The 112005-nt window shown below is 66.4% G+C and carries 112 protein-coding genes and 7 pseudogenes (2 of these 119 running past the window's edge); 45 read left to right on the forward strand and 74 right to left on the reverse strand.

Annotation, left to right across the window (positions count from 1 at the left end; translation table 11 throughout):
• Both G6N54_RS13110 and guaB read right to left on the reverse strand, forming a co-directional pair.
• Positions 1 to 731 carry the 5' portion of a GuaB3 family IMP dehydrogenase-related protein gene (locus G6N54_RS13110; RefSeq protein WP_163794711.1) on the reverse strand. 397 nt of this gene lie to the left of the window's left edge, so 731 of the gene's 1128 nt are visible here — the first part of the coding sequence; the start codon lies at positions 729 to 731; its stop codon lies beyond the left edge, outside the window.
• Between the two features lie 14 nt (positions 732 to 745).
• A complete protein-coding gene (gene guaB / locus G6N54_RS13115; protein ID WP_163790521.1) occupies positions 746 to 2335 on the reverse strand; it encodes an IMP dehydrogenase in 1590 nt (529 codons plus the stop codon).
• Between the two features lie 151 nt (positions 2336 to 2486).
• Here guaB and G6N54_RS13120 point away from each other — a divergent pair, with 151 nt between their 5' ends.
• Positions 2487 to 2900: a DUF5319 domain-containing protein gene (locus G6N54_RS13120; RefSeq protein WP_163790522.1), complete on the forward strand. Its 414-nt coding sequence runs from the start codon at positions 2487 to 2489 to the stop codon at positions 2898 to 2900.
• A gap of 21 nt (positions 2901 to 2921) precedes the next feature.
• Here G6N54_RS13120 and G6N54_RS13125 read toward each other — a convergent pair whose 3' ends face one another.
• From G6N54_RS13125 to G6N54_RS13135, 3 genes are all read right to left on the reverse strand, one after another.
• Entirely contained in the window at positions 2922 to 3674 is a 753-nt protein-coding gene (locus G6N54_RS13125; RefSeq protein ID WP_163790523.1) for an anti-sigma-D factor RsdA, read from the reverse strand.
• A complete protein-coding gene (locus tag G6N54_RS13130; RefSeq protein ID WP_085219641.1) occupies positions 3667 to 4242 on the reverse strand; it encodes a sigma-70 family RNA polymerase sigma factor in 576 nt (191 codons plus the stop codon). Before G6N54_RS13130 ends, G6N54_RS13125 begins: the two co-directional genes overlap by 8 nt.
• A gap of 80 nt (positions 4243 to 4322) precedes the next feature.
• A complete protein-coding gene (locus tag G6N54_RS13135; protein ID WP_163794713.1) occupies positions 4323 to 5114 on the reverse strand; it encodes a hypothetical protein in 792 nt (263 codons plus the stop codon).
• Positions 5115 to 5507: 393 nt separating this feature from the next.
• Between G6N54_RS13135 and G6N54_RS13140 the strand changes: the two genes are divergently transcribed.
• Positions 5508 to 5816 (forward strand): WhiB family transcriptional regulator, encoded by a 309-nt coding sequence (locus G6N54_RS13140; protein ID WP_163790524.1) that lies wholly within the window; start codon positions 5508 to 5510, stop codon positions 5814 to 5816.
• A gap of 205 nt (positions 5817 to 6021) precedes the next feature.
• Positions 6022 to 7011, forward strand: coding sequence for an LLM class flavin-dependent oxidoreductase (locus G6N54_RS13145; protein WP_163790525.1), 990 nt, complete (start codon positions 6022 to 6024; stop codon positions 7009 to 7011).
• 3 nt (positions 7012 to 7014) lie between these two features.
• On the opposite strand, the gene G6N54_RS13150 is transcribed toward G6N54_RS13145, so the two are convergent.
• Together G6N54_RS13150 and G6N54_RS13155 are read right to left on the reverse strand one after the other, a co-directional pair.
• Positions 7015 to 8223: a thiolase family protein gene (locus tag G6N54_RS13150; RefSeq protein WP_163790526.1), complete on the reverse strand. Its 1209-nt coding sequence runs from the start codon at positions 8221 to 8223 to the stop codon at positions 7015 to 7017.
• An 11-nt stretch (positions 8224 to 8234) separates the two neighbouring features.
• Positions 8235 to 8633, reverse strand: a complete 399-nt coding sequence (locus G6N54_RS13155; protein WP_163794714.1) for a Zn-ribbon domain-containing OB-fold protein — start codon at positions 8631 to 8633, stop codon at positions 8235 to 8237.
• 66 nt (positions 8634 to 8699) lie between these two features.
• On the opposite strand from G6N54_RS13155, the gene G6N54_RS13160 reads away from it, so the two are divergent.
• Positions 8700 to 9134 carry an OsmC family protein gene (locus G6N54_RS13160; RefSeq protein WP_163790527.1) on the forward strand — a complete coding sequence of 145 codons (435 nt, stop codon included), beginning with the start codon at positions 8700 to 8702 and terminating at the stop codon, positions 9132 to 9134.
• On the opposite strand, the gene G6N54_RS13165 is transcribed toward G6N54_RS13160, so the two are convergent.
• From G6N54_RS13165 to G6N54_RS13175, 3 genes are all read right to left on the reverse strand, one after another.
• Positions 9123 to 9614 carry a hypothetical protein gene (locus G6N54_RS13165; protein ID WP_163790528.1) on the reverse strand — a complete coding sequence of 164 codons (492 nt, stop codon included), beginning with the start codon at positions 9612 to 9614 and terminating at the stop codon, positions 9123 to 9125. The two genes, G6N54_RS13160 and G6N54_RS13165, sit on opposite strands and share 12 nt — an antisense overlap.
• A 219-nt stretch (positions 9615 to 9833) precedes the next feature.
• Positions 9834 to 10382 carry an ester cyclase gene (locus tag G6N54_RS13170; RefSeq protein ID WP_163790529.1) on the reverse strand — a complete coding sequence of 183 codons (549 nt, stop codon included), beginning with the start codon at positions 10380 to 10382 and terminating at the stop codon, positions 9834 to 9836.
• Positions 10383 to 10478: 96 nt separating this feature from the next.
• Positions 10479 to 11687, reverse strand: coding sequence for an FAD-dependent oxidoreductase (locus G6N54_RS13175; RefSeq protein ID WP_163790530.1), 1209 nt, complete (start codon positions 11685 to 11687; stop codon positions 10479 to 10481).
• A 78-nt stretch (positions 11688 to 11765) separates the two neighbouring features.
• Between G6N54_RS13175 and G6N54_RS13180 the strand changes: the two genes are divergently transcribed.
• Positions 11766 to 12566, forward strand: coding sequence for a TetR family transcriptional regulator (locus G6N54_RS13180; RefSeq protein ID WP_163790531.1), 801 nt, complete (start codon positions 11766 to 11768; stop codon positions 12564 to 12566).
• Here G6N54_RS13180 and G6N54_RS13185 read toward each other — a convergent pair.
• Complete coding sequence (locus G6N54_RS13185; RefSeq protein ID WP_163790532.1) at positions 12563 to 13171, reverse strand: class I SAM-dependent methyltransferase; 609 nt, start codon at positions 13169 to 13171, stop codon at positions 12563 to 12565. The genes G6N54_RS13180 and G6N54_RS13185 overlap by 4 nt on opposite strands.
• A 27-nt stretch (positions 13172 to 13198) precedes the next feature.
• Positions 13199 to 14116 (reverse strand): LLM class F420-dependent oxidoreductase, encoded by a 918-nt coding sequence (locus G6N54_RS13190; protein ID WP_163790533.1) that lies wholly within the window; start codon positions 14114 to 14116, stop codon positions 13199 to 13201.
• Between the two features lie 92 nt (positions 14117 to 14208).
• On the opposite strand from G6N54_RS13190, the gene G6N54_RS13195 reads away from it, so the two are divergent.
• Positions 14209 to 14610, forward strand: a complete 402-nt coding sequence (locus G6N54_RS13195; RefSeq protein ID WP_163790534.1) for a hydrogenase — start codon at positions 14209 to 14211, stop codon at positions 14608 to 14610.
• Between the two features lies 1 nt (position 14611).
• Here the strand turns inward: G6N54_RS13195 and G6N54_RS13200 are convergent, their stop codons facing one another.
• The 11 genes from G6N54_RS13200 to G6N54_RS13255 form a co-directional block, all read right to left on the reverse strand.
• Positions 14612 to 15388, reverse strand: coding sequence for a hypothetical protein (locus G6N54_RS13200; protein WP_232073692.1), 777 nt, complete (start codon positions 15386 to 15388; stop codon positions 14612 to 14614).
• Between the two features lie 120 nt (positions 15389 to 15508).
• A complete protein-coding gene (groL, locus tag G6N54_RS13210; RefSeq protein WP_163790535.1) occupies positions 15509 to 17125 on the reverse strand; it encodes a chaperonin GroEL in 1617 nt (538 codons plus the stop codon).
• A 134-nt stretch (positions 17126 to 17259) separates the two neighbouring features.
• The gene (gene groES / locus G6N54_RS13215) at positions 17260 to 17562 is read right to left on the reverse strand and encodes a co-chaperone GroES (protein WP_163790536.1); all 303 of its coding nucleotides are present in this window, start codon (positions 17560 to 17562) and stop codon (positions 17260 to 17262) included.
• 239 nt (positions 17563 to 17801) lie between these two features.
• On the reverse strand, positions 17802 to 18836 hold the full coding sequence (gene tsaD / locus G6N54_RS13220) for a tRNA (adenosine(37)-N6)-threonylcarbamoyltransferase complex transferase subunit TsaD (protein WP_163790537.1): 1035 nt from the start codon (positions 18834 to 18836) through the stop codon (positions 17802 to 17804).
• Complete coding sequence (gene rimI, locus G6N54_RS13225; protein WP_163790538.1) at positions 18833 to 19303, reverse strand: ribosomal protein S18-alanine N-acetyltransferase; 471 nt, start codon at positions 19301 to 19303, stop codon at positions 18833 to 18835. The genes tsaD and rimI overlap by 4 nt, the downstream gene beginning before the upstream one ends.
• The gene (gene tsaB / locus G6N54_RS13230; RefSeq protein ID WP_372513251.1) at positions 19300 to 19926 is read right to left on the reverse strand and encodes a tRNA (adenosine(37)-N6)-threonylcarbamoyltransferase complex dimerization subunit type 1 TsaB; all 627 of its coding nucleotides are present in this window, start codon (positions 19924 to 19926) and stop codon (positions 19300 to 19302) included. Before tsaB ends, rimI begins: the two co-directional genes overlap by 4 nt.
• Positions 19923 to 20396, reverse strand: a complete 474-nt coding sequence (gene tsaE, locus G6N54_RS13235; protein ID WP_163790540.1) for a tRNA (adenosine(37)-N6)-threonylcarbamoyltransferase complex ATPase subunit type 1 TsaE — start codon at positions 20394 to 20396, stop codon at positions 19923 to 19925. The genes tsaB and tsaE overlap by 4 nt, the downstream gene beginning before the upstream one ends.
• On the reverse strand, positions 20389 to 21441 hold the full coding sequence (locus G6N54_RS13240; protein WP_179969235.1) for an alpha/beta fold hydrolase: 1053 nt from the start codon (positions 21439 to 21441) through the stop codon (positions 20389 to 20391). The genes tsaE and G6N54_RS13240 overlap by 8 nt, the downstream gene beginning before the upstream one ends.
• 52 nt (positions 21442 to 21493) lie before the next feature.
• Entirely contained in the window at positions 21494 to 22669 is a 1176-nt protein-coding gene (gene alr / locus G6N54_RS13245) for an alanine racemase (RefSeq protein ID WP_163790542.1), read from the reverse strand.
• Between the two features lie 50 nt (positions 22670 to 22719).
• Positions 22720 to 24114 carry a glutamate decarboxylase gene (locus tag G6N54_RS13250; protein WP_163790543.1) on the reverse strand — a complete coding sequence of 465 codons (1395 nt, stop codon included), beginning with the start codon at positions 24112 to 24114 and terminating at the stop codon, positions 22720 to 22722.
• A 21-nt stretch (positions 24115 to 24135) separates the two neighbouring features.
• Entirely contained in the window at positions 24136 to 25551 is a 1416-nt protein-coding gene (locus G6N54_RS13255) for an NAD(P)H-hydrate dehydratase (RefSeq protein WP_163794716.1), read from the reverse strand.
• A gap of 92 nt (positions 25552 to 25643) precedes the next feature.
• Here G6N54_RS13255 and G6N54_RS13260 point away from each other — a divergent pair, with 92 nt between their 5' ends.
• A complete protein-coding gene (locus G6N54_RS13260) occupies positions 25644 to 26576 on the forward strand; it encodes a class I SAM-dependent methyltransferase (RefSeq protein ID WP_163790544.1) in 933 nt (310 codons plus the stop codon).
• Here G6N54_RS13260 and G6N54_RS13265 read toward each other — a convergent pair.
• From G6N54_RS13265 to glmS, 6 genes and pseudogenes are all read right to left on the reverse strand, one after another.
• Positions 26573 to 28422, reverse strand: a pseudogene (locus G6N54_RS13265) (alpha/beta hydrolase family protein). The gene G6N54_RS13260 and the pseudogene G6N54_RS13265 sit on opposite strands and share 4 nt — an antisense overlap.
• A 116-nt stretch (positions 28423 to 28538) precedes the next feature.
• Positions 28539 to 29252 (reverse strand): rhomboid-like protein, encoded by a 714-nt coding sequence (locus tag G6N54_RS13270; protein WP_232073693.1) that lies wholly within the window; start codon positions 29250 to 29252, stop codon positions 28539 to 28541.
• A 39-nt stretch (positions 29253 to 29291) separates the two neighbouring features.
• Positions 29292 to 30131: a DUF4436 domain-containing protein gene (locus G6N54_RS13275; RefSeq protein WP_163790545.1), complete on the reverse strand. Its 840-nt coding sequence runs from the start codon at positions 30129 to 30131 to the stop codon at positions 29292 to 29294.
• A gap of 109 nt (positions 30132 to 30240) precedes the next feature.
• Positions 30241 to 31067 (reverse strand): annotated as a pseudogene (locus G6N54_RS13280) (DUF4436 domain-containing protein).
• A 27-nt stretch (positions 31068 to 31094) separates the two neighbouring features.
• Positions 31095 to 32018 carry a DUF4436 domain-containing protein gene (locus G6N54_RS13285; protein WP_163790546.1) on the reverse strand — a complete coding sequence of 308 codons (924 nt, stop codon included), beginning with the start codon at positions 32016 to 32018 and terminating at the stop codon, positions 31095 to 31097.
• Complete coding sequence (gene glmS, locus G6N54_RS13290; RefSeq protein ID WP_163790547.1) at positions 31969 to 33843, reverse strand: glutamine--fructose-6-phosphate transaminase (isomerizing); 1875 nt, start codon at positions 33841 to 33843, stop codon at positions 31969 to 31971. Before glmS ends, G6N54_RS13285 begins: the two co-directional genes overlap by 50 nt.
• A 165-nt stretch (positions 33844 to 34008) precedes the next feature.
• Between glmS and G6N54_RS31830 the strand changes: the two genes are divergently transcribed.
• Positions 34009 to 34602, forward strand: coding sequence for a hypothetical protein (locus G6N54_RS31830; RefSeq protein ID WP_443677331.1), 594 nt, complete (start codon positions 34009 to 34011; stop codon positions 34600 to 34602).
• On the forward strand, positions 34539 to 35321 hold the full coding sequence (locus G6N54_RS13300; RefSeq protein ID WP_276056654.1) for a dienelactone hydrolase family protein: 783 nt from the start codon (positions 34539 to 34541) through the stop codon (positions 35319 to 35321). The genes G6N54_RS31830 and G6N54_RS13300 overlap by 64 nt, the downstream gene beginning before the upstream one ends.
• A 2-nt stretch (positions 35322 to 35323) precedes the next feature.
• On the opposite strand, the gene G6N54_RS13305 is transcribed toward G6N54_RS13300, so the two are convergent.
• Both G6N54_RS13305 and G6N54_RS13310 read right to left on the reverse strand, forming a co-directional pair.
• Positions 35324 to 35902 carry a zeta toxin family protein gene (locus G6N54_RS13305; protein WP_163790549.1) on the reverse strand — a complete coding sequence of 193 codons (579 nt, stop codon included), beginning with the start codon at positions 35900 to 35902 and terminating at the stop codon, positions 35324 to 35326.
• On the reverse strand, positions 35899 to 36327 hold the full coding sequence (locus tag G6N54_RS13310; protein ID WP_163790550.1) for a TA system antitoxin ParD family protein: 429 nt from the start codon (positions 36325 to 36327) through the stop codon (positions 35899 to 35901). Before G6N54_RS13310 ends, G6N54_RS13305 begins: the two co-directional genes overlap by 4 nt.
• A gap of 119 nt (positions 36328 to 36446) precedes the next feature.
• On the opposite strand from G6N54_RS13310, the gene G6N54_RS13315 reads away from it, so the two are divergent.
• A complete protein-coding gene (locus tag G6N54_RS13315) occupies positions 36447 to 37490 on the forward strand; it encodes an LLM class F420-dependent oxidoreductase (protein WP_163790551.1) in 1044 nt (347 codons plus the stop codon).
• A gap of 4 nt (positions 37491 to 37494) precedes the next feature.
• Here the strand turns inward: G6N54_RS13315 and G6N54_RS13320 are convergent, their stop codons facing one another.
• The 9 genes and pseudogenes from G6N54_RS13320 to eccCa form a co-directional block, all read right to left on the reverse strand.
• Positions 37495 to 38868 (reverse strand): hypothetical protein, encoded by a 1374-nt coding sequence (locus G6N54_RS13320; protein WP_163790552.1) that lies wholly within the window; start codon positions 38866 to 38868, stop codon positions 37495 to 37497.
• Between the two features lie 2 nt (positions 38869 to 38870).
• Positions 38871 to 39188 carry a type VII secretion target gene (locus G6N54_RS13325; protein WP_163790553.1) on the reverse strand — a complete coding sequence of 106 codons (318 nt, stop codon included), beginning with the start codon at positions 39186 to 39188 and terminating at the stop codon, positions 38871 to 38873.
• A gap of 42 nt (positions 39189 to 39230) precedes the next feature.
• On the reverse strand, positions 39231 to 40568 hold the full coding sequence (gene glmM / locus G6N54_RS13330) for a phosphoglucosamine mutase (protein WP_163790554.1): 1338 nt from the start codon (positions 40566 to 40568) through the stop codon (positions 39231 to 39233).
• Positions 40569 to 40714: 146 nt separating this feature from the next.
• Positions 40715 to 41230 (reverse strand): 30S ribosomal protein S9, encoded by a 516-nt coding sequence (gene rpsI / locus G6N54_RS13335; RefSeq protein ID WP_163790555.1) that lies wholly within the window; start codon positions 41228 to 41230, stop codon positions 40715 to 40717.
• Positions 41227 to 41670 carry a 50S ribosomal protein L13 gene (gene rplM / locus G6N54_RS13340; RefSeq protein WP_163794719.1) on the reverse strand — a complete coding sequence of 148 codons (444 nt, stop codon included), beginning with the start codon at positions 41668 to 41670 and terminating at the stop codon, positions 41227 to 41229. The genes rpsI and rplM overlap by 4 nt, the downstream gene beginning before the upstream one ends.
• Before the next feature lie 223 nt (positions 41671 to 41893).
• The gene (locus G6N54_RS13345; protein WP_163794720.1) at positions 41894 to 42196 is read right to left on the reverse strand and encodes a WXG100 family type VII secretion target; all 303 of its coding nucleotides are present in this window, start codon (positions 42194 to 42196) and stop codon (positions 41894 to 41896) included.
• A 6-nt stretch (positions 42197 to 42202) separates the two neighbouring features.
• Positions 42203 to 42529: a WXG100 family type VII secretion target gene (locus tag G6N54_RS13350; RefSeq protein WP_163790556.1), complete on the reverse strand. Its 327-nt coding sequence runs from the start codon at positions 42527 to 42529 to the stop codon at positions 42203 to 42205.
• Positions 42530 to 42611: 82 nt separating this feature from the next.
• Entirely contained in the window at positions 42612 to 43850 is a 1239-nt protein-coding gene (locus G6N54_RS13355) for a type VII secretion-associated protein (RefSeq protein ID WP_163790557.1), read from the reverse strand.
• Positions 43847 to 47530: pseudogene (gene eccCa / locus G6N54_RS13360) on the reverse strand (type VII secretion protein EccCa). The gene G6N54_RS13355 and the pseudogene eccCa overlap by 4 nt, the downstream one beginning before the upstream one ends.
• Positions 47531 to 47668: 138 nt before the next feature.
• Here eccCa and eccD point away from each other — a divergent pair.
• Both eccD and mycP read left to right on the forward strand, forming a co-directional pair.
• Entirely contained in the window at positions 47669 to 49024 is a 1356-nt protein-coding gene (eccD, locus tag G6N54_RS13365) for a type VII secretion integral membrane protein EccD (RefSeq protein WP_232073695.1), read from the forward strand.
• Positions 49015 to 50346 carry a type VII secretion-associated serine protease mycosin gene (mycP, locus tag G6N54_RS13370; RefSeq protein WP_163790559.1) on the forward strand — a complete coding sequence of 444 codons (1332 nt, stop codon included), beginning with the start codon at positions 49015 to 49017 and terminating at the stop codon, positions 50344 to 50346. Before eccD ends, mycP begins: the two co-directional genes overlap by 10 nt.
• Here mycP and eccB read toward each other — a convergent pair.
• Positions 50293 to 51675, reverse strand: coding sequence for a type VII secretion protein EccB (eccB, locus tag G6N54_RS13375; RefSeq protein WP_232073696.1), 1383 nt, complete (start codon positions 51673 to 51675; stop codon positions 50293 to 50295). The two genes, mycP and eccB, sit on opposite strands and share 54 nt — an antisense overlap.
• Positions 51676 to 51831: 156 nt before the next feature.
• Here eccB and G6N54_RS13380 point away from each other — a divergent pair, with 156 nt between their 5' ends.
• The 4 genes from G6N54_RS13380 to G6N54_RS13395 all read left to right on the forward strand — a co-directional run bounded on the left by G6N54_RS13380 (position 51832) and on the right by G6N54_RS13395 (position 55851).
• Positions 51832 to 52722 (forward strand): cutinase family protein, encoded by an 891-nt coding sequence (locus G6N54_RS13380; RefSeq protein ID WP_170313090.1) that lies wholly within the window; start codon positions 51832 to 51834, stop codon positions 52720 to 52722.
• 78 nt (positions 52723 to 52800) lie between these two features.
• The gene (locus tag G6N54_RS13385; RefSeq protein WP_163794722.1) at positions 52801 to 53415 is read left to right on the forward strand and encodes a cutinase family protein; all 615 of its coding nucleotides are present in this window, start codon (positions 52801 to 52803) and stop codon (positions 53413 to 53415) included.
• A gap of 84 nt (positions 53416 to 53499) precedes the next feature.
• Positions 53500 to 54150: a cutinase family protein gene (locus tag G6N54_RS13390; RefSeq protein WP_163790561.1), complete on the forward strand. Its 651-nt coding sequence runs from the start codon at positions 53500 to 53502 to the stop codon at positions 54148 to 54150.
• A 69-nt stretch (positions 54151 to 54219) separates the two neighbouring features.
• A complete protein-coding gene (locus G6N54_RS13395; RefSeq protein ID WP_163794723.1) occupies positions 54220 to 55851 on the forward strand; it encodes a purine-cytosine permease family protein in 1632 nt (543 codons plus the stop codon).
• Here G6N54_RS13395 and truA read toward each other — a convergent pair.
• The 8 genes from truA to infA all read right to left on the reverse strand — a co-directional run bounded on the left by truA (position 55848) and on the right by infA (position 60489).
• The gene (truA, locus tag G6N54_RS13400) at positions 55848 to 56708 is read right to left on the reverse strand and encodes a tRNA pseudouridine(38-40) synthase TruA (protein WP_163790562.1); all 861 of its coding nucleotides are present in this window, start codon (positions 56706 to 56708) and stop codon (positions 55848 to 55850) included. The genes G6N54_RS13395 and truA overlap by 4 nt on opposite strands.
• Positions 56686 to 57285 carry a 50S ribosomal protein L17 gene (rplQ, locus tag G6N54_RS13405; RefSeq protein WP_163790563.1) on the reverse strand — a complete coding sequence of 200 codons (600 nt, stop codon included), beginning with the start codon at positions 57283 to 57285 and terminating at the stop codon, positions 56686 to 56688. The genes truA and rplQ overlap by 23 nt, the downstream gene beginning before the upstream one ends.
• A gap of 117 nt (positions 57286 to 57402) precedes the next feature.
• The gene (locus G6N54_RS13410; protein ID WP_163790564.1) at positions 57403 to 58446 is read right to left on the reverse strand and encodes a DNA-directed RNA polymerase subunit alpha; all 1044 of its coding nucleotides are present in this window, start codon (positions 58444 to 58446) and stop codon (positions 57403 to 57405) included.
• A gap of 78 nt (positions 58447 to 58524) precedes the next feature.
• Positions 58525 to 59130 (reverse strand): 30S ribosomal protein S4, encoded by a 606-nt coding sequence (gene rpsD / locus G6N54_RS13415; RefSeq protein WP_163790565.1) that lies wholly within the window; start codon positions 59128 to 59130, stop codon positions 58525 to 58527.
• Positions 59131 to 59140: 10 nt separating this feature from the next.
• Complete coding sequence (gene rpsK / locus G6N54_RS13420; protein WP_090600535.1) at positions 59141 to 59560, reverse strand: 30S ribosomal protein S11; 420 nt, start codon at positions 59558 to 59560, stop codon at positions 59141 to 59143.
• A gap of 3 nt (positions 59561 to 59563) precedes the next feature.
• Positions 59564 to 59938 carry a 30S ribosomal protein S13 gene (gene rpsM, locus G6N54_RS13425; protein WP_163790566.1) on the reverse strand — a complete coding sequence of 125 codons (375 nt, stop codon included), beginning with the start codon at positions 59936 to 59938 and terminating at the stop codon, positions 59564 to 59566.
• A gap of 182 nt (positions 59939 to 60120) precedes the next feature.
• Complete coding sequence (gene rpmJ / locus G6N54_RS13430) at positions 60121 to 60234, reverse strand: 50S ribosomal protein L36 (protein ID WP_003879483.1); 114 nt, start codon at positions 60232 to 60234, stop codon at positions 60121 to 60123.
• Positions 60235 to 60267: 33 nt separating this feature from the next.
• A complete protein-coding gene (gene infA / locus G6N54_RS13435) occupies positions 60268 to 60489 on the reverse strand; it encodes a translation initiation factor IF-1 (protein ID WP_003418601.1) in 222 nt (73 codons plus the stop codon).
• Positions 60490 to 60748: 259 nt separating this feature from the next.
• On the opposite strand from infA, the gene G6N54_RS13440 reads away from it, so the two are divergent.
• The 10 genes and pseudogenes from G6N54_RS13440 (at position 60749) to G6N54_RS13485 (ending at position 72490) form a co-directional block, all read left to right on the forward strand.
• Entirely contained in the window at positions 60749 to 62440 is a 1692-nt protein-coding gene (locus tag G6N54_RS13440) for an FAD-dependent oxidoreductase (RefSeq protein ID WP_163790567.1), read from the forward strand.
• A 14-nt stretch (positions 62441 to 62454) separates the two neighbouring features.
• A pseudogene (locus G6N54_RS13445) lies at positions 62455 to 63996 on the forward strand (ATP-binding protein).
• Positions 63997 to 64024: 28 nt separating this feature from the next.
• Positions 64025 to 64876: an LLM class F420-dependent oxidoreductase gene (locus G6N54_RS13450; protein WP_163790568.1), complete on the forward strand. Its 852-nt coding sequence runs from the start codon at positions 64025 to 64027 to the stop codon at positions 64874 to 64876.
• A 22-nt stretch (positions 64877 to 64898) separates the two neighbouring features.
• Positions 64899 to 65753: pseudogene (locus G6N54_RS13455) on the forward strand (LLM class F420-dependent oxidoreductase); the annotation flags it as partial.
• 37 nt (positions 65754 to 65790) lie between these two features.
• On the forward strand, positions 65791 to 66786 hold the full coding sequence (gene rfbB / locus G6N54_RS13460; protein ID WP_163790569.1) for a dTDP-glucose 4,6-dehydratase: 996 nt from the start codon (positions 65791 to 65793) through the stop codon (positions 66784 to 66786).
• A complete protein-coding gene (gene rfbC, locus G6N54_RS13465; RefSeq protein ID WP_163790570.1) occupies positions 66786 to 67406 on the forward strand; it encodes a dTDP-4-dehydrorhamnose 3,5-epimerase in 621 nt (206 codons plus the stop codon). The genes rfbB and rfbC overlap by 1 nt, the downstream gene beginning before the upstream one ends.
• Positions 67407 to 67714: 308 nt before the next feature.
• Positions 67715 to 68833: an acyltransferase family protein gene (locus G6N54_RS13470; RefSeq protein WP_163790571.1), complete on the forward strand. Its 1119-nt coding sequence runs from the start codon at positions 67715 to 67717 to the stop codon at positions 68831 to 68833.
• 203 nt (positions 68834 to 69036) lie between these two features.
• Positions 69037 to 70176 (forward strand): acyltransferase family protein, encoded by a 1140-nt coding sequence (locus G6N54_RS13475; protein WP_163790572.1) that lies wholly within the window; start codon positions 69037 to 69039, stop codon positions 70174 to 70176.
• A 57-nt stretch (positions 70177 to 70233) separates the two neighbouring features.
• On the forward strand, positions 70234 to 71310 hold the full coding sequence (locus G6N54_RS13480) for an acyltransferase family protein (protein WP_163790573.1): 1077 nt from the start codon (positions 70234 to 70236) through the stop codon (positions 71308 to 71310).
• Between the two features lie 106 nt (positions 71311 to 71416).
• Positions 71417 to 72490, forward strand: a complete 1074-nt coding sequence (locus G6N54_RS13485; protein ID WP_163790574.1) for an acyltransferase family protein — start codon at positions 71417 to 71419, stop codon at positions 72488 to 72490.
• On the opposite strand, the gene G6N54_RS13490 is transcribed toward G6N54_RS13485, so the two are convergent.
• The 3 genes from G6N54_RS13490 to G6N54_RS13500 are packed head-to-tail and all read right to left on the reverse strand — an operon-like array spanning position 72441 to position 74230.
• Positions 72441 to 72848, reverse strand: coding sequence for a hypothetical protein (locus G6N54_RS13490; RefSeq protein WP_163790575.1), 408 nt, complete (start codon positions 72846 to 72848; stop codon positions 72441 to 72443). The genes G6N54_RS13485 and G6N54_RS13490 overlap by 50 nt on opposite strands.
• On the reverse strand, positions 72845 to 73774 hold the full coding sequence (locus G6N54_RS13495) for a metallophosphoesterase family protein (RefSeq protein WP_163790576.1): 930 nt from the start codon (positions 73772 to 73774) through the stop codon (positions 72845 to 72847). The genes G6N54_RS13490 and G6N54_RS13495 overlap by 4 nt, the downstream gene beginning before the upstream one ends.
• A 45-nt stretch (positions 73775 to 73819) precedes the next feature.
• Positions 73820 to 74230, reverse strand: a complete 411-nt coding sequence (locus G6N54_RS13500; protein ID WP_163790577.1) for a cupredoxin domain-containing protein — start codon at positions 74228 to 74230, stop codon at positions 73820 to 73822.
• Between the two features lie 398 nt (positions 74231 to 74628).
• Here G6N54_RS13500 and G6N54_RS13505 point away from each other — a divergent pair, with 398 nt between their 5' ends.
• Complete coding sequence (locus tag G6N54_RS13505; protein ID WP_163790578.1) at positions 74629 to 75735, forward strand: acyltransferase family protein; 1107 nt, start codon at positions 74629 to 74631, stop codon at positions 75733 to 75735.
• Here the strand turns inward: G6N54_RS13505 and G6N54_RS13510 are convergent.
• The 3 genes from G6N54_RS13510 to G6N54_RS13520 are packed head-to-tail and all read right to left on the reverse strand — an operon-like array spanning position 75692 to position 78392.
• Positions 75692 to 76387 carry a Rieske (2Fe-2S) protein gene (locus G6N54_RS13510; protein ID WP_163790579.1) on the reverse strand — a complete coding sequence of 232 codons (696 nt, stop codon included), beginning with the start codon at positions 76385 to 76387 and terminating at the stop codon, positions 75692 to 75694. The genes G6N54_RS13505 and G6N54_RS13510 overlap by 44 nt on opposite strands.
• Complete coding sequence (locus G6N54_RS13515) at positions 76384 to 76935, reverse strand: RNA polymerase sigma factor (protein ID WP_163790580.1); 552 nt, start codon at positions 76933 to 76935, stop codon at positions 76384 to 76386. Before G6N54_RS13515 ends, G6N54_RS13510 begins: the two co-directional genes overlap by 4 nt.
• A 56-nt stretch (positions 76936 to 76991) precedes the next feature.
• Positions 76992 to 78392 carry an NAD(P)/FAD-dependent oxidoreductase gene (locus G6N54_RS13520; protein ID WP_163790581.1) on the reverse strand — a complete coding sequence of 467 codons (1401 nt, stop codon included), beginning with the start codon at positions 78390 to 78392 and terminating at the stop codon, positions 76992 to 76994.
• Positions 78393 to 78513: 121 nt separating this feature from the next.
• On the opposite strand from G6N54_RS13520, the gene G6N54_RS13525 reads away from it, so the two are divergent.
• From G6N54_RS13525 to G6N54_RS13540, 4 genes are read left to right on the forward strand one after another with little or no spacing between them, the layout of a single operon-like run.
• Positions 78514 to 80034 (forward strand): CoA-acylating methylmalonate-semialdehyde dehydrogenase, encoded by a 1521-nt coding sequence (locus G6N54_RS13525; protein ID WP_163790582.1) that lies wholly within the window; start codon positions 78514 to 78516, stop codon positions 80032 to 80034.
• 3 nt (positions 80035 to 80037) lie between these two features.
• The gene (locus G6N54_RS13530) at positions 80038 to 81207 is read left to right on the forward strand and encodes an acyl-CoA dehydrogenase family protein (protein ID WP_163790583.1); all 1170 of its coding nucleotides are present in this window, start codon (positions 80038 to 80040) and stop codon (positions 81205 to 81207) included.
• 12 nt (positions 81208 to 81219) lie between these two features.
• Entirely contained in the window at positions 81220 to 82101 is an 882-nt protein-coding gene (gene mmsB, locus G6N54_RS13535; protein WP_163790584.1) for a 3-hydroxyisobutyrate dehydrogenase, read from the forward strand.
• Positions 82102 to 82140: 39 nt separating this feature from the next.
• Entirely contained in the window at positions 82141 to 82509 is a 369-nt protein-coding gene (locus tag G6N54_RS13540; protein WP_163790585.1) for a SpoIIAA family protein, read from the forward strand.
• On the opposite strand, the gene G6N54_RS13545 is transcribed toward G6N54_RS13540, so the two are convergent.
• From G6N54_RS13545 to secY, 10 genes are all read right to left on the reverse strand, one after another.
• A complete protein-coding gene (locus G6N54_RS13545; RefSeq protein ID WP_163790586.1) occupies positions 82506 to 83006 on the reverse strand; it encodes a MarR family transcriptional regulator in 501 nt (166 codons plus the stop codon). The genes G6N54_RS13540 and G6N54_RS13545 overlap by 4 nt on opposite strands.
• 47 nt (positions 83007 to 83053) lie before the next feature.
• On the reverse strand, positions 83054 to 84103 hold the full coding sequence (locus G6N54_RS13550) for a pyridoxal phosphate-dependent aminotransferase (RefSeq protein WP_163790587.1): 1050 nt from the start codon (positions 84101 to 84103) through the stop codon (positions 83054 to 83056).
• Positions 84103 to 85122, reverse strand: coding sequence for a 3-oxoacyl-ACP synthase III family protein (locus G6N54_RS13555; protein ID WP_163790588.1), 1020 nt, complete (start codon positions 85120 to 85122; stop codon positions 84103 to 84105). The genes G6N54_RS13550 and G6N54_RS13555 overlap by 1 nt, the downstream gene beginning before the upstream one ends.
• A gap of 52 nt (positions 85123 to 85174) precedes the next feature.
• Positions 85175 to 85777: an SRPBCC family protein gene (locus tag G6N54_RS13560; protein ID WP_163790589.1), complete on the reverse strand. Its 603-nt coding sequence runs from the start codon at positions 85775 to 85777 to the stop codon at positions 85175 to 85177.
• Complete coding sequence (locus G6N54_RS13565; protein ID WP_163790590.1) at positions 85758 to 87500, reverse strand: thiamine pyrophosphate-binding protein; 1743 nt, start codon at positions 87498 to 87500, stop codon at positions 85758 to 85760. The genes G6N54_RS13560 and G6N54_RS13565 overlap by 20 nt, the downstream gene beginning before the upstream one ends.
• Positions 87501 to 87573: 73 nt before the next feature.
• Complete coding sequence (locus G6N54_RS13570) at positions 87574 to 88344, reverse strand: anti-sigma factor family protein (protein ID WP_163790591.1); 771 nt, start codon at positions 88342 to 88344, stop codon at positions 87574 to 87576.
• A 70-nt stretch (positions 88345 to 88414) separates the two neighbouring features.
• Positions 88415 to 88960 (reverse strand): sigma-70 family RNA polymerase sigma factor, encoded by a 546-nt coding sequence (locus G6N54_RS13575; protein WP_163790592.1) that lies wholly within the window; start codon positions 88958 to 88960, stop codon positions 88415 to 88417.
• Between the two features lie 40 nt (positions 88961 to 89000).
• Entirely contained in the window at positions 89001 to 89813 is an 813-nt protein-coding gene (map, locus tag G6N54_RS13580; RefSeq protein ID WP_163790593.1) for a type I methionyl aminopeptidase, read from the reverse strand.
• A 2-nt stretch (positions 89814 to 89815) separates the two neighbouring features.
• The gene (locus G6N54_RS13585; RefSeq protein WP_163790594.1) at positions 89816 to 90361 is read right to left on the reverse strand and encodes an adenylate kinase; all 546 of its coding nucleotides are present in this window, start codon (positions 90359 to 90361) and stop codon (positions 89816 to 89818) included.
• Positions 90358 to 91683 carry a preprotein translocase subunit SecY gene (gene secY / locus G6N54_RS13590; protein WP_085224557.1) on the reverse strand — a complete coding sequence of 442 codons (1326 nt, stop codon included), beginning with the start codon at positions 91681 to 91683 and terminating at the stop codon, positions 90358 to 90360. The genes G6N54_RS13585 and secY overlap by 4 nt, the downstream gene beginning before the upstream one ends.
• Before the next feature lie 256 nt (positions 91684 to 91939).
• On the opposite strand from secY, the gene G6N54_RS13595 reads away from it, so the two are divergent.
• Genes G6N54_RS13595 through G6N54_RS13605 form a run of 3 tightly spaced genes read left to right on the forward strand, consistent with a single transcriptional unit; the run spans position 91940 to position 94716 of the window.
• Positions 91940 to 92851 carry a class I SAM-dependent methyltransferase gene (locus tag G6N54_RS13595; protein ID WP_163790595.1) on the forward strand — a complete coding sequence of 304 codons (912 nt, stop codon included), beginning with the start codon at positions 91940 to 91942 and terminating at the stop codon, positions 92849 to 92851.
• 9 nt (positions 92852 to 92860) lie between these two features.
• On the forward strand, positions 92861 to 93784 hold the full coding sequence (locus tag G6N54_RS13600) for a class I SAM-dependent methyltransferase (RefSeq protein WP_163790596.1): 924 nt from the start codon (positions 92861 to 92863) through the stop codon (positions 93782 to 93784).
• 2 nt (positions 93785 to 93786) lie between these two features.
• On the forward strand, positions 93787 to 94716 hold the full coding sequence (locus G6N54_RS13605) for a class I SAM-dependent methyltransferase (RefSeq protein WP_163790597.1): 930 nt from the start codon (positions 93787 to 93789) through the stop codon (positions 94714 to 94716).
• 5 nt (positions 94717 to 94721) lie between these two features.
• On the opposite strand, the gene G6N54_RS13610 is transcribed toward G6N54_RS13605, so the two are convergent.
• On the reverse strand, positions 94722 to 95387 hold the full coding sequence (locus G6N54_RS13610) for a GNAT family N-acetyltransferase (RefSeq protein ID WP_163790598.1): 666 nt from the start codon (positions 95385 to 95387) through the stop codon (positions 94722 to 94724).
• Positions 95388 to 95421: 34 nt separating this feature from the next.
• Positions 95422 to 96794, reverse strand: a pseudogene (locus tag G6N54_RS13615) (xylulokinase).
• 30 nt (positions 96795 to 96824) lie between these two features.
• Between G6N54_RS13615 and G6N54_RS13620 the strand changes: the two are divergent.
• Genes G6N54_RS13620 through G6N54_RS13635 form a run of 4 tightly spaced genes read left to right on the forward strand, consistent with a single transcriptional unit; the run spans position 96825 to position 100418 of the window.
• Entirely contained in the window at positions 96825 to 97814 is a 990-nt protein-coding gene (locus G6N54_RS13620; RefSeq protein WP_163790599.1) for an NAD(P)-dependent oxidoreductase, read from the forward strand.
• The gene (locus G6N54_RS13625) at positions 97811 to 98467 is read left to right on the forward strand and encodes an L-fuculose-phosphate aldolase (protein WP_163790600.1); all 657 of its coding nucleotides are present in this window, start codon (positions 97811 to 97813) and stop codon (positions 98465 to 98467) included. Before G6N54_RS13620 ends, G6N54_RS13625 begins: the two co-directional genes overlap by 4 nt.
• Positions 98464 to 99390, forward strand: coding sequence for an MBL fold metallo-hydrolase (locus G6N54_RS13630; RefSeq protein ID WP_163790601.1), 927 nt, complete (start codon positions 98464 to 98466; stop codon positions 99388 to 99390). Before G6N54_RS13625 ends, G6N54_RS13630 begins: the two co-directional genes overlap by 4 nt.
• Positions 99387 to 100418, forward strand: coding sequence for an NAD(P)H-dependent amine dehydrogenase family protein (locus tag G6N54_RS13635; RefSeq protein WP_179969203.1), 1032 nt, complete (start codon positions 99387 to 99389; stop codon positions 100416 to 100418). The genes G6N54_RS13630 and G6N54_RS13635 overlap by 4 nt, the downstream gene beginning before the upstream one ends.
• Here G6N54_RS13635 and G6N54_RS13640 read toward each other — a convergent pair.
• Both G6N54_RS13640 and G6N54_RS13645 read right to left on the reverse strand, forming a co-directional pair.
• Positions 100390 to 101913: a xylulokinase gene (locus tag G6N54_RS13640; protein WP_308207237.1), complete on the reverse strand. Its 1524-nt coding sequence runs from the start codon at positions 101911 to 101913 to the stop codon at positions 100390 to 100392. The genes G6N54_RS13635 and G6N54_RS13640 overlap by 29 nt on opposite strands.
• Positions 101914 to 102004: 91 nt before the next feature.
• Positions 102005 to 102868 carry a helix-turn-helix transcriptional regulator gene (locus G6N54_RS13645; RefSeq protein WP_163790604.1) on the reverse strand — a complete coding sequence of 288 codons (864 nt, stop codon included), beginning with the start codon at positions 102866 to 102868 and terminating at the stop codon, positions 102005 to 102007.
• 74 nt (positions 102869 to 102942) lie between these two features.
• On the opposite strand from G6N54_RS13645, the gene G6N54_RS13650 reads away from it, so the two are divergent.
• The 5 genes from G6N54_RS13650 to G6N54_RS13670 all read left to right on the forward strand — a co-directional run bounded on the left by G6N54_RS13650 (position 102943) and on the right by G6N54_RS13670 (position 106932).
• The gene (locus tag G6N54_RS13650; protein WP_372513252.1) at positions 102943 to 103599 is read left to right on the forward strand and encodes a class I SAM-dependent methyltransferase; all 657 of its coding nucleotides are present in this window, start codon (positions 102943 to 102945) and stop codon (positions 103597 to 103599) included.
• A gap of 164 nt (positions 103600 to 103763) precedes the next feature.
• Positions 103764 to 104033, forward strand: a complete 270-nt coding sequence (locus G6N54_RS30510) for an enoyl-CoA hydratase-related protein (RefSeq protein WP_372513253.1) — start codon at positions 103764 to 103766, stop codon at positions 104031 to 104033.
• A gap of 46 nt (positions 104034 to 104079) precedes the next feature.
• The gene (locus tag G6N54_RS13660; RefSeq protein ID WP_163790606.1) at positions 104080 to 105030 is read left to right on the forward strand and encodes a class I SAM-dependent methyltransferase; all 951 of its coding nucleotides are present in this window, start codon (positions 104080 to 104082) and stop codon (positions 105028 to 105030) included.
• Positions 105027 to 105941: a class I SAM-dependent methyltransferase gene (locus G6N54_RS13665; protein WP_163790607.1), complete on the forward strand. Its 915-nt coding sequence runs from the start codon at positions 105027 to 105029 to the stop codon at positions 105939 to 105941. Before G6N54_RS13660 ends, G6N54_RS13665 begins: the two co-directional genes overlap by 4 nt.
• 76 nt (positions 105942 to 106017) lie before the next feature.
• Positions 106018 to 106932, forward strand: coding sequence for a class I SAM-dependent methyltransferase (locus G6N54_RS13670; protein WP_179969204.1), 915 nt, complete (start codon positions 106018 to 106020; stop codon positions 106930 to 106932).
• Here the strand turns inward: G6N54_RS13670 and sppA are convergent.
• A complete protein-coding gene (gene sppA / locus G6N54_RS13675) occupies positions 106929 to 108731 on the reverse strand; it encodes a signal peptide peptidase SppA (RefSeq protein WP_163790608.1) in 1803 nt (600 codons plus the stop codon). The genes G6N54_RS13670 and sppA overlap by 4 nt on opposite strands.
• Positions 108732 to 108770: 39 nt before the next feature.
• Here sppA and G6N54_RS13680 point away from each other — a divergent pair, with 39 nt between their 5' ends.
• Positions 108771 to 109700: an LLM class flavin-dependent oxidoreductase gene (locus G6N54_RS13680; RefSeq protein WP_163790609.1), complete on the forward strand. Its 930-nt coding sequence runs from the start codon at positions 108771 to 108773 to the stop codon at positions 109698 to 109700.
• On the opposite strand, the pseudogene G6N54_RS31580 reads toward G6N54_RS13680, so the two are convergent.
• Positions 109701 to 110608, reverse strand: a pseudogene (locus G6N54_RS31580) (alpha/beta hydrolase fold domain-containing protein).
• A 94-nt stretch (positions 110609 to 110702) separates the two neighbouring features.
• Between G6N54_RS31580 and G6N54_RS13690 the strand changes: the two are divergent.
• The gene (locus G6N54_RS13690; protein ID WP_163790610.1) at positions 110703 to 111302 is read left to right on the forward strand and encodes a TetR/AcrR family transcriptional regulator; all 600 of its coding nucleotides are present in this window, start codon (positions 110703 to 110705) and stop codon (positions 111300 to 111302) included.
• On the opposite strand, the gene rplO is transcribed toward G6N54_RS13690, so the two are convergent.
• The 3 genes in view from rplO to rpsE are tightly spaced (each overlapping or abutting the next) and all read right to left on the reverse strand, a layout consistent with a single transcriptional unit that may run on beyond the window.
• Positions 111299 to 111742: a 50S ribosomal protein L15 gene (rplO, locus tag G6N54_RS13695; protein WP_163790611.1), complete on the reverse strand. Its 444-nt coding sequence runs from the start codon at positions 111740 to 111742 to the stop codon at positions 111299 to 111301. The genes G6N54_RS13690 and rplO overlap by 4 nt on opposite strands.
• Positions 111739 to 111921, reverse strand: coding sequence for a 50S ribosomal protein L30 (rpmD, locus tag G6N54_RS13700; protein ID WP_163790612.1), 183 nt, complete (start codon positions 111919 to 111921; stop codon positions 111739 to 111741). Before rpmD ends, rplO begins: the two co-directional genes overlap by 4 nt.
• Positions 111918 to 112005: the final stretch of a 30S ribosomal protein S5 gene (gene rpsE, locus G6N54_RS13705; protein WP_163790613.1), read on the reverse strand. The gene runs 596 nt beyond the window's last position; 88 of the gene's 684 nt are visible here — the last part of the coding sequence; its start codon lies beyond the right edge, outside the window; it ends in the stop codon at positions 111918 to 111920. The genes rpmD and rpsE overlap by 4 nt, the downstream gene beginning before the upstream one ends.

Here is a 112005-nt window from a genome sequence, read left to right on the forward strand (position 1 = left end):
TCGGCGATCGCGGTGGCCATCGGCACACTGATGCCCAGCACCTCGTCGCTGGTGGTCACGCCGCGGGTGGAGCCGTAGCCGACGATGACGCCGGCGGCACCGGTGCGCATCAGGTGCAGGGCGGTGCGGTGATCGAGCACGCCGCCCACCACCACCGGCACATCGAGTTCGGAAATGAAGCTCTTCAGGTTCAGCGGCTCGCCGTTGGAGGCGACGCGCTCGGCCGAGACGATGGTGCCCTGGATGACCAGCAGGTCGATGCCGGCCTGTAGCAACACGGGCGTCAGTGCCTGCACATTTTGCGGGCTGACGCGCACCGCGGTGGTCACCCCGGCCTCGCGGATGCGGGCCACCGCGGCGCCCAGCAGGTCCGGGTTCAGCGGCGCGGCGTGCAGTTCCTGCAGCAGCCGGATCGACGCCGACGGTTCGGGCTCCTTTTCGGCGGCCTCGACCAGCTGCGCGATCTTGGCCTGCACGTCGGCGTGCCGGCCGATCAGGCCCTCGCCGTTGAGCACGCCCAACCCACCGAGCCGGCCCAGCTCGATCGCGAACTCCGGCGACACCAACGCGTCGGTCGGCTGCGCCACCACGGGGATCTCGAACCGGTAGGCGTCCAGCTGCCAGGCGGTCGATACGTCTTGCGACGAGCGGGTGCGCCGAGACGGGACGATGCTGACTTCGCTGAGCTCGTAAGTGCGACGGGCGACTCTGCCCATCCCGATCTCGACCATGTTCAGTTCGCTGCTCACCGCGCGTAGTAGTTCGGTGCTTCGACGGTCATCGTGACGTCGTGGGGATGGCTTTCCTTGAGCCCGGCCGACGTGATCCGGACGAACTGGGCCTGCTGCAGCACCTCGATGGTGGGCGAACCGGTGTAGCCCATCGCGGCGCGCAGCCCGCCGGTCAGTTGGTGGATCACCGACGACAGCGGGCCGCGGAACGGGACCCGGCCCTCGATGCCCTCGGGCACCAGCTTGTCCTCGGAGAGCGCGTCGTCGGCGAAGTACCGGTCCTTGGAGTAGGACTTCGCCCCGCTGCGACCAGCCATCGCGCCCAGCGACCCCATGCCGCGGTAGCTCTTGAACTGCTTGCCGTTGACGAAGATCAGCTCGCCGGGCGCCTCGGCGGTGCCGGCCAGCAACGAGCCCAGCATTGCCGTCGATGCGCCGGCGGCCAGCGCCTTGGCGATGTCACCGGAGTACTGCAGTCCGCCGTCGGCGATGACCGGCACGCCGTGCGGTCCGCAGGCCGCGACGGCTTCCAGGATCGCCGTGATCTGAGGGGCGCCGACGCCGGCGACCACCCGGGTGGTGCAGATCGAGCCCGGTCCCACCCCGACCTTCACCGCGTCGGCACCGGCCTCGACCAGCGCCAGGGCGGCCGAGCGGGTCGCGACGTTGCCGCCGATGATCTCGACCTTTTCGCCGACTTCGGCCTTGAGCTTGCCGACCATGTCGAGCACCGTGCGGTTGTGGGCGTGCGCGGTGTCCACGATCAGCACGTCTGTCCCGGCGTCGACCAGCATCATCGCGCGGACCCAGGCATCGCCGCCGACTCCGACGGCGGCGCCCACCAGCAGCCGGCCGTCGCTGTCCTTGGTGGCCAGCGGGTGTTGTTCGGTCTTGACGAAGTCTTTGACGGTGATCAGCCCGGTCAGCCGGCCGTGGCCGTCGACGACCGGCAGCTTCTCGATCTTGTTGCGGCGCAACAGGCCCAGCGCCGCGTCGGCGGTGACACCCTCACGGGCGGTGATCAGCGGGGCCTTGGTCATCACCTCGGCGACCGGCCGGGTCTGGTCCACCTCGAAGCGCATGTCGCGGTTGGTGATGATGCCGACCAGCGCGCCGGAGTCGTCGACGACGGGCAGGCCGGAGATCCGGAATCGGGCGCACAGCGCGTCGACCTGGGCCAGCGTGTTGTCCGGGCGGCAGGTGACCGGGTCGGTGACCATGCCGGCCTCTGACCGCTTCACCATTTCGACCTGGCCGGCCTGCTCGGCGACCGGCAGGTTGCGGTGCAGCACGCCCATGCCGCCGGCCCGGGCCATCGCGATGGCCATCCGCGACTCGGTGACGGTGTCCATCGCGGAGCTGACCAGCGGCACCCGGAGCCGGATCTTCTTCGTTAGCTGGCTCGAGGTGTCGGCCGTGGCGGGAACCACATCGGACGCCGCGGGCAGCAGCAACACATCGTCGTAAGTCAGGCCCAGCATCGCCACCTTGTGCGGGTTGTCTCCCCCGGTGGGCACGGCTTCGTCGGCCAGACCGCCGACGCGCAGGTAAGGGCTTGCGACCAGGTCGGAGCTGTCTTCGAGGTGGGACGTGCCACGGGACATCAGTGAAACCCTCCATGCGCGCGCGGAGCGAGAAACCCATCCTATCGGTCCTGGCCGTCGGGGAGTCGCACCTGCTGGCGTGCCGCATCAGCCAATCGGCACGCGGCCTTCCTGCTGGCGTTACCACGGCCTGGCTGCGTAGGCTAGGGGCGTGCGTGACCACCTCCCCCCGGGTTTGCCACCCGACCCTTTCGCGGACGACCCATGTGACCCGTCGGCGGCGCTGGACGCCGTCGAGCCTGGACAACCGCTGGATCAACAAGAGCGCATGGCGGTAGAGGCGGACCTGGCCGATCTGGCCATATACGAAGCACTGTTGGCGCACAAGGGAATTCGCGGACTTGTGGTCTGTTGCGACGAGTGTCAGCAGGACCACTATCACGACTGGGACATGTTGCGGGCCAACCTGCTGCAGCTCCTGATCGACGGCACCGTCCGCCCGCACGAGCCCGCTTACGACCCGGAGCCGGACGCCTACGTCACGTGGGATTACTGCCGGGGCTACGCCGATGCCTCGCTCAACGAAGCGACGTCAGACGCCGACGGATTTCACCGTCGCCACTGAGCGGTTCACCTGCCCGTTTTCCTAAGGCGTAATGCTGGGCGCAACCGACCAATGATGCCGATGGCCCGAAGCAGGGCTCGGTGTTGGACTGGGCACCGATGGGGTTGTGCTCGGGCTGATTGCCTTTGGAGCCACCGCCGGTGCGGTCGAGACGACGGAGTTAGGCGCCGGCGCGGCCGGCGGGAGCGTCGCATTCGGATCGCGCGAATCGACCTTCGCGTTCAGCAGATCGATCTCGTCCAGCAGCTCTTTTCGGCCGGCGCTGTCGTTCAACGACTGCACGGTGCTGCTGACTTCCGCCAGCTGATTCTCGGCCTGGGTCCATTGCCCCTTGTCGATCAGTTGCTGCACCTTCGCCAGGTCGGCCTTGGCGGACAACATCGTCTGGTTCTGATTGACCCGGGGCTCGTCGAAGAACATCGAATGAAGGCCGTAGAGCGTCCCACCCGGACGCGCCTCGACCACCATGGCACCGAACCCGCTCAGCGCGATCAACGTCGCAGCCACCGAGGCGACCGTTGCCAGGCCGCGCCGGCTGCGCCGCTGCTCGATCATTCCGGCGCGCAGCGCACCGACGGCTTCCTCCGGGGAAACCAGCGCACTGGCCGGTGGCCAGCGCAGGTCGTCGCGCCAGTCCCCCAGCAGCGTGGCCAGCGCGTCGTCGTTGGGGTCGTCGACGTCGATCGGCTGACGGTCCGCCAGCGCGTCGAGAAGAAGATCCGTCCGGCTCAATTTGTCGAGCCCGGGTCGGTCTGTGAAACCAGATTCAGGCATAGTCCCCCGCCGCAACCATCTCGGATTTGAGCCGCGACAAAGCTCGGTGCTGAGCTACCCGTACGGCTCCTGGTGTCGCGCCGACGGCGGCGGCGGTCTCTTCGGCAGACAGGCCGACGACGACGCGAAGGATGAGAATCTCACGCTGCTTGGCGGGCAGGATGTCGAGCAATTCGTTCATGCGGCTGACCGAATCTGCTTCCAGGGCCCGCTGCTCGGGGCCCGCCTCGGACGACCAGCGCTCGGGAACGGATTCGGACGGATAGGCGAGATCACGGCCTGCCGCGCGATGGGCGTCGGCCACCTTGTGCGCCGCAATGCCGTACAGGAAGGCCAGAAAGGGGCGTCCTCGATCGCGGTAACGCGGCAAGGCCGTCAGAGTCGCCAAGCAGACCTCCTGAGCCACATCGTCGGCTGTCAGGCCACCCCGCTCGACTGTGCCGACTCGCGCCCGGCAATATCGCACCACAATCGGCCGGATGGTCTCCAGCACCTCCCGTAGGGCGTTTCCGTCTCCCGCTACGGCCTCCGCAACCACAGCGTCGAGACGTTCACCTTGAATTGTCATCGACGGCGGTATCTCCAACGTTACAAAGCGGACACATCGCGGGCTAACTCTCGCAATGACAATAACGGCCACAAGCCGATTCACCCGGAAGGCCAGGTTCCCCCGGCGCGCCGCACCTGGCCTGCGCAGGTATCCCTAATTTCGGCCAATTTCGGACCAGAAATCGTGACGCTTTGGATATCGAACAGCAAGCAGGCCGAGGCCCAACGAAGCGGTATCAGGCCCAGACGGCCGGTGGCGTCCAGCGCCGCCTCCGCGACGGAGCGGGCGCGGTCGATCTCGCCGGCGCTGCACAGCGCGGCGGCGAGCACCACGTCGCTCTTGACTCGGTGTCGCTCCGAAGGCCGTTCCATGGCCCGCGCGAGCTCGACGGCTTCCTCGGCATGACGGACCGCGATCGCGCCGTCGCCGCGGGCCATCGCCAACTCGGCGGCCACCCATCGCCGGCGCACCGGCAACCGGTCCGGCACCGCTCCCCTGACCGGACAGGCAGCCAACTCCGGGTCCGCACGTGCCAACAATGTCGCCGCGGCACCGAAACGGCCGACGCCCAATGCGTCGGCCGCGAGCCCGATCAGCGCGTCAGCACGGGCTTCGGAATCGGCGCCGGCCAGCGCGAGGGCACGACCGTCCCAGCCCCGGGCCCGCGCGTGCCAACCGAGTTGACGCAGAAACGAGCCCTGCGTGCTGTGGGCCAGCGAGACCAATCGGCCGGCCGGAACGCAGCGGCGCAACACCGCCAGGTCTCGGCAGGCACTGCCGTAACGGCCCTGCCCGCCGGCCGCGACGGCACGCAACCAGAGTTCGCTCGGCGTGCTCGCCGCCGGCAGCGGCCAACGGTCCGGCTGGTCGCCGAACGCGGCCTCGAGCAGCGTCGGCGCAATCTTCGAAGTGTGACGAGTTTCATCACGGTGATAGTAGTAAACAGTTCGTGCTGCTGGTGTTACTGAAATGTTAATCCCGATCAGCTGTGTAATAAATGGCTCCTGCTTGCTCTTGGCCTCTGAGCTGGGAAATCTCGGTTTGGTCAAGTCCCTGGTAGCACCGTTCTCCTACGCCAAATGCGTGGCGGATGAACGCGGAGTTAATTCTGTTCCAACGCGTATATACTTTGTCACACTAAGCGCCTATTGACGGAAATTCACCGCCGCCCCTAAATTCTAGCAATGACGGGTAGTCATCGGTGACGCCACCCTTAAATCAGTTGCACACTCACTTTGCGAACCCAACCCCCCGTGGGTGCGCCGTGCAGAAGGGAACTAGCCATGCCACAGCCGGAGCAGCTACCTGGGCCCAACGCAGACATTTGGAGCTGGCAGCTGCAAGGACTGTGCCGCGGCGTCGACTCCTCGATGTTCTTCCACCCGGACGGTGAGCGTGGCCGTGCCCGTATGCAGCGTGAGCAGCGCGCTAAGGAGATGTGCCGGCAGTGCCCGGTGATCCAGCAGTGCCGGCCGCACGCGCTGGATGTCGGTGAGCCATACGGGGTTTGGGGTGGCCTGTCTGAATCCGAGCGCGACATGCTGCTGAAGGGCGACATCGGCCGCAACCGCGGTATCCGGCGCTCGGCGTAACCAACGTCTTCGACGCGGCCCCCACCCTCGCGGCGGGGGCCGCGTCCGTTGGGAGACCCGACGCCGTGCGTCACAGCGATCACGACACTTAAATCCTGGCGACGACACGCCGCGCTGACGGCCGCAGCGGATTCAGTCTCGGTGAGGGCGTGGTGCAGTCGTGTGTTGTCACCGCGGCCCACCTTCACGTCATTAGAGTTCGAAGATGGACTTCTCGTGTGCATTCGCCACATCATCGGACACCCCGGCCCACGCGGAGCTGGCCGAAAATCTCGGTTACCGGCGGGCGTGGCTCTACGACTCTCCGGCTCTCTATCCCGACGTGTGGATGATTCTCACCCGTTGCGCGGAGCGCACGTCGCGCATCGGCCTCGGGCCTGGGGTGCTCGTCCCGAGCCTGCGCCATCCGATGGTCAATGCCGCGGCGATCGCCGAGCTGGTGAGCCAGGCGCCGGGGCGCGTCGCGGTGGCCATCGGTTCCGGTTTCACCGGGCGCAATGCGATGGGCCAGCGCGCGATGCCGTGGCGGCGGGTGGCCGAATACGTCCGGTGCCTGCGGGCACTTCTGGCCGGCGAGGCCGCGGAGTGGGAGGGGGCGAAGATCAAGATGCTGCAGCTGCCCGGTTTTGGGGCGAAGCGGCCGGTCGATGTGCCGATATTGATCGGCGCCGACGGGCCTAAAGGGTTGGCCGTAGCGGCCGAACTCGGCGACGGCGTGTTCTCGGCGGCCGTACCGCAGCCCGATGCCGCGAAAGCGTGGCGGGCGTTGCTGTGCTTCGGAACAGTGCTCGACGAAGCCGAGGACCTGACGTCGCCGCGCGTCGCCGATGCCGCCGGGCCCGGCGCGGTGGTGGTCTATCACGCGATGTACGAGCGCGGCGGCGCCGCCGCGGTCGACGCACTGCCGGGCGGGCAAGCCTGGCGGGAGAAGGTCGAGGCCCATCCCGAAGACGAGCGGCATTTCGCGATCCACGAAGGCCATCTGGTGAAAGCCAATCCCAGCGATGAGCCGCATGTTGCCGACGTGATCCCGTTCGCCGCGTCGATGGCGTTGACCGGAACTGCCGAGCAACTAACGGAGAAGGTTGCCGGGCTCGCCGCGCAGGGCGTCACCGAAATCGTCTACCAGCCAGCCGGATCCGACATCGAGCGGGAGCTCACGGTGTTCGCGACGGCCGCGGGCCTCGCGGTCTGAGGACTACGCCGTCGACTTCTCCAGGACGTGCACGCCGCAGGCGGAACCGAGTCCGATGACGTGAGCCAGGCCCACCTTCGCGTCGGCGATCTGGCGTTCTCCCGCCTCGCCGCGCAGGTGATGGCAGATCTCCCACACGTTGGCGATCCCGGTGGCGGCGATGGGATGGCCCTTGGACTCCAGCCCACCCGACACGTTCACCGGCGTCGAGCCGTCACGCCACGTCGCACCCGAGTTGAAGAAGTCGGCGGCGCCGCCCTCTTCGCACAGCATCAAATTGTCGTAGTGCACCAGCTCGGCGGTCGCGAAGCAGTCGTGCAATTCGACGAGATCGAGGTCGGCCGGGCCGATGCCCGCCTGCTCGTAGGCGATCGTCGCGGCCTTTCGGGTGAGCGTGTTCACATTCGGCAGCACCTGACAGCCTTCTTCGTACGGGTCCGTCGTCAGGACCGACGCCGACACCTTCACCGCGCGCCGGCGCTGCTCGAGCGACAGTGACTTCAGGGTCTCGCCACTGCACACGACGGCGGCCGCGGCGCCGTCGCAGTTCGCCGAGCACATCGGGCGGGTGTTCGGGTACGCGATCATCACGTCGTTCATGATCTGCTCGAGAGTGAACCGTTTCTGGTACGACGCAAGCGGATTCAGCGTGGAGTGGGCGTGGTTCTTCTCGCTGATCTTGGCGAACAACTCGAAGCTGGTGCCGCCGTACTTGTGGCCGTACTCGACCCCGATCTGAGCGAAGACGCCCGGCATCGTCTCGGTCCCGATCCGGCCGTCGATCCCCGCCACCGCGCCGTAGCGGCCGGCCGGCGTCCAGGTGTCGGCGTCCTTTGTCATGGAACCGCCCGCCAGCAGACCGGCACCCGCGAGCTTCTCGACACCGACCGCCAGGCCATAATCCACCTCGCCGGCCTTGACGGCCATGATGGCGGTGCGCAGCGCCGTGGCGCCGGTCGCGCAGGCATTGGCGACGTTGTACACAGGGATGCCGGTCTGGCCGATTTGTTTCTGAAGCTGTTGTCCGACACTGGCATTCGCGTTCATCAGGTTGCCCGCGGCGATCACGCCGATGTCCGCCATCGTGACGCCCCCATCCGACAGCGCGCCCATGGCAGCCTCGGCCGCCAGGTCGACGGTGTCGAGTTCGGGGTGCTTGCCGAACTTGGTCATCTGGATGCCGAGGATCCAGATCTCATCGCTTGCGCTCATCGTTTACTCCTTTACGCGACGGGCTCGAAGCCGAATCCGATTGCCTCGGTACCCGCCGAGTCGGTGCCGATCGGGTGGGTGGCCAGACGTACTTTCATGCCGTCGAAGACGTGCTCGGGATCGGGCTCGACGTTGATGAGGTTGGCGCGCACCTGAGTTCCGTCGCAATCGACCACCGCGGCCACGAACGGGGTCGGAATCCCGGGCGCCGCGAATGCCACGATGGTGAACGCGCGCACCGTGCCCTCGGTCGCGACCGCGACGGTGGTGAATTCGGTGGCAAAGCACTTGGCACAGGCGTTACGCCGGTCGAAGTACCTGGCACCGCAGTTGACGCATTCGTGCGCGACCAAATGCGGATGGTCGCCGTCGAGGACCAGATAATCGACGAGCGGGATCTGCCCGGCCATACGCACCTCCATCGTTGGTGTCCTCGACGTTATCGCTAGGCCGCCGACCCCGATAGCGTGGGCCGCATGACAACGACCGAGGGCACGGTGACCGTCGCGGAGACCGGCACCGGAACGTACACACAAGAGATCACCGCCGGACACCACCGGCTCGTTGCCGATGAGCCACCGCCGACCGGCGACGACGCCGGGCCCACGCCGTACGACCTGCTACTGGCCGCGCTGGGTTCGTGTACCTCGATGACGGTGCGGATGTACGCCAAACGCAAGGGCTGGCCGCTGGAGCATGTTCGAGTGACGTTGCGGCACTCGCGCATTCATGCGCAAGACTGCGCCGAGTGCGAAACCAAGAACGGATGGATCGATCACATCGATCGGGAGATCGAGTTGACCGGCGACCTCGACGAGGCGCAACGGGAGCGGTTGTTGCTCATCGCCGAGCGCTGCCCAGTGCATCAGACCCTGACCTCGCAAGTCCGGGTCGCCACGTCATTGCGGTGACGGCCGCGCTGATCCCACCACGACATATCCGAGGGACAGGACGAGCACGGCGAATTTGATCAGGGCGGCGGTCCGCGCGCGTCGAGAGTTCTCGGCGACGCGGGTTCCGTTGAGTACCTTCAGCAGCGAGACGCCCTCGATCGCGTCGCCGGCGACGGCAACACCCACGACGGCGGGTACGGCAGCGGGGTGGCCGAGCCGCCGACGGGCCCATTCCACGAGTTGAGCCGTGAGGATGCCGTAGGTCGTCATGTAGCCGAAGTCCAACCAGGTGGATATCCGCGCGGCACGCCGGCCGTCGCTGCCCCAGCGGGCCATGATGGCCTCGGCCCGAGAAGCGTTGCCGGCCAGCTCAAACGGAATGATGCCCGGACCTCCGGTGCGACGCATGCGCCGTTCCAGCACGAGCATCACCGCGCCGTAGGCAACGAACGCCAGCGCCGACGCGCCGAGCCGATGGGTTAGTGCGCGACTCGTCATCGAGGTCCACCTTCGTTTCGGCACCCGTTAAGCGGGCAATTCGGGCCTAGGAATAAGCGCGTATCCTGCGCCGTCGCGTCGCTGACTGCAACCATTGCACCGCATGCGCGAACCAGCACCCCGACCACCACCGCGTCGATGCTGACGCCGACCACGACGACTCGGCCGGGCCTTCCGCCCGGCACCTGATCGCGGTTTTGACGACCAGTCCGAGACCGGCTAGTCCCGGCTGATCTGCTGCAGCACGGCGCCCATCTCGGCGAGGTCCCAGACCTCAGCGAACTTGCCCTCTTCGACGCGGTACAGGGTGAACTCCGAGATGCTCACCCGGCGACCGGTCGGCTCGACGCCCTGGAAGACGCCGCGATGGGTGCCGGTGACGGTGAAGTGGACCGAGATGTATTCGTCGTCGACGACGAGGTGCCGCATGTCCCAATGCCAATCCGGAAAGGCCGAGACGATCGGCGCGAATTGCGCCGCGACGGCGGCGGGGTCCATCGCAGCGTCGTTGACCTTGATGGTCGGGGTATAAAACGCCGCCATGCCGTCGAAATCGTGCTCGTTACAGCACTTCAGATAGGCCAGGTACAGAGACCGGTAATCCTGCGGCAGACCGCCCATGCTCTCCTCCTCCCCGACCGCGGCGAGCGGCCCGAGTACTTCTCCGACCCTAGTGACAAGCCCGGTTGTGTAGCCGCGGGTCGGAAGGTTGACGATCACGCCGTCGAGGCCCACGTCGAGCACGCGGCGCTTGATCTCGTCGGCCACACCTGGTCCGGACTGCCGACGACCACCCGGCCACCGCGCGCCTCGCCGATGTCGCGCGGCGCATCCGCCAGCACGACGGTCAGCAATGTGCTGGTCTCAGGTCGCGTGGACGTCGGGAGTGCGGACGTGCTCGGGGCGGAAGCCGCGCCCGACAAAAATCGGCGGAATCGCTTGCAGCGGGCCCCATCCGATGATCTTCGGAATCTGGATCGGGGACAGGTCACCGCTCAGATTGGGCGCGACCGCTTTGTCCTGCACCAGCACCTGAGCCGCCTGGATGATCCGGGTGGGCAGCTCTCGACGGCGCTGCACCTTGGCCAGGTTGGCGTCGGTCACCCGGCCTTCGCGCAGCGGCTCGCACAGGATGTTGGCCGCGGCCACGGCGTCGGCGACCGCGAGATTGATGCCGACCCCACCGGCCGGTGACATCGCATGCGCGGCATCGCCGATACACAGCAGCCCAGTACGCCACCAGCTCTCAAGCCGGTCCACCCGCACGTCGAGCTCGCTGGTGTCGTCCCACGAGGTCAGACCGTCGACGTGCTCCCGCAGCCGAGGTTGCGCGGTGACGATCCGCTCCTTGAACTCCTCCAGCGATCCACCCCGAGGGCTGGCTCCCTTCGGCATCAGATAAGCGACCTGCCAGTAGTCGCCGCGATAGATCATCGCCATCATCAGGCCCTTGCGGACCACTCCGAACAGTTCCCGAGGGTCACCGGGACGCCATTTCAGCCGAAACCACAGCACGTCCATCGGAGAATGCGCGGCAGCGATCTGCAACCCCGCCGCCGTGCGCACCGCGGACTTGCGGCCGTCGGCTGCTACCACCAACTCGGCCCGGACCTCCAGATCCGGCGTGCGCACACCGACCACCCGATCGCCATCGAAGATCAGGTCGGTGACCTCCGCGTTCCTGATCAAGGTGAATTCCGGATAGGCAGAAGCCTTTTCAGCGAGGAAGTCGAGAAAATCCCACTGCGGCATCATGGCGATGTAGGGCTGCTTGAAGCCGAGCCATTTGAGCACCGTGAAGTTGCCCAGGGTGCGAATCGAGCCGCCGGTATCGAAGGCAAGACGGTCGATCTTGGTGTGCGGCAGCTTCAGGAACTCGTCGATGTATCCGAGCTCGTCCATGATCCGCAGGGTGGTCGGGTGCACGGTGTCGCCGCGGAAGTCGCGCAGGAAGTCGTTGTGTTTTTCCAAGACGACAACCCGAATTCCGGCGCGGGCGAGCAGCAGAGCGTGGACGAGGCCCGCGGGCCCGCCACCGGCGACACAGACCTGGGTCTGGACAACTTGTGTCATGGTGTGCTCCTGATGAAGTTTTGGAATACACTTGCAGGCTACATGGGGTAATGTATCACGTGCGCGGAGGAGCTGGTAATGGCCCGATCGGTATCGACGCCACAAGTGGTGGAGGCCGCCCTGCGCGCCGCAGAAAAACTGGGCAGAGACGTAGCCGACGTTCCCGTCGCGATGATCGCCGAAGAGGCCGGCATCTCACGCAGCACCCTGCTGCGGCGTTTCGACGGTTCACGCACCGCCCTGAACGACGCAGTTCGCGCCGCCGGCGTCGACCCCGGCGGCTTACCCCCGGTTCGCACCCGGGCGGTGGCTGCCGCGGCAGCATTGATCAGTGAATCCGGGCTTGCCGCAGCAACATTGGAAGCCGTCGCCGCTCGCGCAGAATGCTCGGTGTACAGCCTGCATGCGGTTTTCGGCGGGCGTGACGAGTTGATGCGAGCGGTGTTCGAACAGCACAGCCCAATCCTCGACATCGAGGACTACCTGGCGCACCCCAGCGATGACCTGCTCGAGATGGTGCGCGGCTTCTATCGGACGGTGGCGAACGCGCTGAGCCGCGAACCCCGGGTTGCCCCAGCCATTTTCGCCGAGGCCTTCGCTCGGCCCACCAGTCCCGCTGTGCAATCCCTGGCGGCCTACGGTCCGCCGCGGCTGCTCGCGGTGTTGGGCCGCTGGTTCGACGCCGAGATCCGTGCCGGACGTATTCGCGACCTACCCCTGCCCCTGCTGGCCCAACAACTGTTGGGCCCCATCATGATTCACATGCTTACCCGGCCGGTGCTGCCGAATGTGCCCAGGTGGTCGATGCCAGACGTCGACACGGTCTGTGACGTCTTCGCCGAGAACTTCGCGCGCGCCGTCACGACCTCGCGTCGCTAGCCGGCGTCGGCCCGCGCGCACAGCACGGCCCGCCGGCGCTCGCCGTCGTCGTCGACGATCGGGGCGGGGTCGGCCACGCCGCTGAACGGCAGCGCCGCCGCGACGTCGTCGGAGTAATGATGCGCTGCCACTTGCGTGTTCAGGGAGCAGTCGGCGACCAGCGTTGCGCCCGGCGTCAGAACCCGGCGCCATTCGGCGAAAGCCTTCTCGGGTTCGACCAGGGTCCAAATGAAGTGCCGGGCCGTCACGGCATCGAAACCGGCATCGGGGAAAGGCAACCGTTCGGTCACGCCCTCCACGAAGGTGATGGCCATCCCGCGCTCGACGGCCTTGGCGCGAGCGTGCGCCAGCATTGCCTGCGACGCATCGAGTCCGGTCACCTGGTGACCGAGCTCGGCCAGCAGCAGCGCGACGAAACCCGTACCGGTCGCGATGTCGAGCACCCGGGAGGAGGGAGGGATCGCGCCCAAGGCTCCCGTCCATAACTGACGTTCGGCCTCGGAGAAGATGCCGTGGGCATCCTTCTGGTCGTACCGGGCGCCCTCCTCTTCCCAGAAGGCGCGGATCGCGCTGCGCGCGGTTGTCGGGGAAGCTTTCGGCGACATGGGAATTCAGCCTAGTCCCCGAGAAGATTACGCGTCGACGCGCGGCCTAAGCACCTCGCCCACCTTGGTGATGACGCCGGGCGTGTAGCCGTGGGTCGGCAAGTTGACGATTACGCCGTCGAGGCCCACGTCGAGCACGCGGCGCTTGATCTCGTCGGCCACCTGGTCCGGACTGCCGACGACTACCCGGCCACCGCGCGCCTCGCCGATGTCGCGCGGCGCGTCCTCCAGCACGACGGTCAGCAATGTACTGGTCTCCAAAGTTGCCTGGTCCCGGTCGATTTCGGCACAACGTTGCCGGATCACGTCCAGCTTGTGGGGCAGTTCGTCGATATCGGCTATCACGTTGAGGTGGTCGGCGTAGCGGGCGGCCAATCGGAACGTCTTCTTCTCACCGCCACCACCGAGCATCACCGGAATGTGGTCTCGGTAGCGGGGCTCGTTGATCGCGCTCTCGGTGCGATACCACTTCCCGTCAAAGGTGGGCCGGTCCCCGTGCAACATGGGGACGATGATCTGCAGCGCCTCCTCGAGCTTTTCGAACCTTTCGGTGAAGGAGTCGAAGTCGAAGCCCAATTGCCGGTGCTCGAGCTCGAACCAGCCGGCTCCGATACCGAGGATGGCCCGTCCCGCACTGACGACGTCCAGCGTCGTGATCGTCTTGGCGAGCAGGGTCGGGTTGCGGTAGGTATTGCCGGTCACCAGCGTCGACAGCTGCACCCGCTCGGTCACCGAAGCCAAAGCTCCCAGCGCGGTATAGGCCTCCAGCATCGGTTCGTCGGGTTCACCCAATCCCGGCAACTGGTAGAAGTGGTCCATCAGCAAAACGGTGTCGAAACCGGCCGCCTCGGCTTCTTCGACCTGCGCCTTGACCGCGGGAAACAGTTCAGCGACGGACGTGCCATAGGAGAAGTTCGGGATCTGCAATCCAAGTCTGATAGCCATGTCCTCCTACAACCGAGCCGCCTCCTCATTGCATTCCGGCTTGGGCAGATCAATCTGCGGCGAAAGCGGACGGACGCTCATACTGTGCTGACATGCAGACGACGCTCTTCGCGCTCGGGCTGGTCCTGTTCCTGCTCGGCCTGCTCACCGGGTTCGCCATCCCGGCATTGAAGAACCCGCGCATGGCGCTGGCCAGCCACCTCGAGGCGGTCCTCAACGGCATGTTCCTGGTGGTGCTCGGCCTGTTATGGCCACACATCCACCTGCCCGACGCGCTGGGCGTCACCGCGGTCGCGCTGATCGTGTACGCCGCCTACGCCAACTGGGTGGCATCGCTGCTCGCAGCGGCCTGGGGGGCCGGGCGCAAACTCGCGCCGATCGCGACCGGCGACCATCGAGCCTCCGCGGTCAAAGAGCGGATCGTCAGTTTCTTGTTGGTGTCGCTGTCAGTCGCGATTGTGGCCGGCATCGGAATCGTGATCGCCGGGCTCTAGGTCACCGCTGCACGAATTCAGCGAGCTTGGCATCGACCGCCGCATGGTCCGGGTCCGCGTACACCTTCGGATCGCGATTGTTGACCCACACGAGGAACGGGCAGCCGACGGCGGGACCGTCCACCACCCCCAATTGTTCGATGTGCTTGCCGGTCCTCGCCTCGCGCAATTCGATGTCGTACTGCACGGCGTAGTAATCGACGGCAACGTGCTCGCCGGAGTCGGTCTTCAAGTCGCAGGTGCGTGACTTCACCTCGGTTCCGGACTTACGGGTAAGGCAGGCAACAACATTCACCGAATGGAAGTCGTTGGGACTCACCGAATAATCGGCACGGGAGTCTAGGGTTACTCCGGTCCAGTGCGTGTTGGTCATTTCGCGCATCGGGTTCGGCTCGTCGTACGGGGCGAACGCGACGACCTTGTACGGCTTCCCGTATGTGGCGGCGTTGCTGATCGACCCGCCATCGCACACCACATCGAAGTCCGTGGGGGAAGCGGCTTTCCTAGTTTCGCCCCGCCCGTCGCTGGCGATGTCCTTGATCACGAAAAACCCGACTACCGCCACCGGTACGAGAACGACGATCGCCGCGACCGCGAGCACGATTATCAGCACGCGATTGGCCTTGCGCGGCGCAGGAGGGGGTGGTGGATAAGGCGGGTACGGTCCCGGCGGCGGGTAGGGAGGCGGAGGATACGGTCCCGGCGGCGGGTACGGCGGGGGCCATCGCTGCGGGTACTGCGGTGGTTGCGGCGGCTGCCACTGCGGCGGATAGCTCATGCTCGTGCCCCCCACGTCATGGTGCGGCAGCTTAGCAATCGACACGGTCCGCAAGAAGTTCGCCGGGCTCTGACGAAAACACCCCCGGCCGAATGACCGGGGGTGTTTCGTACCGCTCGGTTAGTGGTGATGGTGCCCGTGGCCGTGGTCGTCCGCCTCTTCGGCGGGCTTCTCGACGACCGCCGTCTCGGTGGTCAGCACCATGCGGGCAACCGACGCCGCGTTCAGCACCGCCGACCGGGTGACCTTCACCGGGTCGATGACACCCTGCTGGATCAGGTCGCCGTACTCCAGCGTCGCGGCGTTCAGGCCCTGCCCCGCGGGCAGCTCTCGGACCTTGCTGATCGCGACCGCACCATCGAGCCCGGCGTTGGAAGCGATCCAGTACAGCGGCGCGGTGAGAGCGTCGGCGAACACGTTGACGCCCGTGGCCTCGTCGCCTTGCAGCGACTTACCCAGCTTCTCCAACACCTTGCCGGCCTGGATGAGCGCCGATCCGCCGCCCGCGACGATGCCCTCCTCGACGGCGGCCTTGGCTGCCGCGACGGCGTCCTCGACGCTCTCCTTGCGCTCCTTGAGCGCGGTCTCGGTGGCAGCGCCCACCTTGATCACGGCCACGCCGCCGGCCAGCTTGGCCACCCGCTCCTGGAGTTTTTCGCGATCCCATTCCGAATCGCTGTTCTCGATCTCGGCGCGCAGCTGCTTGACGCGCTTTTCCACCGCGTCTTTCGCGCCGCCGCCCTCGACGATGATGGTGTCGTCCTTGCTGACCACCACGCGCCGGGCCGAGCCCAGCACATCGGTACCCACCTCGCGCAGCACCAGACCGGCATCGGGGTTGACCACCTGGCCACCCGTCACGATCGCCAGATCCTCGAGGAAGGCCTTGCGCCGGTCGCCGAAGAACGGCGACTTGACCGCAACCGCCTTGAGCGTCTTGCGGATGGAGTTCACCACCAGCGTCGCCAATGCTTCACCCTCGATGTCCTCGGCGATGATCAGCAGCGGCTTGCCCGATTCGGCTACTTTTTCGAGCATCGGTAGCAGGTCGGGCAGCGAGCTGATCTTCTCCTGGTGCAGCAGGATCAGCGGGTCGTCGAGCACGGCTTCTTGCGAGTCGAAGTCGGTCACGAAGTACGCCGACAGGAAACCCTTGTCGAAGCCGACGCCCTCGGTGAATTCCAGCTCGGTGTTCAGCGTCGACGATTCTTCGACGCTGACGACGCCGTCGGTGCCGACCTTGCTCATCGCCTCGCCGACCAACTCACCGACCTGCTCGTCGCGCGAGGAGACGGTCGCCACCTGGGCGATGCCGTCCTTGCCGGACACCGGGGTGGCCGCGGCCAGCAGCGCCTCGGACACCGCGTCGGCGGCCTTGCTGATTCCGGCACCCAGCGAGATCGGGTTGGCACCGGCGGCCACCTGTCGCAGGCCGGCCTTGATCAGCGCTTGGGCCAGCACGGTCGCCGTGGTGGTGCCGTCTCCGGCGACGTCGTTGGTCTTGGTGGCCACCGACTTCACCAGCTGGGCACCCAGGTTCTCGAATGGGTCTTCCAGGTCGATCTCGCGTGCGACGGTGACGCCGTCGTTGGTGATCGTCGGTCCGCCGAACGCCTTGGCCAGCACCACGTGCCGACCGCGCGGGCCCAGCGTGACGCGCACCGCGTCGGCGAGCTTGTTCACGCCCGCTTCGATGCCGCGACGCGCGGTTTCGTCGTACTCAATAAGCTTGCTCATCAGGCTCCTTCCACCCGGCGACGATGCACGCCGACGGCGTGCTGAGGAGCCGGGCAATTCAGCTCCAGTACGCGTGCCGCCCCGGAAATCACCCGTGCTTGCGCGCGGGGATCGCCGGGGCGGAACACGGTTGTTTACTTGGAAACGACAGCCAGCACGTCGCGTGCCGACAGGATCAGGTATTCCTCGCCGCCGTACTTGATTTCGGTGCCGCCGTACTTGCTGTAGATGACGGTGTCACCCTCGGAGACGTCCAGCGGGATCCGCTTGTCGCCATCCTCGTCCCACCGGCCGGGGCCGACTGCGACGACGGTGCCTTCTTGCGGCTTCTCCTTGGCGGTGTCAGGAATGACCAGACCGGAAGCGGTCGTGGTCTCGGCCTCGTTGGCCTGCACGAGAATCTTGTCCTCGAGTGGCTTGATATTCACCTTCGCCACGATTGGAGCCCTCCACTATTTGGATCGGGTCCGGGACGCTCGCCCGGACTGGAGTTGGCGGTCGGTCCAGGCTTGCCCGAACCGACCATTACCAGATGATTCGGCATTCGACCGTGCCCTTGGGTCGTCGTCGCGGGTGCCGACACAGGGGATCGTCCGATTGCCACCTAGCACTCTATACACGAGAGTGCTAGCGCTCAAGGCCGCCCTGGTGCTTCGCGCGGATTTCCGCTCTGAGCTCAGCCCACCTGGCCTTTTACCACCGGCAGCCCAGGATCGCTGGGAACGTCGAGCGGCGACGGCGCCGCACCCGACGCAACCAGGTGCGCGGCGAAGGACGCGATCATCGCGCCGTTATCGGTGCAGAGCCGTGGCCTGGGGATACGCAGCATCAGGCCCGCCTCGGCGCAGCGCTGGGTGGCCAGCTCCCGCAGTCGCGAGTTGGCGGCCACTCCCCCGGCGATCAGCAGCGTCTTCACGCCGAGCCCGGTGGCCGCCCGCACCGCCTTCATCGTCAGCACGTCGGCGACGCCCTCCTGGAAGCCGGCGGCGATGTCGGCGGTGGCGGCGTCGGGGTGGCTCTCCACGTAGCGCGCGACGGCGGTCTTGAGTCCGGAGAAGCTGAACGTGTGCGGGTCGTCTCGCGGGCCGGTCATGCCCCGGGGAAAGACGATCGCGTCCCGGTCGCCGGTGCGGGCCAGCTCGTCGAGCACCCGGCCGCCCGGATAGCCGAGGCCGAGCAGGCGCGCCACCTTGTCGTAGGCCTCGCCGGCGGCATCGTCGACGGTGCTGCCCAGCTCCAGGATCGGCTCACCGAGCGAACGAACATGCAGCAGATGCGTGTGCCCGCCGGACACCAGCAGCGCCACGCACTCGGGCAGCGGCCCGTGTTCGTACACGTCGGCGGCCAGGTGCCCGCCCAGATGGTTCACGGCGTAGAACGGCACTCCCCACGCGGCCGAATACGCTTTGGCCGCAGCGATTCCCACCAGCAGGGCGCCGGCCAGTCCGGGCCCGATCGTGGCCGCGACGATGTCCGGCTTTGTGATGCCGGCGACGTCCAGCGCGCGGCGCATGGCGGGACCGAGCGCCTCCAGGTGTGCGCGGGAGGCGATTTCGGGGACCACGCCGCCGAACCGGACGTGCTCGTCGACGCTGGACGCCACCTCGTCGGCGAGCAGGGTGACGGTGGCCCCAGGACCGGAGCCGTCGAGTCGTGCGATGCCGACTCCTGTTTCGTCACAAGAGGTTTCGATGGCCAATATGCTTGTCATCCCACGGCCTCCCGCCGCATGGTGTACGCGTCCGCGCCGCTGACCCGGTAGTAGCGCTTACGCAGGCCGATCTGCTCGAAACCCACGCTGCGGTAGAGCGCGATGGCCGCCTCGTTGTCGGTGCGGACCTCCAGATAGACCACACCCCCGTCGGCGAACTCCAGCAGCTCGCCGAGCAGCCGGCGACCGATGCCCCTGCCCTGGTATTCCGGGTCGACGCCGATGGTGTGCACCTCGTATTCGAACGGCGGGGTGCGGCCCAACCGGGAAATGCCCGCGTAGCCGACGAGGATGCTCGCGGTGCGCGCGCCCACGTAATGATTGTGGGCACTGGCCAATTCGCGGTTGAACGCCGCCGCGGGCCAGGGGTCGTCGCCGTCGAACAACTGCGCTTCCAACTCCGCGCACCGTTGCGCGTCGGCGCGGGTCAAGCCGCCGATCGTCACGGGCTCGCTGTAGGCGGTCATTGACGGGTCGCCAAGGGCTTGGCATCGGGCCGGCGCAGATACAACGCCACCAGCGGGGTGGGACTGGACCAGTCCGACACCGCGGCCACCAGGCCGGCCGGTGTCGGATGGACGGGCTCGCGGATCGGCAGGCCGAACAGCGCCGCGTGTTCGGGCGAGCCGGCGACCGCTTGGGCCGCGCCGGGGTCGACGTCGGCCGGGGCGTTGACCACCGGGCCGTCGGTGCGGACCCCGTCGCGGTAGCGCGCCCAGTAGACCTCGCGACGGCGGGCGTCGGTGACTACCAGGGTGTCGCCGGTGGTCAGCGCTCCGATGGCGTCCAGGCTGCACACACCGTGCACCGGGACGCCCAGCGCGTGCCCATACGCGGCGGCCGTGGCCATCCCGGCCCGCAGACCCGTGAACGGGCCCGGACCGCAGCCGACCACGACGGCGTCGAGGTCGGCCATCGTCAGGCCGGCGTCGGCCAGCGCGGCGAGCACGTTTGGGGTGAGCCGTTCGGCGTGGGCACGGGCGTCGACGGTGACCTGCTGAGCCAGGACCGTGCATTCGGTGCCGTCGCGGCGGACCACGCCGGCGGTGACGGCCGGGGTAGCGGTGTCCAGGGCCAGGATCAGATTCACGAGCGGCCCCATTCCCAGGTCGCGATCCGCACGTCGGAGTGGGTGACCCGCTCCAGCCGGATGTCGAGATGACGTTCGGAGAGCCGTTCGGCGAGGCCCTCGCCCCACTCCACCACGACGACCGCGTCCTCGAGATCGGTGTCCAGATCCAGGGAGTCGAGTTCGCCCAGCAGGTCCGCGCCCTGGTGATCCAACAGCCGATAGACGTCGACGTGGATCATCGCCGGAGCGCCGGGCCGGCGCGGCGGGTGCACCCGGGCCAACACGTACGTCGGCGATGTGACCGGGCCGTCGACGTCCATCGCCGCGGCAATTCCCTTGGCCAGCACCGTCTTTCCCGCTCCGAGTGGGCCGGAGAGCACCACGACGTCGCCGGCGCGCAGCTGCTGTCCGAGCTGCGATCCGAGTGCGATCGTGTCCTCGACGCGCTCACAGGTCGCCGTGCCCGATCCCAGTCTCAGCTCAGCCACGGCGCCGCAACCGTGCTCGGGTTCGCCGGTACCACAAGGCCATTCTGCCCGGAACGGCTCGATTGACCAGCCGGACCAGCCCGTCGTTAATGGCCTCGGGTTTGTCCAGCAGGGCAAGGTGACTGGCCCCGCCGACGATGACCAGCTCCGATCGCGGCAGCGAGGCCGCCATCTTCCTCGAATACTCGTCGGGCGTAATCAGATCGTGGTCCCCGCAAGCGATCAGGGTGGGGATCCTCAGCAGCGTCCACAGGCCGGCGGTTTCGTCGTGGGTTTCCAGCGCGCGCAGGAACCCCACCAACGTGGGGATCGGGGTGCCGTTCATCATGCGCTGGGAGAACGCGTCCAGGCTGCGGCTGACATGCAGATCGCTGTAGGACGCGGCCCGCAAGATCGGACCTATCAGCGATCGGGATACATTGCGGCCGCGGTGCATCAGTTTCGGCGCCGACCGGGCGGTGAACCGAAGGGCTTCCACCGCAGGGTTTTTCAGTATCTCACCCAGCGGAGAACGGGTAACCCCTTCGGCCGCAGAGGAAATCAGTGCCGCACCGACGATGCGGCCGCCATACTGCTCCGGGTACTGGCGGGCGTGCGACAACACCGTCATGCCGCCCATCGAGTGGCCGACCAACACGATCGCCCCGCGGGGTGCGACCGCGGTCAGGACGCTTTGCAGGTCCTGACCCAGCTGGGTCAGCGTGTAGGTCTCGGGCGAAGCCGCACCGGACCGACCATGCCCGCGCTGGTCGTAGAACACCATGCGCACCCGCGGTCCCCACTTCTCGGCGAGCCGCTTGCGCTGGAAGTAGAAGGAGCCCATGCGCAGACAGAACCCGTGCACGAAGACCATCGTCAGCGGGGCGTCCAGCGGGCCGACTTCACGCACCGCCAACGGCACGCCGTCCTGCGTGGTCACCACGTAATTGCGGTCGCTGTTGAGCCGCTCGAAATCCTCGTCGGCATAAGGGTCGCCGGTGAGCGTCACGCGTTGCGTCATCGACCGGCACACCGAAGCGCCGACGATGGTGGCGACCGCAGTCAGCCCCGCCCCTCCCGCAAGCCAAGCCTTTTCCCGCTGGCGCTTGCGAGTTGTTTCATCGTTCAACGGTTTCGGCCTCGCGGTAGGTCCTGGCGATGCGCCCCCGTGGGCTGGTGACCACTTCGTAGTGGATGGTGCCGAGCAGGTCGGCCCAATCCTGTGCGGTGGGTTCGCCGTTGGTGCCGGAGCCGAACACGATCGCCTCGTCGCCCTCGGCGACGTCGACGGGCCCGGGACCGAGATCGACGAGGAATTGGTCCATGCAGATCCGCCCGACGCCGCGGCGCCGTCTACCGTTGATCAGCACGTCCAGTCGCCCGCCCAGCGAACGGAAGACGCCGTCGGCGTAGCCGATCGGCAGCAAGGCCACGGTCGTGTCCTGTTTAGCGATCCAGGTGTGTGCGTACGACACACCCTCACCGGCGCGCACCGACTTCACCAGCGCGACAGCACATTTCACCGTCATGGCCGGTATCAGACCCAGATCGCCGAGTTTCGGAACGGGACTCAGGCCGTAGACCGCGATCCCCGGCCGCACCATGTCGAAGGCGAGGTCGGGACGAGAAATCGTGGCCGACGAATTCGACAGGTGGGCAATCTCGAACCGCACACCCTGGTCACGCGCCTCGGCCAGCAACTGGCTGAACCTGCTGCCCTGAATGTCGTTGATGGAGTTATTCGGCTGGTCGGCGAAAACCATGTGCGACATCAGCCCCCGCAACCGGATGGCATCGTCGGCGACGGCCTGGCGCAGCGCGGCCAGCATCGACGCGTAGTCACCCGGGGCCACGCCGTTGCGATTCAGCCCGGTGTCGACCTTGACGCTCACGGTCGCCGTCTGACCGGTCCGGCGCACCGCGTCGAGCAGCTCGTCGAGTTGACGCACCGAGGACACGGCGATCTCCACGTTGGCCATCACCGCCGGCCCGAAGTCGATGCCGGGCGGGTGCAGCCAGGCCAGCACCGGCGCGGTGATGCCGTCGGCGCGCAGCGCCAGGGCCTCATCGACGGTGGCCACCCCCAGCTCGGCCGCACCGGCGGCCAGCGCGGTATGGGCCACACGAATGGCGCCGTGGCCGTAACCGTCGGCCTTGACGACGGCCATCACCTGCGCGGAGCCGGCGTGCTCGCGCAGCATCCGCACGTTGTGCGCAATCGCACCCAGGTCCACCACGGCCTCGGCGAGGGTCCCCGGTGTCAGGGATATCGGTGTAACGGCTCGCCCGTTCATGGCCGCCATTGTCCCAGAAGCGCGCCGAGCGTCCGCTCGGCGCCAAGGCCTTAGTGCGCGAAGTGCTCGTTGCTGTAGTGCCCGCCCGGCTTGAGCTTGTCCAGCGAGGCCAGCGCCGCGCGGGCGTCGTCGTGCAGCGCCCGGGCCAGGTCGGCGGACAGGCCCTCGCGCACCACGATGCGCAGCACGGCGACGTCCGTGGCGTTGTCGGGCATCGTGTAGGCCGGCACCTGCCAGCCGTAGCCGCGCAGCTCGTGGGAGACGTCGAACTCGGTGTATCCGCGGTCGCGGGCCAGCCGGAAGCTGACCACCGGGATCGCCGAGCCGTCCGAGATCAGCTCGCAGTGGTCGCCGACGCGCAGCTGCTCGCCCAGCCAGCGCGCGGTCGCCGACAGCGTCCGCATCACCTGGGTGTAACCCTCGCGGCCCAGCCGCAGGAAGTTGTAGTACTGCCCGACGACCTGGTTGCCGGGGCGGGAGAAGTTCAGCGTGAACGTCGGCATATCGCCGCCCAGATAGTTCACGTGGAACACCAGGTCCTCGGGCAGGTACTCCTTGCTGCGCCACACCACGAACCCGACGCCGGGATAGGTCAGCCCGTACTTGTGGCCGCTGACGTTGATCGACACCACCCGCGGCAGCCGAAAGTCCCACTTCAGCTCCGGATGCAGGAAGGGCACCACGAACCCGCCGCTGGCCGCGTCGACGTGCACCGGGACGTCCACTCCGCCGCCGGCTGCCAGCTTGTCCAGGGCCGCGCAGATCTCGGAGATTGGTTCGAGCTCGCCGGTGTAAGTGGTGCCCAGGATCGCGACCACACCGATGGTGTCCTCGTCGACGGCGTCGATGACCTGCTCGGGCGTGATGACGTAGCGGCCCTCCTCCATCGGCAGGTAGCGCGGTTCGACATCGAAGTAGCGGCAGAACTTCTCCCAGACCACCTGGACGTTGGAGCCCATCACCAGGTTGGGTGTGCGGCCCTTCCAGCCGTCCTTGCCGGAGCCGACCTTTTCGCGCCACCGCCATTTCATCGCGAGCCCCCCGAGCATCACCGCCTCGCTGGAACCGATAGTGGACACGCCACAGGCGCTGGACGGGTCGTCGTCGCGCAGGTCCTCGGCGTGAAAGAGATCGGCGACCATGCACACGCAGCGCTGCTCGATGGCCGCGGTCGCCGGGTATTCGTCCTTGTCGATCATGTTCTTGTCGAAGGTCTCGGCCATCAGCTGTCCGGCCTGCGGGTCCATCCAGGTGGTGACGAAGGTGGCCAGGTTCAGCCGTGAGCTGCCGTCGAGCATCAGTTCGTCGTGGATGAAGCGGTAGGCGGCATCCGGGTCCATCGATTCCTCGGGCAACCGCAGCGCCGGTATCGGCGCGGTGAACAACCGACCGGTGTAGGCGGGGGCGATCGAGTGCCCGGGGACGGATGGATGGCTGCCGGTCATGGCGGATCCTCTCGTTGGCGGTTACAGGGCGGCCACGGCGGCGCGGATGTGGCCCGCGATGCGCGACGCCGAGGTGGGCGCGTCCCCGGGGCCCGGGTCGGCGGCCGACAGTGCCGCGGCGCGCGCGTGGACGTAGGCGCCAGCGGCGGCGGCCTCGGCGGGCGGCAGTCCCGCGGCCAGCAGCGCGCCGATCATCCCGGACAGCACGTCGCCGGACCCGGCGGTGGCCGCCCAGGACTGCCCGGCCGGATTCAGGTAGACCGGGCCACCGGGGTCGGCGATGACGGTGACGTTGCCCTTGAGCAGCACGGTGGCGCCGAACGTGTCGGCGAGCTTGCGGGTGGCGCTCACCCGGTCGTCACCGGGCGGCGCACCGGCCAATCGGGCGAACTCCCCCGCGTGCGGGGTCAGCAGGGTCGGCGCCCGACGGCTGGCCACCAGCTCGGGGTGGGCCGCCAGAATGGTCAGCCCGTCGGCGTCCACCAGCACCGGCAGATCGGTGTCCAACGCGAACCACAACGCGGCCGCGCCGGCGTCGTCGGTGCCCAAACCCGGTCCGACCACCCACGCCTGCACCCGCCCGGCCGCCGCGGGGGTGGGTGTCGCGATGACCTCGGGCCACACCGCGAGCACCTGGCTGTGCCCGCTGCCGGCGTAGCGGACCATGCCGGAGGTGGCCGCGACCGCGGCGCCGGTGCACAGCACGGCCGCACCCGGATACGTCGATGAGCCGGCCAGGATGCCGGTCACTCCCTGGGTGTACTTGTCGTCGTGCGGACCCGGCACCGGCCAGCGGGCGGCGACGTCGGCGGACTCGAAGCCCAGCAGATTGGTGTCCGGGAGATCGAGTCCGATGTCGATCAGCGTGACATCGCCGCAGTCGGCGAGCGCGTGCACAGGCTTGAGGCCGCCGAAGGTGACGGTCAGCGCGGCATGCACCGCCGGGCCGGTGATCGCGCCGGTCCCCGCGTCGATTCCGCTGGGCAGGTCGACGGCGACCACCGGGATGTCTCCAGCAGCCTCGAACACCTCGGCCGCTGCGGGCCGCAGCGGACCCGAACCGGAAATGCCGACCACGCCGTCGATGACGAGATCGGTTGTCGGCGAGACACTCTCCACGATCCGGCCGCCGGCCTTACGGAACGCGGCGAGCCCCTTACGATGCGCGCGGTCCGGGCTGAGCAACACCGCGTCCGCGGCCGCACCGCGACGCAGCAGGAAGGTCGCCGCCCAGAGCGCATCGCCGCCGTTGTCGCCCGAGCCAACGACCGCGCACAACCGCCGGCCCGCCACACCGCCGGTGCGGGCTATTAGCTCGCCAATGATTTCGGTGGCCAGCCCGAAAGCGGCACGCTTCATCAAGGCGCCATCGGGCAGGCTGGCCAGCAGCGGTGCTTCGGCGTCGCGGATCGCATCTACGGAGTAGTAATGCCGCATCGAATTCAGCATTCCATGCTCGTCTGTGTTTGCGCACAGCACTCGTTCAGAAGCCGTCCGTACATTCGGTGGTAGCGACGAATGGAGGGGCGATGGCGCGCACGGATGACGCCACCTGGGACCTGGGAAATGGCTTGGGAGCCACCGCAACCGGCGTCGCGGTGGGCCGCGCGCTGGCCACCCGCTCACCCCGGCCACTGATCAACGATCCCTTCGCCGAACCGCTGGTGCGCGCCGTCGGCGTGGAGTTCTTCACCCGCCTCGCCAGCGGCGAACTGGATCCGGCCGAGGTCGATGACAACGGCGACTTCGGGATGCTCGGCATGGCCGACATGATGGGCATACGCACCCGGTTCTTCGACGACTTCTTCGTGACCGCGGCCGCCACGGGGGTCCGCCAGGTGGTGATCTTGGCTTCGGGCCTGGACGCTCGCGCCTACCGGCTGCCGTGGCCGGACGGAACGACGGTGTTCGAGATCGACCAGTCGCAGGTCATCGAGTTCAAGAGTGCAACCCTGGCCGAGCTGGGCGCCATCCCGACCGCCGACCGGCGTGCGGTACCGGTCGACTTACGGCACGACTGGCCCGCGGCGCTGCGCGCCGCCGGACTGGACCCCGGGAAGCCGACCGCATGGAGCGCCGAGGGTCTGCTGCCGTTCTTGCCGTCGGAGGCCCAGGATCGGCTGCTGGACAACATCACTGAGCTCAGCGCGCCGGGAAGTCAGCTGGCCACCGAAAACGTACAGGGTGCGGGCGACGCCGTAGGGGCGCTGGCCGAGCGGATGCGTGAGGTCACCGAACAGTGGCGCGAACACGGCTTCGATATCGAGATGACCGACCTCTGGTATGCGGGTAACCGCAACGACGTGGTCGAATACCTGCGCGCCCACGGCTGGCAGACAGCCGCCAGCGGGGTCGCGGATTTAGCTGCGAACTATGGCATTTCGCTGCCGCCGAGGCCTGCCGCACCCGACAAGGAGGGCACGCTGGCGGCGCTGCAATACGTCACAGCCACGCGGCGCTAAGCCTCGAAGGCCCGGATCATCCATTCGGTCATCGCGGCGGCCAGCGCGGCGCGATTCTCGCGCTTGATGATGCCGTGCCCGTCGTTGTCGAAGAGTAGGTAGCGCACGTCGCGTCCGAGCTGGCGCAACGTGTCGACCATCTGCTCGGATTCGCTGACCGGCACGTTGGTGTCGTGGGCCCCGTGCACCACCAACAACGGCGCCGTCAACTTGTCGGCTCGCAGCAGCGGTGACAGCTGGTCGAGTAGTTCGCGGTCGCCGATCGGATGGCCGTATTCGGGGTACGCGGAGTCGGCGATCCACGGCTCGGTGCTGCGATAGAACGTGCTCAGGTCGCTCATTCCGCAGATGCTGATGCCCGCCGCGAACAGGTCCGGGTGAAAAGTCAACGCGGCCTGCGTGAGGTAGCCGCCGTACGACCAGCCCGCGCAGGCGATGCGGCTTGGTTCGGCGAAGCCGTTGTCGATCAGGAAGCTCGCGCAGTCGGCGACGTCATCGATGGCGGCGAAGCGCTTCTCCTTGTCGTCCGCATGCACGAAGGTATTCCCAAATCCACCGGAGCCACGCACATTCGGCGTCAGCACGACGAACCCGTCGTCGACCAATCGCGAGAAGATGTCGTTGTATCCGGGCCGGGCCTGACCTTCCGGACCGCCGTGCAGGAAGATCACCGCGCCTGCCGCGGCTTCGCTCTTCATCGGCCGGTACAGCCACGCGTTCAGGCGCAACCCGTCGCGCGCGGTGACCGTCGCCGGCCCGGCGAAGAGGGTCGGGATCACCACGGGCTGCTTGCCCTCGGTGTCGATGAGTTCCCATTCGCGCGAGCGCGGGTCGACCAATTCGACGGTGCGTGGCAGGTCGGGTCCCTCGACGGTCATCGCAACGATCGAGCCGCCCGCGCTGATGGACAGCTCGCTTGCGACCGGCCCGGGCAGCGGGATCGGCTCGGCCAGTGTGTAGTCGGAGTACTCGAGAATCTGTAATTCGCTGCGGCCCTGTAAGTTCCATAGCAGTGCGACGGTGGACAGGTCGTCGCTGACGGCGAACTCGGCGAGGTCGCAGTCCGCGCGCTCGGCGACCACGAAATAGCTGACGCCGTCCAGCGTGACGGTCACTTCCAACAAGCGGGCATGCTCACAGCCGTTGTCGCTGCGGATCAGCGCGCGAACATATCCGTCGGCGCCGGTGCCCGGAAAGTACAGCTTCGTCTGGTCGCCGGAGAGTCCATGGCGCAGTCGACGCGGTTGGTAGTCGTCGAGGATGACCCCGTCAGCAGTCGTCGAACCGGGATCGGAAGGGAGCAAACCGATTTCGGTCTGCCCGAACAACATGATCATCTCGTGGTAGCCGCGGGGGCCGACCCGAATCAGTGCCGCGCCGGCCCAGGCGTCGACCAGACGGCCGCCGGATCGACGGTCCAGCACGGTGTGACGGCCGTCGGTCGGATCGATCAGGCAGGACCGCCCCACCCCGTCCTCGCCGGTCAGGATCGCCGCCACCTGGGCGCCGTCCCACGCGATCAGTTCGGCGGTCCCGGCCTCTTCGTCGTCGATGCGCCAGGCCATCCGATCATCGGGATCGGTGGTGACAATCCAGATTTGGCTGCGCGATCCGCTCCCGTCGAGCGTTACCTGACAGGCCAGCCACTGGCCGTCCGCGGAGTGGATGACGCGCGAGACCGGGCCCTCGACCGGAAGCTCCACGTCTCGTGAGGAGCTGGCCCGCCAGCCACGCAAAAAGCGTTGCACCGCGCGCGGATAGCGCCGCCCTCGTCGACGATGTGGGCGAACGCGGTGGCGTCCGGAGACAGTGACGCGCCGTAGACCTCGCGCACCTGCTGCCCCATCGATTCCACCTCCGGATTTCTCGCTGCCGCCGTCGTGCTCCCCGACACGTGACGAGGGTATCGGCCTACGCGGAATTCCTCCTGTGCACCCGGCCTGCGCGGCGACGCCGCTGGCGTCAGACTGGCTCCTCACGGGAACCGAATCGGCGGAACGCGGCCCTGACGCGTGCCGGGCTCCACGGCCTGTCTTTTCTCGCCCGGGCCATCGGGTAGAAGCAGAGTCCGATCAGGATCGACGTGAAGTGACCGATCGCGGTGAAGTTCAACCCGTGCTTGGTCATGGTGATCAGCGGAAAGCCGAAGATGACCAGCAGCACGCCGAGGTAGAGCCAGCGCCATGGCCGCGCGATGCGATAAGCCAGCACCGCCATGATGCCGACGAGGAAATAGCTGACCCCGATATCGCGTGAACGGATCAGCCGTTCGGATGCGTCGTGCTCTTCGATAGCGAAGTACAGAATGCCTTCGCTGATGTAGGTGGAAAGGATGTGGCTGGTCAATCCCACGGTCAGCCAGTTGAGGTGGCCGAGCCAATGTTCGGCCGGGGCGAGAAACAGCGTGAACAGCAGCAGGTAGGGCTCCAGGCTTTTGCCGTCGATCCACAGCAGGCTGGACAATAGCACGGAGAGCGGATCGGTACCCAACTCGTGAATGTTGGTGGAGCGGTGCAGCAGCACCGAGTGCAGTTGCCGCCCGGACATCTGGTTCTGGATGACCGTCGTGATCATCAACACGAATAGCCAGCCGTAGGTTAGCGGCGCGCTGGTGACGAAATGCCACACTCCCAGAGCAAGGCTCCGCAGTCGCGCCCCCACCGATCCATCCGCCACGGCGTCCACCTTTGCATGCCCAGCGGCTCGAGCAAACTGTTATGCCGCCTTTTCAGGTTCGGGTCGTAGATCCCGCCACCAGCAATAGACGTAGAGCATCATCGACATCACTAATGTGACGATGACCCAGAGCGTGACCGTGACGTCAACCCAGGATCCGATCGGTGGCGCGTCGGGCAGTGCATTTCGCAGTGGTATCACCGCGAAGAGCATTGCCGCGTACCACGTTGTCATCGGTGGCTGGAATTTTCGCTTATCGCGTGCCGTCTGAATGGCGACGAAGGCGCCGACTCCGGCCAGCGCGAGCATCACCACGATGATGACGGCGGCGAACACCGCGATGCTCGGTGATCGGTGCAGTTCGACGCGGTACGGGGACTGCGGATTACCGTCACCAGCAACGGAAAGCTGCCAGCCGGAGACACGGTCGACGAATCTCACCGGCAGCTGTTCGGGTCGCTCGGTCCCGTAGATGAGGTCGACCGTGATCGGCCCCGATTGATACTTGTCCGTGGGCCACACCGAGGGGTCACCGCTAATCGTCAGCGGGACAGGGTATTCGCCCGGCAGCATTCCCTTCGTCCACGCGCGCTTGCTGGGCGTGACCGCGGAGTGGACCACGACGGCGAAGTCTGTGTTGAGGCCGCGGGTTACCGGATCCACCAGCCCGGGCCCGGGGGTAACGGTGACGTTGGCATTGACCGCGCCCTTCATCGACTGGAGCTCAAGGAAGTCGATCGTCACCGTGGTTCCGTCGGTCGCAGACTTGCCCTGGGTCAGTTGCAGGGGGCAGCCGCAACCGGACCCGGAGTAGAGCGAGATCGTGGTGACGTAGGCGCCGATGAAGAAGATGACCAGGCCCATGATCGAAAACCTCATGAACCGACTGCCTCTGGTGAAACCGCGCGATGCCAAGGTTGCCTCCCCGCTGACTGCGCTGTCTGAGATGGGTTCCCGGCCAGAAATACTAACCCCGCTGCCCGCGTCGCTACACGAGGTCAGGTGGCTTGTGCAGGTGCTCTCTGACGTGCTGCCACCAGCAGAAGATGTAAAGCGTCATCGAAGCCACCAACGCGACGATCACCCACAAAACGACCGTGATGTCGATCCAAAAGCCAATGGACGGCGAGTCGGGAAGCTCGTTGCGCAGCGGCACGACCGCGAACAACATTGCGGCATACCAAGGAATCATCACCGGATGAAACGTCGCCAGGTTGCGGACCGTCTGGAGTGCGACAAACAGGCCCAGCGCGGCGATCACAACCATCGCGCCGACCATCACGGCGGCGAATGCGGCGGTGCTCGGTGACCGCTGGAAATCCAATCGGTATGGCACGCCGCCCGCCGCTGCGATGGTCCAACCGGGAAGGCGATCGACAAACGATACCGGAACCCGTTCGGGCAGTGGGGTCTGGCCGCGGAATAGTTCCACGACTATTCCCTCGGAGCGGTAATGGTCGAAGGGCCAGTCGGAAGGATCACCAAAAGTGGCCAGCACAACGGGCACAACACTAGGCAACGTGCCCTTCGCCCAGTTCTGCTTAGTGGTGACTTCGGAGGTGACCGTGACGATTAGGTCATCTTTGAGCGAATGAGTTACCGGGTCCAGCAACTCTTTCCCGGGTGCCACGGTGAGGTTGGCAATCACTGTGCCCTTGACCGAATGAAGCTCTTCGACGTCGATGGTCACCGTGGTGCCGTCGGCCAGGGGGCGAACGTCAGTTAATTGCTTGGGACGCCCAGGCCGGTGCTGGCATACAGGGCAATCGTGATGGCATACACCGCTACGAAAGCGCTCGCGGCCGCGATGCCCATTTCACATCGCAATTGTAGGAACCGCGGCTACACCCGGCCACTCGAGAAGGAGGCCAACTCACCGGGTTCGGGCTTCAAATGCCGCCACCAGCAAGAGACATAGAGCCCCATCGAGATCACCAATATGACGGTCACCCACAGCACGATCGTGACATCGATGAAGACTCCGATCGGCGGCGAGTCGGGAAGCGCATTTCGCAGCGGAACCACCGCGAACAGCATTGCCGCATACCACGTTGTCATCGGCGGTTGGAACTTTCGTTTGTCCCGCAGTGTCTGGACCGCGACAAAGAAGGCAAAGACGGCAAGGGCGATCAGCACACCGAGAATGACGACCGCGAACGCCACGGTGCTCGCCGACCGCGCCAGGTCCACTTGATAGGGGCCCACCAGATCGTCCTCGTTGATGCGATCCGTGGCGATATCCCAGCCCAGCAGGCGGTCGACCATCGTCACCGACGCCGCCACCCGGGTCGCGTCGGGACCGGATACGAGCTGGGCGACAACCGGTCCCGAATGATATTCATCGAACGGCCATTGAGCGACTTCACCGTCGAGGGCCAGTGAAATCCTAAACACATCGGGCAGTGTGCCTTTCGGCCACGTGCGCTTGCTGGCGCTTACCGCGGAGGACACCGCGATGGTGAGATCCTCTTTGAGATTGTGGGTTCGCGAGTCCAGCAGCCCCGGCCCGGGATACACATTGATGCTGGAAACAACCAGGCTGTTGGCCGATTGAACTTCCTGGATGTCGATGGTCACCCTGGTCACCTCGGGCACCGGCTCGCCCCGAACGACAACGTTGGGATGGCCTATTCCGCCGTCGACGTACAGCCAAACCGAGATGGCATAAGCGGCGAGGAACAACACGACACCGACGATGCCGAATATTCTGCGCCGGCTACTCAACGGTGACGGACTTTGCCAGGTTTCGGGGCTTGTCGACGTCATAGCCGCGCGCCTGCGCGACCGACGCGGCAAACACCTGCAACGGGATCGTCGACAGCAGTGGCTGTAATAGCGTTGATACTGAGGGGATTTCGATCAAATGATCCGCGTAGGGACGCACGGTGTCGTCTCCTTCCTCGGCGATGACGATGGTCACCGCACCACGGGTCTGGATCTCGCGGATATTGGACATCAGCTTTGCGTGCAATGTGGCCGACCCCTTGGGCGACGGCATCACGACGATGACCGGCAGATTGTCTTCGATCAGCGCGATCGGACCGTGCTTGAGCTCGCCGGCGGCGAATCCCTCGGCGTGCATATAGGCCAGCTCTTTGAGTTTCAGCGCGCCTTCGAGCGCCACCGGATAGCCGACATGGCGGCCCAGGAACAGCACGGTCGAGGATTGGGCGAATCGATACGCCAGGGCCGCAACCGGTTCGACCGTCGCGAGCACCCGCGACACGATTTCCGGCATCGCTTCGAGCTCACGGTATTCGCGCTCGACCTCGTCGGGATACTTGGTGCCGCGGGCCTGCGCCAGGGCCAGGCCGACCAGGTAGTTGGCGGTGATCTGGGCCAGGAAGGTCTTCGTCGAGGCCACACCGATCTCCGGCCCGGCGCGGGTGTAGAGCACCGCATCGCATTCGCGTGGGATCTGCGAGCCGTTGGTGTTGCAGATCGCCAGCACCTTGGCCTTCTGCGCCTTGGCGTGCCGGACCGCTTCGAGGGTGTCCGCGGTTTCACCGGACTGCGAGATGGCCACGACCAGCGTGCTGCGGTCCAAAACCGGGTCCCGATACCGGAATTCGCTGGCGAGCTCGACTTCCACGGGCAGTCGCGTCCAGTGCTCGATCGCGTACTTCGCCAACAGCCCGGAGTGATACGCCGTACCGCAGGCGACGACGAATACCTTGTCGACCTCGCGCAGTTCCTGATCGCTCAATCGTTGTTCGTCGAGCACGATGCGGCCGTCGACGAAGTGGCCCAGCAGCGTGTCGGCCACCGCAGCGGGTTGTTCGGCGATCTCCTTGAGCATGAAGTACTCGTAGCCGCCCTTTTCCGCGGCAGCCAGGTCCCAATCGATGTGGAACTCGCGGTATGCCCCGAAACCCAGGTCTTCGTTGCCATCGAAGTCGGTGATCCGGTAGCCGTCGGCGGTGAGCACCACGCATTGGTCCTGACCGAGTTCGACGGCGTTGCGGGTGTGCGGAATGAGCGCGGCCACGTCGGAGCCGACGAACATCTCCCCGTCGCCGACGCCGACCACCAGCGGTGTGGACCGGCGGGCGGCGACGATGGTGCCGGGGTCGTCGGCGTTGGCGAACACGAGAGTGAAGTGGCCCTCCAGCCGGCGCAGCACCGCTAGCACCGAAGCGGCGAAGTCACCGGCCGTCGCACCCTCGCGATACGCCTGAGCGACCAGGTGCACGGCGACCTCGGTGTCGGTGTCGCTGGCGAACTCAACGCCGGCCGACTCCAGCTCCTGGCGCAGGGTCGCAAAGTTTTCGATGATCCCGTTGTGAACGACGGCGATCTTGCCGGCGGCGTCGCGGTGCGGGTGAGCGTTGCGGTCGGTCGGGCGGCCGTGGGTGGCCCAGCGGGTGTGGCCCAGGCCGGTGCTGGCGCCCAGGTCCTCCGGCGGCATTTCGGCCACCGCCTTGTCCAGGTTCTCCAGCCGGCCGGCGCGACGGCGCACGGTGAGTCTGCCCGTGCCGTCGACCAGCGCGATGCCTGACGAATCATAGCCGCGGTACTCCATGCGGCGAAGTGCGTCCATGACGACTTGGCAGGCAGGGGCCCGCCCCACGTAGCCGACGATTCCGCACATTGTGACAAGGGTAGTGCAGACCAGGCCGCAGCCCGGCCTTGGCGAGCGTGGTGGCGTGCGCAAACCCGCCTCTACCAGCGGTTTCAGACTCGACACTGGCGAATGACGCCGTCGGCGCGACGCGACGGTATCGTTGGGCCGCCCCACATGCGCGAAAGGCTAGTTTTGACCGACCCATACCGCCGCTTCTCCGTCAGGCTCCACGAGCACACCGGGGTGCTGATCCTGTGGGTCCAGCGCAGCGTCACCTTCACCGGCACGCTCGAGCAGTGTGAGCAGGCATACCGCAAGGCGCAGCTGCACTGCCTGCTCGCCGGCTGGTGGGGCCTGGTGTCGCTGTTCCTGCTGAACCCGATCGCGCTGATCTCGAACTACACCGCGATCCGCAAGGTGCGCGCCCTGGCCAAGGAACCCCCGGGGCCCAACGCCGCGGCTCCCTATGTGCCGACCGGCCAGGTCGTCGCGCCCTACCCCGCCGCACCACCTCGCCCAGCCGTCGCGCCTTACCCAGCTGCCCCGCCCCGCCCCGCCCGGCAGGGCCGGCGCCGGGGTGGTACCCGAACCCCGGCGGGCCGGGCCAGCGGTACTGGGACGGTGTCACGTGGACTCATTGGACCCATCCCCGCTAACGTCAACGGGTGGCCCGCACCCGCAAGCTCTTCGCCGCCCTCAGCCGCCGTGGCCCACACAAGGTTTTGCGTGGTGACCTCGCTTTTGCCGGCTTGCCTGGCGTGGTCTACACCCCCGAGTCCGGTCTGAACCTCCCCGGCATCGCGTTCGGTCACGACTGGCTCAGCGGCACCGCCCGCTATTCGCGTCTGCTCGAGCATCTCGCGTCATGGGGCATCGTGGCCGGTGCTCCCGACACCGAGCGAGGTCTGGCGCCGTCGGTGCTCAACTTGGCCTCCGATCTCGGCACCGCGCTCGACATCGTCGCGGGTGTGCGGCTGGGGCCAGGCAACATCAGCGTGCACCCCGCAAAGCTCGGCGTGGTGGGCCATGGTGTCGGAGCTTCGGCCGCCGTGTTCGCCGCAGCCGGAATGCCGGCCGCACTGGCGGCAACCGTCGCGATCTTCCCGACCGTCACGACTCCCCCGGCCGAGCAGCCAGCCGCGGCGTTGAAGGTCCCGGGCTTGATTCTGACCGCACCGGGAGATCCAAAGACGTTGAACTCCAACGCGTTGGCGCTTTCCAGTGCGTGGAAAACGGCCACGCTGCGCATTGTCAGTAAGGCCGAACCCAGCGGTTTGAGCGAGGGCCGACGTCTGGCGTCGGTGTTCGGACTACCCGGCTCCAACCGCCGCACCCAGCGGTCGGTTCGGGCCCTGCTGACCGGCTATCTGCTCGCCACGCTCGCCGGCGACAAGAACTACCGCGAGTTCGCCGATCCAGATGTGTTGCTGCCCAAGACAACTCCGCTCGACCCCGAGGCGGAACCGGTCGCTCTCGAAGAGAAGATCGTCGCGCTGCTGAAATAACGCTAGGCGTGCCAGCGCGACGTCAATTCGCTTGGCGCCCACGTCGGCCAAGTAGGGGCACCAACGAGCCGGCCCGCGCTCATTTGAGCGACGATGCGCGGACCTTTGAGCGCACTGTTGTCATAGACGGTCGCGGTGTCACTGCGTGTGATCGCGATGGCGACCAAGGGCCAAAGACGTTGATACCGCTCACGAATCTTGTCCTCGGGTACTTCGTGCCCGCCGGCCATGACCCTGCGTTTCACGCGTTCGACGGCAAGCTCCTCGGGGATGAGCAGGGCGTGCAGGACGACGGTGTAGGCCCCCGTGTGGGCGGTGTCGATCAGTTCGAGTTTGGACGGGTGAGAAAACACTGTTTCGGCGATGAAAGATCGGCGCAGTTCGATGAGCCTCGCCCGGGTGTCGGCCGCGACCTGGGCCGCCTCGTAGGAATGTGCGGCGGGATCGTCTGGCCACCGTTGTCGGGCGATCTCGTCCGCGTTGACGAAGGCGCTTGTCGGCAGCAGCGGCGCAAGCGTGAGCTCGACGAAGGTCGATTTGCCCGCCCCGTTGGGGCCGACGACCAGGTCGAGCCGGTTCATCGGGCCCCGGCGTTCACCTTCTTGCGTCGTTTGGGTCGCGGCTTGGCGGCCAGCACCGTCGATGTGCCGTCGGGCCGGTGCTCGACGATCTCACCGGCCTCGTTGAGGGCAACCGTGGTGACACCGCGCTTGGCCAACAGCGCACCGTAGTTGGACTCATTGAGGTTTTCCTGGATCGCCGCGGCGATCTCGGCGTTGAAGACGACACCCTCTTCGACACCCAGCTCGCCCAGTTCCAGGTCCCCCGCCAGCGCCGCCTCCACGCGGCGACGGGCCGCCGAGTGCTGGCTCGATACCGCCCGCCCGACCCGGGCCCAGTGGTCGAGTTGCTGCTTGGCCGAACGGCTCTGCCGCGCCCCCTCGGCCGCGGCGCTATCGACCAGGTCCGCGGCGAACCGGGTCACTCGACCAGCACTGTCAGCCATTTCTCCTCCGCGCCTGTAGCAACTTGTAACAAGTGTAGCAATCCGCTACCGCGGCGGCGACCTCCCGATAAGGGCACCGCACCGCGACCGGTCAGGTGCCGCGTGATTAAGTGTCGCTTATGCGAATCGGAATCGCGCTGGACTATTCGGGCGGCTTCCACGAGGCCGTCGACCGCATCGTCGAACTCGAAAAGGCCGGCATCGATATTGCCGTGGTGGCCGAGGCGTACTCCTATGACGCCATCAGCCAGCTTGGTTACCTGGCCGCCAAGACCAACACCGTCGAATTGGCCACCGGCGTGGTTCCCATCTACATCCGCACGCCGTCGCTGCTGGCGATGACCGCCGCCGGCCTGGACTTCGTGTCGGGCGGCCGATTCCGCCTTGGCATCGGCACGTCGGGGCCCCAGGTGATGGAGGGGTTCCACGGCGTCGCGTTCGACGCCCCGCTCGGCCGCACCCGCGAGGTCGTGGAGATCTGCCGGAAGGTGTGGCGCCGCGAGCGGCTCCAGTACGACGGCAAGTACTACCAGCTGCCGCTGCCCGCGGATCGCGGAACTGGTTTGGGTAAACCATTGCAGCTCATCAATCACCCTGTGCGCGAACGTATTCCGATCACGATCGCGGCGCTGGGCCCGAAGAACGTCGAGCTGACCGCCGAGATCGCCGAAGGCTGGCAGCCGGTCTTCTACCTGCCGGAGAAGGCGCACACCGTCTGGGGCGAGGCGCTGGCCGCCGGCAATGCCAAACGGGATCCGGCATTGGCGCCGCTGGACATCATGGTGCATGCATCGGTGGCCATCGGCGACAACGTCGAGGACCGGCTGGCCTGGGTCAAGCCGCAGCTGGCCCTCTACCTCGGTGGCATGGGCGCCAAGGGCAAGAACTTCTATCACAACCTGGCGACGCGTTACGGCTACGGAGAGGTCGCGGACAAGATCCAAGAGCTCTACCTGTCCGGCCGCAAGAGTGAGGCCATCGACCTGGTACCCGACGAGCTGGTGCGCGGCATGTCGCTGATCGGCCCGCGCGGTTTCGTCAAAGAGCGCATCGCCGCCTTCGCCGAGTCGGGTGTGACGACGTTGTTGGCAAGCCCAGCCGCCGCCGACCCGAAGGAAGCGGTGCGCTTCGTCGAAGAAGTGGTGGAGCTGCGCGGCGCCTGAGCCGTCACTGCCCGGCCTGCGGAACTTGGTCTGCGGCAATCTCGCACGGCGTGGCACCATCGGTCGACCCCGGCGCGGGAGCAGGCGCTGCCGTGGGGGCAGGCGCTGCCGCGGGGATAGGCGCTCCGGCAGCCGGTTGCTCGCCACCCGGTAGTGGCGGCGTCTCGGCGGGCGGCGGTACACCCACTGGCTGAGCCTCCTCGGCTTCCTTTGGCTCTGCCAGCTTTTCAGCGTCGACGTCATCGGGCTCTTTGTGCGCGTCGTCGGGTTGAAACGGATCCTCGTCATCGGAGGTATCGTCGTCGAACGGGTCTTTGGGCGCCGGGTCGTCAAGCCCCGACGAATCGCCGAGCCCGTCCGTCGCCGAACCCAGCAGACCAGTCATCGCATCGACAATCCGGCCGGCCAGCCCGCTGAGCCCACCCAGGCCGCCGGCTCCCCCAGCCAGATCGCCGAAACCTCCGGCGCCCGTTGGCAGGCCGGAAGCATCACCGGGCCCGGCGCCCAAGTCCGATAGCGGTGGCGCAAGGGGCGGCGCAGGCGCGGCGGGCGCGGGAGTCTCGGCGGGGAGGGAGGCTGCCGGCGAGGGCGCCGCGCCGGCAGCAACGCTGGGAAGCACAACGGCGGGCGTGGTGGCCACCGGCGCCGGCTGAGGAAGCGGCGCCGGGGGCGGTTGATAGCCCGGCCCAAGGTCGGCGGGCGCGTCGAAGTACGCCGCGGGTGCGGCAGCCATCCGATCGCTGACCATGTCGTAGGCGGTCCCGAACGCGGTCAGCGACGCACGCATGGCCGTCACCCAATCGTTGCGAATGTCGTTGTCCACGTACGGCATTACCTGCCCTTGGACGACCTGCTCGGCCGTCGAGCGCTCCGTCGACCCGGCCGTCACCACCGCGGCGGCGGCCAACCACGCCGACCGCTGCGCCTGGCTGCGATCGTCGATGGCGATCGCGGTCCCGACCTTGGAATCGAGCAGATGCCACAAGTTGTCGCGCAGTGATTCGCACCGTTGCGCGGCCGCCCGCACCTCGGCGACAACCATGGTGGCGGCATCGCAATGACGTTGCAGGAACGCAATCGCGGCGTCGCTTCCCACTCCCGTCCATGCCGCGGAGAGCTCGGCAACCTGGTCACGCTGAATCCGTAGCCCTTCGGCGACCGCGGCTCCGGCCGCTCGCAACTGCGCGCAGTCCCGGTCAAGGACATATAGATCAAGGCCGTCTTCGCTGCCGAACCAATCGCGGATCTGGGACGGGTGCGACGTCAAGTCCGGATGCTCGTATCCTATTGTCTGACAAGCCCGTACGTAGACCTGGGTGTGCTCGATCGCGACTCGGCCCTCGGCGAGGCGCTCGGCGACGTCTAACCGATCGGCCACGCTCAGGCGATTCGCGCCGCGGCATATTGTTCGGCGTCGGCATAGCGCTGCGCGCCCGAGCGCAACGCGACTGCGATCGCGACGGACGCCCGCGACCACTGCGACAACTGCGCCGTCAAGCGCTCCAGCTCGGCCCGCAGCGCATCGCCGCGCGCGGTGTATGCCCGCCCGGCCGCCGCACCGCTGAAAGCCAATGCCGCCAAGTGATCACAGACAGCGCTGTCGACAAGTTCGGCGGCAGCGCGCAATTGATCGGCAACCCGATGTACCGCGGCAACGTCGATTCCGGTGCGGTCGAAAGTGGCGTGTCGTATTCCCATGCTTAATCCGACGCCACACCCCGCGCCGGGGTTCCAGCAGAATTAACGCTGGTCGCTGACCGCTTCGGCGACCCGCGCGGCTACCCGCTGCGCGGTGCCTTCCTCGGGCGCTTCCACCATGACCCGGATCATCGGCTCAGTCCCTGAGGGCCGCAACAGGATTCGGCCGGTGTCCCCGAGTTCGGCCTCGGCCTCGTCGACCGCGCTGCGCACCGAGGGCGCCGCGGCGGCGGTGGTCTTGTCGGCGACCTCGACGTTGATCAGCACCTGCGGGAACGTCTGCATCGGCGCGGCGAGCTCGGCCAGCGACGAACCGGTCTGCACCATGCGGGTCATCAGGCGCAGCCCGGTGACGATGCCGTCGCCGGTGGAGCCCAGCGCGGGCATCACGATGTGGCCGGACTGCTCGCCGCCCAGGCTGTATTCGCCGGAGCGCAGCTCTTCCAAGACGTAGCGGTCGCCGACGCCGGTGGTGCGGACCGTGACGCCCGCCGTGCGCATCGCCTGGTGCAGCCCGAGGTTACTCATCACCGTGGTGACCAACGTGTTCGACGCGAGCTCGCCGGCTTCCTGCATCGCCAGCGCGAGCACGACCATGATGGCGTCGCCGTCGACGAGTTCGCCGTTGGCGTCCAGCGCCAGGCAGCGGTCGGCGTCCCCGTCGTGGGCGAGGCCCAGATCCGCGCCGTGCTCGAGCACCGCGGCGCGCAGCGAGTCCAGGTGGGTCGATCCGCAGCGGTCGTTGATGTTGAGGCCGTTGGGTTCGGCGTTGATCGCGATCACCCGGGCGCCGGCGGCATGGTAGGCGCGCGGTGCGGCCGACCACGCCGCGCCGTGGGCGCAGTCGACGACCACGGTCAGGCCGTCGAGCGGCTGGGTGCTGGCCTTACCGACGTGGCGCAGGTAGCGATCGGCGGCGTCCTCGGCGTCGACGACGCGGCCGAGCCCGGCGCCGACGGGGCGCAAGCCCGGGCCGGCGTTGACGAGCTGTTCGATCTGGTCTTCGGTGTCGTCGTCCAGTTTGCGGCCGCCGGGGCCGAAGATCTTGATGCCATTGTCGGGCATCGGGTTGTGCGACGCCGAGATCATGACGCCGAAGTCGGCGTCGTAGGCGCCGGTCAGGTAGGCGACCGCGGGCGTGGGAAGGATTCCGACCCGCAGCGCGTCGACACCCTGGCTGGTGAGCCCGGCGATCACCGCGGCTTCGAGCATCTCGCCGCTGGCGCGCGGATCACGGCCGACTACGGCCAGGTGCCGACCCGGTTTTCCGGGGCCCGCGAGGCGTCGCGCGGCCGCGGAGCCCAGCGATAGTGCCAGCTCAGCGGTCAATTCGCGATTGGCGACTCCGCGAACACCGTCGGTGCCGAATAGTCGAGCCATCGGACAAACCTCTCACAGTGACGTCATGCGCACAAAGCGCACTTACTTTTGTGACCGCAACCGCGCTCTTTTGCGCGCCGACACGCCGAAACGGCGGCCAAAAGTCGCGCAAAGAGACGCGGTTGCGGCCAGAAAGTGATCGCTGATCAGCGCTTGCTGTACTGAGGTGCCTTACGGGCCTTCTTGAGGCCGTACTTCTTGCGCTCGGTGGCGCGCGGGTCACGGGTGAGGAAGCCGGCCTTTTTCAGCGGGGGCCGGTCCTCGGGCTGAGCCAGGATCAGCGCCCGGGCGATGCCCAGACGCAGCGCACCGGCCTGACCCGACGGGCCGCCGCCGTGCAGCAGCGCGTAGATGTCGAAGGTCTCCAGCCGATCGACGGTGACCAGCGGGGCCTTGATCAGCTGCTGGTGCACCTTGTTCGGGAAGTAGGCCTCCAGGCTGCGGCCGTTCAGGTCGAACTTGCCGGTGCCGGGCACCAGGCGCACCCGCACCACGGCCTCCTTGCGGCGGCCGACGGTCTGGATGGGCCGGTCGAGCACGATCGGCGCGCTGGGCTGAGCCGCGGGAGCTTCAGCAGTGGGCTCGGCCGGGGTCTCCTCGACGACGACCTCGACGACGACCTCGGCGGTCTCCTCGGGTGCTGCCTCGTTGGTTTCGGTCACTGGGCCACCTGCTTGATCTCGAACGGAACCGGCTGCTGCGCGGCATGCGGGTGCTGCGGGCCGGCGTAGACGTGGAGTTTTTTCTGGATCTGACGGCTGAGCTTGCTGTGCGGCAGCATGCCGACGATCGCGTTCTCGACGACGCGGGTGGGGTGCTTTTCCAGCAGCTCACCGATCGTGCGCTTGCGCAGACCGCCGGGATACCCCGAGTGGCTGTAGGCCAGCTTGCTCTGCAGTTTGTCGCCGGACAGGGCGACCTTGTCGGCGTTGATGACGATGACGTAATCGCCGCCATCGACATTGGGGGCGAACGTCGGCTTGTGCTTACCGCGCAACAGGGTGGCTGCCGCGACGGCAAGGCGTCCAAGCACTACGTCCGTGGCGTCGATGACGTACCACGACCGCGTGGTGTCACCAGCCTTTGGCGCGTAGGTGGGCACAGCGCTTACCTTCTCTATCTCTCGGGTGGATCCCGGTTCGAGCCGGGTGCCGGTCAGGGGCGTCCACGGTTGGGGTTTGGTCTCGGCGACCGACATTGACCCGAGTCCCCGGCGTACCGCACGCCAACGAAGCAGTTTACCGACCCATATCCCCGCAGGTCAAAATGACTGTGTGGTCCCGACGGCTCTCCTTCCACCAGGACCACACAGTGGCTCATCGCGGCTACCTCGCCCAGACGCCGGCCGCCCGGCGATCGGCGTTCGCCACCTCGTTAGCACCGTCGCGCACCGCGTTACCCAGGTCCACCAGGATCTCGTTCAACGCGGTCGCCGCCTGATGCCATTTGAGCTGTTCAGCCTGATAAGCGGACGCTGCTTCACGGGTCCAGAGCTGCTGCAACGGAGCGATCTGGGAGCGCAGCTCGTCAAGCGCGGCGTTGAGACGAGCCGAGGTGGTGTGGATCTCCTGACGCACCGAGTGTTCGATTTCGCCGAAGTTATAGGACAGCACTGGGTCCACCGGAATGTCCTCTCACAGGTCTCCACCGGCGGTGCCGATGTGATGGGCATGACTCTGACCGGCATCCTGCAGCGTGGCCTCGTTCTGCCGAATGGTGTCGGCGATCGCGTGCAGCACGTGATACAGCCGCAACGACTCGGCATTCCACCGATCAACGACGTCCTTGAATCGCGCGGCCGCCAACCCGCCCCATACCGACGGCGGCACGCTGCTCATCCGGCCGATGAACGCCTGCAGCATCGCCCGGATCTCTTCGTTGCGGGTGTCCGTCGTGCCTGCGACCGAGCGCATCAGATCAAAATCGGTGCTCAGCGTGTTCGCACCTGGCGGTGTAGTCACCTATCTCCTTCCTCTCCGATACCAAGTACGACCACGCGCACCTCCATTCGGTTCCATCGGATTTCTCGACCGCCGCGGAGACTCACCCGATCGCGTGGGCCGATCGCACCGCCTCGTCGCAGGCGGCGCGAACGGCATCCTCACCGCCGGGCCTGCTCTGGCACCCGACGCTGATCCGAATCGATCCCTCAACCCACACCGTCCACCGGACGTGATGGCTGGCGCGGACCTCGCGATAGGTCACGGCGGGCCGGCCGGCGGTGACCCCGGACGGGTTGAAGTCGACAAACACACCGGCGGGTTCGGCGTCGATCGCGTGCCTCAACCGGTCCGCCGTGGCGCCCAGCGTCTCCTCGGGAATCGGCGACTGCGTGATGTGCAATGCCACTTCAGAATCTGACGGCGACGTGACCTGCACCCGCGCCGACCCTGGCCCGGCGACCACTCGTTGCGTCGGCCAGTCCGCCGGCACCGTCAATGCGACCCGGCCCTCGCCCAGAAATGTCGTCGATGATGCGGGCAACCGCGCAACGGCGCGATGGCCGCCTGCCGCGAGCACCGGCACTTCCGCGACCAGTGCGACGCCCGCGGCGGCGAGCCCGCCGAACATCCCCACGCGTGATCGCGCCCGACCGGCATCGACCTGCGGCCGCGGCGCCCCAGTCTGGACCTTGCGCGTCGCCGAATGAGCAAGCCGTGATAGCCGGGCGTCGTCGATCCGCACTATTCGCTGGCCGCTTGAATGCAGACTGCCGGCGATCAACGTCGCGACCGCCTGCGCCCCGGCAATGCTGCCAGGGGCATCGATAAGCACGGTAGTTATTGCACCGCAGGCTATTTCACCGACAAGACGGGTGACCTCCTCGGCCACGGACTGTGCCGGCCCGGTACGCGCGACAGCCACGACGTCCTCGCCCGCGACCGCTACCAGCCGCTCGGCGATCTCCACGACCACCGCTTCCGGTCCCGCTTTCCACGCCCACCGAAGCAACCACGACCGCGGCTGCACCTCTACGTCATCGAACACGGTCCCCGCGGCGGTGGTAACCACATCGATCCGCGACGACGGCCACCACGACGGGTGCACGATCTGAACTGTTCGCTGCGCGTGTGGCGTTCCACAGTCCAGCGACCTCAATCCACTGCGCCACAAAGAATCGACCGCAACCGGCAACCCATCGACCAGCGCCACTTGATCGTCGATAGCGTCCAGAGCCGCATGGAGAATCTCGGATGCATCCTCGCTGACTGTGCTTGTGGTACAACACAGCCGGCGAACCGACCCCGGGCCCGTCGCAATGACCGTGCGATGTCCGCTCATGGTTGCGGACTCCAGCCCACCTGAATTACTTGTTCATCACCGGCATCGGTGAGCACGACGCCACGCCCCGCTGGCAATCGCGCTGGACGTCCCACACTCAACAGCGAACCATCATCGGGACGCGCGCTCATCATCAATCCGAGGCAGCCGATCTCACGCAGACGCGCCAGCAGGGGGTCGAACAGGCCGCGCGCCGCGCCCCCGCTGCGCCGCGCCACGACTAGTTGCAGTCCCAAATCTCGTGCGTACGGCAGATATTCGAGCAGGGCTAGCAGTGGGTTGCCCGCCGGCGTCGCGACCAGCTCGTAATCGTCGACGACGACGTAGATATCCGGGCCGGACCACCAGGACCTGGCCCGCAGCTGTGCCTGGGTCACGTCCGGCGAGGGCATGCGGCGCTGCAGCAGCGCGAGGACCTCCGGCATCAGCCCCCTGAGCGCGGCCGGTGACAGGGCATAACCACCGAAATGTTCTGACTCCACGACGCCGAGCAGGGTGCGCCGAAAGTCGACCACCAGTAGCTGCGCCTGCTCGGCCGTTTTGGTTCGAACAATTTCGCGGCACAAGGTCCGCAGCGCGGCGGTCTTTCCGCATTCGCTGTCGCCCAGCATCAGCAGATGTGAATTCCGCTCGAAATCGACTGCAAAAGGCCGTAATCGACGTTCTTCGAGACCAAGGAGTATCTGCCTGCCACCGTCTTCACCCGCCAGGTCGACGACGATATGGTGGTCGATATGAGCGGGTAGCAGCGGGATGGGTGGGGCGGATAACTCACCATGTCGCCGTCGCGGCGCGGCCGCGTCCATCGGACGGGAAATGGCCATGTGCAGACCGTCGCGGGACAGACCACGGCCCGGCCGGTCACGGGGCACTTCGCGCGCCCGCTTTCGGTCGAGCTCGGAATCGGCGGGATCTCCCAGCCGCAATTCGATGCGTGTGCCAATCTGATCCCGCAACGACGGTCTGATCTCCGCCCAGCGCGAGGCCGAGAGCACCACATGCACCTGGGACGAAAGTCCTTGAGCGGCAATCGCAGTGATCGGCTCCTCGATCGACTCGAACTCTTTGCACAGGTTCGCCCAGCCGTCGACGACGAGGAAGACATCAGCGAGCGGGTCGCCGCCGTCGACGCCCCGCTGCGCAGCGGCAGCCTCACGAGAGTGCACAATCGACTCGATCTCGGCGACCATGCGTGCCACGAGCCGGGGCTCGGACCTGGTTGCGATCGCACCGACATGTGGCACTGTGCGCAGCGATGCCAGCGCTCCGCCGCCGAAGTCCAGACAGTAGAACTGCGCCTCACTCGGATCCTGAGTGAGCGCCAACGCCGTGATCAGCGTTTGCAATGCGGTCGACTTGCCCGACCGGGGAGCGCCCACAACCGCGACATTGCCTGCGGCTCCGGATAAGTCGACCATCATCGGTGTCCGACACTGCTCGAACGGGCGGTCGACGGTGCCGACGGGCACGGTCAGACGTCCCGATCCCGCGTCGCGCAGCAGGGCGTCCAGTGACGGCGCCGAACCCAGCGGGGGCAGCCACACTCGGTGCGCGGACGGCCCATGTCCGGACAGGCGGTCCAGCACCGTCCGCAGTATGGTCGGCGCGGACACCCCGTCCGGCGCTGCGGCGCTAGTGATGGGCCCGACCGCCTGCGCGGTGAACTTGTGGACCGATGTTCGGGCCTCCCGGTCTGCGGAAGCGTTGTCACGCGCCGGCCTTGGCAATGGCTGCGACACGAAGGCGGTTTGGAAGCGGATCAACTCGCCGCTGCCGCAACGCAGAAAGCCCGCTCCGGGGGTGTTCGGCAGCTCGTAGGCATCGGCTGTTCCCAAGACCATTCGTGACTCGCTGGCGGACAGCGTCTTCAAGCACAGGCGATAAGACAGGTGTGCTTCCAGCCCACGTAGCCGGCCCTCGTCGAGTCGCTGACTTGCAAGCAACAAGTGCATACCCAACGACCGGCCGAGTCGACCGATCACGACGAACGTATCGGCGAAATCGGGGTGCTGGCTGAGCAGTTCTGAGAACTCGTCGACGACGATGAAAAGTACCGGTAGGGCTACCAATTCGGCGCCCGCGCGACGGGCGTGCTCGTAGGCAGCGACGCTGGTGCACCCCGCCGTACGCAGCAATTGTTACCGGCGGTTCATCTCGCCGGCCAGTGCGTCTTGCATCCGCGCGACCAGCGGCGCCTCCTCGGCGAGGTTGGTGATAACAGCGGCGACATGCGCGGCATCCGCCAAATCGAGGAACGTCGCCCCTCCTTTGAAGTCGATGAGGAGCAGGTTCAGTACTTCGGGGGAATTCAGCGCCATCATGCCGAGCGCGACGGTGCGCAACAGCTCCGACTTTCCCGAGCCCGTTGCGCCCACGCAAAGCCCGTGCGGGCCCATGCCGTTTTCGGCAGGCTCCTTGATATCAAGCTCGAGAGCCGCCCCGTCGATCGTGCTTCCGATCGGAGCGCGTAGTCGGGCGTGGTGATCTCGGCCGCGCCACAACGTGATCGGGTCGAAACCGGCGACGTCGCCCAACCCGACCAGGCCCGGCCAGCTAGAGTCGCCGCCAGGACTGGAGGCGGTGCCTGCCCGGTGTGCGGCAAGCCGGCGCGCGCAAATCACCGCGTCGAGCGCATCCATCTGGTCGGGGTGCGTCAACTCCACGGCCGCGCCGGCGTGCTCGATCGTCAAGGGCGAGCCGATGCGGCCGGACCCGGTCTCGAGAACTATGGTCCCCACCTCCTCACCGTCGATGGGCCCCGACAGGTCGCCGATCACCACCACGCACGGTGGCAACCGAGCACCCGCCAGTGCGCTTCGCGCCTCCGCCGCGCCCCGATACAGCATTCGCACAGCGCCCACCGAATCCCGGTTGGCCGGATGCTGGTTGTGCGGCAACCACTTCAACCAATCCCAGTGGACTCGATGCTGGTCCTCGATCACAGCGACAATGAGCAGTTGATCCGGCGGGTGCAGCACCGCCAGTTGGCAAATCATCGCGCGCAACAGTCCGCGTGCTTCGGCCAAATCACCGTCGACAGTGACTGTGGCAGTCGCGGTCAAATCAACGGCGATCGGCACATCCGCGACGGTGCCGTGACTGTGGATGAAGCGATTCGCGGCTGCGGCGGTAACGGGATCCGTACGCTCCCCGACGTGCATTTCGGGAGCCACCAGCCTGGTCGAAAGTGGCTGACTACCAACGCCGACGCGAACCGAGCAGAAGTCGGAGTCGGTCGCTCGTCGCTCCCACATCCGGGGGCCACCGACCAATGTCCACAGCGCCGCGGGGTCAGGGTGGTTCCAGTGAAGTGAGAAATCCTGCGCTGCAGCGGTTTCGGTCACGGACCGACGCAGCCGAGTCAGGTATCCCAGGTAGTCGGCCCGGCTCGTGCCGATCTCGCCACCCTGCCGATGGCCGCGTTGACTGATCGACGTCAGCACCATCGAGACCAGCATCATCATCGGGAAGGCGAAAAACGCGGGGTTACGGGCAACGGTCGAGTCCGAGGCGAAGCCCAGTGCCATCACGCCGAGGGTTGCGAGCGACATCCCAACCGGCAGCAGGCGCATCAGCAGGCCTGTCGACCGCGGCAACTCCGGCGGTGCGCCGACAACGATGTCCGCGGTCGCGACTTCCGGCGGCAGCCGCCGCGCCACAGGCACGAACCCCTCGGTCATCCCCGACCCCTCCCAGCGTGCGACGACGCTAAACAGCGAGCGAAGCGGCCGCAACTCACCTGTGCACAGGCGAATACCGCGGTTTCGAAATTGCTTTAGCGTCACGCTCATCCGAGTCTGAAAAGGTTGATGTTGTCTATGTCCGATCCGGGGCTTCGCCGGGTGTGCGTGCATGCCGGCAACGCTGTCATCGACTTGGCGCTGCCGTCCGGGCTGCCCGTGGCCACCCTGCTCCCGCCGATTGTCGACGCCCTCAAAGCCGACGGTGTCAGCGATTCGATCGCGACGCGGTATCAGCTGTCGGTGCTCGGCTCGGCCGCGTTGGACTCATCCGCGACGCTGGCTCAGTGCGGTGTCCGGGATGGCGATGTTCTCGTACTGAATCGGTCCGCGACACCGCCACCCGCAGTTCGATACGACGACGTGGCGGAGGCCGTGTCGCAGATGCTCACGGGCCAGGCCTGGAGTCCGTCCCGCAACGCCCGAGCGGCGCGGCTTACCGCTGCGTTGGGAGCCGGTTGCCTGACCGGCATCGGTTGTCTTGCGCTGGTCCGAAACACCTTCGCCTCCAACGTGTTCGTTGGCACCACCGCGGGAGTCACGGCACTGATCGCATTCGCGGCTCTGTTGTTGGCAGCTCTCACCAATCGCGGATACCGGGACGCGATGGCCGGCGTCACGCTGAGCCTGGTCGCCACGGCATTCGCCACGGTTGCCGGCTTTCTCGCCGTGCCCGGCGCGCCGGGTCTGCCCAATATGCTGCTGGCCGCTGCCGTGGCGTCGGTCACCGCCGCGCTGGCAATGCGTGTATCCGATTGCGGTGCGCGCACATTGACCGCGGTGTCGTGCTTCGCGATGATCGTCGCTGTCGCGGCATTCGCGGGTGTGGTCACCGGCGTCCAGTTACCGGCGATCGGTGCGGCGGTGGTGCTGGTCTCGCTGGGGCTGCTCGGCCTATCGGCACGTGCGGCGATCATGCTGGCCGGGTTGTCACCCGAGCCAGCACATCCGGCCCCCGACGATTTGGCCGCCCGCGCTATCCGCGCCGATGCCTGGTTGATCAGTCTGCTGGCGGCGTTTTCGGCTTCGGCAGCCACCGGCGCCATCGTCACCGTCGCGGGGGGTACGCCGCGGCCCGGCAGCACAGCATTTGGGGCCGCCACAGGTGCGCTACTGCTCCTGCACGCCGATTCGGTTGATAAGAAAAGGATGTTGCCGGGTGTTATCAGCGCGGTAGCTACGATCGCAACGACGTTCGGAGTGGTCTCACTCAGGACCCCAGGGCACGGCGCGTGGATTGCCGCAGCGACGGCACTCTTGGTCGCCGGTGCGTTCTACCTCGGGTTCGTCGCTCCTGGCAGGTCGCCGTCACCCATCGCGCGAAAGAGCGTCGAGCTGCTGGAGTGTGTGGTCTTGATCGCGATGGTGCCGCTGACCTGTTGGCTGTGGGGCCTCTACGGCGCCGCCCGAGGTCTGTACCCGACATGGAGTTGAGTACCTCGCTGATCGCGCGGCTAGTGGCGGTATCGGCCCTGGCGGCTTTGACGAGCGTGGGAATACCATCAGCACAGGCGGTTTCGCCGCCGGAGATTGACGACCGGTTGCTGCCGAAGCCGGCGCTTCCGGCGCCGTCGAGACCTACCGTACAACGGGAGGTCTGCACGATGGTGACCGGGAACCCTGCGCCGGGGCGAAATCAGCTCGCCGAACTCGATTTACCGCGCGTCTGGCGACTCACCCGTGGTGCGGGCCAGCGGGTCGCGGTGATCGACACCGGCGTTTCGCGACACCGCCGGCTACCCGACGTGGTGCCCGGCGGCGACTATGTGTTCACCGGCGACGGCACTGGGGACTGTGATGCGCACGGCACGCTGGTCGCCGGAATCATCGCCGCTGCAGCCGATTCCAGCGCCGATGGTTTCAGCGGTGTGGCGCCCGACGTGACGTTGATCAGCATCCGGCAGTCCAGCGCGAAATTCGCACCCGCGAGCGACCCGTCGAACTCGGGCATCGGCGATGTGGACACCATGGCGAAAGCGGTCCGCACTGCCGCCGACCTGGGCGCGTCGGTGATCAACATCTCGTCGGTGGCGTGCGTTGCGGTCACGTCGGCGCTCGACGACCGGGCACTGGCGGCCGCGCTGGCCTACGCGGTTGACGTCAAGAACGCCGTCGTGGTGGCCGCGGCCGGAAACACCGGTGGCGGCGGACAGTGCCCGCCGCAGCGCCCGGATGCGAGTTGGCAGACCATTTCGGTCGTGGTCAGTCCGGCCTGGTACGACGACTACGTGCTGACCGTCGGTTCGGTGGACGACGCCGGGGCACCGTCGGCGTTCACGCTGGCCGGACCCTGGGTCGACGTCGCCGCAACCGGGGAGTCGGTGACGTCGTTGAGCTCCGCACCATTGTCCGGAACCAGTTATGCCGCACCGGTTGTCAGCGGACTCGCCGCCCTGATCCGGGCCCGGTTCCCGGCACTGACGGCGCGGCAGGTGATGCAGCGCATCGAGTCGACCGCGCATCATCCACCAACGGGTTGGAATCCGTTGGTCGGCAACGGGACCGTCGACGTCCTTGCCGCGGTGAGCACCGATTCGGGCGCCCCCGCCGATATCGCCCAGCCGCCTCCGGCGCGAGCACCGATCGGCACACCGGCGCCTATGCCTACCAATTCTCATGCGCGCGATACCGCGTTGCGCGGCGCGGCCGGCTGCCTCATCGCTGTGGTGTGCGCGCTGATCATCGGCGCAGCCAAACGACGGCTACGACCGTCCCGCGATGATGTCGCGGGCGATCGACGCGTTCGCCCGGCTTAGTTCCGGCCCGGATGGCAACACCGCGAGGATCGGCCACGGCACGGGAACGGTATCGGTCGGCAGCCCAAGGTCATGGGCGGCGTCGTCGTCGTGAACCGCGAAGCGCACCCCGGTATCGGTGACGAGATAGCGGCTGCCGGAACCGTTGCCCCGCACGTAGGCGTTCCGGCCGGGTGGCAGGTAGACGGCGTCAAGCGCCGGACCGCGTCCGTCGGCCTGTGACAGGGCCACCGGAGCCTGACCGACCGGGAGTGGCGGGCCGTCTGCGGTCAGCAGCGCGGCATCGGGATGGCCGGTCCCCGCCGAGCTCACACACACGGTGGTGGCACCGCTCGCCAAGCCGGGCCCGGGTGCGCGTTCGGGGAACGTCCCCACCGGGAGCGCGTCGACGATCTGGGCGCCGCGGATCACGTCGGGTGCCACCGCGATGATGTTGGCGGTGCCCCGGGAGTCGCCGAAACGCAACAGGTCCGCGGCAACCTGACCGACGCGTTGGACCCCGGTGCTCAGGACGGCGTAGTACTCGTCGCCGTCGCCGCGGGTGATGCGCAGCACACTGCCGACCGCAAAGCCGGGAAGTCCTGCCGCCTTGCCGCCCGCACCCCGGATGCGGGGCGCCGTGATCGGCGGAGCCTCCGCGACCGCGTTCAGCAGTGCCTGCGAGACGACAACCGGCGCCTGACCTTCTAGCCGCAGTGCACGCACGACGGCGGTGTCCGCAAGATCCACCACGGCCCGCTCGCCGTTGTAGAGCAGGTACGCCGGCGGTCCCGGACCCGGTGCGACCAGGAGCGCCTGATCACGGGTCAGACGATGGACCGATGGTCCCCCGGTCGGCCCCACGACCACCGTTGTGGCGGTGTCACCGTTCGTATCGCAGATCGTCCAGATCGCGTCGTCGCCGGACAGCGGCGGGCCGAGGAGCTGCGGTGCGCCCGGAATACCCAGCAAGGGACCACGTTTGGTGCGACGCAATTGCGACTCGGCCACCGGCTGCGGATTGGCGTCGGTCGCCGCGACCAGCCGCGCCGACGCCAGGTTCAGCACCGGGTGCCAGGTATCGCCGACTCGCACGTACAGCGCTCCGGTCTCCTTGCCCATCACGATCTGCGCGCGATCCAGCCGTGCCTGGGGGGCCAGCATCCCGATAAAAGCGCATCCGGCGAGGGCGATGGCCGCCATTACGCAGCCGACGGTCAAGGGCATCGTGCGGGCTCGGAGCGGTTCGTCGGACGCCCCGGTATCGCCGCTCAGCAGTGCGCGCTCGATGCGGCGTAGCAGGAATCGGTAACCGCTGACGTGCGCCCAGGTCGCGGGTTGGTGGGGCACTGACCTCCCAAAGTCTGCGAATCCGCTGGTCACGATAACCGCCCCAAGGCAACCATTTCGCCGGTTATCCACAGCTGGACAGGTTTGGACTGGTCTCAATTTGGGTAGCATTGGCCGGTGATTTCACACCGCATATTTGGCCCTCGGGTGGGCATCGTGCGGTTAGCCGGTCGCTGGCTCGGCCTGGGTGCTGCCGCCCTGGTCACGGTCGCGGGCCTGCTCGCCACGCCGAGCGCCCCCGTCGCACGCGCATTCGACTGCCCGGATGTCGAGGTGATCTTTGCCCGCGGCACCAACGAGCCGCCCGGACTGGGCCGCGTCGGCGATGCCTTCGTCGACTCGCTGCGCCAGCAGACCGGATTGAACATCCTGCCCTACGGCGTGAACTACTCCGCCAGCAAGCTGCAGCTGCACGGCGGCGACGGCGCCAACGACACCATCGACCGCGTCAAGAAGAGCGTGGAAACCTGCCCGAACACCAAGATCGTGCTGGGCGGCTACTCGCAGGGCGCGTCGGTGATGGACATCGTGGCCGGTGTCCCGATCGGCGGCATCAGCTGGGGTAGCTCGCTGCCGCCGCAGTACGCCAACAACATCTACGCCGTCGCCACCTTCGGTGATGTGGCCGACCGCGCCGGCGGGACGCTGCCCAGCCAGAGCGCATTGCTGGGCTCGAAGGCGATCGACCTGTGCAACCCCAACGACCCGATCTGCCACGCCGGTCCCGGCAATGAGTGGAGCGGGCACACCGAGGGTTACGTCCCCGTCTACACCACCCAGGCGGCGGCGTTCGTCGCGTCCAAGCTGATGATCGGCACCGGCCAGTCGGTGCCCGGGTACGGGCCCGGCTATGGTCCACAAGCCCCCGGAGTCGGCCCGCAAACCCCCGGCTACGGCCCGCAGACGCCCGGGCAAGCACCTGGCCCCATCCCGCAGAGCCCGCAGGCGCCCGGCCCGCTGACACCGAGCTACGCCCCGCAGTCGCCCACCCCGCCGTTCCCCGCGTCGCCCACGCCGCAAACCGACGTGGTTGCCGCGGTCCACTGACGCACAGTCAATAGTCGGTACCATCGCGGCATGAGCTTTGCCGCGAAAAGGCCACGCGCGCACCGTTATGCAAGCGTTATGGCCGCCGCATTCCTCGCCGCGACCGCAATGCTGTTAGGGTTCCCGCTGGTCCCGCGCGCCTTAGCTGCGTGCCCGGCAGTCGAGGTGGTGTTCGCCCGCGGAACCAACGAGCCACCCGGCGTCGGGAAGGTGGGCGGGGCCTTCATCAGCTCCCTGCGCCAGCAGACCCAGCGAAATGTCGGCGCCTACGGAGTCAACTACCCCGCTAACGACGACTTCCTGGCCGCCACCGACGGCGCCAACGACGCCAGCGCCCACATCCAGCACATGGCCGACAACTGCCCCAGCACCAAGCTGGTGCTGGGCGGTTACTCGCAGGGCGCCGCCGTCATCGACATCGTCACCGCCGCACCGCTTCCCGCGCTCGGCTTTCGCGACCCGCTGCCGTCCGATGCCGCCGATCACGTCGCCGCGGTCGCCCTGTTCGGGAACCCGTCGGGCCGGGCCGGCAATCTGATGACGGCACTCAGCCCGGATTTCGGCGGCAAGATCCTCAACCTGTGCAACCCGGGCGACCCGATTTGCTCCGACGGCAGCTCGTGGCAAGCCCACCTCAGCTACGTGCCCGGATTGACGAATAAGGCCGCACATTTCGTCGCGGCCAAGATCTAGCGACACAAAGATCCGGTCACAACGGGATCGCGGAGTGATCACGGCCGTTCACTAATGCCGGCCGGAAATGCGTACCATCGGCTCATGGGGGTTAGATCGATCGGCAATGCATTGCTCGCGGCGTTCATGAGCATCGGGTCCGCCGTGGCCTTGGCTCCAATGGCCTCGGCGGGGCCGCCGTGCCCGGGAGCGGAAGTGGTGTTCGCCCGGGGCCGTGAGGAACCCCCCGGCGCCGGCCTGGTCGGTGATGCGTTCGCCAACTCGCTGCGGACCAAGACGCAGCTGCCGCTCGGTGTTTACGGGGTCAACTACCCCGCCGACGTCGATCCCGCAAAGGGCGCCAACGACATGAGCAGCCACGTCCAGTACATGGCCAAGCACTGCCCCAACACCCGCGAGGTGCTCGGTGGCTACTCGCTTGGCGCCGTGTCGGCCGACCTGGTGATCGCGGTGACGCAGCCGTCGTTCGGGTTCAAGAACCCGCTGCCGCCGGACATCGATCAACACGTCGCCGCGGTCGCGCTGTTCGGCAATGGCACCCAGCGCGTGGTGGGCCCGGTCCCCGGCTTCAGCCCCGCCTTCGCCGGTAAGACGATCGAGGAGTGCGCACCCGGCGACCCGATCTGCAACGGCAACGGCAACGGCAAGATGGTGTGGGCGTCGCATCTGCAGCCCTCCTACATCGACTCCGGACTGGTGGATCAGGCCGCCGCCTTCGCCGCCGGCAAGCTGTAGCCGTATTCCATAGCCGCACAGGCAGTTGCCAGGCGCTTCAAGTGGCGGGCGCCTTCGCGTCACCGGACAATTCAGTACGTGACTTCCACCGCCGATACATCTCCTGCTGCCCGGGAAACGCTCGAAGACTACACACTGCGGTTTGCACCGCGCAGCTACCGCAGGTGGTCCACGGCGGTGGTAGGGATCTCCGCGCTCGGCGGCATCGCTTACCTGGCCGACTTCGCGATCGGCGCCAACCTCGGCATCACCTACGGCACGGCAAATGCGTTGTGCGGCATCGGAATTTTCGCGCTGGTAATCATCGCGACCGGACTGCCGCTGGCCTATTACGCGGCGCGTTACAACATCGATCTGGATCTGATCACCCGCGGCAGCGGCTTCGGCTATTACGGCTCCGTGGTGACCAACGTGATCTTTGCGACGTTCACGTTCATCTTCTTCGCGCTCGAAGGTTCGATCATGGCCCAAGGCCTCAAACTGGGCTTGGGTATCCCGCTGTGGATCGGCTACGTCTGCTCGACCCTGATCATCTTCCCGCTGGTCATCTACGGCATGAAAGTCCTTTCACAGCTGCAACTTTGGACCACGCCGCTCTGGCTGATCCTGATGGTCGCGCCGTTCATCTATTTGGTCACCAGCCATCCCGAGTCGGTTGGCGAGTTCTTCTCCTACACCGGCCAGCAAGGCCACGGCGGGGTCGACGCCGGCTCGGCGCTGCTGGCAGCGGGTGTGTGCCTGGCACTGATCGCCCAGATCGCGGAGCAGATCGACTATCTACGGTTCATGCCGCCGAAGACCCCGCAGAACTCGCGCAGCTGGTGGACTTGGGTGCTGTTGGCGGGTCCCGGTTGGGTGTTGTTCGGCGCGATCAAGCAGATCGTCGGGCTGTTCCTCGCCGTCTATCTGGTCTTCCACTTGGTGGGGTCACTGTCGATCGCGAACCAGCCGGTGCACCAATTCGACCAGATCTATGCGAACTTCATGCCGGATTGGCTGGCGCTGACGCTGGCCGTGATCCTGGTGGTGCTCAGCCAGGTGAAAATCAATGTGACCAACGCGTATTCGGGTTCGCTGGCCTGGACCAACTCGTTCACCCGCGTGACCAAGCACTACCCCGGCCGCGTCGTCTTCCTTGCCGTCAATCTCACGATCGCGCTGATCCTGATGGAAGCCAACATGTTCGACTTCCTCAACACCATCCTGGGTTTCTACGCCAACTGCGGGATGGCGTGGGTGGTAGCGGTGGCCTCCGACATCGTCTTCAACAAGTATCTGCTGAAGCTGTCCCCGAAAAAGCCCGAATTCCGCCGCGGCATGTTGTACGCGATCAACCCGGTGGGCTTCGGCGCGATGCTGCTGGCCGCCGGGCTGTCGATCGCCGCGTTCTTCGGGGGCCTCGGCGAAACACTGCGGCCCTATTCGCCGTTGGTGGCGATCGTCGTCGCGCTGGTGATGCCGCCGATCCTGGCGGTCGTGACCCGCGGCAAGTACTACCTGCGGCGCACGCACGACGGCATCGATCTACCGATGTACGACGAGCACGGCAATCCGGTTGACGACGAGTTGACCTGCCACGCCTGCAATCACGACTTCGAACGCCCCGACATGCTGGCCTGCGTGGCCCACGCCGCGCACATTTGTTCGCTGTGCCTGTCCACCGACAAGCGCGCCGAGCACGTGCTGGACGCCCAGCCCTAGCGGGTGCGCAGATCCCGGGTGATCAGGATGCGCGACGCGAGCTCGTCGTCCGGCGGATAGTCCACGCTCACCAGCGTCAGGCCTTGCGCGGGCGCGGCCGCGAAATCGCTGGATCGTGCTGTCGCATCGAGCAATTCACGACACCAGTCCCGGGTGCGCCGGTGCTCGCCGACGGCCAGCAACGCGCCGACCAGGGAGCGCACCATCTGCCAACAGAACGCGTCGGCACTGACGTGCGCGGTGATCAGGTCGCCATCGCGCGACCAGTCCAGTCGCTGCAGGTCGCGAATCGTGGTGGCGCCCTGGCGATAACGGCAGAAGGCCGCGAAATCGTGCAAGCCCAGCAGATCCTGTGAGGCGTCGCTCATCGCGTCCACGTCCAGGTCGCGCGGCCAGGCGGTGATGTAGCGCGCCTGCTGCGGCTCCACGCCGTAGGCCGCCGTCGACAGCCGGTACTCGTAGTGGCGCCGCAGCGCCGAGAACCGCGCATCGAAACCCGCTGGGGCACGCATGATTCCGAGCACCCGAACATCGGCTGGCAGAAATCGGCCGAGCCGGCGCAGCAGCGGTAGGAATTCCGGATCGCCGTCACGGGGCGAGCGGGCGTAGGCATTCGGCAGGGCGGCGGCGGGCACATCGACATGGGCCACCTGTCCGGTGGCGTGTACTCCCGTGTCGGTGCGCCCGGCCGCCCACAGCCGTACCGGCGTGCGGAAAACAGTCGTCAGCGAATCGTCGATAACGCCGGCGACAGTGCGCTGCCCGGTCTGAGTTGCCCAGCCCGCGAATTCTGTTCCGTCGTAGGCGATATCGAGCCTAAGACGGACGTCTTCGCTACTTGTCGTCTGCCTCGTCACCCTCGTTGGCGGCCTCAGCCTCGGGCTCCGCAGGCGCTTCGGCCTCGGCGGCCGGCTCGGCCGCTTCGGTCGTCGTCTCCTCCGACGCGGCTTCCTCGGCCACGACCTCTTCGGTCGCCACCTCTTCGGCCTCTTCGGCCGGAGCCGCCGCAGCGGCGGGTGCCTCGGTCTTCTTCGAAGCCTTCACCCGACGCGCGCGGTCGGCCTCCGACGTGACGGTCTTTTCCTGCACCAGCTCGATCACGGCCATCGGGGCGTTGTCGCCCTTGCGCGCCTCGACCTTGATGATGCGGGTGTAGCCGCCGTCCCGATCGGCGAAGTGGGGCCCGATCTCCGCGAAAAGGGTGTGCACCACATCCTTGTCTCGGATCTTCTTCATCACCTCTCGGCGATTGTGCAGCGTGCCATTTTTCGCGTGCGTGATCAGCTTCTCCGCGTACGGCCGCAGCGCACGTGCCTTCGGCTCGGTCGTCTTGATCCGACCGTGCTCGAACAGCGACGTGGCCAGGTTGGCCAGTAGAGCCTTCTGGTGCGAAGACGACCCGCCGAGGCGAGGGCCCTTGGTGGGCTTGGGCATTGCACTATCTCCTAATTGGGGCCGACCCCCGTATCAGGTAGGGCCGGGACGGACTCTTGTCAGGCGTGTCCGGTTCCTCAGCGGCCGCTACACGGCCCCATCGTCACCGGACGGCCTTTAGAGCTGTTCGGTTTCGGCGTAGTCCGCGTCGTCGTAAGCACCCTCGGTGGACCAGGTACCGGTGGCGACGTCGTAGCCCGCGACCTCGGACGGGTCGAAGCTCGGCGGGCTGTCCTTGAGCGACAGCCCCAGCTGGTGCAGCTTGACCTTGACCTCGTCGATGGACTTCTGGCCGAAGTTGCGGATGTCGAGCAGGTCGGACTCGGTACGGCTGACCAGCTCGCCGACGGTGTGCACACCCTCGCGCTTGAGGCAGTTGTAGGACCGGACGGTCAAATCCAGGTCATCGATCGGCAGTGCGAACGACGCGATGTGGTCGGCTTCGGCTGGCGACGGCCCGATTTCGATGCCCTCGGCCTCGACGTTGAGTTCGCGTGCCAGGCCGAACAATTCGACCAGGGTCTTGCCCGCCGACGCCAGCGCGTCGCGGGGAGTGATCGAACTCTTGGTCTCGACGTCCAGGATCAGCTTGTCGAAGTCGGTGCGCTGCTCGACACGGGTGGCGTCCACCTTGTAGGTGACCTTGAGCACCGGCGAGTAGATGGAATCGACTGGGATACGGCCGATTTCGGCACCAGAAGCACGGTTCTGCACGGCCGGCACGTAACCACGACCACGCTCGACGACGAGCTCGACCTCAAGCTTGCCCTTGTCGTTCAGCGTCGCGATGTGCATGCCGGGGTTGTGCACCGTCACGCCGGCCGGCGGCACGATGTCACCCGCGGTGACCTCGCCCGGGCCCTGCTTGCGCAGGTACATGGTGACCGGCTCGTCCTCCTCGGAGGACACGACCAGACCCTTGAGGTTCAGGATGATGTCGGTGACATCCTCCTTGACGCCGGGCACGGTGGTGAACTCGTGCAGCACGCCATCGATACGAATGCTGGTGACGGCCGCGCCGGGAATCGACGACAGCAGGGTACGCCGCAGCGAATTGCCAAGGGTGTAGCCGAATCCGGGCTCCAGCGGCTCGATGACGAACTGGGACCGGCTGTCGGTGAGGACATCCTCCGACAGGGTGGGGCGCTGTGAAATCAGCATGGGTGTTTCTTTTCTCCTTCTCGGCACCCGCTATTTGATGCCGCTCAGGTTGCCTGCACCGGTTGGTGCAGCACATCTTTACTTCGAGTAGTACTCGACGATCAGCTGCTCGGTGAGTGGCACGTCGATCTGCGCCCGCTCGGGCAGCTGGTGGATCAGGATGCGCTGACGCTCCCCGACCACCTGCAACCAGCTCGGGATCGGACGGTCGCCCGCCGTCTCCCGCGCGATCTGGAAAGGCACGGTGTTCAGCGACCCGTCCCGCACGTCGATGATGTCGTACTGCGACACCCGGTAACTGGGGACGTTGACGTGCACGCCGTTGACGCTGAAGTGCCCGTGGCTGACCAGCTGGCGGGCCATCCGGCGGGTACGCGCCAGCCCGGCGCGGTACACGACGTTGTCCAGCCGGCTCTCGAGGATCTGCAGCAGGTTCTCACCGGTCTTGCCGGCGTGCCGAGTGGCCTCTTCGTAGTAGCGGCGGAACTGCTTTTCCATCACGCCGTAGGTGAAGCGGGCCTTCTGCTTCTCCTGCATCTGCAGCAGGTATTCGCTTTCCTTGATCCGCGCGCGGCCGTGCTGGCCGGGCGGATAGGGACGCTTCTCGAACGCCTGGTCGCCACCGACGAGGTCGGTGCGCAGCCGGCGCGATTTGCGAGTGATGGGTCCGGTGTAGCGAGCCATGATTCTCCTCCTAGACCCTCCGTCGCTTGGGCGGACGGCAACCGTTGTGCGGCTGGGGGGTGACGTCGGAGATCGCGCCGACCTCCAGGCCTGCGGCCTGCAGCGAACGGATGGCGGTCTCCCGGCCCGAGCCCGGGCCCTTCACGAACACGTCGACCTTGCGCACGCCGTGCTCCTGGGCCTTGCGCGCGGCGTTCTCGGCGGCCAGCTGCGCGGCGAACGGAGTCGATTTCCGCGAGCCTTTGAAACCGACGTGGCCCGACGACGCCCAGGCGATGACATTGCCCTGCGGGTCGGTGATGCTCACGATCGTGTTGTTGAAGGTGCTCTTGATGTGCGCGGCACCGTGCGGGATGTTCTTCTTTTCGCGCTTGCGGGTCTTCTGCCCCTTCTTGGGCGCGGAGGCTGCTGCCTTCTTGGCGGGTGGCATGGGTTACCTGGCCTTCTTCTTGCCGGCGATGGTGCGCTTGGGGCCCTTGCGGGTACGCGCGTTGGTCTTGGTGCGCTGGCCACGCACCGGCAGGCCGCGGCGGTGCCGCAGGCCCTGGTAGCAGCCGATCTCGATCTTGCGGCGGATGTCAGCCTGGACCTCGCGGCGCAGGTCACCCTCGACCTTGAGGTTGGCCTCGATGTAGTCGCGCAGGTGGGTCAGCTGATCGTCGGTGAGGTCCCTGGTGCGCAGATCCCGGTCGATGCCGGTCGCTTCCAAGATCTCGTTGGAGCGGGTTCGGCCGATGCCGAAGATGTACGTCAGCGCGATCTCCATCCGCTTGTCACGCGGCAGATCGACGCCTACTAGTCGAGCCATAGGTGGCGTTTCCTCTTTTTCTATGCGGAGGTCTGTTCCCAGCCCGTTCCCGATCTGATCGGGGCCCGGCCTCCGACCGGGCGTGGTAGGCAACGCTCATCCGTCTTTTTGGCGCTTGACGCGCCGGGCAGCCTAGTGGTGCTGGGAGGTCATCATTTAGTTGTTGTGGGCTGCGGCGAAACCTAGCCCTGGCGCTGCTTGTGACGCGGATCGGAGCAGATCACCATAACCCGCCCATGCCGACGGATCACCCTGCACTTGTCGCAAATCGGCTTCACGCTGGGGTTGACCTTCACGGCTTTTCGATCCTGTTCTCGTCTGTTGGTTGGTTACTTGTACCGGTACACGATGCGGCCCCGGGACAGGTCGTAGGGAGACAACTCCACCACCACCCGATCCTCGGGCAGGATGCGGATGTAGTGCTGCCGCATCTTGCCGCTGATGTGGGCAAGCACCTTGTGACCGTTCTCCAGCTCAATGCGAAACATCGCATTGGGCAGGGGCTCGACCACGCGGCCCTCGACCTCGATGGCGCCGTCCTTCTTGGCCATAACTATTCGTCAAATCCTCGTCGTTTAGTTTCGTTGTCATCTGCGCCAACGACGGCACAGCGTTCACACCGACTTTGGAACGTGAGCCGGTGACAGGAAATTCCTTGGGAACGGACACACAAAAAAAGCCGGCGCGAAACACGCACCGTCGGTCTATGGTACCCGCTTGTACGGCGTGGCCAAAATCCGTGATCGATGCGCTCGCGGGCGGCCACCTCGACCGACCACACAGCGCCTGACAAGCGCATACTTGACCCCAATGATAAGCCCGACAAATCCCGCGCATTCCCTTGATGGCACCGCGCAGTCACGCAAACCGGTGATATTGACCGTCGACGACGATCCCGCTGTATCGCGCGCTGTGGCCCGGGACCTCCGGCGCAAATACGGCGAGGATCACCGCATCGTGCGGGCGGAGTCGGGTCCCGAGGCGCTGGAAACCCTCAAGCAGCTCAAACTGCGCGGCGAGACGGTCGCGACGCTCGTCGCCGACTACCGGATGCCGCAGATGACGGGCATCGAGTTCCTCGAGCAGGCGATGGACCTGTACCCGGCGGCTCGACGGATTCTGCTGACCGCGTACGCCGACACCCACGCCGCGATCGACGCCATCAACGTCGTCGACCTCGACCACTACCTGCTCAAGCCGTGGGATCCGCCGGAGCAGAAGCTATACCCCGTCATCGACGCGCTGCTGGAGGCCTGGCGCGCGGCACCCGAACACGCCATTCCGCATACCAAGGTGATCGGGCATCGCTGGTCGGCACGGTCCTGGGAGGTCCGTGACTTCCTGGCCCGCAACGGACTGCACTACAACTGGTTCATGGCCGACGAACCCGTCGGCGAGCAGCTGCTTAAGGCTGCCGGTGAGGACGGACTGCGGCTGCCCGTGGTCATCACCCAGCACGGCGACCCGCTGGTCGAGCCCTCCGACGCCGAACTGGCCGACACGCTGGGCCTGTCCACCCAGCTGTCGCAGGATTTCTACGACCTGATCGTGATCGGCGGCGGGCCCGCGGGCCTGGCCGCGGCCGTGTACGGCGCCTCCGAGGGCCTGCGCACGGTGCTCATCGAAAGCACCGCGACCGGCGGGCAGGCCGGCCAGAGCTCCCGGATCGAGAACTACCTCGGCTTCCCGGACGGGGTGTCGGGCGGCCAGCTGGCCCAGCGGGCCCGCCTGCAGGCCGAGAAGTTCGGCGCCGAGCTGATCACCGCCCGCACGGCCACCGCCCTGGAGATCAACGGGCCCAAACGCACCGTGCGGTTCGCCGACGGCGGTTCGGTCGACGCGCACGCGGTCATCCTGGCCACCGGCGTCTCCTACCGGCAGCTGGACGCGACCGGCTGCACCGAGCTGACCGGCCGCGGCGTCTACTACGGTGCCACCACCTTCGCCTCCGACTGCGACGACGAAGAGATCTACGTGATCGGCGGGGCCAACTCGGCCGGGCAGGCCGCCATGCACCTGTCGAAGACGGCCAAATCGGTGACCATCCTGGTGCGCGCCCCCTCACTGGAGGCGTCGATGTCGTACTACTTGATCCAGCAGATCGAGGCGAACCCCAAGATCACCGTCCGCACCTGCACGGAAGTCGAGTGCGCCACCGGCGACGAGCACCTGGAAAAGCTGACCCTGCTCAACAACCGCACCGGCGAGAGCGAAGACGTCACCTGCGCGCGGATGTTCATCTTCATCGGGGCCGCCCCGCGCACCGACTGGCTGGACGGGGTGCTGGCCCGCGACGACCACGGCTTCATCCTCACCGGCCCGGACCTGCGCAGCGTGTGCGGATGGACGTTGGACCGCCCGCCGCATCATCTGGAAACCAGCGTGCCGGGCGTGTTCGCCACCGGCGACGTCCGCTCCACCTCCGCCAAGCGGGTCGCGGCCGCCGTCGGCGAGGGGTCGATGGCCGTGATGTTGGTCCACCGCTACCTGGCCGAGTCCTAGAAGGGTCGCACGTCATGACCGCCGATACGCCGTGTGAGCCCGACGAGCTACGCAGCCTGTTCCTGTTCGAGGCGCTGACCGACGAACAGCTCGCGGTGTTGTGCAGCAACGGGTGCATCGAGTAGTACCAGCCGGGGCCGATCTGTGTGGAAGGTGAACCGGCGACCTGCTTTTACGTGCTGATCGAGGGCGAGCTGACGATGTCCAAGCTCTCCGGCGGCCAGGACATCGAAACCAACCGGACCTCGCAGCGCGGCGTGTATGCCGGGGCCTGGCGGGCGTTCACAGGCGGGAAGCAGAAGACCTACGACGCGTCGGTCCACGTGACCAAGCCATCGCGATTCTTCGTGATGGACGCACCCATCTTCGCCCAGTTAATGCGCGACCAGTTCCCGATGGCCGTGCACCTGCTCGACGGCATCGCCGTCGGCACCGACCGGACGCGGCGGATCATCGACAACCGCGAGAAGCTACTGGCGCTGGGCCGGCTGTCGGCGGGGCTGACCCATCAGCTCAACAACCCCGCCGCGGCGATCTCGCGGGCCGCGTCGGATCTGCGCGAGCGCGTCGCCAACATGCGCCACAAGCTGGCGATGCTCGCCGACGGCACGATCACGGCGGAGGCGTTGAGCGCTTTGGTGGGGCTGCAGGAGCAGGTCGCCGAGCAGGTCGCCAAGTCGGCGACCCAGCACCTGAGCGCGCTGGAGACTTCCGACCGCGAGGACGCCGTCGGCGACTGACTGGAAGACCACGGCATCGACGGCGGGTGGGACATTGCGCCGACCTTCATCGAAGGCGGCATCGACACCGACTGGCTGGAGCGGATTTCCGCGGCCGCCGACGAGCTCGAGACGGCCTCGCTGGAGCAGGCGATCCGATGGATCAACTACACCATCGAGAGCGAGCTGCTGATGAACCAGATTCTGGAAGCCAGCAAGCGGATTTCGGCGCTGGTCGCCGATGCCAAGCAGTACTCGCAAATGGATCGGGCGCCCTTCCAGGTGGCCAACGTGCACGACTTGCTCTACAGCACCCTGGTGATGTTCGCCGACCGGTTGACCAAGGACCCGGGCAAGGAGACCAGTCAGAACCCCGTGATCACCGTGGTCAAGGACTTCGACAAATCGCTTCCCGAAATCCCTTGCTATCCAGCTGATCTCAACCAGGTTTGGACCAACATCATCGACAACGCGCTCGCCGCGATGCGCGATACGGGCGGCACGCTGACCGTGCGTACCTGCCGCTACAACGACAACATGGCGCGGGTCGAGATCTGTGACACCGGGCCCGGAGTCCCCGCGGATATTCGCGAGCACATCTTCGAGCCGTTCTTCACCACCAAACCATTCGGGGAAGGCACCGGCCTCGGACTCGATCTCGCGTTCAACATCGTCGTCAAGAAGCATCGCGGGGATCTGCGGGTGGAATCGGTGCCCGGCGACACCAGGTTCATCGTGCTGCTGCCGCTCGAGATGCCGCCCGTCGCCGACGTCGCCGCGGTCGATGACGACGACGTGGACGACGACGACGACGTGGACGACGACGACCCGGAATAGCCTCACCTCCGGCCGGGTTGGAGACGGCATGACCGATGCAGCTGCAAGCAAGCCCAATCTTGGCCGGTTCGGAGTGTTCGGACGCGGCGTAACGCCCCAGCAAGCCGAAGAGATCGAGTCGCTCGGCTACGGCGCCGTCTGGGTGGGTGGTTCGCCGCCCGCCGAATTGGCATGGGTGGAGCCCATCCTGGAGGCGACGACCACCTTGCAAGTGGCCACCGGGATCGTGAACATCTGGACCGCGCCGGCCAAGGATGTGGCCGAGTCGTTCCACCGGATCGACAAGGCGTACCCGGACCGCTTCCTGCTCGGGATCGGTGTCGGTCACCGCGAGGTGATCAGCGATTACCGCAAGCCCTACGGCGCGCTGGTGGAGTACCTGGACGCACTCGACGAATACGGCGTGCCGGCCCATCGCCGGGTGGTAGCGGCCCTGGGCCCCCGAGTGCTGGAGCTGTCGGGGCAACGCAGCGCCGGCGCGCATCCGTATCTGACCACTCCGGAGCACACCGCGCACGCGCGTGAGCTGATCGGCGACGCGGCGTTTCTGGCGCCCGAGCACAAGGTGGTGCTGACGACCGACGCGGAGCAGGCGCGCGCCGTCGGACGCCAGGCGCTGGACATCTACTTCAACCTGGTCAACTATCGCAACAATTGGAAGCGGTGGGGCTTCGCCCAAGACGAGGTCGTCCGGCCGGGCAGCGACCGCCTGGTCGACGCGGTGGTGGCCTATGGCACCCTCGATGCGATCGCGGCGCGGCTCAACGAACACCTCGCCGCGGGGGCCGACCACGTGCCCGTGCAGGTCCTGACGAAAGATGAAAACCTGGTCTCGGCGCTGGCTGAACTAGCGGGCCCGTTTGGACTGAACCGCTCGTAACCAACCGCGGAGGGGAACCTCGTTGACTGACGCCGTATCACTGAAGCCTAACCTCGGCCGCTATGGCGCTTGGCTGCCTACCCGCTCGATCACTCCCGAACTGGCCGCCAAGATCGAAGCCCTGGGATATCCGGCCGCGTGGATTGGTGGGTCACCGGACGCTGATCTGGCCTGGGTGGAACCGGCGTTGGCGCAGACGGGCTCGCTGCAGCTGGCCACCGGGATCGTCAACATCTGGACAGCGGCGACAGCACCCGTCGCCGCGTCCTTCAAGCGCATCGAAAGTGCTTATCCTGGAAGGTTTTTGCTGGGCATCGGAGTCGGTCACCCCGAGCACACCCAGGAGTACGTGAAACCCTACGCCGCGCTGGTCGGCTACCTCGACGCCCTCGACGACGCGCTGGTGCCGACCAGCCGGCGGGTGCTTGCCGCTCTCGGCCCCAAGGTACTGGCGCTGTCCGCGGAACGCAGCGCCGGCGCGCATCCCTACCTGACCACGCCGGAACACACGGCCAAGGCGCGCGAGCAGCTCGGCAACTCGGTGTTCCTGGCCCCGGAGCACAAGGTGGTGCTGACCACCGACCGCGACAAAGCGCGCGAGGCCGGCCGTCAGCTCGTCCAGCACTACCTGGGGCTGAGCAACTACGTCAACAACTGGCTGCGCCTGGGGTTCACCGAGGACGACGTGCGCGCGCCCGGCAGCGACAAGCTGATCGACGCGGTGGTGGCATCCGGGACTCCGGAGGCCATCGTGAAGCGCCTCAACGAGCACCTGGACGCGGGCGCCGACCACGTCGCCATCCAGGTGATCGGCGGCTACAACGAGGAGACGCTGCTGCCCTCGCTGACCGAATTGGCCGAGCCGCTTGGGCTAACCCCGCAAGCTGACCGAGACCCTCGGTTAGGGTTTGACCATGCGGCTGCTGGTCACCGGTGGCGCCGGTTTCATCGGCGCGAATTTCGTGCACAGCACCGTGCGCGAGCGTCCCGACGTTTCCGTGACGGTGCTCGACGCCCTGACCTACGCCGGACGGCGTGAGTCGCTGGCCGACGTCGAGGACGCCGTCAGGCTGGTCGAGGGCGACATCTGCGATGCCGAGCTGGTCTCCCAGCTGATCGCCGAGTCCGACGCGGTGGTGCACTTCGCCGCCGAAAGCCACGTCGACAACGCACTCGACAATCCCGAGCCTTTCCTGCACACCAACGTGGTTGGGACGTACACGATCCTGGAAGCGGTCCGGCGGCGCGGGATACGACTGCACCACATCTCGACCGACGAGGTCTACGGCGACCTGGAACTCGACGACCCGCAGCGGTTCACCGAGTCGACTCCCTACAATCCGTCGAGCCCCTATTCGGCCACCAAGGCCGCCGCCGACATGCTGGTCCGGGCGTGGGTGCGCTCGTACGGGGTGCGCGCGACGCTGTCCAACTGCTCCAACAACTACGGCCCGTATCAACACATCGAGAAGTTCATCCCGCGCCAGATCACCAATGTGCTAACCGGCCGGCGGTGCAAGCTGTACGGCGCCGGCGCCAACGTCCGCGACTGGATCCACGTCGACGACCACAACAGCGCGGTCTGGCAGATCCTGGACAAGGGCCAGATCGGGGCGACCTATCTGATCTCCGCCGAGGGTGAACGCGACAACCTGACCGTGCTGCGCACGCTGCTGTCGATGATGGGGCGCGAGCCCGACGACTTCGACCACGTCACCGACCGCGTCGGTCACGACCTGCGCTATGCCATCGATCCGTCCCTCCTGTACGACGAATTGCATTGGGCGCCAAAGCATACCGACTTCGAAGAGGGGTTGCGTGAAACCATTGACTGGTATCGGGCCAACGAATCCTGGTGGCGCCCGCTGAAAGGCGCCTCGGAAGCCCGCTACGAAGAACGAGGTCAGTGATGGAAGTGCGCGAACTCAAAGTCCCCGGCGCCTTTGAGATCACCCCGAAAAAGCACGGTGATTCCCGGGGCATGTTCTTCGAATGGTTCACCGACCATGACTTCCGGGATTTCGCCGGTCACGGGATGGACGTGCGGCAGGCCAATTGCTCAGTATCGTCGGCCGGCGTGCTGCGCGGGCTGCACTTTGCTCAGCTACCGCCCAGTCAGGCCAAGTACGTGACCTGCGTGCGCGGTGCGGTGCTCGACGTGGTGGTCGACATTCGGGTGGGCTCGCCGACGTTCGGCCAGTGGGACTCGGTGCTGCTCGACGATCAGGATCGCCGGACGATTTACATCTCCGAAGGCCTCGGGCATGGTTTCCTTGCACTGCAAGACAATTCGACGGTGATGTACTTGTGCTCGGCGGAATACAGCCCGCAACGCGAACACACCATCTGCGCTACCGACCCGGCCCTGGGCATCGACTGGCCGCTGGTCGACGGCGTCGCCCCGAGTTTGTCCGACCGCGACGCCGTCGCGCCGAGCTTCGACGAAGTTCGCGCGGCCGGCCTGCTGCCCACCTGGGACGAGGTGCAGAAGTTTGCCGCGCAATTGCGCGGCCAGGGCAGTGGGGCTTGAGGCACTCGAGGACGCTGCCGAAAAGAGGAGCTTGAGCGCCGCATAAGCTCCCGCGCTGCCGGACGCATATTACCGTCAGAAGGCTGATCTCGCGCGCGCCCAGAGCTGCTCTTACACAAGGAAATTGGGGGAAAAACTTACGGCCGTGCAATTTGCCGCAACACCTTGGCGGACCTCATAATATATGTTTATGCGGATAATGTATGCTCATCGGGAATTTGTCATATCCGGTGGACTGGTTCTCCTTGTCGGTCCCGTGACGCTAAGGTGACGCCGATGACGACCCGCTTAGATGGCGGAAAGCGCCGATGAAACTTGGGCAGGTGTTCGATCCGCGAAGCAATGCACTGAACGCCTGGCGGTTGGCGCTCGCGGCCGAGGTCATCTTTTGGCACACCTTCTCGATCCGGGGTCACCTCCCCTCGCTGCGGGCCGTTCTTCAGCTCCTGCTGTACGTCGGGGTGGACGGGTTCTTCGCGATTTCGGGGTTCCTCATCACAGCGAGTTGGATGAACAACCCACGCCTGCGCGCATACCTCGCCGCTCGGGCGCTGCGCATCCTGCCCGGCTACTATGTCTGCCTGATCGTGACCGCGTTCGTGTTCGCTCCGCTCAGCGTGGCGATTCAGGGCGGTTCGCCGACCAAGTTGCTGTTGTCCTTCGCTCCCTTCGAGTACGTCTTGAAGAACAGTGCGGTGCTGTGGCTGAAGTTCGACGTCGGTGGCACCCCGCAAGGCATCCCCAACGCAGGCATCTGGAACGCGTCGCTGTGGTCACTCTTCTGGGAAGTCCTGTGCTATCTGGCCGTCGCCGCCATCGGCGTGGCCGGACTCGCCAACCGAAGGTGGGTGTCGCCGGCGATTCTGGTGGTGGCGATCGTCGGGGCACTGCAGATGCCGCCCGTTACCTTCCCCGAGGTGTTTCACCGCCCCGAGGGCAGCACGGCGGTGGTGGCCGTCCTGATGTTTTTGGCGTGCCGCATCGCAATCATGTTCTCGGCCGGGGCGCTGCTGTATCAGTGGCGTGATGTGATTCCCGCCCGCTGGTCGCTGGTCGCGGTGAGCGTGGTCATCGTGCTGCTGGCCGGCCAGCTGCCGGATTACCGGGTGGTCGCGGCCATCCCGCTGGCCTACGCCGTCGTGGTCTCGGCCTCGCTGCTGAAGAGCAGGCGATTGCGATTGCGCACCGACGTGTCCTACGGCATGTACATCTACGCCTATCCGACCCAGCAATTGCTGCTCGTCGTCGGCTGGGAAAGCCTCCCTCCGCTCGTTTTCAGCCTGGCGGTGGCGGTGGCCACCTTGCCCCTGGCCGCGGCGAGCTGGTTCCTGGTCGAGAAGCCGGCGAAGTCGCTGAAGGCGCGGTTGAACCGCAAAACTTCCGACTCCCGGGAGCAGGTCCTGATAGCTCCGGGGAGCAGGCCCTGATAGCCACGCCTCCGGAGGTCCCGGCTGGCGGATAGCACCGCACACTGCTGCTCACGAACCGAAATTGCGGAGGCACCCGCAGCTGGTTTGGCGATCTGCACCTGACCGTATCGCCGCGTCCGCACCCGCCCACCGGCTTTCGGCCGTTACGATGGCGCCTACCAGGAGCGGTGCAGTGGCGGAAGTGGCGGAAGTAGTGCGTGATGAAGCTCGAGCAGGTGTTTGAACCACGGCGAAACACATTGAACCTGTTCCGGCTGGGACTGGCCGCCGAGGTCATGCTGTTCCACTCCTGGCCCATCACGGGGCACATGCCGCCGCACGCGCTGCTCCAGCTGATGTTCGCGGTCGGCGTCGACGGGTTCTTCGCGATCTCGGGATTTCTGATCACCGCCAGTTGGCTCCGCGACCCGCGCGTCCGCGACTATCTCGCCGCCCGCGCCCTGCGTATCCTGCCGGGGCTCTACGTCTGCTTGATCATCACCGCATTCGTGTTCGCCCCGCTCAGCGTCGCGGTTCAGGGTGGGTCGCCCGCAAAACTACTGCAGTCCAGCGCGCCGTTCACGTACGTCTTGAACAACGCGACCCTGATATCCGTGCTTCAGTTCGACGTCGCCGGCACACCGCTGAAGGTCGCGTCCCCTGGAATCTGGAACGCTTCGCTGTGGTCCCTAATCTGGGAAGTCCTGTGTTACATCGCGATCGCTGTTATCGGCGTTGTCGGGCTCGCGAACCGCCGATGGCTCTCGCCGGCGATCTTGGCGCTCGCGGTACTCGGGGCGACACTGCTGCCGCCACTGACCTTCCCCGGGTCGTGGACCATCCCCCAGCTCGCCGTGCGCTCGGCCATCATGTTCTCCGCCGGCGCCCTGATGTATCAGTGGCGCGGGACGATCCCCGCTCGATGGTCACTCGTCGCGGTGAGCGTGGTCATCGTCGTGGCAGCCGCCGTTTCGCTGCCCGATTACCGCGTGGTCGCGGCCCTTCCGCTGGCATACGCCGTCATCGTCTCGGGTGCCCTGATCCGCAAGGAACGCCTGACGCTACGCACGGATCTGTCCTACGGCTACTACATTTACGCATTCCCGACTCAGCAGTTGCTGGTGATTTTCGGGCTCGGATTCCTACATCCGGCGGTGTTCTTTGTCGTTGCGGTCATCGCGACGCTGCCGCTCGCCGCGCTGAGCTGGTTCTGCATAGAGAAGCCCGCGATGAAGCTGAAGTCTCGTCTCAAACGGAAGTGGTCCGCGCCCGGGCGCCGGAAAGCCGACGGCACGCCCGAGGCCACGGCGACCGACCCCGTCACCGGGCAGCCGACCTCGGGAGTTCACGGCGCGGCGTAGGCCGGCTGCCTTTCGGCCCGCTCAGTGCCCGGCGCCAATCGACTACCTTTGGCGTGGGTGAAACTGGCGCAGGTCTTCGATCCGCGAAATAGCGCTCTGAATCTGTTTCGGCTCTTGCTGGCCGCCGAGGTCATGCTGTTCCACTCCTGGCCGGTCACCGGCCGCACCCCGCCGCACGTGCTCCTTCAGCTGCTGTTCTCGGTGGGCGTTGACGGGTTCTTTGCGATCTCGGGATTTCTGATCACCGCGAGCTGGCTCAACGATCCGAAGGTGCGGAACTTCCTCTCCGCTCGAGCGCTGCGCATCCTGCCCGGGCTCTACGTCTGCCTGATCGTCACCGCGTTCGTGTTCGCCCCGCTCAATATGGCGATCACGGGCGGTTCGGCCACGAAGCTGCTGACTTCCTTCGCCCCGATCGAGTTCGTGCTGAAAAACAGTGGGGTGGCGTACATCCAGCATTTCGTGGGCGCAACCCCACGCGGTGTCCCCTTTCCCGAGGGTGGCTGGAACGCTTCGCTGTGGTCGCTGATCTGGGAATTGATGTGCTACCTCACGGTCGCGGGCCTCGGGCTCGCCGGACTGGGCAATCGCCGCTGGATTTCGCCAGTGCTGCTGGAGGTGGCCGCAATTGGCGCGACCTTGGTGCCCCCGCTCACCTTCCCCGGAGTGTGGACGGTTTGGCAGCTCGTGGTGCGAACCGCGATCATGTTCGCGTCGGGGGCGGTGCTGTATCAGTGGCGCGACGTGGTTCCCGCCCGGTGGTGGCTGGTCGCGGTAAGCGCGGTCATCGTCGTCGTGTCGGCCGCCCTGCTGCCCGACTACCGGGTCGTCGCCGCCCTTCCGCTGGCGTACGCGGTCATCGTATCGGCGGCCAAAATTCATATCAAATACCTGAGATTGCGTACGGACTTGTCCTATGGCGTCTACATCTACGCATTCCCGACGCAGCAATTGCTCGCAAGCTGTGGGTTTGCGACACTGAATCCGATAGTTTTCGCTGGACTTTCGACGACGGCCGTCGTGCCGATGGCCGCGCTGAGCTGGTTGCTGGTCGAAAAACCCGCACGGTCATTCAAGTTCCAGCTCAAGCGGAAGTGGTCCGGCTCCGAGCTCGTCGAAGCCGGCCGAACGTGACGGCACCGAGGCCGCAAACCGCGTTGCCAGAACCGGTTTCGTAGGTGCGAAGAAGCGATGAATGCGATTAAATGCAAAGACCGGATAACGCCGGGAGCGGGGACGTATGAAACTCGGGCAGGTATTTGATCCGCGAAGTAATGCGCTGAATGCGTTGCGGCTGGCCATAGCCGCCGAAGTGATCCTCTGGCATTCGTTCGCCGTCACGGGTGGCATCCTGCCGTCCGCGCACGCACGACAATTGCTGTTCGGGGTGGGCGTCGACGGGTTCTTCGCGATCTCGGGCTTCCTGATCACCGCGAGCTGGCTCAACACCCCGAAACTCCGCGATTACGTCGTCGCTCGGGCCCTTCGCATTCTGCCCGGGCTCTACGTCTGCCTGGCGGTGACCGCGTTTGTCATCGCCCCAATCAGCGTGGCGATTCAGGGTGGAGCGGCCGCCAAGCTGCTGCTGTCCGGCGCGCCATTCGAGTACGTGCTGAAAAACAGCGCCGTGGTGGTGCTCCAATTCGATGTCGGTGGAACTCCGACCGGAGTCCCCTTCCCGCACATGTGGAATGGGTCATTGTGGGCGCTTATCTACGAGGTGCTCTGCTATGTCGGTGTTGCGCTTCTCGGATTGGCGGGATTGGCACATCGTCGCTGGACTTCCGCGGTGGTGCTCGTGCTGGCCGTGGCTTTTGCTGCGTGCTTGCCGCCCATGACATTTCCCGGTGTGTGGAGCAACTGGCAGTGCATTGCACGCTTTGCCATCGTGTTTGCCGCCGGTGCCCTCGTGTATCAGTGGAAAGACGCAATTCCCGCGCGATGGTCACTCGTGGCGCTGAGTGTGGTTCTCGTTCTGTTGGCCGGCCTTCTGCCCGACTACCGTCTGGCCGGCGCCATTCCGCTGGCGTGCGCCGTCATCGTTTCCGGCGCGCTCATCCACAACAGGTATTTGAGGTTGCCGACGGATCTGTCCTACGGCGTCTACATTTATGCCTTCCCGATGCAGCAGTTGCTGGTTATCTGCGGGCTCGTCCGTCTGAATCCCTTTGTGTTCGCGATCATTGCGACGATCGCTACCCTGCCGCTGGCGGCGCTGAGCTGGTTCCTGATCGAAAAACCCGCGCAGTCCCTCAAGGCTCGTCTCAGGAGGAAGCGGGCTGGCGTCGAGCTCCCCGAAGCCAGCCGAACCTGACACCGTCGGGGTAACCGGAAAGCGTCCATAGCAGCACGGTCAAGGCCTCGGCTCCCACGCTGATCGCCGCGTACGGCGAGGGATCCCACCCGTGCTCGGTAAAGCCGAAAAGCCCCGAGGTTCGCGACAATGCGAAGGCGAGCAATGAGCCGCCGGCGATCGCGGCCGCGGCCCAGCGCAACCACCACGGGCCGCCGAGCAGGATCAGGACGCCGACGGCGAACGAGATGCTGGCCTGGACCAAAAAGCCCGTGCCGATCGTCGGAATGTGCTGGTAGCCGTGGACATAGAGATAGGCGTGGCTGGCGGCACTGCTGAGCAACGACGCGGCGAAGCCGATCCGGACCAGGATATTCATTGCAGCGTCTGCTCCTTCAAGGCCAAGGCGGTCTCGCCCTTGGTGTAACTGACCTCGCGGATACCCAGCGCGTCGCGCAGCCTTCCGGCCGGCAGCGTGATCGGCTTGGGCGCCGGCCCATCGCCGGGATGAGGCAGCGGGTAGGCGGTCGTCGTTCCGCTGTAGAACGACACGTTGCCTTCGGTCTTGGAAAAGAGTTGGTGCACATGGCCGTTGATGCATGTCACCGAGGCAAACCGGCGCAGGTAGCTGAGCGCCTGAGTGGCGTCGTCGGTGCCCCAGCCCCAGTCCGGATACATCGCGAACAACGGGATGTGGCTGAACACGATGATCGGGGTATCGCTCGACAGGCCCGCGACGTTCTTTTCGACGAACTCCAACTGATCGACACCCAGATGCCCGAGCTTGCGCAGGTTCAGCGTGTTGACCAATGCGATCACGTGGATGCCTGCGATGTCGAAGCTGTACCACCCGTCACCCATCGATCCGGCGCCGAACACCTTGCGGTATTTCTGCCCCGCGTCGTCGACCGAATCGTGCTCCCCCGGCACGGTGAACACGTGCGGCGTTTTCAGCCCGCTCGTCATCTGCTTCACCTGGTCGAACTGCTCGGGGGTGGACAAGTGGGTGAGATCGCCGGTGTGAATGACGAAATCCGGTGTGTAACCAAGGTTGTTGATCTGATCGATCGCATGCCCGAACGAGGCGGACACGTCCGGGTTCGGCGTGCCGGTGAAGCCGATGTGGCTGTCGCTGACCTGGGCGAAGCGCAGGGCGGGCTTGAGTTTTGCGCGATCGGACGCGGCGGCCCCGGCGACATGTGAGATCACCTCGCCGCTGGCTACCGCGAAGCCGACCGCCGCTCCGAACCATGCTCCGTGCCGGAGCAGCTGGCGGCGATTCATCATGCGGGGATCATTATTCATGGCGCCACTCCTCGTCGCTGCGCTCTGCATCGTCGCCGGCGCGCGTTATGGTGTCACCACCACGGTGCCGTGCATCATCGGGTGAATCGAGCAGACGTAGTCGAAAGTTCCTGCGGTGGAGAAGGTGTGGGTGAAGCTGGCTCCCGTCGCCATGCCGGGTGAATGAAAGGAGCCGTCAGTAGCGGCCACGGTGTGGGGCTCTTCGTCGCGATTGATCCAGGTGACCGCGGTACCCGCGCGAACCGTCAGCGTCGCGGGCGCGAACGCGAAGCCGTCGATGGCGACCTGGTTACCGCTCGCCGGTATCGAGGGTGCGGTCATCGACGGCGTCGCACCGGAATCCGGCCCCATAGTGACCGCGGCGTGCGCATCAGGGCGCGACGCGGAGCATCCGGCGATCAAGAGCACGCCCGTCGCAAGCATAGCCGGATGTTTTCGGAACAGGGCAATAGGCATTATGAACTCCCAGGGCTGCGGAACTGTCGCCAACAGATAGGAAGGGTGGTTACACTGTTAGGCCGGTTGTTCCGGTTGTGGCAGGGCGAGCACTTCGATAGCCACGTTTGGGCTCGCCTACCATCAATGCAGGCAACGCCTCTGGGGAATCGGCAGTTGATCCTCGGGGTCTGGATCGTATACGCTTAACGGATCGTATACGATCCACGATCGGACGCCGACAGCTCATCCGGCGGGGGGCGACGGATATAGGCGGGGTATATGGCGCGGGGTCAAGTTCTCGATGTCCGAATTGATGTACTGAATACGGGGTGTGGGTTTACGGCGCTCAATCCGAGAGTGGTTGCTAACGGCACAGACGGAATAGCACCAAGAGCCGAAACGGCTGGTGCCGGCAAATGAAGCTCGCGCAGATATTCGATCCAAAAAACAATGCGTTGAACGCATGGCGGCTGATACTGGCCACCGAAGTCATCGTCTGGCACTCCTTCGGCGTCACAGGTAGTGACGTGGCGTCGGCGCCGGTACGGCGAATGATGTTCACATTGGGCGTAGACGGGTTCTTTGTGATCTCAGGCTTTCTCATCACCGCAAGCTGGCTCAACCATCCACGACTCCGTGACTATCTCATAGCTCGGGCTTTGCGCATCCTTCCGGGCTTCTACGTCTGTCTTATTGTCGTCGCCTTCGTATTCGCGCCGATTGGTGTCGCTATTCAAGGGGGATCAGCCGCACAGCTGCTATCGTCCGGGGCGCCATTCGAGTTCGTGGTGGAAAACAGCGCGGTCGCGATATTGGACCACGGTGTCGGCGGAACGCCGACCGGCATCCCTATTTCGGGTCTGTGGGACGGGCCTCTGTGGACCCTCTTCTTCGAACTGCTGTGCTACATCGGAGTTGCAGTTCTCGGAGTAGCGGGACTGGCTCGTCGCCGATGGACTTCCGTGACGGTATTGGCACTGGCAATGCTATTGGCCGCAGGTAATCCAACCATGACACCCACCGGGACTTGGAACATGGCACAGTGCATTGCGCGCTTCACCATCATGTTTGCGGCAGGCGCTGTCATGTACCAGTGGAAAGACGTGATTCCTGCGCGATGGTCACTCGTCGCAGTAAGTGGGGTTATCGTTCTCGCGGCCAGCCTACTACCCGATTATCGTTTCATCGGCGCAATTCCACTGGCATATGCCATCATCGTTTCCGGCGCTCTCGTCCGCAATAAGTACGTGAGGTTGCCGACCGATCTATCCTATGGCTTCTACATTTATGGCTTCCCGGTTCAGCAGTTGCTGGTGATCTCGGGGCTGGTCGGTCTCAATCCCTTCCTGTTCACGATCATTGCGATGATTGCTACCCTTCCGCTGGCCGCACTGAGCTGGTTCGTAGTCGAAAAGCCCGCAATGTCCCTGAAATCTCGACTCAAAGAGAAGTGGGCTGCCGCCGAGCCGGCCGAACCACTTAGCCGGACCGTTCGGGATTCGGCGGAGCGAACACCTCGATGACTCCGTTCGCCTCACGAACCATCAACTTGGGCAATGGATTTGGCGCGATTGGCAGTTGATGAGTGATGACTTCTCCGGCAGGGGAGAACGAGGTCGAATGGCACGGGCAGCGCAAACGGCCGTCGGGTGCGTCGAACCACAACCGGCATCCCTGATGTGTGCACACCCCGGATACGGCCTGCGCCTTGCCATCGACGCGGCGGACGAATCCGCTGACGGACCCGAGGTCAAACGCGTGCATGCGCGCGTCGGGCACGTCCGCACTGGCCGCGACGCGCTGCCAGGTTCCATCCTTGGGCTCTAGCTCTGCAGCGACGACGGGGCCTTCGGTGACATTCCCCGTCACTGCTCGATCGACGGAGACCGCGGTGACCGCTGCGGCCGCCGCGGCGGATGTTCCGACGATCACTTGACGCCGGGTCGTATTCGGTTTCGGCTCCGGTTGCGCTGGCGCACCGGACATTTGTTCGGCCAGTCGCCGGTGCAGATCGTCAAGGAATTGCGGTCGCGGGGCGTCGTCACCCTGACCGGCCGCGCGCAGCTCGATCGCCATGCGGATCTGCGCAGCCTCGAAGTCGTCCGGCGCGAACGGTTTTGGCCGGCGTCCCCGCAGCAGATCGTCGACGTAGCGGCGCAACCCTCGCGCGTTCATGGCTGGCCCCCATCGTTGACCTGCGCCGCCAGCCGCAGCGCCCGATGTTGGAGCACCTTGGCATTGGCGACGCTGATTCCGAGTTTCGCGGCGGATTCCTTGATCGAATTACCTTGCAGGAAACGCAATTCCAGAATATGGCGATAGCGGTCCGGCAGGTTGCCGAGAACCTGGGCGACGCGCGCCGGCGCAGTGCTGATCGCTTCCTCGCTCTCGGGTGGCTGCTCGATGTCCGCCTCGATCGAGGTTATCTCCCGCCCTAGGGTCTCGCGCCAGTGCGCGGCCAGCACGGTTCGCGCCGTGGCGCGCAGGTAGGCACGCACCTCGGCGACGCTCGCGGTCAGCCGTAGCGGCCGCAGCGCGGCGAGGAACACCTCCGCGGTGAGGTCCTCGGCGTCGGCCCGGTTGCCGACGCGGGCAACCAACGTCCGGTACACCCAGGTCGCGTTGTCCTGGTAAACGGCTTCCCAGTCCGGGTAGCCCTGAAAGCCTTGGTCGGGTACCGCGCGCAGGGGACGCGGGCCCGCGGGTTCGTTAGGTGACGTCACGTGCCTCCTCCCCGATGAATAGCAGCGGCGGTTACACCCGGGCCGGAGCGCGGTCCCTATGCATCGGCGCCGATGAGTTCGTCGAGCTTGTCGGCGGTCGCCGCGAGCACCGATTTGGCGATGCCCAGTAGCCGATCGCGCACCCGTGGCTTGGTCGAGGCCGGCGGTAGCAATTGGCCCACCAGATGGCCGAAGAGATCCAGGCGCGAGGACGACAGCCAGGCGGTCAGGTCGGGGTCGTCGAACCAGCGCAGTTGGTTGCTGTAGTCGGCCAGCGCGATGCGTAACCAGTCCAGGTCGGTGTCGGGGTGCGGCAACGGCACACACAACTCGTTTTTGGTGGCGTCATCCGGATAGGCCGCCTCCACGTGGGAGATCAGAGAGGCGCTGAAAATCTGCTGACACCCGCGCACGCTTTGCAGCGTTATGCGCCCCGGCTCGAAAATCGCAGTGGCGGGACGCTTTTCGGCGCCGTCTGCGGTGCAGTCGATGTAGAGCGCGCCCTCGTCCATCCTCCGTGCGCCGCCCTCGAGCACCATCGTGTCGTCCTCGATGGCCAGCAAGTGGCCCCGACGCACCACATCGCCGATGCGGCGCAGCCCGTCCAGTTCGGCCTGGGTGACGGTAGCGCAGCGAGACATCGTGGGCCGCGCCGCCGGGTCTATCCGCAGCAGGGAGCCGGCTTCCTCGAGGCGGGCGAACAGATCGTCGGGTGACGTGGCGTCCCGGATCGCGCGCAACTGTGCGATGAAACCCACCTTGATCCGGTCGGCGAACGCCGCCCCGGGCTGCATCGTGGCGCGATCCAACAGCCAGGAGTCGCGGGGCATGATCCAGGTCAGCCGGTCCGGGTCGACGCCACGGCCCAGCAGCCACAGGCAGGTGTCGATGCCGGTCTTGCCGGCCCCGACCACGACGTAGCGCTCATGGGCGGCGCGGCTCGGCAGGTCGTTGGGTGGGACGCAGGCGATGCCGGGTGCGACCCGATACGGCGGCGGGCGCATCGCGGGCACCTCCACCCGCAGGTAGGTGGCGTCGACGATCCGGCACGCCACGTGCACGGCGTATTCGGCGCCGGCCAGCGTGACGAACCGACCCGCGCCGAGGTATTCGCTCTGCGGGAAGTAGCGGACCCGGTCGGTCGACACCAGCCGCTGGCGCATCACGTGGTCGTAATAGCCGCAGACTTCCCCGGCCGTCGCCAGCTCGTAAAGCCCCTTGTTCCAACCGGCCTGATCGATGGTGTCGCGGCCGAGCCGAAGCGAGTCGACGCCGTAGAACACCGACGGTTGATGCAACCGGACGAACGGGTAAGCAGCCGTCCAATGCCCGCCGGGCGCGTCGTTGCGATCCACCACCACGACGCTGGCCTCCGTCTCGGAGACCAGCGTGTCGAGGAACGCCATCCCCATGGCGCCCGCGCCGATGACCAGGTAATCGGCTTCGATGGTGAGCATGCCGGGCTCAACGCTAGCCCGGACGACGACGACTGGTAACCCGCCTTGCCAAGGTCAGAGCCCGGTTACTAGGATATGCAAGTATCCGCTCACTTACGCGAACGACACCCAAGGGCACCCCATGACCACACAGATCCCGCACTTCATCGACGGGAAGCGCGTTGCCGGCCGGTCCACCCGCACCGCCGACGTCTTCAACCCCAGCACCGGCGAGGTGCAGGCAAAAGTCCCACTGGCGTCGGCGGCCGACGTCGATGCCGCCGTCGCCTCGGCGGTTGAGGCCCAAAAGGGTTGGGCCTCAATGAATCCGCAGCGACGCGCGCGGGTGATGATGAAGTTCGTCGAGCTGGTCAACAAGAACACCGACGAGCTGGCCGAGTTGCTGTCCCTCGAGCATGGCAAGACAGTGCCCGACGCGCGCGGCGACATCCAGCGCGGCATCGAGGTGATCGAGTTCTGCATCGGGATCCCGCACCTGCTCAAGGGCGACTACAGCGAGGGCGCCGGCCCCGGCATCGACGTCTACTCGCTGCGCCTGCCCCTCGGCGTGGTCGCGGGCATCACCCCGTTCAACTTCCCGGCGATGATCCCGCTGTGGAAGGCGGGACCGGCACTGGCGTGTGGAAACGCGTTCGTGCTCAAGCCAAGTGAGCGCGACCCGTCGGTGCCGGTGCGGCTTGCCGAGCTGTTTCTCGAGGCCGGCCTGCCACCGGGTGTGTTCCAGGTCGTCCACGGCGACAAGGAAGCCGTCGACGCCATCCTGCACCACCCGAGCATCAAGGCGGTCGGCTTCGTCGGCAGCTCCGACATCGCGCACTACATCTACTCGACGGCCGCCGCCCACGACAAGCGGTCGCAGTGTTTCGGCGGCGCCAAGAACCACATGATTGTGATGCCCGACGCCGACCTCGACCAGGCCGTCGACGCGCTGACCGGTGCCGGTTACGGCAGCGCCGGCGAGCGCTGCATGGCGATCAGCGTCGCGGTTCCGGTCGGCGAGCAGACCGCGGATCGGCTGCGCGCCAGGCTCGTCGAGCGGATCAACCAGCTGCGCGTCGGCCACAGCCTGGACCCCAAGGCCGACTACGGCCCGCTGGTCACCGAGGCCGCGGTCGCCCGGGTGCGCAACTACATCGACCAGGGTGTGGCCGCCGGCGCCGAAATCGTGATCGACGGCCGCGACCGCCGCAGCGATGACCTGACCTTCGGTGATGCCAACCTCGAAGGCGGGTTCTTCATCGGCCCGACCCTGTTCGACCACGTCACCACCGACATGTCGATCTACACCGACGAGATCTTCGGGCCGGTGTTGTGCATCGTGCGAGCCCACGACTACGAGGAGGGGTTGCGGCTGCCGTCCGAGCACGAATACGGCAACGGCGTGGCGATCTTCACCCGCGACGGTGACGCCGCGCGCGACTTCGTGTCACGTGTGGAAGTCGGCATGGTCGGTGTCAACGTGCCGATCCCGGTGCCGGTGGCCTACCACACCTTCGGCGGCTGGAAGCGCTCCGGCTTCGGTGACCTCAACCAGCACGGTCCGCAGTCGATCCAGTTCTACACCAAGACCAAGACCGTGACGTCGCGGTGGCCGTCCGGCATCAAGGACGGTGCCGAATTCGTCATCCCGACGATGGATTAGGTCATGTTCACCCTGAACGACGACGAACGCGTCATCGCCGAGACGGCGGCCGCGTTCGCGGCCAAGCGCATAGCCCCGTTCGCCCTGGAATGGGAAGCCGCCCATCACTTCCCAACCGACGTATTGCGCGAGGCCGCCGAGCTCGGCATGGCGGCGATCTACTGTCGCGACGACGTCGGCGGCAGCGGGCTGCGCCGCCTCGACGGGGTGCGAATCTTCGAGCAGCTGGCCATCGCCGATCCCACCACCGCCGCGTTCCTGTCCATCCACAATATGTGCGCGTGGATGATCGACAGCTTCGGCACCGACGAGCAACGCAAGGAATGGATTCCGCGGCTGGCGCCGATGGATGTCATCGCGAGCTATTGCCTGACCGAGCCCGGCGCCGGATCCGATGCCAGCGCGTTGAGCACCCGCGCGGTCAAGCACGGGGGCGACTATGTGCTCGACGGTGTCAAGCAGTTCATCTCAGGGGCGGGCGCGTCCGATGTCTACGTGGTGATGGCAAGAACGGGCGGCCCAGAAAAGCCCGGCCCGCGCGGCATTTCGGCCTTCATCATCGAAAAGGGCACTCCGGGACTGAGTTTCGGCACGCTTGAGGAGAAGATGGGCTGGCATGCCCAACCCACAGCACAGGTGATCCTCGAGGGAGTGCGGATCCCCGCCGACGCGATGCTCGGCGGCGCCGACGGCGAGGGCGCCGGGTTCGGCATTGCGATGAAGGGCCTCAACGGCGGTCGGCTCAACATCGCGGCGTGCTCGCTGGGCGGCGCCCAATCCGCCTTCGACAAGGCGGGCGCGTACGTGCGGGAGCGCCAGGCGTTCGGCTCCGCACTGCTCGATGAGCCCACCATCCGGTTCACCCTGGCCGACATGGCGACCGGCCTGGAGACTTCGCGAATGATGTTGTGGCGGGCGGCAAGTGCGTTGGACGCCGACGACCCCGACAAGGTCGAGCTATGCGCGATGGCCAAGCGCTACGTCACCGACACCTGCTTCGACGTTGCGGACAAGGCGCTGCAACTCCACGGTGGCTACGGCTACCTGCGCGAGTACGGTCTGGAAAAGATCGTCCGCGATCTTCGGGTGCACCGAATCCTCGAGGGCACCAACGAGATCATGCGGGTGGTCATCGGCCGGGCCGAAGCCGCACGGGTCCGCGCAACCGCGTAGAAAGGTCTTCAGATGACCGAGCACCTGACCGTTGCCTTCCTGGGCCTGGGCCACATGGGCGGGCCCATGGCGACGAATCTCGTAGCGGCCAAACATGCGGTGCGCGGATTCGACCCTGTGCCGGCGGCGTTATCCGCGGCGGTCGAGGCCGGCGTCACCGGATTCGACCGCGCCGCCGACGCGGTGGCCGGTGCCGACGTGGTTATCACCATGCTGCCCAACGGCGACATCGTCAAACGCTGCTACGCCGACATCCTGCCCGCTGCGCGGTCCGGCGCATTGTTCATCGACAGCTCCACGATCTCGGTCAACGACGCCCGCGAGGTGCACTCGCAGGCCCAGGCCCACGGGGTTGCGCAGCTGGACGCGCCGGTCTCCGGTGGTGTGAAGGGCGCCGTCGGCGGGACGCTGGCATTCATGGTCGGCGGCGACGAGTCCGCGGTGCAACGGGCGCGGCCGGTGCTGGAACCCATGGCGGGCAAGATCATCCACTGCGGCGCCGCGGGGGCCGGACAGGCCGCCAAGGTGTGCAACAACATGGTGCTCGCGGTGCAACAGATCGCGGTCGGCGAGGCGTTCGTCCTAGCCGAGAAGCTCGGGCTGTCGGCACAGTCGCTGTTCGACGTGATCACCGGCGCGACCGGCAACTGCTGGGCGGTGCACACCAATTGCCCGGTGCCGGGACCGGTTCCGACATCGCCGGCCAACAACGACTTCAAGCCCGGCTTCGCGACCGCGCTGATGAACAAGGACCTGGGCCTGGCGATGGATGCCGTATCGTCGACCGGCTCGGCCGCGCCGCTGGGCACGCATGCCGCCGAGATCTACGCGAAATTCGCCGCCGACCATGCCGACAAGGATTTCAGCGCCGTCATAGAAATGCTGCGCGGCTGACGGCCGTCCGCAACGCGGTTGTCTCCGAAGGAGTATCCGATGATCGAAATACTGCACGACATGCCGGCGGGAGTTACCGGCATCCGGGTATCGGGCCGGTTGAACGGTGACGATCTGCGCGACTTCAAGCCCGCGATGGCAGAGCTGGTGAAAGACGACGAGATCAGGATCGTGGAGGTCATCGCGTCCGATTACGAGGGCTTCGGACCCGGCGGGTTGGTCGAGGATCTGAAGTTGGGTCTGGGGGCCGTATTCAAGCATCATTCGGCGTTCAAGCGGATCGCGGTCGTGTCCGACAAGGAATGGGTCGGCCATACCCTGCACGCGCTGGCGTGGATGGTTCCGGGCGAACTCGCCGTGTTCGGGCTCGACGAACTCGAACGCGCCAAACAGTGGGCCGCCGGCTAGAAGTCACCGGCGTTGCGGCGCAGCGTTTCAATCGACTCCACCAGCGCCTGGGATTCGGCGTTCTCCATGCCGATGTCGGCGAACACCTGCTCGTTGAGCGTGACGGTGGCGTCCTCGACCGTGGAGCGGCCGAGCTCGGTGATCTGCACCAGCGTCGTGCGCCCATCGGTGGGGTGCGGGACCCGCTGGACCAGCCCGTCGGACTCCAGCCGGCGGATCGCGTGGGTGACACTGGTGACGTGCACCTGAAGCCGGTCGGATGCCTTGGTGATCGGCAGCGCCCCGGTCCGGCTGAAGGCAAGCAGCCGCAGCAACTCGTAGCGCGAGAAGCTCAGGTCATAGGGCCGCAGCGCCGTCTCCACCCGCGCCAGCAGGATCTGGTGCGCACGCATCACCGAGGTCACCGCGACCATGCCCTGCGAGACATCGCCCCAGCCAGCACGCTCCCAGTTGGCGCGTGCCGCGGCGATTGGGTCGCGCTTCTTGTCCGGGGCCACGCCTTTTCTTACCGCACCCGCGGCAAAAGCGGGTCAACTGGCGCGATTCAGCGTGTGCTTACTTTGCCCACCGCGGACAGCACCGCCAAAGTGGATGCGCGGCTGGCCACGGTAATCCGGGCGCCACCGTCCGGATAGCAGCGCACCCGAAGCCCGCTGTCGGCGAACATCTCACTCCACGGCCGGCCCCGTGCACTCTTGGACGGCAGGTACATGAAGTTCGCGTGGGCATCGGTCGTGTATATCCCCAGCGCGGACAGGCGCATCCGCAGGTACCGCCGCTCGGAGGTGATCATCCGGATCCGTTGCAGCAGTTCGTCTTCGGCGCTGTAGGACGCCGTAACCGCAGGCAGACTGGTCATCGCGATGCCGAACGGCAGCTGGTGCGACCACATCGTCGCCGCCAGCTCGGGCGCCGCCACCCCATAGCCGATCCGCAGCCCGGCCAGCCCGTACGCCTTGGAAAACGTCCGCACCACCACCACATTCGGGAATCGCCGCGCCAGCGCCGCAACTTCGATCCGGTGTTCGGGTGCGGTGAATTCGATGTACGTCTCGTCGAGCAGCACGATGGTTTCGCGACGCACGCGGCGCAGGAAGCGGAACAGGTGCGACGTCGGCTCCAGCGTGCCGGTGGGGTTGTGTGGCCGGCACACCACGACGACCCGGGCGGTCGCGGCCGCGTCGGCAAGCCGGTCGAGGTCGTTGTGACCGCCCTTGTCCAGTGGCACCGTCACCAAGTTCAGCCGCGCCATCTGCGCGATGATCGGGTACCCGTCGAAGGTGGGTGTCGACGTGACCATCGTGTCGCCCGGAACGGTGAGAGCCTGCAACGTCTGCAGCACCACCCCCGTCGCGCCGGCACCCAGCACTACCTGCTCCGAACCGACCCCGATCCGGCCCGCGATCAAGTTACGCAGCCGCTCGGGTAGGAACTCCGGATATCGGTTGGCCGCATCGATCGACTTGACCAGAACCGACCGCACCGCGGGAAGCGGCGGGAACGGATTTTCGTTAAGTGACAACGCTAGTGGGTCGATTGCAGCTGGGACGGAGTCATCGACCTCCACGGTGGCGGCATGTGCCACGGGTTGCATCAGTCTCGCCCGCCCCAGCGCACCGCCGCCGCACCGGCGAAGTCGCCGGCGTGGGCGAAGCCCGCCATCAGCAGCACGTCGCCGGCGTTGAGCTGGCCGTCGGATATCGCACGGTCCAGATTGACCGGGATCCCGGCACCGAACAGGTTGCCGCATTCCTCGAAGGTGTCGCGGTGCCGTTCGGCCGGCAACTCCAGCGCGTCACGCCAGTTGCGCAGGAACGCCCGGTTGGGCTGGTTGGTAACCATCAGGTCGATGTCCTTGGTGGGCAACCCGATTCGGTCACACACCGCGTAGGCCACCTCGGGAACCTGCCGGTTGCCGCGGGCGAGCACCTTGGTGATCTTGCTTTCGGTGAAGCCGATGCTGCCCTCGCCGGGGCCCGCCTCCCACCACTTACGCGGCGGGTCGTAGGAGAGCGTCATCTCTCCGGCATATTCGCCGAAGGTGCGGCACTCGATATCCAGGATCGGCGACTTGTCGCTCACCGTGACCAGTCCGACCGCGGCGCCGTCGCCGGGCACCGCCGACTGCGCCTTACGGCGAATCGTCGGCTGGTCGAAGAATTGACCGGCCGCGTTCTGCGCGATCGCGATCAGCGCAGTGTGTCCTTCACCGGACGACAGCAGTTTACGGGCCACGTTGAGCGCCAACACAAATGCCGCACATCCGCCGTTGTTCAGGTCGAGAACCCACGACGGTCGCAGGCCCAGTCGGTGCGCGATGCCGCCGCCCTGCCCGTAGAACGCCATGTCGGGTACCTGAGTGTGGGTGATCAGCACGTCGGCGCCTTCGACGACGTCGTGGCCGTGCCGTTCGATTAGCCCCTGCACGGCACGTTCGATCATGTCGATCGAACTCTCGTCCCGCCCGACGTGATGGCGAAACTTCGGAGCCCGGAACATAACATTCTCCCGCAGCTCGTCGGATTCGGCGAACTGCGCGTAGTAATCGGCGGGGATTGGCTCGCCGGGCAGGTAGGTGGAGACGTCGATCAGGCTGACGTTTGGTTTATCCATGATTCGCTCATCTCATCCATTCGGGGGTCACCGGCAAGCCATTGTGGTGGCGTTACTCGGCGATCGCCTTGAGGTTCTTCATTTCCAGCAGGTGGCCTGCTCCGAACATGTCCCAGAAGTCGCCGACCCATACCGGGCGCTGCGCCGGTGCGGTCTCCGGGTACGGGTTGTGGTCGTAGAACGGGTGGTGGCAATTCGTCCACAGCACAACCGAACCGGGCTTGTCGAGAACCACCAGCGCGTCGATGACCCGCATCAAATAGATCATCCACAGGTGCTTGCCCTGATCCCACGCGCAGTGGTAGTCGACGGTGCGAGCCTGCGCGTTGGCGACGGTGCGCGTGTAGATCTCGGTCTCCCAGCCGAGCCGGTCGTAGGCCAGCCATAAACCGGGCTCGTCGGTCGGGGTGAAACCGCGCAGGCTGTAAGTCCACTCTTCGAGACTGCGGGTGTCGGAAAGGTATTCAAACAGCTCGTCGGGCGGGCAGTCGACGTAATCGTTGACGGTGCAGTACTCACCGAAGACCTGATCGTGTGGGTACACCGATCGCATCATGTCCATGATGATCGGCGTGGCCTGCTCCCGGGGACTGGTTTCGATGCGAGTGACCCCATCGATAAGGTCGGGAATATCTTCAAGCGCTGGCAGCGACATTGTTGCATTTCTCCTTAACGGTCGGAATCTCGTCGATAGCAAGGGTTTCGGTCTTCGCCGCGGTGAGAAAGGGCGCGAACGGTGGGATCTCGTCGGCGGCGCACTCGACGCTGACCACCGCCGGGCCGTCGATGTCGAGCGCCGTGCCCATCGCGGCGGCGAGTCCTTTGGAGTCGCTCACGTCGAGCGACGTGAGGCCCGGGAACATGGCGGCCAGCCCGGCGCCGAGCCGGCTAGGCCGAAACCGGTTGTAGCTGTATAAGTTTTCGTAGAACAGCTGCTCGCGGGTTACACACATGGCGTGCGCATTGTTGTTGAACAACACGAAGGTCACCGGCAGTCGGTACTGCACCGCGGTGTGCACCTCCATGCCGTGCATGAAAAACGCTCCATCGCCGGCGATCACCACGGTGCGCCCGCTCGGCCGTCCGCTGTTGGCCCGCCCGAAAGCCATTCCGATGCCGGCTCCGAAGCTATAGCCCATGCCGCCCATGCCTAGTGCGACCGTGAACCTGCCGCCCCGCCGGGCGGGCAGGTAGTGCACGGCAGACGCACCGGTGTTGCCCGCATCGACCACGATGTCGGCGCCGTCGGGCAGGACGCGGTCAAGCACCGCCATCGCATCGCGGTAGCGCAGGCCTTCGCCAAACCAAGACGGGGGCGTCAATTCGGAGCGAGACACGGCGTCGGGCACCCGCACGCCGGTCGGGCGCCCGGAGCCGGACAGGGCATGAGTCAGCATCCGCAGCGAGCCACGCAGGTCGTCGGTGTGGACATGGGTGCATGGAACATAAGGCCGCGCAGCGCCGATCGAGACGGTACGCACCGCCGACAGGACGTCGTCGAGCCCGGCGCGGGCCGTGACCGACAGCCGGGTACCGACGACGAGGCACACCGCGCTGGCGGCCACCGCGTCGGCGACACCCGGGTGGCCCATCACTCCGGTGACTCCCAATGCGGACGACGATCCCAATCCTGGTGTGTCGGAAGCGTCTTTGGCATCCGGCACGGTGGCCACCCGGGCCCGCAGCAATGCGCGCAACTCCTCGAGCTCGGCGCGTGCGTTGTCGCGGGCCACCTGCTCGCCGGCGATGATGGTGATCGGTCCGGTGGCATTGCGCAGCACCGGAATGATCGGCTGCGGGTTTCCGATCGGCCGCGGGTCGTTACCGATGCCGCCGCAGCGGTCGGTGTAAACGAGCGCCTGCTGAATATCCTTGGGCAGCAACAAGACTGCCGGACCCCCGGTGCGCGCCGCGGCGATGGCCCGGGATAGCGCCGCACCGATGTCGGCCGGCCGCAGCACCCGCTCGCAGGACAGCGAAACCGCGGCGAAAACCGCCTCGGCGTTCAGTGAACCGTTGTTGCCGCTGGTGTCCTGAAAGCTGCCGCATCCGTCCATCGTCATCGGGGCCTGACCGACCAGCGCCAGCACCGGGACCCGGCTCGTCAGCGACTCCCCAAGGCCCGCTACAAGATTCAGCGCACCGCCGCCGGACGTCGCGGCCACCACGCCCAGCCCGGCGCCGCTGCGGCTGTATCCGTCGGCCATCGTGGCGGCAGAGAACTCGTGCTTGGCCAGGACGGCCATGATGCCGGACCGGAAATATGCAGCGTCGTAAAGGTCTTCGATGTTGGCGCCGTCCACACCGAAGATGTGGTCGACGCCGATTGACGTGAGGCCTTCGACGATGTGGTCGACAACGCGGTATTTCCGGGGCATCTGCTCACCTAAGTTCGATTGAGACGATGCCTATGGCACGAGTCAGGTGAGCCGCCGGTTCACCTGACGGGTATTACAGCGAACGTTGCAACAAAACCTGACCGCTATCGGCGGCGACCACCTGCACGGCGGCGATCTGCTCGATCGGCGTCGAGATGCTCGCGGCGGGCGTCGCGGTGTGGCCGGGTTCGGCCACCCAGGTCGCCAACCGGGTCTGGCTGCCGTCGCGACCGACCACAACCATCGCCAACGTGTCGTGGTGCGCGTACGGCGGAGCCAGACAAACGCATCTCAAGTTGATCGACGTCCCCCAGTGCTGGCTGGAGATCTGCACCGTCGACGTCAGCAGGTTGGTACCCACCTGCGCCATCTCCGACGACGCGGCCACCGACTGGACGGGCGCCGCCGACGGGCTGTGACCCTGAATGCCGACGAACACTCCAACCGCCAGCACCGCGGCCGCGGCGGACGAGGCCACCCAGGTGATCACCCGGGTGCGCCGCCGGCGCCAGGCCACCTTCGCCAGCAATGACGGCAGTAGCTCGGGCGAGGGCTCCGGGGTCACCGGTGGGATGTCGCCGGACTTCGCGATCGCGGCGACTTCTTCGCTATCAAGCTGCGAAAGCAGGGCCGGCACGCCACTGAGTTCAGCGACGGCCTCCCGGCACGCGGCGCAGTGCACCATGTGCTCTTCGAATTCGCGGCGGTCGACCGACGACAGCGAACCCAGCACGTATGCGGCATCCCACATCGCGTAGCGGTGGCTGTCACCCATGATCAGACCAAAGACCTCGTTGTCGCCGGGCGGGCCAACACCTGGTATCGGCGTCTTCATTTCATCCATCTCCTGTCACCCTTCAAGCATTCGGAGCCGATGACCACACGGATTGGTGCCTTGCGAAGGCGTCGCGCTGTCATCGTGTAACTCCGAGTTCCTGCAGAGTGAGCCGCAAAGCCCGCACGGCATAGTGTAGCCGCGACTTCACGGTTCCTTCGGCAATGTCAAGGTCCGCAGCAATCTGTGCGGTGGTCCATCCGCGGTAGTAGGACCGCTCGATGACGGCAGCGTGTTCCGCGGACAGTTGCGTCATCGCATCAGCGATCAGCAACCGGTCCAGCGCCGCGTTGACCTCGTCGGGGGTGGCCTGCTCCGGCGCTCCCTCTTCGTCCAGCGAGCCGACCACGTTGCGATAGCGGGCGCTGCGTCGGTCGTCGATGATCATGTTTCGGGCAACGGTGAACAGCCAGGCACGCGCCGATCGCTCGGTGTCACCCACCACTTCCGGGTGCTGCCAGGCACGGAGCAGCGTTTCCTGAACGACGTCCTCGGCGTGCGCGGCATCGCCGGTCAGCCGTAGCGCATAGCGCCACAGGACAGCGGCGTGCTCGTCGTAGAGCGCCTTCATCAACTCAGCTTCTGCCGCCCCGGACGCCCTCCAAGTACCTGCGCCACGAGCCACTCGATCACCTCCTGCCCATTGACACGAGTGGAGTAGGCGTTTAGTTCGAGATTTCGCTCTGGGTGAGAATCCGGGGTCCGTCGGCGGTGACCGCCACGGTGTGCTCCCAGTGCGCCGCGCGCGATCCGTCGGTGGTGGTGACCGTCCAGTCGTCGTCGAGCACCCGCGTTTTTCCTGTTCCGAGGGTCAACATCGGCTCGATGGCCAGCACCGAACCGGGGGCCAGCAGCGGTCCGCGGCCCGGAGCCCCCTCGTTGGGCAGGAACGGGTCCATGTGCATCTGCCGGCCGATGCCGTGGCCGCCGTAGCCCTCGACGATGCCGAACGCGCGGCGGTGGCGATGCTCGGCCGCACGCGTTCCCATTTCGATGGCGTGCGCGACGTCGGTCAACCGGTTACCGGGGATCATCGCCGCGATGCCGGCCTCCAACGACTCTCGGGTAGCCGCGGACAGTGCTTCGTCGTTGGGATCGAGCGCCCCGACCCCGAACGTGATCGCCGCGTCGCCGTGCCAGCCCCGCAGGATCGCGCCGCAGTCGATGGACACCAGGTCGCCGGGGGCCAATAGCTCCGCGGCGGAGGGGATGCCATGCACCACTCGGTCGTTCACCGACGCACAGATCGACGCCGGATAGCCGTGATAACCCAGGAACGACGGCGTCGCGCCGGCCTCCCGGATTACCGACTCGGCGATTTCGTCCAGGCTCAGGGTCGACACCCCGGCGACGGCGGCCGCGTGCACCGCCTGCAGCGCGGCGGCGACCGCGCCACCGGCCGCGGCCATCGCGTCGAGTTCGCCGGGGCTGCGCTGCGGCACTACCTTGCGACTACGCAGCCGCGCCAGCGCGCGCATCGTTACTTGCCCAGTGCTCGCAGCGCGCGGGCGAATACCTCGTCCAACGATCCGATGGCGTCGACGGTCTTCAATTGGTCGCGGTAGTACTCCAGCAGCGGCGCGGTTTCGTCGCGATAGACCTTGAACCGGTTGAGGATGACGTCCTCGGTGTCGTCTGCGCGGCCGCGGCCCTTGAGCCGCTGCAACAGCTCGTCCTCGGACACCCGGAACTCCAGCACCGCGTCGATGTCGGTGCCACGGCGTCCGAGCATGTCGTGCAGCGCTTTGGCCTGCTCGATCGAGCGCGGGTATCCGTCCAGGATGAAGCCGCCGGCCGTGTCCGGGTCGTTCAGCCGGTCATCGACGAGCTGGTTGGTCAGGTCGGAGGGCACCAGGTCGCCGGCATCCAGATAGCGCTTGGCCTCCAGGCCCAGCTTGGTGCCCTGGCCGATGTTGCTGCGGAACAGATCCCCGGTGGAGATCTGCGGAATCCCGAGCTTCTCGCTGAGTTTCTCCGACTGTGTACCTTTACCCGCCCCCGGTGGCCCCAGCAAAACGACTCTCACTTGAGGAACCCTTCGTAGTTGCGCTGCATCAGCTGACTCTCGATCTGTTTGACCGTATCCAACCCGACGCCAATCATGATCAGAACCGCCGTACCACCGAACGGCAGGTTCTGCACCGCCCCGGCGTTTCCGATCTGCAGGAACAGGTTGGGCAGCACCGCGATCGCACCGAGGTAGATCGAGCCCGGAAGCGTGATCCTGCTCAGCACGAAACGCAGATAGTCGGCGGTGGGCTTGCCCGGCCGAATGCCGGGGATGAAGCCGCCGAACTTCTTCATTTCGTCAGCGCGCTCGTCGGGGTTGAAGGTGATCGATACATAGAAGTACGTGAAGAAGATGATGAGACCGAAATAGATGCCGATGTAGACCGGATCGCTCGGGTCGGACAGGTAGGTGCCGACGAACTTGTCCCACCAGCTGTTGCCCACGCCGCCGCTACCGCTGCGGATCAACTGGGTGATCAGGTGCGGAATGTAGATCAGCGACGACGCGAAGATGACCGGGATAACGCCGGCCTGGTTGACCTTGAGCGGCAGATACGTCGAGGTCCCGCCGTACATCCGGCGGCCCACCATGCGCTTGGCGTATTGCACCGGGATGCGGCGCTGGCCCTGCTCGACGAACACCACGCCGACGATGATCAGTAGCGCGGCGAGCAGCACGGCGGTGAAGATCATCCCGCCGCGGCTGTCCAGGATCGTCTTGCCTTCGGACGGAATGCGGGCGGCGATGCCGACGAAGATCAGCAGCGACATTCCGTTGCCGATGCCGCGCTCGGTGATCAGTTCACCCATCCACATCACCAGCGCCGCGCCACTGGTCATCACCAGCACGATGACGACCAGCGTGAAGATGCTCTGGTCGGCGATGATGTCCAGCGAGCAGCCCTGCAGTAGGCCGCCGTTGGCCGCCAGCGCCACGATGCTGGTGGCCTGCAGGATCGCCAGGGCAATCGCCAGGTAGCGCGTGTACTGCGTCATCTTGGCCTGGCCGGACTGGCCTTCCTTGCGCAGTTCCTCGAACCGCGGAATGACCACGGTGAGCAGCTGCACGATGATGCTGGCGGTGATGTAGGGCATTACGCCCACCGCGAACACCGTCAGCTTGAGCAGCGCGCCTCCGGAAAACAGGTTGATCAGCGAGTAGATCTGGCCGGCTTCGCCACCGCTGGCCTCTTTAATGCACTGCTGCACGTTCGGGAAATTGACGCCGGGCGACGGCAATGCGGCGCCGACGCGATACAGCACGACAATGCCAAGCGTGAAGAGGATCTTCCGTCTCAAGTCGACTGTTCGCAGCGACGAGATGAAAGCCGAAAGCACTTCTATCCTCCTGCGCGGCCGGGGGGGTCATCCTGCGTTACGCGCGCTCAACACCCGCAGGCCATGACGTACGGCGTCACGCGTCAAATCGTGTACGAGACTAACAGCTGGTGGGACCAGATCCTTAAAAGGGCGTCATGGAGCCTTACCAACTGCGCTCAAAAATTCAGGAAGCGGACAGCCACGAGGCGTAGAGTTTTGTCAGCTCGTTGCATTTGCTAAGTATCAAAGCTGCTGCTGACGGTTGAGGAGCACCATGACACGCACTGACCAAGACAGTTGGGATCTGGCCTCGAGCGTCGGCGCCACGGCCACGATGGTCGCCGCGGCCCGCGCGGTGGCCAGCAACGAGGAGAACCCGATCATCAACGACCCGTTCGCGGCTCCACTGGTACGGGCGGTCGGGCTGGATTTCTTCACCCGGGTGGTCGACGGCAAGCTGACCGCGGCCGAAACGCCCGAGGGCGGCCAGGGAGACCTGCGGGTCGAGACCGACTCGATCGCGGTGCGCACTCGCTTCTTCGACGATTTCTTCCTCAATGCCGGACGCGACGGGATCCGCCAGGCGGTGATTCTGGCCGCCGGGCTCGACGCCCGCGCCTACCGGCTGCCCTGGCCGAACGGCAGCGTGGTCTACGAGGTCGATCAGCCTCAAGTCATCGAGTTCAAGACCACCACGATGTCGACCCTGGGCGCCGCACCGTCCGTCGAGCGGCGCACCGTCAGCGTCGATCTTCGCGATGACTGGCCGGCGGCCTTGCGCAGCAGCGGGTTCGACGTGACCCAGCCGACGTCGTGGAGCGCCGAGGGCTTACTGATGTATCTGCCCCCCGACGCACAGGACCGGCTCTTCGACAACATCACATCGCTGTCCGCGCCCGGAAGCATGCTGGCGACCGAATTTCATCCGCCGTCCGAGACGACGATGTCGCAGCGAGCCCAGGAATTCAACCAGCGCTGGCTCAACCTGGGCTGCGACATCGACCTGTCTCAATTGTTCTTCGACGGCGAGCGCAGCGACGTTGTCGAGTACCTGAACGGCCATGGCTGGCAGGTGAGTTCGCGGCCTCGGCGCGAGCTGTTTGCCGATTACGGCCGCGACTTCCACGACAGCGAGGCACTGTCCCAACTGCGCAACATCGTCTCCGTTACCGCAACTCTCAGTTAGGAGCGTCGTATGACGAATACCGACAGCAAGCGATTCGACGGGGACAGCTGGGATTTGGCCTCCAGCGTGGGCGCCACCGCCACCGCGGTCGCCGCCCGCCGCGCCATGGCGTCCAAGGGCCCCAACCCGCTCATAGACGATCCCTTCGCCGAGCCGCTGGTCAACGCCGTCGGCGTGGATGCCTTCATCCGGATGATGAACGGCCAGGTGGAAGCCCCCGAGGAAGATCCCGCTTTCACCCCGCAGCGGCTTAGCGAGGGCATGGCTGTGCGCACCCGGTATTTCGACACCTTCTTTCTCGAGGCCGCCGAGGCCGGTGCGCGCCAGGCGGTCATCCTCGCGTCCGGGCTCGACACCCGCGCATACCGGCTGCCCTGGCCGGACGGCACCGTGCTCTTCGAGATCGATCAGCCGCAGGTGATCGAGTTCAAGACCCGCACGCTGGCCGATCTCGGGGCGGCCCCCACCGTCGATCGCCGCACGGTCGCGATCGACCTGCGCGACGACTGGGTAACTGCGCTGCGCGGCAACGGATTCGACTCGACCCAGCCGACGGCCTGGATCGCCGAGGGACTGCTCGGATACCTGCCGCCGGACGCCCAGGATCGGCTGTTCGACAACATCACCGCGCTGTCGGCGCCCGGCAGCCGCATCGGCACCGGCTACGTCCCGGACATGCGTGACCGCGTCGAGAAGCGGGGTCGCGAGATGAGCGAACGCTGGCGCCGGATGGGCCTGAACCTCAACTGGTCCGAACTGGTCTACACCGGTGAGCGCAACGACGTGGCGACGTACCTTGCCGAACGCGGCTGGCAGACGACGGTGCGCGGCACGCCGGAGATGTACGCGCAGAACGGTTTTGAGTTTCCCACCGAACCGTCCATGGTCGCCTTCGGCGACATCAAATACCTATCGGCGACCCTAGGAGGCTGAACATGACCCGCACCGACCAAGACACCTGGGACCTGGCTTCGAGCGTGGGGGCGACCGCGACCTGGGTCGCGGCTTGCCGGGCTCTTGCCGGCAAACAAACAGGCGCCCTGATCGACGATCCATTCGCCGATCCGCTGGTGCGTGCGGTGGGTGCGGATTTCTTCATCAAAGTGCTCGACGGCGAAATTACCGATGAGACAGGCGGTCTCGACCCCGAAGCCGACCCCGACGCGGAATTCAACCTGCAGCGGATGGTCAACATGATGGCCGTGCGCACCCGCTATTTCGACGACTTCTTCACCGACGCGACCGCCGCGGGCATCCGCCAGGTCGTCATCCTGGCCTCCGGCCTGGACTCGCGCCCCTACCGGCTGGCCTGGCCCGCGGGCACGGTCGTTTACGAGATCGATCAGCCCGCGGTCATCGAGTTCAAGACCAACGCGTTGTCGCAATTGGGTGCCGAACCCACCGCGGAGCGCCGGACCGTTGCCGTCGACCTGCGCGATGATTGGCTAAACGCGTTGCGCCAAGCCGGTTTTGACGAGGCAAAGCCCGCCGCATGGAGCGCCGAGGGCCTGCTGATGTACCTGCCTCCGGAGGCGCAGGATCGGTTGTTCGACGCCATCACCACGCTGAGCGCACCCGGCAGCCGGCTGGCGACCGAGTACCACCGTGACGGCATGCCACTGCTCGAGAAGCGCGCCAAGGCGATGGCCAAGCGCTGGGGGCAATTCGGCTTCGATACCGACGTGTCGGCGCTCGTCTATCACGGTGAGCGCACGCCGGCCGCGGATTACCTGAGCGCGGCCGGGTGGCAGGTCACGGTGCGCACCCGCGCCGATCAGTTCGCTGAGGCCGGGCTGCCCGTCCCGTCCGGCGAAGCCCACAAGGCGCTGGACAACCACATTTCGGTGGTTGCGGTTTTGCAGTAGCCGGTTTAGCCCGGTTTGGCCGCCGGCGCGCGAACCACCAACGGCACGGCGGGGAAACACCACGCCAGCTCGGAGCGCGACTTGCGCAGCACGGCGGTGCCGTAGCCCCGTTTGCGGTGGTCGGGGTGAATCCAGATCCGCACGTTGACTTCGCCGTGGGCGAGCTCGCCGAAGACCATCCCGACCTTCTCGCCGGAATCGATTGCGACGAACCAGGCGGCCTCTTCGTCGTCGACACGGCGCAGCGCCGCGCGAATCTCGTCGTCGAGGTCGCCGGCCGGCCCGCCGGAACCGTCGCCGGCGGCGCCGATCTCCTCGGTGCGGATCGCGAACAGCTCCCGGTCCTCGGCGGCCGAGAACGGCCGAAGCTCCAGGCTCTCCCCCGAGCTTGCCGGCCGCTCCCCGAGCGTGAAGCTCAGCTGCTTGTTCAGGTCTTCGAGTTCGGCGAGGATCTTGCGGCGCGAATCGATGGTGAGCTGCTCGAAGCACATACCCATCACCGCTTCGGCGGCGAGGTGGGAGGTGTCGAGCAATGTGACGATTCCCTCGACCGCGGCTTCCTTGTTTTCCGACTCCACCACCACGTCGGCTATTTCATGCCGGCGTTCAAGAGCTTTCAACAGGGCGTCTGCTATCTCTCTGCGGGCGGCTTTGCGGTCCTGGTCAGTCATTGCACCAGACTAGAACGCCAACCGAAGAACCGCGCTAGATCCTCGAGTCTGATGCCCGCGACGGCCGGTCCCCCAGCTCCAGGAAGCGCCCGTAGCGGTCCTGCACCGCGGCCGCCCAGGCGGGATCGGGGTCGACGGTGCGCTCGGTGCGGGCCCAGCGCGCGGCGTCGGCGATCGACGTCTCCAGCCCGGCTGCCATGCGTCCCAGGAACGCCGCGCCCAGCGCCGCGCCCTCGGCCACTCCGGAAACCTCCACCGGCCGGCCGGTGGCGTCGGCGATCGTCTGTATCCATGGCTGAAGCCGGGTCCCACCGCCGGCGGCCACGATGCGCGACACCGGGGCCCCGCTTAGCTCGATCAGCTGACGTACGACGAAGCCCGATGCCTCGTAGGCGGCGCGGCGCAGCGCGGCGGGGCCGTGGGTGAGGTCGGCGCCGTCGAGCACGGCCCGACGGTCCGGGTCGTGGAACGGCGTGCGTTCCCCGCGAATGTAGGGCGACCACACCGGGACCCGGCGCGGATCGAGCTCGTGGAAATCGCCGGCGGGGTCGGCGGGTCCGATGACGCGGTCCACCCAGCCCAGAAAGAGCCCACCCGATTGCTGGCGCCACCGATCTGGCTCTTGGGGGCCTTGGTGTGCGGAATGGTCCACAGCCCCGGCACCTGACGGGCCTCGGGAATCGTCACCCACACGATCAGCGTGGTGCCACATATCACCAGCACCTCGCCGTCGCGGTCGGCGCCGGCCACCATCTGCTCGCACAGGGCGTCGACGGCGCCGGTCGCCAGCACGGTGCGGGTCCCGGGTATCTGCCCGGCCACGGCGCCGATCGTCTCGACCCGCGGCAGCTGTGCGATGGTGGCGCCGCGTTCGGCGCATGCCGCCTCATTCCAGCCGGTGCCGTCGAACAGGGGGTACGACGTGGCCGCGGTGGCGAAGTCGATCACCGCCTCACCCGCCAGCGCGTGGTTGGCCACCGCCGGCGCCGGCCAATACCCGGCCGCCTCGGAGGCTTCGGCCGCCATCCAGCGCAGGAACTCGGCGGCTTCGCCCAGCGCGGGAAGCGGCTGATCGCCGTCGACCCGGCCGCGTTCGTCGCCGTAGAGCAGGCCCGGCATGACGGGCCGGCCGGCGGCGTCGACGGCGGTCAGCGAGGGAACCATCGCCGAAACGGCTACCGCGCGGGCCTCGGGGCCGGGTACCTGTTGCCGTACCTGGTCCAGGGCGGCCAGGGGGCCGCGCCGCCACGCCTCGTCGGCGTCGTGCTCGAGCCGGTTGGGCGTCGGCACCCGCACCTGATGCGGAATGCGCGCCCGCGCCGTCACGCGGCCGTCGGCGTCGGCGGCGACCGCTTTGACCGCCGTGGTCCCGATGTCGATGCCGATCGTGACGCCGTTACGTGACACGGGCGTCACCGTACGCCAGCATTGGCACTCGTGACATCGAGACCGCGTGCCCTGGTGACGGCCCCGCTGCGCGGTCCGGGCTTCGCCAAACTCCGTCAGCTCGCCGACGTGGTGTATGACCCGTGGATCGATCAAACCCCGCTGCGGATCTACAGCCCCGAGCAGTTGGCCGAGCGGATCGGCGCCGAGGCCGCCGACGTCGTCGTGGTGGAAAGCGACTTTGTTAGTGGCCCGGTGTTCGACCAAGGGTCGCGTGCCCTGATCGCCGTGGCCTCGACCCGCGGCGACCCGAACAACGTCGACATCGCCGCAGCCACCGCGGCGGGCATCCCGGTGCTGAACACGCCGGCCCGCAACGCCGACGCGGTTGCCGAGATGGCGGTCGCGCTGCTGCTGGCCGTCACCCGCCACCTGCTGACCGCCGACGCGGATGTGCGCAGCGGCAACATGTTTCGCGACGGCAGCATTCCCTATCAGCGCTTCCGGGGTTGGGAGATCGCGGGGCGCACCGCGGGGGTGGTGGGGCTGGGCGCCATCGGCCGGGCCGTGCGGTGGCGGCTGACGGGGCTGGGCATGCGGGTCATCGCCCACGACCCGTATCACGACGAAGCCCAGCACAGCCTCGACGAACTGCTCACCGAGGCCGACGTCATCTCGCTGCACGCACCGGTCACCGACGACACCGCGGGGATGATCGGCGCGAGCCAATTCGCCGCCATGCGCGACGGCGTGGTTTTCCTGAACACCGCCCGCGCGCAACTGCACGACACCGACGCACTCGTCGACGCGCTGCGCAGCGGCAAGGTGGCCGCGGCGGGACTGGACCACTTCGTGGGCGAATGGCTTGCCACGGATCATCCGTTGGCGAGCATGCCCAACGTCGTGCTGACCCCGCACATCGGCGGGGCGACCTGGGACACTGAGGCACGGCAGGCAAAGATGGTGGCCGACGATCTGGAAGCGTTGCTATCCGGCAACACGCCAGCTCATATCGTCAACCCGGAGGTGCTGGGGTCATGAAGTTCGTGGACAACCCGGAAACCGCGGTGCTGGAAGCGGCCAAAGACATGCTGCGGCGCGGGCTCGTCGAGGGAACCGCCGGCAACATCTCGGCGCGACGGTCCGACGGCAACGTCGTCATCACTCCCTCCTCGGTCGACTATCGCGACATGCAGCTCGACGACCTGGTGCTGATCGATCCCGACGGCGCCGTGCAGCACGCCAAGCAGGGCCGGGCGCCGTCGTCGGAGATGCACCTGCACCTGGCGGCGTATCAGGCGTTCGACGACATCGGCAGCGTTATTCACAGTCATCCCGTGTGGGCGACGATGTTCGCGATCGCACACCAGCCGATTCCGGCCTGCATCGACGAATTCGCGGTCTACGTCGGCGGCGACGTGCGCTGCGCCGACTACGCCGCATCCGGCACCCCCGACGTCGGGGCCAACGCGGTCAAGGCACTGGAAGGTCGCGGCGCGGCCCTGATCGCCAACCACGGCCTGGTCGCGGTGGGCCCCCGCCCGGACAAGGTCCTGCACATCACTGCGCTCGTCGAGCGCACCGCTCAGATTGTCTGGGGGGCAAGGGCTCTCGGCGGCCCGGTGCCGATACCCGAAGACGTGAACCGCAACTTCGCCGGCGTTTACGGCTACCTGCGCGCCAATCCACTATGAGCCGGGTACAGCTGGGCCGCGCCTGCGTGACGCGGATCGTGGAATTTCAGTTCGAGCTGGGGACAAAGTCTTTCGCGAAAACCCCGCCGGACGGATGGCACGACAACGCCGACCTGCTGGTGCCGGACTTCTTCGATCCCGACACCGAGAAATGGCGTATCGCGGTGCAAAGCTGGGTGGTCGAGGTCGACGGGCTGACCGTCGTGGTGGACACCGGCGTCGGCAACGACCGACAGCGCCCGCACATGCCGCCGCTGGATGGGCTGAAGACCGGCTTCCTCACCGCGTGGGACTCGGCCGGAATCGATCGCGGCGCGGTGGACGTGGTGATCAACACCCACATCCATTCCGACCACGTCGGATGGAACACGATGCTCGACAGTAGCTCCCGGGACACCTGGGTCCCGACGTTCCCCAACGCCCGATATCTCGCGCCCGCGGCCGATTACCGCTACTTCGCGCCCGACGGACCGGCAGCGCGGCGATCGCCGCGCACCGAGCAGGAGGCCACCGCGCAGCACGGCGATCAGCTGGTGTTCGCCGACAGCGTGTTGCCGATCGACGACGCGGGCCAGCTCGTCCAATGGTCCGACGACCATCAGATCAGCCCGTCACTGCGCCTGCGGCCCGCCGCGGGACACACGCCCGGCTCCTCGGTGCTGTGGCTGGACGCGGGGGTGCCCGCGGTGTTCGTCGGCGACATCACGCACAGCCCGCTGCAAGTGCGCCGTCCCGCCGACCCGTGCGCCTTCGACGTGGATGCCACCGCCGCCGCGGCCACCCGGCACCGGATCTTCACCGAGGCCGCGCAAACACACGCGACCGTGATCCCGGCGCACTACCCCGGCCACGGGGGCGCGTCGATCCGCGCCGTCGCCGATCAATTCGAGGTCGACGAATGGCTGGACATCGAACCGCTATGACTTATCGGATGGTGCAATGGTCGACCGGCAACATCGGCAAGCGAGCCTTGGGCGCCCTGATCGACCGCCGCGATTTCGACGTCGTCGGCGTCCACGCCTTCGGGTCGGACAAAGTGGGTTGTGACGCAGGACTTCTCGCCGAGCGTCCCCCGATCGGTGTAACCGCGACCGACGATGTCGACGCAGTGATCGCGCTGGCACCGGATTGCGTGAGCTACATGCCGCGCGCCATCGACTTCGAACTGGTGGCCCGGCTCCTGCGCAGCGGCATCAACGTGGTGACCACGGGAGACTTCCTGACCGGTTCCCATCACCCGGCGGAACACGCGGCACTCGAGGCCGCGGCGCACCATGGCGGTGCGACCTTCCTAGGAACGGGATTCGAGCCGGGTTTCATCAATGTCGTCGCCGGCTTCCTCACCGGCGCGTGCCGAAAAGTACACAGCGTCAAGCTTGTTGAGACGTTGGACTGCACCACCTATCCCGTCCAAGACGTATGGAAGGTGCTCGGATTCGGCAAGTCCCCGCGGGAACGGGTGAAATCGATTGACCCGCAGATCCAAAAGTATGGCCTCGGATACTTCGAGACGCTCGACATGATCGCAGGCATGCTCGGCGTCGAGCTGGACTCGACGGACGCATTCGTCGAGAACGCGATTCTGACCCGAGATGTGCACCTGGGCTGGACGGACTACGCCGCCGGCACGACCGGAGGTCAGCGCCGCAGCTACCGCGGGCACCGCAACGGCCGTCCGGTGATCGAGCTGGCGATCTGTTGGACGATGAGCAGCGACGCGCTCGATCCGCAATGGGAAGACCCCGAGGGTTTCAGCGTGGTGATCGACGGCGAACCGTACGTCGACGCGACGATCCGATTCGGCCATCCGGGTCAGGACGCCATGACCGTCCTGATGGACAGCACCGCCATCGCGGCGGTCAACGCCATACCCTTCCTCTGCGAGGCGCCGCCGGGCGTCATCACCCCGATCGATCTGCCGATCATCGGATCTCAGGGCGCATTGGTCTAGGGGTCTGGTCGACCATGTCCGAGAACGTCTCTGCCGCAGTTCGTTTGCGAATGTCGCGCAGCGCGTAGTAGAGCTCCTGAAAGCCCGCGAACTTTTCGTCGTAATACTCACGATGGGCAATTTGCGGCTCGAAAATGCGGTCGAACCGGACAAGCCGTCGCACGGCGTCACTCATGCAGCGAACCGTTTGGGTGCCCACACCCGCCAGCAGGGCTGCACCGAGAACCGCGGCGTTCGCCACCGCACTGCGCCGAAGCGGAAAGCCGAGAACATCGGCGCGGATCTGACACCAGGTATCTGATCGAGAACCGCCACCGCTTATATTTGCCTGCGATACATCAAGATTCGCCGACCGCTGCAACGCTTGGAAAGCCCACCGCGCCGAGAAGGCCACCCCTTCCATCACGCTGCGCGCCATCTCGGCGGCTCCTGCCTGGGAACCGATGCCCGCGAACGCGCCCTTCGAGCCGGCATCCCAGATCGGCGCACGCTCACCCTCCAAGTGCGGCAGAAACAACGGCACGGACGGTCCCGGCTTAGTTCCTGCCGCCAGCACCGACAACTGAGCGGGCGTCCTGCCGAGTAACTCCGAAACCCATTGCAGTGCGGCCCCTCCGGATTGGGTAGGCGCTGCGTGGAGTACGACGTTGTCATACGAGGGGAACACGACCACGCCTCGCGTGGGGTTGACGGTCGGCAAGATGATACCCAAGATCTCGCTCGTGCCGCTTTGATACATCGCGTCACCGTCGCGCAGCACGCCGGAACCATACATACCGGCCCACGCGTCCATAGCACCTACAACTACCGGCGTTCCGGCACAAGGCATCCCTTCGCGCACCCGTCCTGCCACATGATGAAAGCCTCGCAACGACGGCAGCAACTCCTGCGCTCGCGGCGCCAGGTCGAGCAACTGGTTTACGTAGCCTTGCCTGCCGGCCAGGCGGACCGCTGAGATCGTGTCGGAGAACACCGCCCCGGTCAGCCGCATTACGCAATAGTCCTTCGGCAGCAGGACATGTCGAGTCTTCGCGTAGACCTCGGGGTACATGCGCGCGACATACGCCAACCGAGCCAACGCGTGACTCGCGTCGATCGGAGCCGGCGTACCGAACCATGCTTGTTGCTGCTCGGCGTCGACTTGCGCCGCGAGCACCGCAGCGTCGGATGCGCAGCGGGTGTCTTGCCACGTGATAGCGGGCATCAGAGTCTCGCCCTCTGGTCCGACGAATACATGCGTGTTCACTTGCGATGTGATGCCGATTCCGACGAGTCCGGAAAGGTCTTGCTCGAACTCAAATTCCGTCAGCGCGGTCAGCACCCCGTCAATCCAAGCGGCTGGATCCTGCTCCACGTGGCCCGCCGAGGGTCGCGACAACGCCAGTGGGTATGTGCAATCAGCCAGCCGGTTGCCGTCGGTATCGATCAGTATCGCCTTGACAGCACTCGTACCGACGTCAAGGCCGACCAAACAGCTGTGTGCCACAATTGGCACTCTGCCAGAGGTTCACAGCCGCTCTTCTCACAACGTCGGCATTGGCCAAGACGTCACGCTGAGTTCCCGGCCGGGAAGCACGCTGTGCGTGCTACCAGCTCTGACGGAGTCGGCTCCCCCGCCAGTCGCGCGGCGTCATGCCGTGTTCCCGGCTGAACAACCGGGTGAAGTAGCCGGGATCGAAAACCCCGACCCGTCGCGCGATCTCGGCGATCGGGAGATCTGTTTCCTCCAGCAAGGTGCGCGCTTCGGCCATTCGGCGTTCGATGATCCACTCCTGCACTGTGCGTCCGGTGCGGCGGCGTACGACGGTGGTCAAGTGCCCCGGCGTCAAGCCGACCTCACCGGCGACGTCGCGCAGCGACAGCGGTTCACCGTGTCGTCGGTCGATCACCGCGAACACGTCGGCCAGCAGCGGTTCACCGCTGCGCCGCAGGCCAGCCACCACGTCGCGGGCTAGGCGCACGAGCTCGATCAGCAGCAGCGTCAGGTGCGCCAGGGCTGCCTGCCGATGGCCCTCCTGCCGGGTGGTGAGTTCGGTTTCGATCGATTGGATCGCGTTGTCCCACATGGGCCGTCGGTCCTCGGGTATCTCCAGCCGCAACACCCCACCGGAATATCCGTGCAGGAACGGAAAGAGCAGCGGGCGGCACCGCCAGGCCGGCCATGGCGAGCGTGCATCCTCGCCGAGCGCGGCGGGATCGAAGAACACCGCGACACCGGCATCCAGATCTACCAGCTGCCCGGGATCCAGCACCTCGCCCGCGGCAGCCACATACACCAGGCCGGCAGCGGGGAGATACCACAGCGCCGGGAAGTCGTGAATGTGGCGGCCCCGCTCGCCAAGCTCGCCCATCTGACGATGCAGCGACACTGGAGACATGTCCGGTTCGTTCCGATATTGGTAGATCGGCACACCGCCGCGGTGGCCGGCCAGTCGGGGCGCCTGCCTCATACTGCAGAATATAGTCCAACTTTTGACGAGGATTACCCAATTCTTTACGGGGCCACCGGCCCACAATGAGTGATATGACAAAACATCATCCACATGACTACCTTCCCGCGACCGGTCATGCCGCCTTTCTGCCGGCGTACGACTTGATCGCCCGGCTGATGGGCCTCGGCAGCGTCTATCGAAAGCTGGTCAGCCAGGCGGATATCTCCGACGGTCAGCGTGTATTGGAAATAGGCTGTGGTACAGGAAATCTCGCGATCCACGTCAAGCGGACCCACCCTTGCGCGGACGTAACCGGCTGTGACCCGGACCCGCGAATCTTGGCGGTCGCAAAACGAAAGGCCAACCGGTTGACCGGGATTCGCTTCGATCAAGGCTATGCCGAACGGCTGCCCTACGCCGACGGCGAATTCGACCGGGTTCTGTCATCGATGATGCTGCATCACGTCAACGACGACGCAAAGCCGCGCGCCGCGGCGGAAATATTTCGTGTGTTGCGTCCCGGTGGGAGACTGCACCTGGTCGACATCAGCGGCGACACGACCAGCGGTGGCTTGTCGGCACGGCTCATCCGGCACAACCATCACGCGGCCGGCAACCTAGGGGACGCGGTGCCCAAGCTGCTGCGCGCGGCGGGGTTCGACTGCATCGAACTCGCCACCAAGCCGCAACGGATCGTCGGTCAACTCAGCTTCTATCAGGCCACCCGGCCCGACTATGCGCAAGATTGACCGATGATCGAGATCGGGTACGAACGGGACAGAATCGCCTAGGTCACGCTCAACCGACCACAGCTGAAGAACGCCGTCACCCCGGATATGCACTAGGAGCCCTGCCGCTTCCGGGACAACGACGACGCGGATGTCGCGATATTGACCGGTGTCGGTGACGCCTTCTGTGCGGGCGCGGACCTGGCGAGACCGTCGCCGCCGTCAACGGGTGGGCGCTGACCGGTGGCCCCGAACTCACGCCGGCCTGCAATGTCCGCGTCGCCTCCGAACGCGCGATGTTCGGATCCTTCCAGGCACGACGCGGATTCCATCATGGCGATGGCGGCATCAGGTGGTTGGTCAACACATATGGCGTCGGCGTTGCGTTCGCCATCCGTCAAGGTTGCCCCGAATCGCGAGAAGCGTACAGCGGGAAAGCTTGTTATATCGGCTAAGCATTAACGAAGGTAAGCTAAATACATACGATAGAAGGGGCACCCAATGACTTCCACCAGATACGAGGGCGATACCTGGGACCTGGCGTCCAGCGTCGGGGTAACGGCCACGATGGTCGCGGCCGCACGGGCGATCGCGACCCGGGCCGAGCGCCCACTGATCAACGACCCGTTCGCCGAACCGCTGGTCAAGGCCGTCGGTGTCGACCTACTCTCCCGGCTGGCCACCGGCGAACTCGACCCCGCCGAGCTGAACGACGTGCACGACGGGGCCACCGGATCGGCCGGGGCGATGTCGCGCATGGCCGACAACATGGCCGTGCGCACCAAGTTCTTCGACGAGTTCTTCACCGACGCCACGACGGCGGGTATCAAGCAGGTTGTGATCCTGGCGTCGGGGCTCGATTCCCGTGCCTACCGGTTGGCGTGGCCCGCCGGCACCGTCGTCTACGAGGTCGACCAGCCGCAGGTGATCGAATTCAAAACCAGGGCCCTGGCCAACCTGGGAGCCGCGCCGACCGCCGACCGGCGGGTGGTGGCCATCGATCTGCGTGACGACTGGCCCACCGCGCTGCGCACCGCCGGCTTCGACCCGGCACAGCCCGCGGCGTGGAGCGCCGAGGGCCTGCTCGGCTACCTGCCGCCGGACGCCCAGGATCGGCTGCTGGACACCATCACCGCACTGAGCGCGCCGGGCAGCCGGGTGGCCATCGAGAGCGCGCCGAACCCCGAGCCGGGTGAACAGGACAAGCTGCGGGAGCGTATGCAGACCATCGCCGAGCGCTGGCGCGCCCACGGCTTCGATCTCGACATGGCCGGCCTGGTCTACCTCGGCGACCGCAACGAAGCGGTCGGATACCTCGCCGACCGCGGCTGGAACCTGGCCGGCAAGAGCATTCAGGAGTTGTTGGCGGACAACGGCTTTGCCCCGCTCAAGGACGACGACATGCGGATGGGTGAAATGCTCTACACCAGCGGAACCCTGGAGAAGAAATGACAGCCGAGACGGGGCGCACCGACGGCGACAGCTGGGACCTTGCCAACAGCGTGGGAGCGACGGCCACGATGGTCGCCGCCTCCCGCGCCGTGGCGTCGCAGGGACCCGACGCGCTCCTTGACGATCCCTACGCCGATCCGCTGGTGCGGGCCGTGGGGCTGGATGTGTTCGTCCGTGTCATCGACGGGGAGATCAATTTCGAGGACGACGCGCTGCTCAACCGTCAGGCGCGGATTCATCAGATGACGGTGAGGACCAGGTTTTTCGACGACTTCTTCACCGCCGCAACCGAAGACGGTGTGCGACAGGCGGTGATCCTGGCGTCCGGCCTGGACACCAGGGCCTATCGTTTGCCATGGCCGGCGGGCACCGTGGTGTACGAGATCGACCAGCCGCAAGTCATCGCGTTCAAAACCGACACGCTGGCCGGCCTTGGCGCCGCTCCGAGCGCCGAGCGGCGCACGGTCGCGATCGACCTGCGCGACGACTGGCCCGCGGACCTGCGGGCGGCCGGCTTCGACGCCACCCAGCCGACCGCGTGGAGTGCGGAAGGCCTGCTGCCGTACCTGCCGCCGGAAGCTCAAGACCGGCTGTTCGACCACATCACCGCTCTGAGCGCGCCGGGCAGCCGCCTTGCCACCGAGCATGTGCCCGATCCCAACGCGTTCACCGACGAGCGCTTGCAGCAGATCAGCGACCGGTGGCGCAGCTTCGGGTTCAACCTCAACGCGGCCGATCTGTTCTACCCGGGTGAACGCAGTGTCGTGGTGGAGTATCTGACCACGCATGGCTGGCAGGTCACGGCGCATTCCGCCAAGGAGCTGTATGCCCGCAACGGGTTTGAGTTCCCGTCGGACGAGATGACGGCCGTCTTCGGTGACATGAGCTATGTCGCCGCGACTCTGAAATAGGGCTTGGCTACCGTCGATTGCCCGATTCCCCAGCGCGCCTTACGGCGCACATCGTCGCCGGGCTAAAGTCCTCCCCATGCCTCGCGCACACGACGATAATTGGGATCTGGCGTCCAGCGTTGGCGCGACCGCGACCATGGTCGCGACCGGGCGCGCCATGGCGACCAAGGATCCGCGCGCTTTGATCAACGATCCGTTCGCCGAACCACTCGTGCGCGCGGTCGGGGTGGATTTCTTCACCAAGATGATTGACGGCGAGCTCGACCTGTCGGCCATCGAGAACGCCACCCCGGTCCGCATGCAGTCGATGGTCGACGGAATGGCGGTGCGCACCAGGTATTTCGACGACTACTTCTCGGACGCCACCGCCGCCGGTGTACGCCAGGTGGTGATCCTCGCGTCCGGGTTGGACGCGCGCGCCTACCGGTTGCCGTGGCCCGCCGAGACGGTGGTGTACGAAATCGACCAGCCGCAGGTAATCGATTTCAAGACAAGCACTTTGGCCGACATCGGGGCACAACCCACCGCAACCCGGCACACCGTTCCGATCGATCTGCGCCAGGACTGGCCGGCGGCACTACGAGCCGCCGGGTTCGACACCAGCACGCCGACCGCGTGGTTGGCCGAGGGGCTGTTGATCTACCTGCCACCGGAGGCCCAGGACCGGCTGTTCGACAACATCACCGCACTGTCCGCGCCGGGCAGCACGATCGCCACCGAATTCGTGCCGGGCATAGTCGATTTCGACGCCGATCGGGTACGGGAGATGTCGGGCTCGTTCCGGGAGCACGGCGTCGACATCGACATGGCGTCGCTGGTGTACGCCGGGCAGCGCAACCACGTCGTCGACTATCTTCACACCTTGGGCTGGAGCGTCGAGGGCGTCACGCGAACCGAATTGTTCGGCCGCAACGGCCTGGAAGTCCCCCCGCCGGAAAACGACGACCCGCTCGGCGAGATCATCTTCATCAGCGGCCGGCTGGCCGGCTAGAAGCGCGACTCCCCCAGCCACAGCACGCTGGCACCGTTGACCGCCTGCTCGAGGTTCTCCACGATCGCGGCGACCGTACGCCCGAGCAACGCGCCCACCGCGTCCGGCAGCGACGCGGCGGCCGGTTGCGAGGATGCCCGGGGGCGCACCAGCTGAAGCAGCGAGGATCCCGGGAAGCCGACGACCCGGACCTCGGCGTCCTCGTCCAGACCGGCCAGGACCTTGGCGCGGCGCACCGCGGTGCGCAGGCCCCCGAGCTCGTCGACCAGGCCACGCTCGAGGGCGTCGGCGCCGGTCCACACCCGCCCCTGGGCAACGGCGTTGACGGCCTCGGTACTGAGGTTGCGACCCTCGGCGACGCGCTGCACGAAGTCGGCGTAGATCAGGTCCGCCTCGGCCTCCCGATCGGCGCGCTGCTGCGCCGTGAAGGGCACATCGGTCGACCACGCGTCGGCATTGGCGTTGGTGCGCACCGCATCCGAGACGACTCCGAAGCGCTCCTTGAGATCGCGGAACACCAGCTTTCCGGTGATCACACCGATCGAACCGGTGATCGTGGTCGCGTTGGCCACGATCACGTCGGCGGCCATCGCGGCGTAGTAGCCACCGGACGCGGCCACCGAGCCCATCGATGCCACCACCGGTTTGCCGCGTTCGCGGGCCCGCGCCACCTCGCGCCAGATGGTCTCCGACGCGGTGACCGAGCCGCCGGGGCTGTCGATCCGCAGCACGATCGCCGACACCGAATCGTCGCCGGCCGCCTCACGCAGCGCCGCCGCGATCGTGTCACCGCCCACGCTCGAGTTGCCGAACGGCAGGAATTGCGGCCCGCCGCGGCCGTTGACGATCGGACCCTGCAGCGTGATCACGGCGAAGGTGGGCTTGGGTCGGCGGCCGGGAATCGGTGGCGTCGGTGGCACCAGCCGCGACCGGGACGCGGCAGCATAGCGGGTCAGGTTGAGCCGCGGCGCCAGCTTCTCGGGATCGGTCTCGGCGTCGTCTTTGTCAGACGAAACACCTTCCACGCCAACTAGTTCCGCGATCCGCGCGTGAGCTTGATCGCGGAAGCCGATGCGGTCGACTAGGCCGGAGGACACGGCGTCGTCGCGCAGCAGCGGAGCACGGTCGGCCAGCGCGTCGAGCGCGGCGGAGTCGATCCTGCGAGACTCCGCGATCGCGCGCCACACCTGATCCTGCAGGCTTTCCAGCATCCGGGTTACCGCTTCGCGATGAGCCTCGGTAAAACCCTCTTCGGTGAAAACGTTTGCCGCCGACTTATATTCGCCCCTGGCGACGAACTCGGCGCCGATTCCCGCCTTGTCCAGCGCGGTGCGCAGGAAGGTCGCGTTGCTCGCGAATCCGATCAGCCCGACAGTGCCCGAGGGCTGCATCCAGACCTCGCTGAACGCCGACGCCAGGTAGTAGGACAGCGTGCCCGGGTAGGTCTCGGCCCAGGCCAGCGATGGCTTCACCGCGCTGAACGCAGCGATCGCCTCGCGCAGCTCCTGGACCACCGCCGGCGGTGCGGCCGCGAGCTGCACCCGGGAGATCAGGCCGGCGACCCGGGGATCCTCGGTGGCGCGGTGGATCGCGGCGACCGCCTGGCGCAGCGTTATCGGCCGCTGCGCCCCGGTGACGAGCGCCATCGGGTCGAAGCCCGCCGTCTCAGGCGGCAGCGAGCGCAGATCGAATTCGAGCACGCAGCCATTGGGGACGCCGTGGTGTCGAGCCGTGTCGACACGGCCGGCCAGGGCGCGCACGTCGTCGATACCAGGCAGAGAGGGCAGGAAGGCGAACATGCTCTGCAGCGTACCGATCGGCGCCCGTAGGGTGAGTTCGTGAGGTTCTCGATTGCGATCCCCCAGTTCGACTACGCGGACTTCGACCGAGACGGCCTGCGCTCATACGTGGAGCGCGCCGAAGAACTCGGATTCGAGGGGATCTGGACGCTCGAGCAGACCATCGGCCGCGCGCCGCTGCTGGCGCCGCTGGAGTTGCTGTCTTTTTGCGCGGCCTTCACGCAGCGATTGCGGCTCGGGGTGGCCGTGCTGGTGACGTCGCAGCACGAGCCGCTTCAGCTGGCCTCCGCGGTGGCCACGGTCGACCGGATCAGCCACGGCCGCCTGGATATCGGTGTCGCACCCGGGCGCGGCGGGCCCACGCTCGCGGCGTTCGGCGTCGACAAGGACACCTTCATCTCCTGGTTCAACGAAGGCCTCACCCTGATGAAGGCGGCCTGGTCCGACGAGCCGACGGTGGACTTCCACGGCCGGTTCCGCGAGGTCGCCAATCTGCCGTTCCAACCCAAGCCGGTGCAGCGCCCGCACCCGCCGATCTGGTTCGGCGGCATGGCGCCCAAGGCCTTGGCCCGGGCGGTGCGCCACGGCGACGCCTTCATGGGCGCGGGCGCGTCGCCGACCGAAGCCTTCGCCGAAGCCGTCCCGATCGTGCTTCGCGAGCTCGACGAACAGCAGAAGGACCCGGCGCACTTTCCGATCAGTAAGCGCGTTTATCTGATGGTCGACGACGACGCCGCACGCGCCCGCGAGCGAGTGCTGGACGGGTTGGAGCGCACTTACAGCGGTGTGATACCCGGCATCGAGGCGGTCCCGGTGTCCGGCACGCCCGACGATGTCGCCCGCGGGCTCCAAGAGGTGCTCGATGCCGGCGCCCAGACGCTACTGCTGAACCCGCTGGGTGCCGACGTCGGAGAGAACCGTGAGCAGATGGAACGCCTTGCCGCAGAAGTGATTCCGCAGCTCGGTTAGTCAGTTACCCAGTTTCTTGCGCAGCCAGTCGCCGATCTCGGCGATCGCGTCGTCGACCTCGGGCACCCAGCCCGCGGCGACGATGAAGGAGTGCTGGCCCCCTTCGACCTCGCGCACCAGGACGTCGTTTCCGGCCGCCTCGATGCGACGGGCGAATTCGGCGTCCTCACCGGCGAGCAGTTCGTCGGCGCCCCAGAACACCGCGGTCGGCGGCAGCCCGGACAGATCCGCGCCAAGCAGGCTCACCCGCGGGTCGTCGAAGGCCACGCCGGTGCCGTCCAGCCAGGACGAGCGGAAGAACTCCGCGAGCGGCCGCGACAGCAGCCGGTCTCGCTCCGCATTGGTGGTGTACGTCTCGTTCGTCATCGTCAGATCGACCCACGGGGAGATCGACACGATCTCCCCGGCAGCGCGGCTCCTTCGTCGCGCAGCGCGATGGCCAGACCGACCGCAAAGTTGCCGCCGACCGAATGCCCAACACTGGCAATGTTTTCCGGTTGGTACCCCTGTGCCAGCAGCCAGTTGTAGGCATTGCGCACGTCTTCGATCTGGGCGGGGAATTTGTGTTCCGGCGAGCGCCGGAAGTTGAGTACCAGGGCGCGCGCGCCCGCCGCCTTCGCGATGTGCGCCGCGGCCTTGCGATCCGAGTGCATGGACGCGACGACGGTGCCGCCCAGGTGACTGTGCAGCAGCACGCGGTCCTGGTCGGCATCGACGGGAATGCACCACAGCGCCTCCACCCCGCCGGCATCCACTTCGGCGTAGGTCACACCCTCGGGCTCCTTGGTGGCCAGATGCATCGTCTCGATGACATCGCGCACCGTGCCGATGTCGAAATTGGGGTTGGCGGACCGCGCGCTCAGGGCGCCGAAGAAATCGGCGAACTCTTTCGCCTGCGTGCTGACCATCGGATGCCTTTCGCCGTACTCGTTGAATCACGATCGTTATCGTAACGGACGTTATTCTATGATGGTGCGAACGTCAAGCAGAAGGGCGGGACCAGTGAGATATCCACCAGGCCAGAAGGCACGCGCGCGCGACGCCCTCGTGCGCGCCGGCACCCGCTCGCTCAAGACGAGCGGATTCAACGGCATCGGCGTCGACGGGCTGGCCGCCGCCGCTGGCGTCACGTCGGGCGCGTTCTACTCGAACTTCCCGAGCAAGACCGCGATTCTCGAGGCCGTCGTCGAGGCGGGGTTGGGCGAACCGTTCGTGACGGATACGGGTGCAATGACCCACGCCGAGGCGCGGGCGCACATGGTCGCTTTTCTCCACGGATACATGAACACCGATCACAGCCTCGATGTGGCGGGCGGGTGCGTGATGCCCGCGCTGAGCGCGGACGTGTCCCGCGCCGAACCGTCCGTCAAAGAGACCTACGAACGCAAGATGATCGCCCTGATCGACCGGATCACCGAGCTGCTCGATGGCGACGAGTCCGACCGTCGGCGACGGGCATGGAGCATTGTCGCCTTGATGGTCGGATCGGTCCTGATCTCGCGCGGCATGCCCGAACAGAGCGAAACCCGAAGCGCGGCACTAGATTCCGCGCTCGCTACCGTGTCCGCATTGATGGATGTCGGGGCCGAAGCGCAGCGTTAGGAGAGCTCGGTGGCCGAGCCCCCGGCGGCGGTGATCTTGTCGCGGGCGCTGCCGCTGAACTTGTGCGCCGACACCTCGACCTTGACGGTCAGGTCGCCGTCGCCGAGCACCTTCACCAGCGAGTTCTTCCGAACCGCGCCCTTGGTAACCAGCTCGGCGACGCCGATGGCGCCGCCCTCGGGGAACAGCCGGCTGATGTCGCCGACGTTGACGATCTCGTACTCGGTGCGGAATCGGTTCTTGAATCCCTTGAGCTTGGGCAGCCGCATGTGGATCGGCATCTGACCACCCTCGAAGGTCACCGGCACGTTCTTGCGTGCCTTGGTGCCCTTGGTACCGCGGCCGGCGGTCTTACCCTTAGAACCCTCACCGCGACCGACGCGGGTGCGCGCCGTCTTCGACCCGGGGGCCGGCTTCAGGTCGTGCAGCTTGATGGTCATTTGGTCTCCTCCACCTCAACCAGGTGGTTCACCACCGCGATCAGCCCGCGGGTCTGGGGGTTGTCCTCGCGGACCACCGACTGGCGAATCTTTCGCAGCCCCAGGGTGCGCAGGGACTCGCGCTGCTTCCAGCGCGCCCCAATCGTGCCGCGCACCTGGGTGATCTTCAGCTGGCTCATTGCTGTGCCGTTCCTTCACGCGCGGCACTGGCGGCCAGCGCTTCACTTTCCCGTCGCGCCTTCAGCATCCCGGCCGGGGCGACA

Origin of the sequence: Mycobacterium stomatepiae (genome assembly GCF_010731715.1) — a bacterium.
Lineage (GTDB): Bacteria > Actinomycetota > Actinomycetes > Mycobacteriales > Mycobacteriaceae > Mycobacterium > Mycobacterium stomatepiae.

Excerpts from the sequence above, each read along its gene's own strand:
- G6N54_RS13530 (WP_163790583.1), top strand. The coding sequence starts at position 80,038 with ATGTTCACCCTGAACGACGACGAACGCGTCATCGCCGAGACGGCGGCC.
- infA (WP_003418601.1), bottom strand. The coding sequence starts at position 60,489 with ATGGCCAAGAAGGACGGCGCCATCGAGGTCGAGGGCCGCGTGGTCGAG.
- G6N54_RS13390 (WP_163790561.1), top strand. The coding sequence starts at position 53,500 with ATGGGGGTTAGATCGATCGGCAATGCATTGCTCGCGGCGTTCATGAGC.
- G6N54_RS13650 (WP_372513252.1), top strand. The coding sequence starts at position 102,943 with ATGACAAAACATCATCCACATGACTACCTTCCCGCGACCGGTCATGCC.
- rfbB (WP_163790569.1), top strand. The coding sequence starts at position 65,791 with ATGCGGCTGCTGGTCACCGGTGGCGCCGGTTTCATCGGCGCGAATTTC.
- G6N54_RS13475 (WP_163790572.1), top strand. The coding sequence starts at position 69,037 with ATGAAGCTCGAGCAGGTGTTTGAACCACGGCGAAACACATTGAACCTG.
- G6N54_RS13540 (WP_163790585.1), top strand. The coding sequence starts at position 82,141 with ATGATCGAAATACTGCACGACATGCCGGCGGGAGTTACCGGCATCCGG.
- G6N54_RS13140 (WP_163790524.1), top strand. The coding sequence starts at position 5,508 with ATGCCACAGCCGGAGCAGCTACCTGGGCCCAACGCAGACATTTGGAGC.
- rpsD (WP_163790565.1), bottom strand. The coding sequence starts at position 59,130 with ATGGCTCGCTACACCGGACCCATCACTCGCAAATCGCGCCGGCTGCGC.
- G6N54_RS13490 (WP_163790575.1), bottom strand. The coding sequence starts at position 72,848 with ATGAATATCCTGGTCCGGATCGGCTTCGCCGCGTCGTTGCTCAGCAGT.
- G6N54_RS13165 (WP_163790528.1), bottom strand. The coding sequence starts at position 9,614 with ATGACGAGTCGCGCACTAACCCATCGGCTCGGCGCGTCGGCGCTGGCG.
- G6N54_RS13440 (WP_163790567.1), top strand. The coding sequence starts at position 60,749 with ATGATAAGCCCGACAAATCCCGCGCATTCCCTTGATGGCACCGCGCAG.
- G6N54_RS13450 (WP_163790568.1), top strand. The coding sequence starts at position 64,025 with ATGACCGATGCAGCTGCAAGCAAGCCCAATCTTGGCCGGTTCGGAGTG.
- rfbC (WP_163790570.1), top strand. The coding sequence starts at position 66,786 with ATGGAAGTGCGCGAACTCAAAGTCCCCGGCGCCTTTGAGATCACCCCG.
- G6N54_RS13470 (WP_163790571.1), top strand. The coding sequence starts at position 67,715 with ATGAAACTTGGGCAGGTGTTCGATCCGCGAAGCAATGCACTGAACGCC.
- G6N54_RS13550 (WP_163790587.1), bottom strand. The coding sequence starts at position 84,103 with ATGCAACCCGTGGCACATGCCGCCACCGTGGAGGTCGATGACTCCGTC.
- G6N54_RS13355 (WP_163790557.1), bottom strand. The coding sequence starts at position 43,850 with ATGAGCGGACATCGCACGGTCATTGCGACGGGCCCGGGGTCGGTTCGC.
- G6N54_RS13410 (WP_163790564.1), bottom strand. The coding sequence starts at position 58,446 with ATGCTGATTTCACAGCGCCCCACCCTGTCGGAGGATGTCCTCACCGAC.
- G6N54_RS13185 (WP_163790532.1), bottom strand. The coding sequence starts at position 13,171 with ATGTCGCCGAAAGCTTCCCCGACAACCGCGCGCAGCGCGATCCGCGCC.
- G6N54_RS13560 (WP_163790589.1), bottom strand. The coding sequence starts at position 85,777 with ATGTCGCTGCCAGCGCTTGAAGATATTCCCGACCTTATCGATGGGGTC.
- G6N54_RS13485 (WP_163790574.1), top strand. The coding sequence starts at position 71,417 with ATGAAACTCGGGCAGGTATTTGATCCGCGAAGTAATGCGCTGAATGCG.
- G6N54_RS13555 (WP_163790588.1), bottom strand. The coding sequence starts at position 85,122 with ATGGATAAACCAAACGTCAGCCTGATCGACGTCTCCACCTACCTGCCC.
- G6N54_RS13145 (WP_163790525.1), top strand. The coding sequence starts at position 6,022 with ATGGACTTCTCGTGTGCATTCGCCACATCATCGGACACCCCGGCCCAC.
- G6N54_RS13605 (WP_163790597.1), top strand. The coding sequence starts at position 93,787 with ATGACCCGCACCGACCAAGACACCTGGGACCTGGCTTCGAGCGTGGGG.
- G6N54_RS13665 (WP_163790607.1), top strand. The coding sequence starts at position 105,027 with ATGACAGCCGAGACGGGGCGCACCGACGGCGACAGCTGGGACCTTGCC.
- G6N54_RS13565 (WP_163790590.1), bottom strand. The coding sequence starts at position 87,500 with ATGCCCCGGAAATACCGCGTTGTCGACCACATCGTCGAAGGCCTCACG.
- G6N54_RS13125 (WP_163790523.1), bottom strand. The coding sequence starts at position 3,674 with ATGCCTGAATCTGGTTTCACAGACCGACCCGGGCTCGACAAATTGAGC.
- G6N54_RS13195 (WP_163790534.1), top strand. The coding sequence starts at position 14,209 with ATGCAGACGACGCTCTTCGCGCTCGGGCTGGTCCTGTTCCTGCTCGGC.
- G6N54_RS13510 (WP_163790579.1), bottom strand. The coding sequence starts at position 76,387 with ATGAACGCGCGAGGGTTGCGCCGCTACGTCGACGATCTGCTGCGGGGA.
- G6N54_RS13525 (WP_163790582.1), top strand. The coding sequence starts at position 78,514 with ATGACCACACAGATCCCGCACTTCATCGACGGGAAGCGCGTTGCCGGC.
- rpsK (WP_090600535.1), bottom strand. The coding sequence starts at position 59,560 with ATGCCACCCGCCAAGAAGGCAGCAGCCTCCGCGCCCAAGAAGGGGCAG.
- rplO (WP_163790611.1), bottom strand. The coding sequence starts at position 111,742 with ATGACCATCAAGCTGCACGACCTGAAGCCGGCCCCCGGGTCGAAGACG.
- alr (WP_163790542.1), bottom strand. The coding sequence starts at position 22,669 with ATGAACGGGCGAGCCGTTACACCGATATCCCTGACACCGGGGACCCTC.
- G6N54_RS13500 (WP_163790577.1), bottom strand. The coding sequence starts at position 74,230 with ATGCCTATTGCCCTGTTCCGAAAACATCCGGCTATGCTTGCGACGGGC.
- G6N54_RS13660 (WP_163790606.1), top strand. The coding sequence starts at position 104,080 with ATGACTTCCACCAGATACGAGGGCGATACCTGGGACCTGGCGTCCAGC.
- G6N54_RS13150 (WP_163790526.1), bottom strand. The coding sequence starts at position 8,223 with ATGAGCGCAAGCGATGAGATCTGGATCCTCGGCATCCAGATGACCAAG.
- rpsM (WP_163790566.1), bottom strand. The coding sequence starts at position 59,938 with ATGGCTCGACTAGTAGGCGTCGATCTGCCGCGTGACAAGCGGATGGAG.
- G6N54_RS13130 (WP_085219641.1), bottom strand. The coding sequence starts at position 4,242 with ATGACAATTCAAGGTGAACGTCTCGACGCTGTGGTTGCGGAGGCCGTA.
- mmsB (WP_163790584.1), top strand. The coding sequence starts at position 81,220 with ATGACCGAGCACCTGACCGTTGCCTTCCTGGGCCTGGGCCACATGGGC.
- rplQ (WP_163790563.1), bottom strand. The coding sequence starts at position 57,285 with ATGCCCAAGCCCACCAAGGGCCCTCGCCTCGGCGGGTCGTCTTCGCAC.
- rimI (WP_163790538.1), bottom strand. The coding sequence starts at position 19,303 with ATGACCGCCTACAGCGAGCCCGTGACGATCGGCGGCTTGACCCGCGCC.
- G6N54_RS13190 (WP_163790533.1), bottom strand. The coding sequence starts at position 14,116 with ATGGCTATCAGACTTGGATTGCAGATCCCGAACTTCTCCTATGGCACG.
- G6N54_RS13310 (WP_163790550.1), bottom strand. The coding sequence starts at position 36,327 with ATGGCTGACAGTGCTGGTCGAGTGACCCGGTTCGCCGCGGACCTGGTC.
- guaB (WP_163790521.1), bottom strand. The coding sequence starts at position 2,335 with ATGTCCCGTGGCACGTCCCACCTCGAAGACAGCTCCGACCTGGTCGCA.
- G6N54_RS13255 (WP_163794716.1), bottom strand. The coding sequence starts at position 25,551 with ATGCGGCATTACTACTCCGTAGATGCGATCCGCGACGCCGAAGCACCG.
- map (WP_163790593.1), bottom strand. The coding sequence starts at position 89,813 with ATGCGCGCGCTGGCGCGGCTGCGTAGTCGCAAGGTAGTGCCGCAGCGC.
- G6N54_RS13495 (WP_163790576.1), bottom strand. The coding sequence starts at position 73,774 with ATGAATAATGATCCCCGCATGATGAATCGCCGCCAGCTGCTCCGGCAC.
- tsaD (WP_163790537.1), bottom strand. The coding sequence starts at position 18,836 with ATGACAAGCATATTGGCCATCGAAACCTCTTGTGACGAAACAGGAGTC.
- G6N54_RS13635 (WP_179969203.1), top strand. The coding sequence starts at position 99,387 with ATGACTTATCGGATGGTGCAATGGTCGACCGGCAACATCGGCAAGCGA.
- mycP (WP_163790559.1), top strand. The coding sequence starts at position 49,015 with ATGGAGTTGAGTACCTCGCTGATCGCGCGGCTAGTGGCGGTATCGGCC.
- G6N54_RS13275 (WP_163790545.1), bottom strand. The coding sequence starts at position 30,131 with ATGAGGTTTTCGATCATGGGCCTGGTCATCTTCTTCATCGGCGCCTAC.
- G6N54_RS13625 (WP_163790600.1), top strand. The coding sequence starts at position 97,811 with ATGAAGTTCGTGGACAACCCGGAAACCGCGGTGCTGGAAGCGGCCAAA.
- G6N54_RS13595 (WP_163790595.1), top strand. The coding sequence starts at position 91,940 with ATGACACGCACTGACCAAGACAGTTGGGATCTGGCCTCGAGCGTCGGC.
- G6N54_RS13505 (WP_163790578.1), top strand. The coding sequence starts at position 74,629 with ATGAAGCTCGCGCAGATATTCGATCCAAAAAACAATGCGTTGAACGCA.
- G6N54_RS13645 (WP_163790604.1), bottom strand. The coding sequence starts at position 102,868 with ATGAGGCAGGCGCCCCGACTGGCCGGCCACCGCGGCGGTGTGCCGATC.
- G6N54_RS13670 (WP_179969204.1), top strand. The coding sequence starts at position 106,018 with ATGCCTCGCGCACACGACGATAATTGGGATCTGGCGTCCAGCGTTGGC.
- glmS (WP_163790547.1), bottom strand. The coding sequence starts at position 33,843 with ATGTGCGGAATCGTCGGCTACGTGGGGCGGGCCCCTGCCTGCCAAGTC.
- G6N54_RS13155 (WP_163794714.1), bottom strand. The coding sequence starts at position 8,633 with ATGGCCGGGCAGATCCCGCTCGTCGATTATCTGGTCCTCGACGGCGAC.
- G6N54_RS13180 (WP_163790531.1), top strand. The coding sequence starts at position 11,766 with ATGGCCCGATCGGTATCGACGCCACAAGTGGTGGAGGCCGCCCTGCGC.
- G6N54_RS13315 (WP_163790551.1), top strand. The coding sequence starts at position 36,447 with ATGCGAATCGGAATCGCGCTGGACTATTCGGGCGGCTTCCACGAGGCC.
- groL (WP_163790535.1), bottom strand. The coding sequence starts at position 17,125 with ATGAGCAAGCTTATTGAGTACGACGAAACCGCGCGTCGCGGCATCGAA.
- G6N54_RS13600 (WP_163790596.1), top strand. The coding sequence starts at position 92,861 with ATGACGAATACCGACAGCAAGCGATTCGACGGGGACAGCTGGGATTTG.
- G6N54_RS13200 (WP_232073692.1), bottom strand. The coding sequence starts at position 15,388 with ATGAGCTATCCGCCGCAGTGGCAGCCGCCGCAACCACCGCAGTACCCG.
- G6N54_RS13325 (WP_163790553.1), bottom strand. The coding sequence starts at position 39,188 with ATGGGAATACGACACGCCACTTTCGACCGCACCGGAATCGACGTTGCC.
- G6N54_RS13520 (WP_163790581.1), bottom strand. The coding sequence starts at position 78,392 with ATGCTCACCATCGAAGCCGATTACCTGGTCATCGGCGCGGGCGCCATG.
- G6N54_RS13385 (WP_163794722.1), top strand. The coding sequence starts at position 52,801 with ATGGCCGCCGCATTCCTCGCCGCGACCGCAATGCTGTTAGGGTTCCCG.
- G6N54_RS13285 (WP_163790546.1), bottom strand. The coding sequence starts at position 32,018 with ATGACGTCGACAAGCCCCGAAACCTGGCAAAGTCCGTCACCGTTGAGT.
- G6N54_RS13305 (WP_163790549.1), bottom strand. The coding sequence starts at position 35,902 with ATGAACCGGCTCGACCTGGTCGTCGGCCCCAACGGGGCGGGCAAATCG.
- G6N54_RS13250 (WP_163790543.1), bottom strand. The coding sequence starts at position 24,114 with ATGACCGGCAGCCATCCATCCGTCCCCGGGCACTCGATCGCCCCCGCC.
- G6N54_RS13175 (WP_163790530.1), bottom strand. The coding sequence starts at position 11,687 with ATGACACAAGTTGTCCAGACCCAGGTCTGTGTCGCCGGTGGCGGGCCC.
- G6N54_RS13260 (WP_163790544.1), top strand. The coding sequence starts at position 25,644 with ATGGCGCGCACGGATGACGCCACCTGGGACCTGGGAAATGGCTTGGGA.
- G6N54_RS13160 (WP_163790527.1), top strand. The coding sequence starts at position 8,700 with ATGACAACGACCGAGGGCACGGTGACCGTCGCGGAGACCGGCACCGGA.
- sppA (WP_163790608.1), bottom strand. The coding sequence starts at position 108,731 with ATGTTCGCCTTCCTGCCCTCTCTGCCTGGTATCGACGACGTGCGCGCC.
- eccD (WP_232073695.1), top strand. The coding sequence starts at position 47,669 with ATGTCCGATCCGGGGCTTCGCCGGGTGTGCGTGCATGCCGGCAACGCT.
- G6N54_RS13610 (WP_163790598.1), bottom strand. The coding sequence starts at position 95,387 with ATGACTGACCAGGACCGCAAAGCCGCCCGCAGAGAGATAGCAGACGCC.
- rpmD (WP_163790612.1), bottom strand. The coding sequence starts at position 111,921 with ATGAGCCAGCTGAAGATCACCCAGGTGCGCGGCACGATTGGGGCGCGC.
- G6N54_RS13630 (WP_163790601.1), top strand. The coding sequence starts at position 98,464 with ATGAGCCGGGTACAGCTGGGCCGCGCCTGCGTGACGCGGATCGTGGAA.
- G6N54_RS13570 (WP_163790591.1), bottom strand. The coding sequence starts at position 88,344 with ATGGATGAAATGAAGACGCCGATACCAGGTGTTGGCCCGCCCGGCGAC.
- glmM (WP_163790554.1), bottom strand. The coding sequence starts at position 40,568 with ATGGCTCGACTATTCGGCACCGACGGTGTTCGCGGAGTCGCCAATCGC.